This window comes from Cobetia sp. MC34 (assembly GCF_018340035.1).
In the GTDB taxonomy this organism is placed as follows: Bacteria; Pseudomonadota; Gammaproteobacteria; order Pseudomonadales; family Halomonadaceae; genus Cobetia; species Cobetia amphilecti.
Genome location: NZ_JADPPY010000009.1, coordinates 1 through 114,249 on the forward strand (window position 1 = coordinate 1; position 114,249 = coordinate 114,249).

A 114,249-nucleotide genomic window follows, 5' to 3' on the forward strand; every position below is an offset into this window, starting at 1 on the left:
TACGAGTGCGTTTACCTGAAGGCTTTCGAGAGTGGCGCCCACTTGCGAAGGGATCTGAAGTGTTACTTCGCTTGGTACAACACGGAGCGGCCCCACCAAGGGCTGGACGATGCCACACCTGATGAAGCGTACTTCTCTCAACCACTGACCCAGGCGGCCTGACGCCGATGATGACCTGATCCGAGCTTAGACGACCCGTCAGGTGGTCCAAAGGATGGGGTCCACTTCAGAGGTGTTGCACTGATATGTACGCTGACCGCTCAGCCGACATGTCTTGAAAGACGAATGCTGCTTACGTGGTTTCCTGATTCTTGTCATCGGTGAACAGCTTCATCGATGACAAGTCTTCATTCTCTGTCCCAAGCCCTGTCACAAGCCCTGTCACAAGGCCAAGACTTGCCCTCGACTCATCTGGCCTTGCACTTTTCCTCGAGTTTTCCCTTCTGTTAGACAATTCTGCAAACTATCGGTATTTTTACGCGATTCGCGTTATTTATCGTTACCTATGCGCTGTCATGGGTAACTAATACCTGGGTTGCCTGATGATCAATGCATTCATTCGAAGCGATACTTTCGAGAACAAGGGCTATTGGCTGCGCAAGCATGTTGCGTGGTTCAGCCATCGCTACAATGCGCATTATGGAATCGCGCAGCTGTCGCCACAGAGTCCACGTTACCAGGTAGCACGGGATTCACTCGCAGAATTGCAGCGTGCGTCGTCATTGGGGCCCAACCCGGGGGCGGCGACTCAGTCACAAGCCCAGCCCAAGATAATCTGGATGTACTGGGATGCTCCGCTGGAATCAGCACCGGAAGTCGTACGTCTGAGCGTCAGGTCGTGGCAGGCGCTGAATCCAGACTACGAAGTGCGACTGCTCAGTGATGACAATATCCAGCAGGTACTTGGCTTTGATTTCCTTGCTGCCTTCGAGCTGTCGACGGTCAGGTTGAACCCTGCCATCAAGGCGGACGTATTGCGGCTGTATCTATTGAGTCGTTATGGGGGAGTCTGGGCTGACAGCACGACGTTCTGCCTGACGCCATTGTCGGAGTGGTTGCCTGTGGCAATGAGTGAACTGGGCTTTTTCACCTTTCGTCAAAGCAAGGCGCCCGCCAGGCCGATGGAGGTCTGGTTCATTGCGGCGGTGCAAGGGCGGGAAATCGTGACCCATACATTGGGCCTGTTTCTGGAACATCTCTTCTTGCCCCGGCGCAGTGCGATCTTCATTTCCAATCGTGCCAAGAATCACGCGAAGCTGGGGGTCGGGCGCCAGCATCCTGAGCTGCTCTATGCGGATTTTGTCCGCCGTGCCGAGCGCTTTGGCTTCATGCCGTATTTTTCGTTCAGCTATTATCTCAATGACAGCTTGCGGGAATACCTGACCTCGGCGGATATAGAGCGCTTCATGTCGCTCGAGAATCGCTACGTAGGGAATGGAGAGGAGTTTGAAGCATTCCAGGAGGCGCTGGTCTCCAAGCAGACCTATAAAAGAGATTACCAACAGCGTCCCGTATTTCTGAAGCGCAAGGACTACCTTCTGTCCCTGCTGGCGGACACCAAAGAGGCTGAGGCTCGTGTCAGCGTGAGCTCTTCTTCAGCGTGAAACTTGGCTGGTTAAAGTTCTGGCTAGAGGGAATTCTGGATAGAGTGAGTACTGAATAGGGTAAAAGAACAAGAGCCTGTGGCCATTGGCTGCAGGCTCTTTTGGCTTGTCATCCGCCTACCCATCATTTGAAGGCCTTCAGCCTGATGGTCTCTCGCCAAGGTGCCTGTGTCCGTGAAGTCGCAGGCTCTGGTATCTTCCCTGGCATCGTGAGGCTATTCCTCACTTGAAACAGATACGCGTGCCCCAGGCGAGCAGTTCTTCCTGATTGAGGCTGCGCGATTCGACCCCGATCATTTCATCTCCCCATTGATCTGCCCAGGTCAGCACGCCGTGGCTGATGCCGCGTGCGCCCATCAAGTCGCGTATCTCGCCGGTGCCCTTGAACCAGAGCGCGCTGTGATCGTTGCGCGTCAGGTCCGAGATGCCGTGGCAATGATGGATTCTCACCTTGTAGATGCCATCCAGTGACATGACCTCGACCACCGGCACCATGCCGTGCTGCAGTGCGCGTGCCAGCGACTCGAGTGTCATGCTGGTCTCGTCCTGGTGGGCGAGCGGCTGATCGGCGAGCTGGCTTGGGGGTAGTGGGGCAGCAGGCGACGCGTGAGTGGGGGTCACAGCGGTGCGTGGCGGGTGTGATGCAGTGGTATGTGCAGGCATCGGGAATACCCTCAGTGGGATGTCATGTCGGCGGTGAATCGCGTTTTATAACTATCGTACAAGTAATGTAGAGGTTATCTGGCGATCTCGCCATCGTGGCTGGCCAGCTTGCCTGGGACTTCCCGTCTTCCTGCTCCCTGTCCTTCCAGGGCCTGCGCTGTCCTTTCAAGGTCTGCACTGACCTTTCAAAAGCGGCTTTCTCCTCCCACGCGGAGGCTGTGGCCTGGTGGGACAAACGCCTACTTGTACAGACAGTGACAAATTTTCCTGTGCTGCTGGCGTCGTCTGCCCTTGAAGTTCTGGGGAATCAGGTTCATGTCTAGAAGGCACTGCGAATATTCGTTGGCGATACGCTACTCGTTTCTCGCTGGTGCGCGATCCACCTCACCGCTGTCACAGCTCACAGGGAGTAGCGATTTATGACATCTGGAGGAAAGCGCGTATTCAGCGCGTCGGTCATCATCATTCTGGGGCTGGTCGCATTGGGGGCAGGATTCCCCACCCGTTTCGGTGAATTGGCAGATCAGGCGCTCGGCGCCGTGACCAGCATGTTCGGCTGGTTCTATCTGATATCCGTGTTTGGTTTCGTGATCTTTCTCATCAGTCTCGCGTTGAGCAAGTATGGCAAGATCCGGCTTGGGCCGCAGGATAGCCGGCCTTCCTATACCTTCTTTTCCTGGGTCAGCATGCTGTTGGCAGCAGGGTTTGGCGTCGGGCTGGTGTTCTATGGCATGGCGGAACCCATGCAGCACTATCTGAAGCCGCCGTTCGCCGATATGCCGGGCGAGACGCCCGAGTCTGCGCGCTATGCCATTCAATATGCCTTCTTCAATTGGGGCGTCCATCAATGGGCTGCCTTCTCGGTGGTCGGCCTGATCATTGCCTATTTCCAGTTCCGCAAGGGACAGGCGGGTCTGGTGTCCTCGGTGCTGTCTTCCGTGACGGCCAAGCATCCCAAGGTGCGCCGCTACGGCTCGGTGCTGGATGTCTTTGCGGTGGTGGCGACCGTGATGGGGGTCGCGACATCGCTGGGCCTGGGCGTGTTGCAGATGAATGGGGGGCTGCACTTCGTCTTCGGCGTGGAAGAAGGCTGGCAATGGCAGTTCATCATCATGGGCGTGATGTTCTGTGCCTACATGGCCTCGACCTGGTCCGGGCTCGACAAGGGCATCAAGCGCCTGTCCAACCTCAACATGAGCATCTGCATCGCGCTGATGCTGTATGTGCTGTTCACCGGCCCGACGCTGGAGATCCTCAAGACGATCACCCTGGGCATCGGCGATTATCTGCAGAACTTCATCGGCATGAGCCTGCGCATGTCGCCCTATGACGGCAATGACTGGAACAGCTCCTGGACCGTCTTCTATTGGGCATGGGTCATCGCCTGGTCGCCGTTCGTCGGTACCTTCGTCGCGCGTGTCTCGCGTGGCCGCACCATCAAGGAGTATGTGGTGGGCGTGTTGATCGTGCCGCCGCTGCTGGCGTGCCTGTGGATCGGTGTCTTCGGTGGCGCGGCGATCAACATGGAGCTGGCCAGTGATGTCGGTCTGGCGGCCGCGACGGATGCCAACATCACGTCTGCCTTGTTCGAGATGTTCGATCTGATGCCCTTCAGCAGTGTGCTGTCGGTGGTCGCGATCATGCTGATCTTCATCTTCCTGGTGACCTCCGCCGATTCGGCGTCCTACATCGTGGCGCAGATGACCGACGGCGGCTCGATCAACCCGCCGCTCTACAAGCGTATCGCCTGGGGCGTGCTGATCGCGGCCATCTGCCTGACGCTGATCTCGACGGGCGGTCTCAAGGGCTTGCAGTCAGCCTCGGTACTCTCTGCCTTGCCCTTTACCTTCATCATCTACGGCATGATCGTGGTATTGGTGAAAGAGCTGCGGGCTGATCGTCGCCAGATGCTCAGTCAGCTATATCGCCGTCATGGTGAGACACCGGTCGGTGCGGATATCTTCGAGGCTGACAGCCTGGCGGAGGAAGATCGCATCCGCCGTGCGCCGGACGTCAAGAATCGTCGGGTGAACCCGCGCGACCATCATTGAGCCGAGTCGTGGCATGAACTTATCGTCATGAACTCATCGCCTTGAGTTCATCGTTTTAAGTTCATCGCCTTCAACTCATGACGTCAATGCGTGTCTTCACGGCAGGCTCAGAACGACAGACGCCGCTCACAGGAGATGTGAGCGGCGTCTTGTCTTGGCAAGCCAGTCAGCGTGAAGGGGCCCGCGTCATTGACTGGCGTCCGGCGTCCGGCGCCCGGCGACCTCGGCGAGTATCTCGTAGCTCTTCAGGCGATCGGCATGCTCATAGAAATCCGAGTTGAACATCAATTCGTCGGCCTGGGTTACCTCCAGCAGATGCTCGAGTTCGCTGCGAATGCGCTCAGGCCCGCCGATGATGGCAGCAGCCAGATTCTGGCCGACCATGGCTTCCTCGCGTGCTGACCAGTCCAGTGTCTCGCGTGGGGGCAGGGCGCGCGTGCTCTTGCCGCGGATCAGGTTGAGGAATTTCTGTTGCTGGGTGCTGGCCAGGAAGTGAGCGCGTTCATCACTGTCGGCGGCGATCAGCGGCAGGCCGAGCATCACATAGGGCGCATCCAGCACCTCGGAGGGCGTGAAGTTCTCGCGATAGAGCTTGATGGCCTCCAGCATGTAGCCGGGGGCGAACTGACCGGCGAAGGCGAAGGGCAGACCTTTTTTCGCTGCCAGGCGTGCGCTGTAGTCGCTGGAACCCAATAGCCACAGGGGGACATGAGTGCCTTGCCCCGGCATGGCCTTGACGCGCTGACCGGGTGAAGCCTCGCCCAGATACTGCTCGAGTTCGGCCAGCCGCTGGGGGAAGTCATTCACGCCGGCGGAAGGGTCGCGGCGCATCGCCTGCATGGTGATGCCATCGGAGCCCGGCGCGCGGCCAAGTCCGAGATCGATCCTGTCCGGGTAGAGCGTGGCCAGGGTGCCGAACTGCTCCGCCACCACCAGCGGGGGATGATTGGGCAGCATGATGCCGCCCGAGCCGACCCGCAGGCGGGAGGTCTTGCCGGCCACATGGCCGATCAGCACCGAGGTGGCGGCACTGGCGATGCCATCGATGTTGTGATGCTCGGCCAGCCACAGGCGATGAAAGCCCAGCGCTTCGACATGCTGGGCGAGACTGACGCTATTGTGGAAGGTGTCAGCAACACTGCCGGTATCGCGGATGGGGGCAAGGTCCAGCACCGAGAGCGGGATCGTGTCCAGGCGTGAGGTAGGGGCTGTCGTCATGTGCGCTCCTGATGGCGGATTGGCGTGCAGAGAGCAGCCGGGGCGCGGCCCCTCAAGGGCGTATGGCTGGTCTGCTGAATGGCGTCCAGCATAGTGGACAGCCGCGTCTCTGACAGCACCTCATCCTTCATTTCACTGTTTCTGATATGGCATATATGAGGCGGTCGATACGCCCTGTCATCTACGGTGGTCAGTACCCTGGTGCAGGTGAAGCCCAGGGCAGGCGAGGCCCGGGGCAGGCGAAGCCCGGGGCAGGTGAGGGCCTGCATCGCGAAAAGGAGGGGAACATGAACGGTTTGCAGCACAAGCAGCGCCGCAAAGGCATGGGACTCACGTTGATATGCCTGGTGCTCATCGGCCTGGGCGTTGCGATCCAGCGCGACATCATCGTGCTGGAGCGCTGGATACCAGCTCACTATCTCCCGTGGGCGCCACTGCAATTGGAGGACCCGCCTGGCATGGTGACCGGCTGGAAGCTCTCACGCTTGAACGAGAATCCGGCCGCCTGTCGCGCATTTCTCGAGCGGGAAGTCCCGCAACGGGTGACCTTCCTGCCGGATCGCCCCAGCGACAACGGCTGTAACCTCATCAACAGCGTACGCATGCATTCGTCGCCAGGCACGAGTGGTGAGCAGGGCGTTCGCTTCAACCAGTCCTTCATTGCCAGCTGCCCGCTGGCGGTGAGCTGGCTGCGCTTCGAGCGCCATGGGCTAAAGTCAGCGGCGCAGGAGGTCATGGGAAGCGAGGTGACGCATGTGTCCCATGTGGGCAGCTACGCCTGCCGCAACATCTACGGACGAGAGAACGCACGCCGCAGTGAACACGCCACCGCGGATGCGCTGGATGTCACTGGCTTCACGCTGGCGGATGGCCGTCACATTCGGCTGCCGCGCGACTGGACGGCACCCGACGATGAAGATGCCCCAGGCCGGTTCCTGCGCGCCGTGCAGGACGCCGCCTGTGAGAGTTTCGGCGCCGTGCTGGGGCCGGATTACAACGCGGCCCATCGTGATCACTTCCATCTCGGCACAAGGGGCTGGCGATTCTGTCGCTGAGCAACACTGCACGCTGCGTCGGGCAAGAGAACGACAATACTGGTATCCGTGCACGCTGTCAGTGGGTCATGACTGGCTCGGTGTAATAAGGGGGACTCATATTTGTCGTGCCTGTCGTCATTTGTCGGTGTCACTGAAAAGGCTCGCGGTTGCATGGGGGGAATGACGCTTGATCACCGGCAGATTCCTCGCATTTATTTGTTTTCACTAATACCCTGCGGACAAGTATGCCTTCCATGTCATATATCGCGGTGAAGCCTCTTGTTCAATGACAGGGAGTCAAGAATGACAGGAATGACGAAGGCATTATTGGCAGCTTCCATCACCCTCGTGATGGCCGGCTGTACCTCGGTGCAGGTTCAGCCTCTGGAGCGCATGTCCTATCTGGATACCGTGTGCATCGAGCGCAATGAAGCCGTGATCGTGCCCGGCTTCCTGAATGTGATCCTGCAGGGCTTCAGTCGCAATGGCTTGAATACGCGAGTCTATGACGCGCCGGTCCCCGGATATTGCGAAGTAGTTCTGAAATATACCGCGCTGCGCTCATGGGATTATGTGACATACCTTTCTCATGCAGAACTATGGCTAGACGATCCGTATGGCGATGAAATCGCCTATGCGCAGTATCATCTAATAGCAAAAGGGGGATTGGGGTTCTCTAAGTACGCCAGTGTCGAAACCAAGATGAACCCGGTCATCGATGACCTGCTCGTCAACTACTGACGTGTTTACCGTGATGGGCATCCAAGCCATTTCCTTGCACGCCACACCAGAACGTCATTTCTCGCCATGATGGCGCACTTGATAGCGGGGCCGGGGCTTTTGTCATGCACCGGCCCCTGCGGAGACTCTCGAGACATCTGGTGTTCTGGAGTCTCAGGGTGCCATGCCCATGCCACGACTGATCGTCGGGGCGCAGCGCTCGGGGTTGATGCTGACCACGCGTAGGCGATGCCCATCGGGGAGCACGCAATCGAGCACCTGCCAGGCACAGCCGGGGGCGCTGCTGCCGTGACTCTCGATCAGGTGCGCTCCCTGGGCCTGCCATTGATCGCGGAAGCGGGCAAAGTCCGTTCGCTCGATCTCAAGCGTCAGCTGGCGGCTGTCGGGTTGCTCGGCACTGCGCTGCAACAGCAATACGCTGGTCTGCTTGTCTCGGCGATGGTTCAGCTCCAGGATCGCGCTGGTGGCATTGCGCAACAGGATGGGCAGGGCGAGTGTTTCGGTGAAGAAACGGCAAGCGGCATCGAGGTCGCGCACTTCAAGGATGGCTGGGTGCAGGGAAAGGCGCTGAATCATGGCGAAGCCTCATGGCGTGAGGGGAAGAAGGGAATGGGGACTGGCTCCATTGCAGGAGCATGGAGACAGTGTCGTGTCCGTCCGGGCGAGGCGCACTTTGAATCTGATGATGATGGTGATGGCTTTACGCTATCTGGGGCCTTGTCGCGCCCGCTAAGCCCCGTGGGAATCGCTGTGGCAACTTGTCGCATTAGTGGTTTTGCGGGTGTGAATGGTTAGCATCCCTGCCTTCGACCCTGTTGCCTTTACCTTCTTTGCACGCCACGTTGGAGTGTTCATGTCGCCGCGCAAGCTGATCCTGATGGGACTCAGTGCTTTTGCTCTCGTCGTCATCGCGTTGATCACGGGGCTTTCCGCTTCGCATCAGCCGCGTGATGCGTGGCTGGCGACGCTCGAGCTGCCTTCCACGCGTGGACTGTTGCACGCGGACACCTTGTCCAGGGGGGAAGCGGGCCATCTGAGCGTGCTGGTTCCCGGATTTACGCATTGCCCGGACATCTGTCCGTTGTCGCTTGCCCGGTTGCAGATGGCCTGGCAACGCCTTGACGAGACGTCACGCACGCATCTGCATCCGATGTTCCTGACACTGGATCCGGCGCGCGACACCCTGCCAGTGCTGTCACGTTATCTGTCTGCCTTCAGCCTGCCGGTGACCGGCCTTCGCCTCCCGTTACATGACGATACGCGCCTGAAGGAATTCACTCAGCGCCTCGGTATCCAGTTCCAGCAGCGAGACCCCGAGCAGAGGCATCCCCCTGAACACGCGCAAGCGCAGTCGTCGGCCGGTGAGCCCGATTACATGATCGATCATAGTGTGGCGATCTTCGTGATCGATGACCGCGGACGACTGCGTGACACCTTGCCGCTCAGTCAGACGCCTGCGCAGCTGGCCGATCGATTGACATTCCTGCTTCAGTCCGTGGCCGCAGCGCCGTCTTCTGCCGATGTCGCGACCGTCAACACGAGCGCAAACGCGAACGTGTCGGCAACGGGGGGCGCATGACAGCGACTTGCCTCTCGACTCGCCACGCCAGGCGTGAATCCGTTTCCTATCATCGCGCCCTGTCACGCCTGACTGCGGCCAATGGGCATGTCGTCTTCGTGATGCTGATCGCGCTGGCCGCCATGCTGGTCATGCCGCTGGCGGCACCGCGTGTGGTGATGGTCGACGATCATGCCGTCTTCGAGAGCGTCGGTACCGGTCGTTGGGTGAGTGCTGATAGCGACTGGATAACGCGTGCCGCTCGCGAAAGCGGTTCGCAGGCGCAGATCACCCATAGTTCCGCTGCTTCGGATTGTCCGTTGGCCAGCATGGCGGCCTATACGCTGGCATTGGTCGCCGTTGCCCTGTTGCTGGCGTTGGGTCGGTTGTCTCGCGACGCTGCCCCGCGGCCTTGCCTCGTCGCGTTTCGCGACATCAATGTCTATCTGCGTCCGCCCGGGCGCGCGCCACCCCTCGATTCCCTCGCGCCATGAATTGATGGGCTACCTCGCGGTGGCTCTCCATAGTGTTCGGTGACCTCACGTTGACCGACGGACAAAGCATCCGTCGCGCGTCGTGGCACCTGTCGATGGGTAATCGAGATGAGTTCAACAACCAACACCGACTCCGCGGGTCGCGCCGCTCGCGGTTTCAGCGATATCTACCGCGCCGTGTGGCGCTGGCATTTCTATGCCGGCCTGCTGGTGCTGCCTTTCCTGACCTTGCTGGCCGTCACCGGCGGTCTTTATCTGTTCCGTGAAGAGATCGATCGCTTCGTGCATGCCGACCTGATGCAGGTCAACACGCCGGTGGTGCAACAGGCGAATGGCCAGGCACAGGCGAGTGTCCCGCTGAGCGAGCAGGTACGACTCGCCGTGGAAAGCCTGCCCGGCAAGGCCGTACGTGTCGTGCCGCCTGCGGCCAGTGACTTGACCACCGAAATCGATATCGTGGCTGCCGATGGCAGTGGCAAGCAGGCGGTCTACGTCAATCCCTACAGTGGTGAAGTGCAGGGGCAGATGGCCTACCGGGACAGCATCATGTGGACGGTCCGCAATCTGCACAGCCTCGCGATCACCGGCCCCATCGGCAATGCCGCGATCGAGATCGCCGCCGGCTGGAGCATTCTGCTGGTACTCAGCGGCCTGTATCTGTGGTGGCCCCGAGGCCAGAAGGGCGGTGTCGTCACGCTGCGTACCACGCCTGCGCGCCGTCTGTGGTGGCGTGACCTGCATGCCGTGTGTGGCATCTTCGCCGCTGGTTTCATTCTGTTTCTCGCCGTGACCGGCATGCCGTGGTCAATGGTGTGGGGTGCCAAGGTCAACGAGTTGGCCAACGGGCATAACTTCGGGTATCCCGATGGCGTGCGCGTGAATACGCCGATGTCCGATACGCGTCTGGTGGATCAGGAGAGGACGACCTGGTCTCTCGAACAGGCCCTTATCCCGTTATCTTCCTTGCCGGCTGCTGCGACAAGTTCCACCGTGGATGAGGGGGAGCATGCCGGGCATGGTGGTGGTAGCAAGTCTGATGCCGAGCAGGCTTTTGGCACTGCGGCCGTGCCGCTGAGCGCCGCCGCGATTGCCCATGCCGATATCGGCCTCGATCAGGCTGAGCGCATCTTCGCTCGCGAAGGCCTGGCGCCGGGCTATGCCATCAATCTGCCGGGCTCGCCTCAGGGCGTCTACACCGGCTCCGTCTATCCGGATGCGCTGGAGCGTCAGCAGGTAGTGCATGTGGATCGCTATTCCGGCGATGTGCTGCTAGACATGCATTACGCCGATTACGGTCCGCTGGGCCGAGCGCTGGAGTGGGGCATCAATGTCCACCTGGGGCAGCAGTACGGGTTGGTCAACCAGCTGGTGCTGGTGCTGGCCTGTATCGCGATGGTGATGATGAGCGTCGGTGCGGTGGTGATGTGGTGGAAGCGTCGTCCGGTGGGCGGTATCGGTATCCCGCCGCTGCCCAAGGAGCGCAAGTGTATCGCCGGTGTCTGGGGCTTGATGATGATCGTCGGTGTCATCTTCCCGCTGGTCGGCCTCTCGCTGATCGTGATGGGGCTGCTGGATTGGCTGTGGATTCGTGCCACACACAAGCGCGGGAATGACTTCCAGGAGGCCAGCGCATGACGCTATCTCTCGTCAATTTCCCGTTCCGTGCGCGTCGCTTGTCATCGCCAGTGAGCGCATCGCGTGGTCGTCTGCCCATGGCCATTGCCGCCGCGATGGCAAGTAGCGGTACGCTGCCGGTTTACGCCGATACTGACACCACCAACGTATTGCCGTTGATCAGTATCGAGGCTCAGGCGCCCATGGCCAGCCCCGTCCACGACGTGCATGCGGGGCATGCCAAGGGCGACATGGACCTTGGTGAACAGCTACGCGAGGTCAATGGTGTCAGTGGCTCGCGTCTGGGCAGTCGCGGTGTTTCGGCCATCTTTCGTGCCCAGGGCGGTGAGCGCCTGATCCAGGAGGTGGATGGCGCATCGCTTTACCCCGCCTGCCCGGGGGGCATGGATACCACACTGGGTTACGCCACTGCCGGCAGCCAGTCGGACCTCACGCTCTACAAGGGCGCGCAGACCGTCAGTCGCGGCCCCAATTTTGCCGCGGGCAGCATCGAGGTGACGCGTCATACGCCCTCACGTACCGATGATGATGGCGTCCAGGGTACCTTGGGGGCCGGCTGGCGCAGCAATGATGATGCCACCAGTGAGACTCTGTCATTGACCGCCAAGCAGGGCGATTTCTGGGCCGCGCTGGACTTCGAGCATTCCGAGCGCAACAACTACGAGGATGGCAATGGCGATACCCAGGCAGGCGGGTATCGCAGCGATAATGGCAGTGTCCGAGTCGGCGCCTTTGCCACCGAGGATGTCGCCATTGAGGCGGGCGTCGCCGTGGTGCGCATCGATGATGCGCTGTATCCGTCGATGGATGCGCCACGCAGCGATATGGACCGCCAGTATCTCAAGTTGACCACCGACAACGTCGGCCTGTTCTCGCACACCGAAACACAGCTCAACCATGCCCGCGTCGTGCATGACATGGATAACGTCACCCTGCGTGACTTTGATGATTCCTCAATGAGCATGGGCATGGGCATGGGCTCGGGTATGGACATGGACATGGATATGAGCGACATGGCCATGTTTTCCAGCGCGACCACCGAGACCTGGTATGCCAGCACCCAAGGCGATATTCCGCTGACTGTTGGGGGCCATGACGCGATATTGACGCTGGGGGCCGATGCCGAACGGCTCGAGAGCAATTCCAACTCCCGGATGGGCATGTCATTGGATAGCCTGTCGGATAGCCAGACCTGGCCCGATGTCGTGCGCACACGTGGCGGGGTATTCGCGGAACTGGATACCACCCTCGATGCCGACAATCGGCTGGTGACTGGCGCGCGCTATGACGTCTCCATCAGTGATGCGCGAGATGCCGATGAGGTAGTGGGCAGCAATGCCTCGGCTATCTCCGCCTGGCGTGCCCAGTACGGCGATGATGTAGAAGCCAAGCAGCGTGACGGGGAGTTCAGTGCGCTGGCGCGGCTGGAGCATCGCGTCAACGAAGCGGTGAAAGGCTATGCAGCGCTCAGTCGCAGTGTGCGCTTTCCGACGGCCAGCGAGCGGTATTACAACCGCCAGTCTGACTCCGATGGCTGGTTGGGCAATCCCGAGCTTGATCCCGAGGTCCATCAGCAGCTCGAGCTGGGAGTGGCGGTCAGGCAGGGCGTCTGGCGCTATTCGGCGGACACCTACTACAACCGGGTGCATGACTGGATCGAGCTGGCCGAAGGCGACTCGCTGACCACCTATGACAATGTCGAGGCCGAACTCTACGGTATCGAGCTGGAAGCCAGCTGGCAGCAAAACGGTTGGCAGCATTCCGCAGGGGTTGCCGCGACGCACGGCACCAATCTGAGCGATGGGACACCTCTGTCACAGGTCGCCCCCTTCAATGGCTATCTGGCGACACGCTATGACGCGGACCGTTGGTGGGCGGGGGCACGATTCGATGCGGCCGCACGCCAGTCGCGTATTTCTGACAGCGAAGACGCGACGGCAGGTTTCGGCATCGTCGGCCTGGAGGGCGGCTATCTTGTCACTGATGACATCGAGCTGAGCGCCGGCATCTCCAACCTGTTCGACAAGGCTTACGCCTATCACGTCAATCGCTTCTACGATGACCCGCTGCAGGGCGATGTACAGGTCAATGAGCCGGGGCGTATCTTCTGGACGCACGCCAGCTGGAGCTTCTGAGCCCCGTACCCCCTCAATAGTGTGCGCTGGCCGCCGCTATTCGTTGGAACGCAAGAAGCCCGCCATCGGTCATGTCACCGGTGGCGGGCTTCTTGTATTACGAGCGGGCTCGAGTGCTTTCAGCGCTCGCAACTCATCTCTACGAGCCTTCAGGCGCGGCCGATGTGCTCGCGCAGGTGCGTGCGGTAGGCCTGGGTGTAGGCCTCCAGGTCAGGATTCTTGATCACATCAGTGGCCAGGTAGGTCGGCAAGGCCGTCATGCCGAGGAATTCCATCGCCTTGTGCACCGGGAAGTAGACGCCATCGATGCCCTTGCCCTCGAAGAAGTTGCCTTCTTCATCAAAGGCCTCAAGTGGCGCATTCCAGGTCAGTGACAGCATGTACTGGCGGCCCTGCATCAAGCCGCCAGTGCCGTAGCCCTGGGTCGGGCTGGTGCGATGACGGCCATCGCTGGCGTACAGCGCGCCGTGGCCCTCAGTCAGGATGTCATCGAGATACTTCTTCACGGTCCACGGCAGACCCATCCACCAACCTGGGGTCTGGTAGATGATCAGGTCCGCCCACAGCTGCTTCTCGACTTCCGCCTTGGCCTCGAAGCCTTCCTCGATGACGGTTTCACGCACCTCATGACCCAGCTCGGCCAGCTCACCGCGCGCCAGTTCATGCAGCGTCGCGTTCAGCTCGCCATTGGAATGGGCAAAGGCCTTGCCGCCGTTGATCAGTAGAATCTTCATGCCGGGTACTCCAGAACTGTTGGCTTTTAGCAATGGCGCACAGCATGAGTGTTCGCAAGTCATTGATAAAGCGGCACTGGCGTAAAACACCTTTGCTATGGATGCAACAATCCGATCAGATTGCGCGCGATATCTACGCATTCACTCCCTTCATGCCTTATGCGGTATGAGCGCCCAGGAAAGGGATTGTATTGCTGATGGTTGGGACACTCGGAATTGTGCTCATAACTTTCGGGCCAAGCCCACTAACGCAACCGCTTCAATTCCTGCCAGTTGGTGGTGTAGCGGGCGCTGCGGTGGGCGCAGCGCAGTTGCCAGGCGGCGTCGGGGTGTGCGACACCCAGGCGTACGGTGCCGCGGCCCATCTTCTGATTCATGGCGTCCAGTGTCGCCATCAATTGCTGGCTGCGTTCGCGCTTGGCGATGTCCTCTTCGCTTTCCAGCAGCGAGAGCTGCTCGCGTGGCTGGTCGATGAGGTCGAGCAGCATCACGCCAGCCTTCATGAAGCGATAGCCGCGCAGGTAGATATGCTCCAGCGCCTGTTGCGCGGCGGCGAGTATCTCGCGGCTGTCATTGGTGGGGGCGGGCAGCTCGACGATGGTGCTGGGTGAGTATTGCGGCAGGTCGGGTCGGTGACGATTGCTCTTGAGGAAGACCAGCACGGCGCGTGTCAGGCTACCTTGATGGCGCAGCTTCTCGGCGCCGCGCTGGGCATGTTGGCGGATGGCGTCCCTGAGTTCATTCAAGTCACCGGTCATGCGCCCGAAGGAGCGCGAGGTCATGATGCGCTGGCGAGCGTCATCGGCATCATTCATCTCGAAGCAGGGCGTGCCTTGCAGTTCGCGCGCGGTGCGTTCCAGTACCACGGAATACCGCTGGCCGATGGCGCGCGGGTCGGCGCAGCGCAGGTCCCAGGCAGTGTGCAGGCCTTGCAGTGCCAGGCGTTCGACCAGTCGTCGGCCCACGCCCCAGACATCGCCCAGTGGCGTATCGGCCAGCATGCGCTGGGTGCCGACTTCATTGGGTTCCAGCACGCAGACACCGCCGAATTCCGGACGCTTCTTGGCAGCGCGATTGGCCAACTTGGCCAGCGTTCGAGTTGGTGCGACCCCGACACACACGGGAATGCCGGTGAACTTGCGGACATTGCGGTGCAGGGTGCGGCTCAATGTCAGCATCGAGTTGCGATCAAAGCCATCGAAACGCACGAACATCTCATCGATGGAGTAGGGCTCGACCCCGGCGGAATATTCCTCCAGCACCTCACGCACGCGCGCCGACATGTCGCCATACAGCTCGTAGTTGGAGGAGAGCAGGTGGATGCGCCCCTCACGGACGAGTGGCTGTAGCTGGAAGGCGGGGGTGCCCATCTCCACGCCCAGCGCCTTGAGTTCGTTGGAACGCGCGATCACGCAGCCGTCATTGTTGGACATCACGCCGACAGGGCGGCCCTCCAGACGCGGATCGAACACTCGCTCGCAGCTGGCGTAGAAGTTGTTGCAGTCGACCAGTCCGATCATCGGCGTATTCATACCGCGTATTCGTGGATGACGGAGCGCACCACCCCCCAGACCTGGCATTCGAGGTCGAAGATCGCGACCGGTGGATACAGGGCATTGCCGGAGCTCAGATAGGGGCGCTGACCGATCAGCTCATAACGCTTGACCACCACCTCACCCTCGACCAGTGCCACCACGATATGCCCGGGACGGGCATCGATGGAGCGGTCTACCACCAGGGTGTCGCCCTCATAGATGCCGAAGCCTTCCATGCTGTCACCCGCCACCGTCATGAAGAAGGTCGCTGCCGGGCGCTTGATCAGCCGCTCGTTGAGGTCCAGCGTGCGCCCCGCGTAATCCTCGGCCGGCGAGGGGAAGCCGGAAATGCCAGCGCGCCCCGTGATGTGAGGGTGCGGCAGCGCACAGGGCTCCGGCGCTGGATGAGGGCGAGCCAGCGAGGCGTGGGACGGTTGAGCGGCAGATACGGTCATGGGTGGGGTCTCCTTTCGACACTGTATTCATATACAGTATCGGCGCTGAGAAGCCCTCAGGCAACCGATAATCCCTGCGAGTGCTGCACATTCACGAGACGCAGATCAGATGAGGTGCACCTGTGTTCAATGGTGGACGGCAGGTAAAGCTGCTAGCGGAAAAAATTTCCCGGTAGGCCTCGCGTTTGCATTTGCCTGATATCCGCCTTACCTTCGTTATTCCTTATATAACAATATTAGAGGTGGAAAATGCGGCTTCCGATGTTGGCGGTGGGTTTGGCATGCGGTATGTGCAGTGCCGGTGCGCAAGCGGCGGACTATCAGGATGTTCAGGATGCCGTCGAGCAACAGCGAGCGCCTCTGCTGGAGACGCTGGAAACACTGGTCAACGTGGATTCGGGAACGGGCTACCGTGAAGGCTTGAATGACGTTGAGGCAATGCTGACCCAGCATCTCGAAGCGCTTGGCGCACAGGTGGAAACGCACCCTGCCAAGACCTATGGCGGCAATACGATTGTCGGTCGCCTGCAGGGGAATGGCAGTCGCAAGATCATGTTGATGATTCACTACGACACCGTCTTCGATGAAGGCGCCGCCACGGAGCGTGCCTTCCGTATCAAGGATGGGCGTGCCTATGGCCCGGGCGTGGGCGATGCCAAGGGTGGCGCAGCCGTTATTCTGCACAGTCTCGAGGCGCTGGAGTCGCTCGGGTTTGATGACTATGGCCAGGTGACGGTTGTCTTCAATCCTGATGAGGAGAAAGGCTCGCCGGGCTCGCATGACCTGATTCATGAGCTGTCGGCAGATCAGGATGCCGTGCTGGTATTCGAGCCTACCTTCGCTGACCCGGGAGTCGATGCCGTCACCGTCGTCACCAAGGGCATCAACTATGCGTTTCTCGAGGTGAAGGGCCGTGCCTCCCATGCCGGTGGCGCACCAGAGGAAGGGCGCAACGCCATCATGGAATTGTCTCATCAGCTGCTGCAGTTGAATGAGCTTGATGATGCGGACAAGGAGACGACGCTCAACTGGACGATCGTCGAGGGCGGCGTCAAACGCAACGTGATTCCGGAGCATGCCAGGGCGGAGGGTGATATGCGCTACTTCGATAGCAGCGAGTATCAGCGTGTCCTGGAAGAAGCGCAGGCCATCACGAAGAACCAGTTGATCGATGATACCGAAGTGGAGTTTCACCTCGAGAAGGGGCGTCCGCCGCTGCCTGACAATCCGCAGAGCCAGCAGCTGGCCGAGCAGGCCCAGAAGATCTATCAGGAGTTGGGGCAGACACTGCAAGCGGTCGAGATCGGTGGCGGCACCGATGCGGCCTACGCCTATCATGCAGATTCCGATAAACCGGCAGTGCTCGAATCCCTGGGGCTCGTCGGCGGCGGCTACCACAGCGATCAGGAGTTCGTGCTGGTCGATAGCGTCGTGCCACGCCTTTACCTGACGACACGCATGATCATGCAGTTGTCCGAGGATCAGCCGCAGGAGTGAAACCGGGGTTGCAGCGGTAAATGATATGCCGTCATGACGGCAAGCCCGATAAAAAGCCCGGCCTCCAGGAGGCCGGGCTTTTTGGGTCTTTCCCCATGCTTTTCTGTCAGCCCGCCGGGCTCAGGATGCGGATATCGCCATCGGCGATCCAGTCACCGGCGTTGTCGCGGAAGCGCTGCATATGTTCCGTCTCGCGGTGGGCCTGCAGGGCATCGTGGGATTCCCAGGCTTCCACCACGGTGATGGTGTCGGGGCGTGGGTCGTTGTCCTTGTCGGCGGCGCGTTCGGAGTCCAGGCACGGGTGGTAGGCGTGGCAGCCATCTTCCTCGCGCACGGTGGGCGCGACGGCGCAGAGTTCATTGAAGACATCCTGAACGTGGCCTTCCTTGGCGGTAACGGTGGCGATTACCCAGATCATCTTGGCTCCTTGTGACGGTGCTGACCGCCGATGTTGTCGGGATTCTCGTGATGAGATGTCCTGACTATGTGGAGCCGTTTCTGGCCACTGCAAGGGGCAGGAGCTGACTGCCGGCATGACCCTGCATGATGAGCACACGAAAGCGCCGGACAGCAGGGCTGTCCGGCGCAGTTGTTATCAGATGATGATCCGCGGATCAGAACGAAAAGGCGATGGATCAGGACGGGAAGGCGAACTGGGCGCCTTCACGCAGGCCAGCGGAAGGCCAGCGCTGGGTGATGGTCTTGCGGCGGGTGTAGAAGCGCACCGCATCCGGGCCGTAGGCGGACAGATCGCCGAACAGCGAGCGCTTCCAGCCGCCGAAGCTGTGATAGGCGACCGGTACCGGCAGCGGCACGTTGATGCCGACCATGCCGACCTGGATGTGATCACTGAAGTAGCGGGCGGCTTCGCCATCACGGGTGTAGATGCAGGTGCCGTTGCCGTATTCGTGATCATTGATCAGCTGCATGGCGGCTTCCATCGAATCGGCGCGCACGACCAGCAGCACCGGGCCGAAGATCTCTTCCTGGTAGCAGGTCATCTCCGGGGTGACGCCATCGATCAGGGTGCCGCCGACGAAGAAGCCGTTCTCGCCGCCTTCGACCTGCGGATTGCGGCCATCGACCACCACCGTCGCGCCTTGCTGCTCGGCGCTGTCGATGTAGCCGACCACCTTGTCGCGATGGGCTGCGGTGATCAGCGGGCCGAAATCATTGCCCTTGTCGCTGTAGATGCCGACCTTGAGGCCTTCCATCTGCTGCTTCATCTGCGCGATCAGCTTGTCGGCGGCGTCATCGCCCACGGCCACCGCGACGGACAGTGCCATGCAACGCTCACCGGAGGAGCCGAAGGCGGCGCCATTCAGTGAGTTGGCCACGTATTCCATGTCGGCGTCCGGCATCACGATGGCGTGGTTCTTGGCGCCACCGAGGGCCTGACAGCGCTTGCCGTTGGCCGCGGCGCGGCTGTAGATGTATTCGGCGATCGGGGTGGAGCCGACGAAGCTGACCGCCTGAATGCGCGGGTCGTCCAGCAGCGTATCGACGGCTTCCTTGTCGCCATTGACGACATTCATGACGCCGGCCGGCAGACCGGCCTCCATCAGCAGCTCAGCGATGAACAGCGTGGAAGTCGGGTCGCGCTCGGAGGGCTTGAGGACGAAGGTGTTGCCGCAGGCGATCGCCATCGGGTACATCCACAGCGGTACCATGGCCGGGAAGTTGAACGGCGTGATGCCGGCAACCACGCCCAGCGGCTGGAATTCGCTCCAGGAATCGATGCCCGGGCCGGTATTGCGGCTGTGCTCGCCCTTGAGCAGTTCCGGGGCGCTGCAGGCATATTCGACATTCTCGATGCCGCGCTGCAATTCGCCCAGCGCATCGTGACAGATCTTGCCGTGCTCCTGACCGATCAGGCGGGCGATCTCGTCGGAGTGTTCTTCCAGCAGCTGCTTGAAGCGGAACATCACTCGGGAGCGCTTGATCGGCGGCGTGTTGCGCCATTCCGGGAAGGCGGCCTCGGCGGCCGCGATGGCTTCCTCGACCGTCGCCTTGCTGGCCAGGCGCACCTGACCGCCGACTTCGCCGGTGGAGGGATTGAAGATGTCCTGGGTACGGCCTTCGCTGTGATCGATGTTGCCGTTGATGAGGTGTCCGAGCGTCTTCATTGGGTGGGCTCCCTGAGATGACTTGTGAAATGAATGGCGATGAATGAAGTGGTGTTGATCGTCAGTTCTGAATGTTGATGGTCAGTCTTGAACGTCGATCGCCAGCCTTGAGCGTCGACCGTCAGCCTTGAGCGTCGACCGTCAGCCTTGAGCGTCGACCGTCAGCCTTGAGCGGTGACCGTCAGTCCTGGGCGGCGAAGGCATCGCCGAGGGCATTGATCAGGCGGTCCAGCTCGTCGTGTTCGGTGATGAACGGCAGGCCCAGCTGGATGGTGTCGCCGCCGTAACGCACATAGAAACCTGCCTTCCAGCAGTGCATGGCAATCTCATACGGGCGCCGCGCCGGCTCGCCGGGATAGGCCTCGACCTGCAGGGCACCGGCCAGGCCGTAGTTGCGGATGTCGCTGATGTAGCGCGTGCCCTTGAGCTCGTGCAGCTTCTTCTCGAATACCGGACTCAGCTCGCGGACGCGGGAGATGAGCTGGTCGTTCTCGAGCACGTCGAGGGCTGCCAGCGCCGCGGCACACGCCACCGGGTGACCGGAATAGGTGTAGCCGTGGGGAATCTCCATCATGTAGTCGGGGCCGCCGTTGTCCATGAAGGTCTGGTAGATGTCGCCCTTGACGACCACAGCGCCCATCGGCACCGCGCCATTGGTGATCTGCTTGGCGACGTTGAGGATGTCCGGCGTGACCCCGAATTCCTCGGCGCCGCTCATGGCGCCCATGCGTCCGAAGCCGGTGATGACCTCATCGAAGATCAACAGGATGTCATGCTGGTCGCATATCTCGCGCAGGCGCTTGAGATAGCCCACTGGCGGTGGCAGCACGCCGGCGGAGCCTGCCATCGGCTCGACGATGACGGCGGCGATGTTGGAGGCATCATGCAGCGCGATCAGCTCCAGCAGCTCATCGGCGCGCTCGGCACCGGTCCTGGGCATGCCGGGCGTGAAGACATTTTCCTTGAGCAGGGTATGCGGCAGGTGATCGGCATCGACCCCCTGACCGTAGAGCGAGCGGTTGGCCCCGATGCCACCGACACTGAAGCCCCCGAAGTTGACGCCGTGATAACCCTTGCTGCGCCCGATCAGCTTGGTCTTGGTCGGCTTGCCTTTCTTGCGCCAGTAGGCACGCGCGATCTTCAGTGAGGTGTCGGCACTCTCGGAGCCGGAGCCGGTGAAGAAGACGTGATCCAGCCCCTCGGGCATCAGCGTCTTGATGCGGTGCGCCAGCTCGAAGGCCTTGGGGTGGCCGTACTGGAAGGCGGGTGCGTAATCCAGCTCGCGCAGCTGCGCGCTGACCGCCTCGGCGATTTCCGGGCGGCAATGACCGGCACCGCAGGTCCAGAGGCCTGACAGGCCATCGAAGATCTGGCGGCCCTGGGAGTCCGTGAAGTAGGCCCCCTGGGCCTTGGTGATGATGCGCGGGTCCTGCTTGAACTGGCGGTTGGCCGTGTAGGGCATCCAGTAGGCATCGAGCTGCTCCTGGCTCAAGCCTGCCTGGGCGGAAGGGGATGTATCGAAGGCGGTCATGATGTCTCCCACAGAGTGTGTTGTTGTTGGTTCTCGTCTCCTGTCCAACTAGATTAGGAAGTCCTTTTGGTAAGATAAATGCCATTGTCTTTACCTTCAGGAAAGCATTTACTTAACTTTCCGCTGGCGTTCGATACGCCTTCTCGGTGCAGTCAGGCGCCGTGTGGCGCGGAACCGTTCAACAACAGGAGGCGCGGGCCTATGCGAGGCGAGGTCATGCGGGGGCAGCTCGGCGATACCGACCTGCGTCTGCTGCGTATCTTTCGCAAGGTAGTGGAGTGCGGTGGCTTCTCGGCGGCCGAGATCGAGCTCAACATCAGTCGCTCCGCCATCAGCATGGCGATGAGTGACCTGGAGACGCGGCTGGGCCTCAAGCTCTGTCAGCGCGGGCGCAGCGGGTTTGCTCTCACCAATGAGGGGCGGGAAGTCCACGAGGCCGCGATGCAGATGCTGGCGGCGGCAGAGGGCTTTCGCACACGCATCAATGGTCTGCATGCCTGGCTCAAGGGCGAGCTGAACATCGGCATCACCGACAATCTGGTCACCATGCCCGAGATGCACATCACGGATGCGCTGAGTGCGCTGAAGGGTCACGGCCCGGAGGTGATGATCAACATCCGCATGATTCCCCCCAACGAGATCGAGCGTGCCGTGCTGGATGGCCGGCTGCATACCGGGGTGATCCCGACGCTCAAGACGCTGCCGGGGCTCGAGTATCGCTCGCTCTACGAGGAAACCTCCTGCCTTTACTGCGCGCGAGGCCATGTGCTGTTTCGTGAACCCCGGGCGGGCGATACCCTCGCGCGGGGGCGTCCGGTGGGCGAGGAAGAGATTCGCCAGCATGATGCGGTGCTGCCGGCCTACGCGCAGACGCCTGCGATCAAGGCGCTGCACGAGCCACTCAAAGCCGCCGCTTCCGCGACCGACCGCGAGGGCATCGCCTTCCTGGTGCTTTCCGGGCGCTATCTCGGCTATCTGCCTACCCACTATGCCGAGCGCTGGGTGCGCGATGGCCAGATGCAGGCGCTCAGCCCGGTGGCCAACTCCTATGTCACCTATTACAGCGCCATCACGCGCAAGAGCCGCCCACCCAATCTGGTGCTGGAGCGTTATCTGACGGAACTGGATGCCCTGCGCCAGGCGAAACCGGCCCGAAGAGCGCAGGCGGCGAGGGAGAGCAAGCCATGAACAAGCCCAGGCGTGCCGGGGTCAGGGAAGTCGCCCAGCTGGCGGGGGTGTCGGTCGCGACGGTCTCGCGGGTGCTCAACAATCCCGAAAAGGTAGTGAAGAAGACGGCTGACAAGGTGCTGGCGGCGGCCGACGCGCTCGATTTTCTGCCCAACAATGCCGCGCGTGTGCTGTCTCAGCATCAGTCGCGCACCCTGGGAATCGTGATCCCGACCTTCGAGAACCCGATCTACGCCAAGTTCATCGATGCATTGGAAGGCGCGCTGGCGCGGGCGCACTTCAGCCTGCTGGTGACGACCACCCAGAAGGGGCGGGTGACGGAATTCGACAAGGTGCGTGAGCTGGTCAACATGGGGGTGGATGCCGTGATTCTGCCCGGCGGCAGTCATGCCGCCGAGACACTGGATTACCTGTCACGCTTCTCGGTGCCGGTGGTCTTCAACAGCATCTACCTGCCGGACTCGCCGTTGATCACGGTGGGCTATGACAACTACGGCCTGGCCAAGGCACTGGCGGAGTATCTGATGTCCTTGGGACATCAGCGTATCGTCATCCTCTCCGAGCCACTGGCGCACAACGACCGTGCACGCCTGCGCTACGACGGCGCCGTTGCCGCGCTGCAGGCGCTGGAGAGTGCCCGCGCCGATCGCGAGCATGACCAGTTCGTCGATGTCACCACCGCCGGGGCGAGCGCCGCGATAGGCGAGCTTTCTTGTGAGGCTGGGGGCGCGCTCGATGGCGAAGGGCAAGGCGGCCTGCGGGATGGCATCACCGCCGTGATGTGCCTCAATGACGTGCTGGCCAGTGGTGCCATGCTGGCGCTGCAGCGGCGGGGAATCCGTGTGCCGCAACAGGTCTCGGTGGTGGGATTCGATGACCTGGAAATGGCGGAGTTCCTCAATCCACCGCTGACGACGGTAGACCTGCCGGTGGAAGAGATGGGCGAGGTGATCGCCCGGGCGTTGATCCGCCATCTCGAAGACGACACGCCCTTGACGTCACGCTTGCTGGACGCGTCGCTGGCGATTCGTGGCAGTGCAGGCCCGGCGCCCAGCCAGGGCTGAGCACCTGTTCGCGGGGTCTGATCCTCGGGTCCTGACTCACGGGGCCTGATTCACACGGCCTGACTGATAGCGCCTGACTCACAGCGTCTTGTAGTCGACCCAGCCCGGGCCGTAGATCGGCTGCAACCAGGCGCGATGCAGGGAGTTGTCCAGCGACTCGGCCTGAAAGCGCACGTACTTCCAGTCGCCGTCCAGTTCCAGCTCCCACTCTGCAGCAGCGGTGGGGGCCGTGATCTCGATCAGCTGCGGCGCGTCTGGCTCGCCTGCGCCTGTAGGGTCCACGCCTCGCTGCACCATCGCCTTCCACTTCACCTTGCCCTGTGCGCTGACGCGCAAGGTGTAGCGCCCCTGCTGTTCAGACATTGCCAGTGGCGTATCGGCCAGCATCACCCCGGTGCTGGCATAGAAGCGGTTGCGCTTCACGTTGCGCAGGATATCGGCCTCGTTGAGCGCCGCGGCCACCATGATGAAGCCCAGTGGCGCGTAGTTCTCGTAGACATATTGCTCGCGATAGAACTCGTCGTTGCCGGCAAAGCCTGCACAGCGCACTCCCTCACACAGAAGATCATCCCAGCAGGGCTCTGCCATGTGTGGCGCATAGGGCCTGGCCCCCATGTGTTCCTCCAGGATGGAAAGGCCGTTGTAGACATCCATGCCCATGATGTTCATCTCCGCGAGGCGCGCACACGGGTTGAGGAGCGTCTTCTTGATCTGTGTCCATTCGCCGCCTTCGCGTGGGCGGGTGGTCTCGAAGAAGTTGGGATGGGCGCAGATCGACAGGCCGCCGACCTTGCCCATGCTCAGCACATGCAGATATTTCGAATGCTCGCCGGCGAAATAGCCGTCGAGATAGCCGCCATCGTCGATGGTGTCGTTCTGGATCTCGCGTCCCGGAATCACCACGAAGTCATCACGCTGCTCGCCACGTGAGAACAGCTCGATATTGTTGAGGTAGGGGTGAACCGACGTGCACACGAAATCGAAGTGGAAGGGAGCGGCCTGTGAGCGCCGGATCACTTCGTCATGATCCTCGCCATGAATCCGGTCCATCGAAATGCTCTCATCGAGCGCTTCGCGGGTATGCACATGGATATTGCCCTTGAGCCAGCGCGTGCCGGGCTGAGGCTCTGACTCGCTCAGCGGGGCATAGGGATTATGGACACGATGGGCGGCTGGCCTGGCGGCGCTGGGGGAAGTCGGTACTGCTCGGGTCATGTGAGTCATCCTTGTCATGACGGCGTGCCGGAGAATCCTGCTGATCAGTCAGCGGGTGAAGAGATCACAAGCAAGCGGCAGGCCAGGCACCAGGGGCGGCGAAATGGCTCGTGGCAACGACAAGCCCCGAGCCACTTCCTGTCTTTACGATCCTGGTGATCCGGTGTCGCTCAGACAGCCTTCGAGGCCAGCGCGATATCCGGCTTGGCGGCGTCCGGGAGAGCGCTTGTGGCGTGTGACTCGGCGCCATCCCAGTAATAGGCCGCGACATCCTCGCTGGGGCTATGGCGGGTCAGCTTGCTGACGACCACCAGCACGACCAGCGAGGTCAGGAAGCCCGGGTAGGCGGGGTCGATGCCAGTCGACAGCAGTGGCCAGAGGGCGGTGACACTCAGGGCGCTTGCCATGCTGCTGATGCAGCCCCGGGACGTCGCATGCTTCCAGAACATCACCGCGAAGAACGGGAAGATCAGCGTGGTGGCCGAGATGCGCAGCGCCCATTGATAGGCCGAGATGATGTCGGTCATCAGGAAGGTGACGCCCAGTCCCAGCACGCTGATGATGACACTCAGGCGCGCCGAGGCCATCTTCTGCTTCTCGTTGGCGTGACGATTGATGAAGTTGCCATAGAGATCATGCGCCAGGTTGGAGCTGCCCTGCAGGATGTAGGAATCCGCCGAGGTCATCAGGGCGGCCAGCAGGCCGACGATGACCAGTCCGCCGATGGCCGGGTGCAGCAACTGCATGGTGACGTAGGAGAAGACGAGATCGGCCGAGGTATCCAGCGGCACGAATTGGCGTGCCAGTACGCCGATGCAGTAGGGCAAGAAGGAAATCAGCATCACGATGGAGAAGCCTGACACGCCAGCCTTGATGGCCACATCCTCACTTTCGGAGGCGAAGATGCGTTGCCAGGTGCACTGCCAGACGAGGTAGAAGGGCGCCACCGTCAGCGCGAAGGTCACCACCTCCATCGTCTTGCCCTCGGGCAGCGGGGCGAGAAACTCGATCGGCGTATTGAGCAGGGCATGTTCCAGCCCTCCGGCATGGCTCAGGGCAGTGAAGCCCAGCACCATGATGCCGGCGATCAGCAGGATGCTCTGCAGGGCATCGGTGACGATGGCCGCTTCAAGGCCGCCCAGAATGGTAAAGCCGAGAATCAGCGCAAAGGACACGAAGATGGCGGTATTGAACTCCAGCCCCAGCACCACGGTGAGAATGGTGCTCATGCCGATGATCTGGATCGCGGTGGCAGGCACCGAGTAGACGAAGGCCGAGAAGAACGAGGGAAACAGACTGGCCTTGCGGCCGAAGCGGCGCCCGAACAGATCCGCCAGGGTATAGAGCTTCTTGCGACGCAGCGGGCGACTGAAGAAGATGACCAGCATCAGGCTCGCGATAATACCGGGCAGGGCGAACATGAAGTAGCCGGAGAGCCCCTTGGAAAAGCCCATCCCCATCCAGCCGATGAAGGCTGCCGCACCACACCAGGTGCTGATGGTGGTGCCGGTGATCTTCCAGTAGCCCATGTTCCAGCCGGCAATCAGATAGCTGTCAGAGGTCTTCACCTTGCGGAAGTAGTAGTAGCCGATCGCGAACATGATCACGAAATAGCCAATGATATAGGAGTAGTACCAAGCCATTGTCGAGTCTCCGTTTATTGTTGATTGTTCTATGAAGGTCATGCATGGAGCAGGGCGTACGTGGCGTAGCAGGGACTGAAGCGACCCTCTGATTGTTGGGGATGATGCAGTGGGGCAGGTAGCGGACATGGCCGGGGCAACCATGTCTTGTCTTCGAATGTAACCCGTTACATCGACTCAATCTAGCCGAGAAAAAGGCACTGTCAAAAACATATTTCACCGGCGGACGAAAGTCTCATGCCGGCGCGATGGCAAGATTCTCGTGGGGAGGGATGTCATGCAAGAAGCGGCATCCTCATGTCTCTTCGCGCAGAAAACAGGTGCCGTAGCTGGAGGAAACGACGACAACTCTGCCGCCATTCAGGCGATACGACTGCCATAGGAATGAAGAGCTATACAGGTCGCGTCTTGCAACGCTGTCATGGCAGGCGATTCCTTCTCCGGCCTGCGGGGCATGGCAGGGCATGAAATCGGGGCGTGCTCAGTCAGGAAGGCGGGTGTACTCAGTCAGGAAGGCGGGTGAGCTCGATCAGGAAGGCGTGCGGAATCACGGGTTCATCTGAAAGACGCACTGTGTCTTGGCCAGGGTAAAGCCGCAGGCGGCATAGAATTTCCTGGCGACATCGCGCGCCTCATGGGTGCGAACCCGCAGGGTCAGCGCCTCGTCGGTTGCCCAGGCAATGGCCTGCCTGGCCAATGCCCGTCCTGCGCCTTGCCGTTGCGCCTCTTGTGCGACGGACAGACCCAGTATCTCGATGAAATCGGCCGAAGCGACACGAAAGACATGCTGGGCGTGCAGCCAGCCAATCACTTCACCTGCCTGTTCCGCCACCCAGATGCGGTCATGGCGTGACGCCAACAGGTGCTCCAGTCGCTGCAGGATCAACGCATCATCGTCGTGGGGCAGATAACCCAGTGCGGACGCGACGCGTGAAATTCCCTGAGCATCCTTGGGTGTGGCAAGGCGAATCTTCATTGATGTTGTCCAGTCCCCATGACGATGATGATGGATGTTCGAGGGGCTCATTCGTCAGAGAGGCTCATTCATCGTCGTAGTGAATGATCGACAGCAGCTGAATCGGCACCTCGTTCAATTTCTCGGGACCATGCGGCACACCGGCATCGAAGGCCAGGCTGTCACCGGGCCCCATGTCATAAAACTTGTCACCATGACGGTAGGTGAGGTTGCCGGAAAGCAGGTAGATGAATTCATGCCCGGCATGACAGAAGTTGGGGAAGACTTCGCTGGCGTCATCCATGGTGATCAGGAAGGGTTCGTAGCGCTTCTTGGGGCCTTGTTTGTAGCTCAACAGTTGATAGGCATGGCCGACTTCCGTGCCGGTGCGCACCACCTGCATGCCTTGCCCAGCCTTGATGTGCTGGGCACCACGCCCGTTGACATCGTAATCGCTGAACAGCTTCGAGATCGGCAGACTCAAGGCATTGCACAGCTTGTTGAGGGTATCGAGGCTGGTGGACACCTGGGCGTTCTCCACCTTGCTGATCATGCCCTGGCTGACACCGGCGATACGCGAGACGTCGGAAATCTTGTAGCCCTGCGAAACTCGCTGCTGCTTGAGTGCGCGCGCGATGTGCTGCTCGAGTCCCAGGCGTGTCTCGTCGGCTGCCGCCGTGATGGTCTCCTTCACCTCGGACTGCGCGGCAGGTTCCGCGGCCAGCGAAGGCGCTTTCGTGTCAGGCGCTGTCGGTTGAGGTGTATCGGAGGAATGTGAGGATTCTCGCGGCATGGATAACTCCTGTGGCGGAGGTGAATGCGATAGGGATGGGCAGGCGGGGTGAGAATACGCGTCCTTGTGGGAGTCGTTGCGCGTCACCCGCGTGCGGATATCGGGTGACATTATCAAGTTTACCGCCAACCCTCATCCACGTTTGTGGCGAGCCCTCGTCCTGACTCCATGGCATGTGATGCAAGAGGCCTCCTCGACGCCATGCCGAGGAGGCCTCTCAGGTTTCACGCTATCCAGCATCACGTGATTCGCGCTGTTGCCGCGGGGCTTGAGCTGTTGCCTCGCGGCTGTGGCGTGCGATCAGCCGCGAGCCAGTCGCTTGGCCTTTTCCGGGTCATCGAAGGGCAGGGAATGGCTGATGGCCGAGAGGCTGGTCTCGCCGTCAGTGCCGGTCTTGAGAGTCAGCGGGGTGCCATGCTCGGCATAGCCGGGTTCGAGACGTGCCAGCGCCATGGAACGATCGCTCAGGCGCGAGTACATGCCCTGGGTGATGACACCGACACACTTGCCGTCGGCGTAGACCTTGTCACCGATCTGGGCGACGTCTTTCGAGTCCAGCAGCACGCCATAGACCTTGACGCGTTCCTTGCCTTGCAGCGCGAAGTGTTCGCTGGCGCCACGGAATTCGGTCTTGCCCGGCGAGACGGTGAAGTCCAGGCCCAGCTCCCACAGGGTGTCGCCCACCGGCTGGTCGGGATACGGGTAGGTTTCGGAATTGTCCGCCGGGTAGAACAGCAGGTGGCTCTCGACCCGCAGCCAGTCAAGGGTACCGAAGCTGCACGGCTTGATGCCCATGTCGGCACCCTCCTCGAGGATCTGTTCCCACAGAGAGGGGGCGTCCTTGGCCTTGCAGAAGATCTCGTAGCCACGCTCGCCGGTGTAGCCGGTGCGCGAGATCATCACGTGGCAGCCGAACAGCTGGGCCTGCAGATGGTGGAAGTAACGCAGCTCACGGATACCCGGCACGTGACGCTCCAGGAAATCCACCGCGACCGGCCCCTGCAATGACATGTCATGCATGTCGTCATCGAAGGTCAGGCTGACGGCGCGTCCCAGGGCACTCTTGGCCAGCATTTCATTCGCGGTGCCCGTGCCGTGCACCACGAGGTAGGAGTTCGGCGCCAGGCAATAGACGATGCAGTCGTCGACGAACTTGCCGGCCTCATTCAAGACGCTGGCGTACACCGACTTGCCCGGATACAGCTTGGACATGTCCCGCGTGGTGACGTAATCCAGCACGGCCTGAGCATGCGGGCCATTGCAGTGGATCTTCTTGAGCCCCGAGACATCCATCAGACCGGCGCGGGTGCGAATGGTCTCGTGGTCATCGGCCGTGTCCGAGACGGCGTAATTCCAGGCGGTGCCCATGCCATTCCAGTCTTCAAGCTCCGCGCCCAGCTTGCGGTGTTGTTCGGCCAGTGCCGAGATGCGCCATGAATTCGCCATGCGTCCCTTTCTCCTGTGAGTCGTGCTGCCTAGCGTAAATGGGGGTGCCGTAGTCCTGCTGATGCTGGCGAAGATGGCGCGCAAGACGCGCATCCGCCGCAGGAGGTGTTGTTGTTCTTTCGCCTTTTCAGGCGCCTCTTCAGGCGCTTCACAAGGGCTTGTACCTGCTACTTGCCTTGCCTGATCGCACGAGGAGCGATTCTTCAAAGGAAAGAAACATTCCTCATGGTTAAGCAAGGGGCTTGCCAATTCCGTCAAAGGCCATGGCCACGGCAGCCCTTGAGCGAGTCAGGCGCCGATTGTCAGCACGAATCAGGGCGTGAATATTAGCGCTTTGCGTCATGATGGTGCGAAGAGAGGGCTTTGGGCACCGAAATGATGCCTATTTCGAGAAACGAGCAGGAACTCACTCAGGATCACTTGGCGTTTCCTGTTGGGTAAAACGAGCTTGGAAAATAAATTTCCATGCAAAACAGGAGGTTGGTGAAAAGTTCTGGGCGGCAACTGGTGAAATGGCATGCTGCATGCTTTTCTTTAGGGGAAATAAAGTTGACCAGCAGGAATCACAAAAACTCGTTTCATCCGCTATCTTGACGTGGCGAGTCACCACAAGGGGTCAGGTTTCCCCGGGGTGGCAGACAGTGTCGAGGGAGATGGAACCCGGTCCGCTCTCAGAGGAAACCCAGATGTCACCCGAAAACGCGCAACAGTTCATCAAGGATCACGACATTCGCTATCTGCTGGCGCAGTTCGTGGATATTCATGGCGCTGCCAAGACCAAGTCCGTGCCGGCCAATTGCCTGATGGATGTGGTCGAGAAGGGCGCCGGCTTTGCCGGCTTCGCCGTCAGTGGTCTCGGCATGTCGCCGGAGGGGCCGGACTTCATGGCGCGGGGTGATCTGAGCTCGTTGTCGCTGGTGCCGTGGCAGCCGGGCTATGCGCGCATGGCCTGTGATGGCTACGTCAATGGGCAACCGTTCGCCAACGACAGCCGCGTGGTGCTGCTCAAGCAGCTGGAGCGCCTGAAGGAGAAGGGCTGGACGCTCAATAGCGGACTTGAGCCGGAATTCTCGCTGTTCCGCCGGGGGGAAGCGGGTGAGCTGTTGCCGGTGGACGAGAGCGATACCCTCGCCAAGCCCTGCTACGACTACAAGGGCCTGTCGCGTTCGCGTGAATTCCTCGAACGTCTGGTCGAATCGCTGCAAGCGGTGGACTTCGACGTCTATCAGATCGATCACGAGGACGCCAACGGCCAGTTCGAGATCAACTACACCTACAGCGATGCGCTGACCTCGGCAGACCGCTTCACCTTCGTGCGCATGGCCGCCGGCGAGATCGCCAATGACCTGGGCATGGTGTGCTCCTTCATGCCCAAGCCGCTGGCGGACCGCCCGGGCAATGGCATGCACTTCCACCTGTCCGTGTGTGATGACATCGGGCGCAACCTGTTCGGCGATGATTCCGACGCCCAGGGCATGGGCCTGTCGCCGCTGGCGTACCACTTCCTCGGCGGCCTGCTGGCACATGCTCCGGCGCTGTGTGCCTTTGCCGCGCCGACCGTCAATTCCTACAAGCGTCTGGTCGGTGGTGGCAGCACCAGCGGCGCGACCTGGGCGCCGGTCTTCATCGCCTACGGGGACAACAACCGCTCGGCCATGGTGCGTGTGCCCTATGGTCGCCTCGAGTTCCGCCTGCCGGACGCCGGCTGTAACCCCTATCTCGTGCACGCCGCCATCATCGCGGCGGGGCTGGATGGCGTGGCGCGCAAGCTGGATCCGGGCACGCCCCACAACATCAATCTCTACTCGCTGACCCCGAGCGAATGCGCCGAGAAGGGCATCGAGAAGCTGCCGCAGAATCTTTCGCTGGCCATCGATGCGCTCGAGGCGGACAGCATTCTGCGCGAGAGCCTGGGCGAGGGAATCTGCGCCGAGTTCATGCGCCTCAAGCGCGAGGAATGGCTGGATTACAACGCACAGGTCAGTGCCTGGGAAGTCCAGCGCTACGCCGAATTCTTCTGATCTCATCCGGCGGCGCTCGCGGGTCTCGCGGGTCATGCCAGACGAGGGTCGCCACTGTCACCACCACGCTCAAGACACCAGGCAGGAGACGCCTCCTGCCCGTGAGAGGACATCACCATGTGTGGAATCGTAGGGCTTTATCTCAAGAACCCGGCGCTGGAATCGCGCCTGGGGGAACTGTTCGAGCCGATGTTGATCGCGATGACCGATCGCGGCCCGGACAGCGCCGGCTTCGCCATCTATGGCGACGAATTTGACGCTGGCATCAAGCTGACGCTGCAAAGCGATGGTGCCGATGAGGATTGGGAGGCGATCGCCAAGGGCCTGGGCGAGCAGGTCGGCACGGTGGCGGACTGGTTCAGCAATGCCAGTGTCGCGGTATTCAAGATCGCCGGGGAAGAGAGCGCCGTGCGCAGCTGGCTTGCCGACAGCGCCCCGCAGATTCGCGTGCTGAGCGTGGGGCAGAGCATCGAGATCCTCAAGGCGGTGGGCCTGCCGGCCCATATCGCCAGCCTCTATGGACTCAAGGGCATGCAGGGCAGCCACATCATCGGCCATACCCGCATGGCGACCGAAAGCGCCGTGACCCTGCAGGGCAGCCACCCGTTCTCCACCGGGCGTGACCTGTGCCTGGTGCACAACGGCTCGCTGTCCAACCACAACTGGCTGCGCACCAAGCTCAAGCGTGAGGGCATCAGCTTCGAGACCGACAACGATTCCGAAGTTGCCGCCGGCTACCTGACCTGGCGTCTGGAGCAGGGCGACAGCCTGGAAGCCGCGATCACCGGTGCCCTGAAGGACCTTGATGGCTTCTTCACCTTCACCATCGGCACGCGTGATGGCTTCGCCGTGGTACGTGACCCGATCGCCTGCAAGCCAGCCGTGATCGCCGAGACCGATGACTACGTGGCCATGGCCTCGGAATACCGTGCCCTGGCCAGTCTGCCGGGCATCAAGGAGGCCCGCGTGTGGGAGCCGGAACCCGGCCGCCTGTATCTGTGGGAAAAAGACACCGCCCGTTCGGAGGCCGCGTAATGATGAAGACACACGATCTGGCCGTTGAAGGGCTGCGCGAATTGAACCAGGCCCTGCACGATGCCGATACCCTGAAGGAGGCGCGTGAGTGGCGAGTGGTCAATTCCGACGGCGCCCACAACATCGCCTGCGGCATCAATGACGATATCAGTGTCGATATCGATGGCCATGCGGGCTATTACTGCGCGGGCATGAACCAGAAGGCCAGCGTCACCATCCACGGCAACACCGGGGTCGGGGTGGCGGAAAACATGATGTCCGGCTGCGTGCGGGTCAAGGGTGATGCCTCCCAGTCCGCGGGCGCGACCGCCCACGGCGGCCTGCTGATCATCGAAGGCAATGCCTCGGCGCGCTGCGGTATCTCGATGAAGGGCGTGGATATCGTCGTCAAGGGCAACATCGGGGCCATGAGTGCCTTCATGGGCCAGGCGGGCCGCATGGTGGTCTGCGGCGACGCCGGTGAAGGGCTCGGCGATTCGCTCTATGAAGCGCGAATCTACGTGAAGGGCACGGTCGCATCGCTGGGTGCGGACTGCATCGCCAAGGACATGCGTGCCGAGCACCTGGAAGAACTGGCGGAGTTGCTGGCGAGTGCCGGAATCGATGAAGACCCGGCCAGCTTCACGCGTTATGGATCCGCGCGTCAGCTCTATCACTTCAAGGTCGACAACGCCTCAGCCTACTGATCAGGATGCTCAACATGACCGACGAGACTCAAACACAGCCCTACAACCCGGCACTGCGCGAATCTGCGACCTTCGGCCGCGATGTCATCCATGAGATCCAGCGGGCGGCGGAGACGGGAATCTACGATATCCGTGGCTGGGGCGCCAAGCGCAAGGTGCCGCATTTCGATGACCTGCTGTTCCTCGGCGCCAGCATGTCGCGCTATCCACTGGAAGGCTATCGCGAGAAGTGCGAGACCGAAGTCGTGCTCGGCACGCGCCATGCCAGGAAGCCGGTCGTGATCAGCACGCCGGTGACCATCGCCGGCATGAGCTTCGGTGCCCTGTCCGCTCAGGCCAAGGAAGCGCTGGGGCGTGGTGCCTCGGAAATCGGCACCTCCACCACCACCGGCGATGGCGGCATGACCCCGGAAGAGCGCGGCCAGTCCTCGCGACTCGTCTATCAGTATCTGCCGTCACGTTATGGCATGAACCCGGACGACCTGCGCAAGGCCGATGCGATTGAAGTCGTGCTCGGCCAGGGCGCCAAGCCCGGCGGTGGCGGCATGCTGCTGGGCCAGAAGATTTCCGAGCGGGTCGCGGGTATGCGCACGCTGCCGCAGGGCATCGACCAGCGCAGTGCCTGTCGCCACCCGGACTGGACCGGCCCGGATGACCTGGCGATCAAGATTGCCGAACTGCGTGAGATCACCGACTGGCAGGTGCCGATCTACGTCAAGATCGGCGCGACCCGCACCTACTACGACGTCAAGCTGGCGGTGAAGGCGGGCGCGGATGTCATCGTGCTGGATGGCATGCAGGGCGGCACCGCCGCCACCCAGGATGTCTTCATCGAACACGTCGGCATCCCGACCATGGCCGCCATCCCCCAGGCCACCCAGGCACTGCAGGAGATGGGCCTGCACCGTGAGGTGCAGCTGATCGTCTCCGGCGGGATTCGCAATGGCGCCGATGTGGCCAAGGCGATCGCGCTGGGTGCCGACGCCGTGGCCATCGGTACCGCCGCCTTGATTGCGCTGGGCGACAATCATCCGCGCTATGCCGATGAGTATCAGAAGCTGGGGTCCGCCGCCGGTTTCTATGACGACTTCCAGGATGGCAAGTGTCCGGCCGGTATCTCCACCCAGGACCCAGAGCTGAGTCAGCGACTGGACCCGGTCGCAGCCGGCAAGCGTCTGGCCAACTACCTGCGCGTACTGACGCTGGAAGCCCAGACCCTGGCACGTGCCTGTGGCAAGTCGCACCTGCACCACCTGGAACCGGAAGATCTGGTCGCCCTGAACGTGGAAGCCGCGGCCATGGCCCGGGTGCCGCTGGCGGGCACCAACTGGGTGCCGGGACAGGGTGGTTACTGATGGCACGATCTCTATTGTGCGTGTTCCATTGCGCATGATTGTCATGGCAAAGCTGCGAAGCCTTTTGTCAGCAAGTTCGCCGCAATGTTGTCCAGGCAAGCTGTCGCAGTGACAAGAACTACGCTCCAGTGGATGTGGAAAAATATGACCTGACGCCATCGAGTCACTAAAGCGCCTCACCCTTCGGTGAGGCGCTTTCTTTTGTGCTGAGTCCAGTCAAGTAATCCGGCCAATATCATGCAAGCGAAAGCGCGTCAGAATGCTGGCGTTGGAGTAGCGCATGGTGTCGTGTCGATGGAGAGGGCGTGATTTTCTCAAGGCAGATTTTTTTCCATTCTTTCAGTATCTTGTGGTTATTTTATGAGAAAGATGTCAGGCGTAGAGGTTGGCTTGTGGGGTGAGATTGAATCAGAGCAATAATGGTGAATGAAAGTCGTTTTACCTGAGCTGAATGTTCTGTTTTGGTGCGCGAATGTCTCGATTGATTGTTCATATATGAAGCGGGGTTTTCAGGCGATTTTTCCGGGTATGTTGGGCAATGATTTCGCCGTCAATGGCACGAAATATGCTCAAGAAATGGAGTGGTAGTCGGATGCACGTCATCGTCAAGACGGCGGCATTACAACAAGGACAATTTCTCAGAGCAGGGTCGTGTCATGAAAAGCCCGCAATCATCCTCTGTCACTGCCGGGATTCGAAGTCGGCAACACTATCCACGCATCGAGGCGCTGCCCGATGCCCAACGCTATCTGGTGGCATGCCAGTCTCCCGAGAGCCTGCCAGGCACTGGTGAGGCGGCGGGCAACGCCCGTCAGCAGCTGCAGATGCATTGTCAGCTGATCAGTACGCTGCTCGATCAGCTCGGCAGCCACGAGGTGGGAGGCGCCGTGCAATCCGCCCCGGCAACAGAGGCGTTGCCCACGGGGCCCGCCGACAACGCCCGCCTGCATCGCTGGTATGACGTCGATGACCGCCCGAAGGCCTGCGACGCACTGGTCGGCGCCATCAGCGAGATCGGTGTCGCGGGGTGTCTGGTCATCATCGGCAGTGAGCATTTCGTGTGGCAGGTCGCCAATCTGGCTCAGCAGCAGGGGCTGCTGCTGGACGACATGGTGATGTTGCCGGTCGCTGCCCTGGGGCGGCATGTGTTCTGCGTGCACTGTCAGCAGGTCAGTGAGCATGTCATCCACTCGCCGGCAGCCTGTGATGGCTGCGGTTTGATGCTGGAAGTGCGTGATCATTTTTCCAAGCGTCTCGGCGCCTACATGGGCGTGCGAATCGATGCGGAAGCCCCGGGAGAGATTCCCCCACAGGAGGAGGTGGCACCATGTCTCGCTTCATGAAGGCGCGGGTCGCCGCGGTCGATCAGCTCAGCAGCAGCGTGCGCCGTCTCACTCTGGTGCCTGCCGATGAGGCTTCCCCCTTCACGCCGTTCTCGCCGGGCAGTCATGTGGTGCTGGGCATTCCGGGAGAAGGGCGGGTGTGTCGCAACGCCTACTCATTGATCAGCCCGCCGGATGATCCCTCGCATTACTGCATCGCGGTGCGTCGTCAGCCGGTCTCGCGTGGCGGCTCCGAAGCCATCCATTCCCGTGTGCAGGTCGGTGACGAGCTGGAACTCAGCCCGCCGGCCAACCTGTTTCTGCCGCACTGGCAGGCGCGCCATCACCTGATGCTGGCAGGCGGCATCGGTATCACGCCGTTTCTCTCCTACCTGCCGGAGCTTGAGCGGCGTGGCGCCAGCTGGGAGCTGCACCTGCGCAGCCAGGACCTCGACGTCGCCCGCTTCCCGGAGGCCGCACCCTATCTGGCGAGTGGCAACATCACCCAGCATCGTCTCGAACGCCCGAACCTGAAGGCCTTGCTGGCGCGTCAGCCCGCCGGCACGCACGTCTATCTCTGCGGCCCGCAGGCCATGATCGATGCCGTGAAGGAAGCGGCACGCGAGCTGCACTGGAGTCTCGCGCGCATCCACCACGAGGTCTTTGCCGCCCCGGAACCGGGGACTCCCTTCACGGCCGTGGCGCGCGCCAGCGGTGTGGAAGTGGCGGTCGGCGCCCAGGAGTCGATGCTGGAAGCGCTGGAGCGCAGCGGTGTCGAGGTGACGAGCCTGTGTCGTGGCGGCGTCTGCGGGCAGTGTCGGGTCGACATGCTGGAGGGGGAGGCGGAGCACCGTGACGCCTTCCTCGATGAACAGGAGCGGGCCAGTCAGCGCTGCGTGATGCCCTGCGTTTCCCGGGCACGCAGCCAGCGGCTGGTGCTGGATCTCTGAATACGTCTTTCGCGAGATGGACCCCCAAGGAGCAGGAACATGCAATTTTCCCCGCGAGATGACCAGGCGTTCCATGGTCTGTTCACCTTCAAGAATTCCGATCACGCCATCCAGCGTTTTCCCTTCCCGTTCCCGGAAGATGAGTACCGTTACTCGGTCAATATCGAGCCGCATACCTTGCCCGGCAAGCCGGGTTCCATCACCGAGCACATGCTGGATATCGATGAGCACTATCTGAGCGAGATCGCCGAGCGTGAGCGGGTGCTGGCCAAGGACCCCAGGCGCTGCCTGGTGATGCCGCACATGCAGCCGGCCGCCTGGGACTTCCTGGAATTCGTGATGACGCATTACGCCAGGGACTATCCCGAGGCCTTCAGTTTCGAGCGCGACGGCGATGACTGCGTGTGGCGCAACCATCTGCTGGGGCTGGAGCAGGCCTTTTGCATGGGCGATGACGCCAGCCTGCCATTGCCACCGCTGGACTATATCGGCCGTCAGATGCAGGGCGATATCGCGTTGCTCGACCAGCGTGACGGTGACCTGTTCATGGATGCCGGCATGATCACCTGTCCGGCGGACTGGTCACTGGCCTTCGATGCCGGCATGAGCTTCAAGCAGTGGCATGGCCCGGTGCCGCTGGCGCATGAGATGGGCGTGTTCGATCGCGCGCTCAAATACCTGTGCGCCATCCAGGTCGGCGGGCCGGTGCGGCGTCTGAATTGGACCATGACCATCCATCCGCGCATGGACAGCTCCCCGGAGACCTATGCCGAGTGGGGCAGTGATCGCACCACCATCACGCCGGAAAACGCTGGCCGTGATGTGCATCTGCGGGTCGAGCTGCAGACGCTGGTGCGCATGCCGCTTAGTCATGCGCTGTTCTTCGGTATCCGCACCTATCTGATCAGTCTGGAAGACCTGTGTACCAACCCGGTCTGGCAGACGCGGCTGTTGAAGGTGCTGAAGACCCTGCCGGCGGAGCTGATCGACTACAAGGGACTGACGCGTTATCTGCCCAGCGTGCTCGAGTGGCTGGAAGTCCGCGAGGCGAGTGTCGCGACCAACACCGAGGCGACGGCGCAGGCAGCAGTCTAGACCACGCTCTCGGCAAGCTGCTTCTGGCAAATAGCTTCTGGCAAATAGCTCCTGATAAAGAGCTCTCGTCAAACAACTCTCGGCGCCGAGGGCGTGACAGGGAATGGATCGCAAGCCACTGACCACAGCGCTTGCGAATAACAACAAAGGGGAAACGCTGGTGAATATCGATGTGCTGCAACTCAGCTACGCGCTGGATACGTTCTACTTCCTGATGTGTACCGCATTGGTCATGTTCATGGCCTGCGGCTTCGCGATGCTGGAATCCGGGCTGGTGCGCTCCAAGAATACCGTCGAGATCCTGACCAAGAATGCGCTGCTCTACGGCATCGCCTGTCTGGTGTTCCTGGTGGTGGGCTACAACGTGATGTATCCCGGTGACAACGCCATCAGCAGCGTGATTCCGGGGCTGTCGTTCATGCTCGGCGCTGACAATAGCCTCAGCGACATCAGTGCTGGCGAAGGCGCCGCCTATTACTCCAGCATGGCGGACTTCATCTTCCAGGCGGTGTTTGCCGCCGCGACCATGTCCATCGTCTCGGGGGCCGTGGCGGAACGCATGCGCCTGTGGCCGTTCCTGATCTTCGCGGTGGTGATGGTCGCGGTCATCTATCCGGTGGAAGGTTACTGGAAGTGGGGCGGCGGTTTCCTGGATGCGATGGGCTATCAGGACTTCGCAGGTTCGGTGGTCGTGCACATGGCGGGTGCGGCGGCGGCATTGGTGGCGGTATTGCTGGTCGGTCCGCGCAAGGGTCGCTATGGCGTTGACGGCAAGGTGCGTGCCATTCCGGGCGCCAATCTGCCGATCGCCATGCTGGGCATGTTCATCCTGTGGATGGGCTGGTTCGGCTTCAATGGCGGTTCGATGCTCAAGATCGCCAGTCTCGATGATGCCAACAGCGTGGCGCGTATCTTCGTCAACACCAATGCGGCGGCTTCTGCTGGCATGGTGGCCGCGGCGCTGCTGTCACGCGCCATGTTCGGCAAGACCGACATGACCATGGTGATGAACGGTGCCCTGGCCGGTCTGGTCTCGATCACCGCGGAACCGCTGCTGCCGTCTGCCGGCCTTGCGGTACTGGTCGGCGCGGTGGGCGGCATCATCGTGGTGCTGTCGGTGGTGGGGCTTGATCGCCTCAAGATCGATGACCCGGTCGGCGCGATTTCCGTGCATGGTTCCGCAGGCCTGTGGGGCATCATGGCGGTGCTGTTCTCCAATCCGGACGCCGCGTTCGGTACCCAGATTCTGGGAACCTTGATCATCTTCGCCTGGATGTTCGGCGCAAGCTTCGTGGCGCTGCTGGTGATCAAGAAGGTCTGTGGTGGCCTGCGTGTCAGCGAGGAAGAAGAACTGGAAGGCATGGACATGCACGAATGCGGCATGGGCGCCTACCCGGAATTCGTCAACATGTCCTCGCCGTCACAGGGGGAAGGCAATGTATCCGGGCACGCCGGCAAGGCGAGCACAGCGGCCTCGGCTGCGGTGCTCAAGGGGGCAACGCGTTGAGCCCGCACCCCGAGTGCTGGTGTCTCATAGTCTGATGATTCAGAGGCGCAGAATTTGATGACTCAGAGCGTGATGCGCCCCGCCAGCATGTGATACGAGAAGGCCCGCCAATTGGCGGGCCTTCTCGTGTTCCAGGGCGAACGGAGAGCGAACGGAGGGCGAACGGCGGGGGAAAGGTGGGCAAAGGATAGGAAAAGCAGGCGGAAACAAGAGGGATGATGAAGGCCCGTAATGAACAAGCCGCGATCAGACGGACACGGCGTCAGCGGCGGTGCAGGCCACCTAGCTCATGATTGATATGGCGGGCGCAGTCCATCAGCGCGCCGCGCAACAACAGGCGTCGGCGCTCATCGGCCATCATCGCATCAGGGCCCGAGATATTGATGGCACCCACCAGATGACCGGTGTGGTCATAGAGCCCCGTGGCGATGGCGGTGGCGTAGTCGGAGCGGCTCTCCACCCATCCCTGGCGGCGGGCCTCCTCGATGGCATCCTTCAGGGCAGGCAGATTCTGGGGTGCCGGCGGTGGGTAGTCATCCAGCCGAATCTGGCGGTAGAGCTGCTGCAGTTCATCCTCGCCCAGTACCGTGAGCAGAATGCGCCCCATGGCGCTGACATGACACGGCAGACGGGAACCGATGGGGATGTTGACCGACATGCGCTGTGCGGCGAAGGCGCGGTAGAGATAGATGGCATCCGTGCCCTCGCGAACGCTCAAGTGACACGACATGGTGGTCTGGTCGCGCAGGGTGTCCAGATGGGGCGCCACCACCTCGACCAGGTCACGACTGGCCAGATAGCTGAAGCCCAGCGAGATGACCTGTGGCCCCAGTTCATAGGTATTGCGGGCGATCTTCTTGAGATAGCCCATGTCGGTGAGAGTGATGACGATGCGGTAGATGGCCGAGTTGCTGGTGCCCAGCTCCTCGGCGAAGTCGTTGGTGGTCAGCACCTTGCGACTGCTGCTGAACATCTCGAGGATTCTCAGCCCGCGCAACAGCGCCGGCACGGTGTAATCGTTCTCGCGTGATGCGGCGAGCGAGGAAAGTGCTGTCGGGGCGCTCGCGACATCTTGCCCGCTGGAAAGCGACACTTGGGAATCGGACATACCTGGTTCCTTTGGCAACGTACGACAGGCGGTTGGCGAAACGCAGCGTCCCCGTCGCGGCCTGTGGGTCAGGCAGCGACGGGGAGCGGGTGGTAAAGCGAGAGGCATCCGCGGGCGGATACCGGTGTCGCGCCGCAATCGCTAGCCGTGATGATGGGCCAGCAGGGCAGCGACTGTCACTTTCTCGCCGGAGTATTCGCGCATGGCATCGAGCATGACGCCCCATAGATAGTGGCTGGAGGCGATGTCGAACAGCAGGTGGAAGCAGGGACACGCAAGGCTCCCTGCATTGACGATGATGGCATTGGTGCGTGCCACCGAGGTCTGGGCGACGCTTCCCGGCGGGAAGGCTTCGCTGCGCAGATCCACCCCACACAGCTTGGCCATCAGGGCGGGCAGGGTGCTGCCGCTCAGGCTGAACCAGGCGTGGGAATCACGCCGTGGCAGGGAATGCACGCGCATGCCCTGGGCCAGCGCTTCATCCGCCTGTGCGATGAGCGGCAGCTCGGCCACGCCCGCCTGTGGGCTGATGGCCGGCGCCAGGTGCAGAAACTCACCCACTGACAGCCTGACCAGCCAGCTGCCATCTGACTGAAGCGTTGCCGCATTGGGCGTGCCCGGCACCGTGAAACCCAGCGCGGCCAGCCAGTCGGCGGCGTCGCGGCCGCGCACTCCTGCGCGACCCAATGCGGTCATGTCGGCGAGCGCACAGTGACTGAGGGCCGCCGTCGAGACATCTGCCGTCGCGGTCGTCATCGGGCTGACCAGGCTCTCGGGCAGTGGACAGCGTGCAAGCGGGAGGGCGCCGCCCAGCGTGTTCGTCATGGTTGTCGTCATCTCACAGCTCCTGGCGGGCAGACTCGGGATCGAAGAAGGGCAATGCGACGACGTCGGCCTGGACCAGTACGTCGCCCTGCGTGCGGATGGTGATCTTGCTGCCGGGCGTACTGCTGTCGAGTCTGGCGTAGGCTAGGCCGATGATGGCACCCAGCGTCGCGCTGTACTCGCACGAGGTCACGTTGCCGGTGATGTCGCCGCCGGGCTTGGCGGCGTCTGCGCTCTGGTCACCTCCGCTGAGCACCAGCTGACCTTCCAGCGGTTGCGGGCTGTCCTTGGGCAGCATGAAGCCGACCAGCTTGCGGGTCTGGGGCTGGGCGGCAAGAATCTCGATCGCCCGCCGTCCGACGCAGAAGGGCTTCTTGTGGCTGACCGCCCACTCAAGGCCGATCTCACCGGGATGGCTCATGCCATCGGTGTCCTGGCCGATGATGATATGGCCTTTCTCCAGACGCAGCAGACGCTGGGCCTCGACACCGAAGGGGCGGATATCGGCCTGCTCGCCTGCCAGCATCAGCAGGTCCCACAGCGCTTCGCCGAAACGGCTCGGCACATGGATCTCGTAGCCCAGCTCACCGACGAAGCCGACCCGCAGCAGGCGTGCCGGTATGCTGCCGGTGGTGCCCAGCAGCTCGGTCTCGATGTGGCCGGTGCGCAGCTCAAGATAGGGGAAGGCCTGGGGGCTCAGGTCGATATCGCGGCACACCTTGCTCAGCACCTCGCGGGCTCGGGGGCCGGCCAGATTGACGGCGCACCAAGCCGTGGTGACGTTGGTGATATCGACATCCAGCCGCCACTGGGCATTCCACTTCAGCATCTGCTGGTAGACCCGGTCCACGCCGCTGGTGGTGGCGGTGACATAGAAATGTTCCTCGCCGAGGCGACACGACACGCCGTCATCGATGATCACGCCTTGCTCGTTGGCCATGGTGGCGTAACGCGTGCGCCCCACCGGCTGCTTGAGGAAGGCGAAGGTATAGAGACGGTTGAGCAGTTCGGCAGCGTCCGGCCCGCGCAGCTCGATGCCCCCCAGGGTCGAGACATCGATCAGGCCCACGCCATTGCGCACGGCCAGTGCCTCGTTCTGCATGGCGTCATTGCGCTCCTCCGGGCGGCCATAGAAGGCCGGGCGCGCCCAGTGGCCGGCCGGCATCATGGTGGCGCCCAGATCCAGGTGGCGCTGATGCATCGGTGTCTGGCGGTAGGGGTCGAAACTCCGACCGGCCAGCAACGGCAGCGGTTCGGCCACGAAGGGCGGGCGCGCGGTGGTCACGCCGGTCTCGCTGACGGTGCGCTGGGTGGCTTCGGCGACCAGACGCGCGGCCGGCAGTGCCGAATGACGGCCCTGGGACGGGCCCATGCCCAGCGTCGAGAAGCGCTTGACCAGCTGGATGTCGCGATAGCCGTGGCGGGTGGCATTGAGGATGTCGCGAATCTGCAGGTCTTCATCCAGATCGACGAACTCCTTGCCCTTGGGGTGCGCGAACAGCGGCCAGCCATGCTGACGGAAGGGGCGTGACGGCGTGATGGCCGCCGGCTCATTCGCCTCAAGCGTGACATCCACGACCTTGCCTGCGGCGGCAAGCCCGGCCATCGCAGACCTGGCGGCACGCTGGCCATCGGCCATCACGTCCTTGAGGTGATAGAGGCCATTGGCGGAGCCTGCCATGTGCAGGTGTGCCGGCAGGCCGCTGAGGCTGAAGCGTGCATCGTCATCCAGATAGGAGAGCTTGGCACCCGCCTGGCAAGCTAGCTGATAGACCGGCATGTAGCCCGCCGTCATGCAGACCAGATCACAGGGGATCACATCCCCTTCGTCAGCCAGTTCGCCGCGCGCGACGATCCTGCGTACCTCGACGCCCGTGACGTGATGCAGCGACTTCTCCGCCTGCGCTTCAAAGATGGCGTGCTCGAGCTTCAAGGCGATGCCACAGTGACGGACGGCATCGGCCAGACTTTCATCATCGGGCTGGGCGCGCATGTCGAGCAGGGCGACGATGTTGACGCCGTGCTCCATCAGGTCCAGCGCCGCCAGATAGCCATCATCGCTGCCGGTGATCACCACCCCTTGCTTGCCCGGCAACACGCCATAGTGCTGCATCAGGCGCTGGGCGGCACTGGCGAGCATGATGCCCGGCAGGTCGTTGTTGCGAAATACCACCGGCTGGTCGAAGGCACCGCTGGCGAGAATGCACTCCTTGGCCCGCACCTTGTAGAGGCGCTTGCCGCGGATCACAGGCAGGTAGTTGTCCGTGAACCAGGCATTGCAGGTCGCCTCGGTCATCACGTCGATGCGCGGATGCGCCGTGACGGCCGCGGCGAGACGCTCAAGTGTCTGGCTGGCCTCATGTCCTTCGGCATCGAAGCGTGCGTAGGTCAAGGCACCGCCGAGCAGGCGGCCCTGTTCGACCAGCAGCACGCTCGCGCCGCCCTCGGCAGCCTCAAGTGCGGCCGTCATGCCGGCCGGGCCGGCGCCTACCACCACCACGTCTTGGAACAGATAGGCCTTGTCGTGATAGTCGCCGCGTACGTCCAGATTCAGCGTGCCGAGCCCGGCCTTGCGACGAATCAGCGGCTCCCAGTACTTCCAGACGCCCTTGGGCTTGTAGAAGGCGCGGTAATAGAAGCCCACCGGCATGAATTTCGAGAACTTGCCCAGCCGCATGTCGCGGTCGTTGTCCAGGCTGCCAGAGACGTTCTGGGCGGTGACTTCAAGCCCCGGGCTGATCTGGCGCTCATCGCCCAGCACGTTGGGCTCATCCGGCAACTGCACCAGGGTGTTGGCATCCTGGCCGGCGAAGGTCAGGGCGCCACGCGGGCGGTGATACTTGAAGGAGCGCGACAGCAGCCAGCGGCCATTGGCGGCCAGGGCACTGGCGATGGTGTCGCCGGCAACGCCCTGATAGCTCTTGCCGTCGAAGCTGAAGGTCACGGGCGTGTCACGGTCGATCAGTCGGCCCATCGGGGCCGGCAGACGTGCGCCTCGGGTCATGGGGACTCTGGCGTTCATGCGCGTTCTCCCGAGCTATCCGTGGTGTGCAGTGGGAACTCCACGCGCTGGGTGAAGCGCTCGGAGGGGTCGAAGGTGCGCAGGATCTCGTCGGTCACGGTGTGACGCTCGGCGAGGAACCAGTAGCTGGAGGCCGCGTGCATCCACCATTCGGTGACGACACCGGCGGTGTTGTCGCTGAAGAAGACGTAGTCGGCCCACTCGCGATCACTGCAGGTATCGGGGTCTGGCATGTCGGCAAGCTCGCCGCCATACACGAATTCGCTGATATTTCGGGGCCCATTGAGTGGGCAGGGCATGATCTTCATCGCGGAAATCCTTGACCGTTGTTCTTGTACATCCACCGTGGGGTGCGCATTCCCGGACAGTCATCGAGCCTTGTCGGTCGATCCATCGCGAGGCATCAGTGGCTGGCGGCAGTCGCGCCCATCTCGTTGACCTGACGGAAGCGCGCGAAGCGTTCCAGCGCGAAGGGGGCAATCAAATCCGGAGTCTTGCCGCCGGAGGCGACCAGCTCTGCCATGGTCTTGCCGCAGATCGGCGTCGCCTTGAAGCCCCAGGTGCCCCAGCCGGCATCCAGGTAGTAATTCTCGACGGGGCTCTCGCCCATGATCGGGCTGTAGTCTGGCGTCATGTCGGTCGTGCCCGCCCATTGGCGCATCAGGCGGGCCTGGGACAGGAAGGGGAACATCTCCAGCGCCGCGACGATCAGGCTTTCCTTGAGGTCCAGCGTCGAGCGGGTGTTGTAGAGCGGGTAGGGGTCGGAGCCACCGCCGAACACCACCTCGCCACGGCTGGTCTGCTGCACGTAGCAGTGCAGGGCCGAGGAGCTGACGAGCGGATCGAGGAACGGCTTGAACGGCTGGGTGACCATCGCCTGCAGCGGGTAGCTGATGATGGGCATGGTGAAGCCGGCCTTGCTGGCGAGTACCGAGCTGTGCCCGGCCACCGCCTGCACCACGCAGCCGCACTGCACGGTGCCGCGATTGGTCTTCACGGCGCGGATCTTGCCGCCTTCGACCACGAGGTCCTGCACCTCGGTAAGCTGGTGGATCTCGACGCCGCGCTTGGCGGCTTCCTTGGCGTATCCCCAGGCGACCGCATCATGCCGCGCGGTGGCGCCATCGATGTGCCACAGGCCCGCCATGACCGGCAGGTGGCCGGGGTCCAGATTCAGGGTCGGTACCAGCTCGCGGATCTGCTGGCGATCCAGCATCTCGGTGCGCCCGCCGAAGTGGGTGTTGACCTCGGCGCGCTGGCGGAAGGCACGCACGGTGGAATCGGTGTGCGCGAGGGTCAGCTGGCCGCGTTCCGAGTACATGATGTTGTAGTCGAACTCGTTGGACAGTCCCTGGAACATGCGCACCGATTCGCTGTAGAAGCGCACGCCTTCCGGCGTCAGGTAGTTGGAGCGAATCACCGCGGTGTTGCGCGCGGTGTTGCCACTGCCCAGGTAGGCCTTTTCCAGCACGGCGATCTTGGTGATGCCGTGATACTTGGCCAGATAGTAGGCGGTGGCCAGGCCGTGCCCGCCGCCGCCGATAATGACCACGTCGTAGCGGGACTTCAGCTCCGTGGGCGGGGGGAGGTCGACTTCGGCCGGATACTCGGAGGACAGGCCGTACTTGAGCAGGGAAAAGGGCATCGGTGACTCCCGGTACGCGCAAACGTACCTCTAGTGGTTCAGGCCGACTGGCGACGCGCGGCAGTCAGGGTGTTGGCGAGCAGGCAGGCGATGGTCATCGGGCCGACGCCCCCCGGGACAGGCGTGATGGCGCCGGCGATCTTGCTGACCGCAGCGAAGTCCACGTCCCCGACCAGGCGGGTGCGTGCCTTGCCGGTGGGGCTTTGCTCGGCGGACTGCGCGATGCGGTTGATGCCCACATCGATGACCACGGCGCCGGGCTTGATCCAGTCGGCGCTGATCATGTTCGGGCGCCCGACCGCGGCCACCACGATATCGGCCTGGCGACAGAGTTCGGCGGGATTCTGGCTGCGCGAGTGCAGCTGGGTGACGCTGCAGTTGGCGGCCAGCAGCAGACTGGCCATCGGCTTGCCGACGATGTTGGAGCGGCCGATGATCACCGCGTGCAGCCCGGAAAGGTCACCGCCGCGCTCGGCAAAGGTGTCGCGCAACAGGCGCATGCAGCCGGTGGGCGTGCAGGGCGCCAGGGCATCGGCGCCCTGCACCAGCGCCCCGACGTTCATGCGATGGAAGCCGTCGACGTCCTTGGCGGGGTCGATGGCCTCCAGCACCGCGTCTTCCTGGATATGCGTCGGCAGCGGCAGCTGGACGAGGATGCCATGCACCTCGGGGTCTGCGTTGAGTCTGGCGACGAGGGCCAGCAGCTCGGCTTCGCGGGTCTCGCTGGGCAGCACGTGCTCGAAGGACTGCATGCCACACTCGACGGTGCGCTTGAGCTTGTTGCGCACATACACCTGACTTGCCGGGTCTTCGCCGACCAGTACGACGGCAAGCCCCGGTATCACGCCCTGTTGCGCGAGGCTTGCGACCTCTGCCGTGACTTCCTTGAGCAGTCGCGCCGAGGCGGCCTTGCCATCGATCACGGCGGCGGTGGGCTGGGCGAGTGTCTCGTCCGCGCTCGCGGTGGGTGTCGCTTGGGTATTCATGACTGCGCTTCCTCCCTTGGATGACGGCCGATGATTCACGCGTGGTCTGTCTTGAAGACTTATTTGACGCCTTACTTGAAGACTTACTTGAAGATCACGGTGCGATCATTGGCGAGGAAGACGCGGTGTTCGATGTGATAGCGCACGGCATTGGTCAGTGCCTGAGTCTCGGTATTGCGGCCCGCTGCGACCAGATCTTCCGGGGCGAAGTTGTGTTCGACCCGCTGTACGGCCTGATCGATGATCGGCCCTTCGTCGAGATCCGCGGTGACATAGTGAGCGGTGGCCCCGATCAGCTTGACCCCGCGGGCGTGGGCCTGGTGATAGGGCTTGGCGCCCTTGAAGCCCGGCAGGAAGGAGTGGTGGATGTTGATGGCACGCCCGGCCAGCTTCTGGCACAGCTCATCGGAGAGAATCTGCATGTAGCGCGCCAGCACCACCAGCTGAGTGCCGGTCTCGTCGACGATGTCCATCAGAGCCGCTTCCTGGCGCGCCTTGGTGTCCTTGGTGATCGGCAGGTAGACGAAGCGGATGCCTTCGCGCTCGACCATCGGGCGCAGGTCGAGGTGATTGGAGACCACCGCGGTGATCCGCATGTCCAGCTCACCCTTGCGGTAGTGATAGAGCAGGTCGTCCAGGCAGTGATCGAACTTGGAGACCATGATCAGCACCGGCATCTTGTCCTGGCCACCGTGGATCTGCCATTGCATCTCGAAGGGAGCCGCCACGTCCTCGAAGGCCTGACGCATCTGGGCGATATCGCCTTCGACGCCTTCATTGAAGCGGAAGCGGGCGCGGAAGAAGAACTGCCCCTTGTCCTCATCATCGTATTGCGCCAGCTCACTGATGTAGCACTCATGGGTGGTCAGGAAGGTGGTGATGGCTGCCACGATGCCGGACGTCGCCGGGCAGCTAATGGTGAGAATGAAGTGATCGTCTGAGGTGCAGGTCGCGTGAGGCATTCTGGGCTCCGATGTCGGCAGAGAGGCATTGTTGTTGTGATGTGAAGAATTTCATTCACTGACGTGGCTGTGGCTCGGTTATTTCCTGTCAGTGACTTAATTTTCTTCTCAAGTAAATAACAATGTTTTTCTGGCGCTGGGTCAAGCCTGATCGACGCACCAGCCGGCGTTAGAGCCCATGAAATGAAGACAATCATTCACTGATGAATTTTTGCCGCTTTGGGAGAGTGCGGCGCAGGGTGAAACCATGCGGCGGATGAGGGTGGGACAGGTGTCAGATGAGACACGCTCGTCTCGGGATGGCTACAACTTTCGGATAGGGTGAAAGAAATCGTCATGTCAGGGATCGACAATTGCGAGCTTGAATATCAACACGTTAGTGTCTGCTCATGACAAACCTCGAGGGACGCCCTCCAGGACCCGGTATTCATGCAAGATGACGAGGTAGACACGATGCGCAAGTTGACGATCGCAGCACTGATGGTGGCCAGCATGGCCGGTTCCTCCGTGGCACTGGCCGGCAATCCGACGCTTGAGGCTCACAAGGACAGCGCCAAGACTCAGTACTCCCAGTCCAAGAACAGCGCCAAGTCCCAGTACACTCAGTCAAAGAACAGCGCCAAGTCCCAGTACAGCGAGTCAAAGAACAGCACCAAGTCTGCCGCCCAGTCCCACAAGGCCACGGCAAGCAGCAAGGCATCGGCCAAGACATCACACGCCAGCCAAGCGGCCAAGTCAGCCAAGTCCAGTGCCAGCAACAAGGCGAGCGATACCCAGTCTCGTTACCAGAAGAAGAACTACGCCGACGTGCTCAAGAACGAGCGCCACTGAGGCATGACATCGCTGCCTGATGGCAGCTGAGTGTCCCGGATGATGAAAGCCCCCCGCAGCCTTTGGTTGCCGGGGGCTTTTGCGTTTCAGGCTATTGCGGATGCGATAGTGATTCGCTGAAGGTCTCGACCAGGTGCTGGGCAAATGCCTGCACGCGACGAGGTTGGGCGCGCGCCGGCGGAAACAGCAGCTGCAGCGGCGAGGGCGGCGCGGCATGTTCCGGCAGCAGCTCGATCAGGCGACCCGCACGCAGATCCTCCTTCACGTCGACTTCCGATTTCAGGGCGATGCCCAACCCTTCCAGGCACCACTGACGCACCAGTTCGCCGTCATTGGCGATCCGGTTGCCACTGACGGTGACGATCTGCGGCACCTTGTGACTGCCGAAGCGCCACTCGTTGTCGAGGCTCTTGCCGAAGCGCATCACCAGGCAGTTGTGGTGCTTGAGGTCCACTGGCGTCAGCGGTGCTGGATGCTGCGCCAGATAGGCGGGGGAGGCGCATAGCAGGCGGCGTTTCTGGCCCAGATGCCGCACGCGCAGCGTGCTGTCCATGATGGTGCCGAAGCGCAGGGCAAGATCGATTCCCTGGCCGACGATATCCACGTAGCTGTCCGACAGCAGCAGTTCTATCTCGATGGTGGGGTGCAGATGCTGGAATTCGGTGATGGCGCGTGACAGGGCATTGCGGCCCAGGTCGCTCGGCGCACTGACGCGAATGCGGCCGGTGAGGGTCTGGGCGCCCAGGCGGATGCGGGTCTCCAGTTCCGAGACGCTGTCGAGCAGGCCGCGGGCTTCCTCCATCAGTGTCCGGCCTTCTTCGGTCAGGCTGATGGCGCGCGTGGTGCGATTGAGCAGCACGACCCCGTAATGGGCTTCCAGCGCGGCGAGGCGCTCGGACACGGTGGTGGGCGACAGCCCCGTCTCGCGTCCTGCGGCGGTCAGGCTGCCTTTCTCGATGATGGTCAGGAACAGGGCGATATTATCCAGCAGCATTGTACGGTTTTTCCGAATTATCTTTGCGTAAGGTGGATGTTTATACGGATAAGGCTTGTGGCTAGGATGACCATATCGCTTGCGCAACTCAAGCTTCCCGATCACGCCACGGAGTGCCTTTCATGACCCAGCTGACCATCATCGCCAATATCCATGCCAAGCCGGACCAGATCGAGCAGGTCAAGGCAGCGCTTCTGGCACTGGTGCCGATCACCCGTGCCGAGGAAGGCTGCCATGGCTACACCCTGCACCAGAACAACGATAACCCGGCGCATTTCACCTTTCATGAGAATTGGGCCTCGCGGGAACTCTGGCAGCAGCACATGCAGGCCCCGCACCTGGAAGAGTATGTGGCAGCGACCGAAGGCGCGGTCAGCGAATTTACCCTGCATGAAATGACCGCCTTCGACTGAGGGCGGGCCTGGGCCCTGGATATGGGCCCTGGCTTACCACTGCGTCCATGTAGGCCTGCTCGCTTTCTTTATCCTTCAACAACCCACTCGAGGCAGTCATGACAGACCCCATCCGTATCGGCCATATCGCGTTGTCCTTCCATGAGGCCAGTGCTCGGGAAGTGGCGCGTGTTCTGGAGAGCCACGGTCATGAGGTGACCTTCGCCTCTGCTCCCCACGAAGAGGCCTTCGCGATGCTGGGGCGAGGGGAGGTCGACATTCTGGCCTCCGCCTGGTTGCCGTCGAGTCATGAGGCCTACCTGGCCCCCATGCTGGAGGACGTCGACAAGATCGCCGTCATCTATGAGCCGTATTGCATCTGGGGAGTGCCGGATTACGTGCCACAAAGTGCGGTGGCAAGCGTCACGGACCTGCTGCTCGAACCGGCGCTCAGCTAGATGGAGCTGATCATCCAGGGCATCAATCCGGGGGCCGGCATCAGTCGCTTCTCGGCCGAGATGATCAAGCAATATGGTCTGGACGCCGCCGGGTATGTCTTCCGCACCGGCAGCGAGGCGGACTGCTTCGATCGTTACGAAGCGGCGGTGGCGCAGGGACGTTGGGTCGTGGTGCCGCTGTGGCATCCGCAGTTCCTGCATCACCGCTACCGGATTCGCGCCCTCAAGGAGCCCAAGGGGCTTCTGGGCACCCAGGATGACGCCACGCTGGTGGTGCGCAAGGAGGCTCGCCTGCGCATCGGCGCCGCGGCCCTCAAGGACCTCTCTCAGCTCTACATCGGCAATCCTCGCTTGAGCGAACTGGAAGACGACCTGCGTCGCCGCGCCTGATGCGTCGCACCTGATTTATCGCATCTGATTTATCGCACCTGATTTATTGCACCTGAGTCTTCTCACCTGAATCTCGACTAACCCCGGGCGATGGCCACGTCACCGCCCAGTCTCTTCATCTCATCATCATCGACCCTGCCGGGCTTGCGCACAGCGCCAACCGGCGGGCAAGGAGCCCCCATGCCATTTTCTCGCCTCAAGACTGCCATTCTCATCGCCTCGCTGGGCGTTGCCACTGTCGCCGGCGCCGCGCAGGCGGCCGCTGACAGCTCGGCTGTTAACCCTCAGAATGCGAAAGCCGCCTCCCTGCGCGACGGCACGCTGACCACCGTCGCCGAATATTCGGACACCCGCCCCGGCAACATCACCTTCACGCCGGATGGCCGCTTGATCATGTCTCAGCAGCCACTCGATGCACCGGCGCTGCGCGTGGTCGAGATCACCCAGGACGGCAAGCGTGTGCCGTTCCCGAACCTGGACTGGGCCGATGGCCCGGAAAAGGGCGAGGTCGGCATCGCCTCGATCATCGGCGTGCACTCCGACAGTCAGGGCGTGGTGTGGATGCTCGACATGGGCAGTCAGGACAGTGCGCCCAAGCTGGTGGGCTGGGATACCCGCAGTGATTCGCTCAAGAAGGTGATTTCGCTTGCCGGTGACAGCGTGCTGCCGATCTCCTTCCTGCAGGATTTCGTCATCGATGAGCAGCGCGGCAAGATCTATATCGCTGACATGACCTTTACCGCGCCGGCCTCCAGCATGAAACCGGCTTTCGTGGTGGTGGATATCGCCAGCGGCAAGACGCGTCGTGTGCTGCAGAGCGATGAAAGGCTGATGCCGGTGGAACACGACATGGTCATCAATGGCCATCTGATGGCGGCCAAGGGCGACAAGAATGGTGAGCCGAAGCCCTGGTACCTGGGCTTGAACGCCATCGCCTTCGAGCCGGCGGATGACGTCGTCTATTTCGGTGGCGTGAACGGCAGCGAGATCTATCGCCTGCCGGCGGCTGAGCTGGCCGATGACACTGCCACGGCGGCGGAACTGGCTCGCGCCATCACCCCTTACGCCCCCAAGCGCCCCAATGATGGCTTCATCTTCGATGGCCGCCGCGGCGGCATCATCGCCGGTGACGCAGAGCACAATGCACTGACCTTCTTATCGCCGGAGGGCATGTCGGTGATCGCTCAGGATGACGAGCGTCTGCGCTGGCCGGATGGCTTCGCCTTAGCGCCGGATGGCAGTCTCTACCTCACCACCAACCAGCTGAACACCCATCCGGCACTCAATCAGGGCGTGGATGGCAGTGACAGGCATTACTACCTGCTCAAGCTGACACCCGCCAACTGACCCATGCTCCCTTGCTCCCTTGCTCCCTTGGGCTTTGGTCCTTGGGCTTTGGTCCTTGGGCAACTCATTGCCCTAGCGCCCTGGGTACCTCGCTAGCCTTTGATCTGCGCAGGACGTGTCTCACGAGCGTCCTGCGTTGTCGTATTTGTGCCTGGCGACGATGACCAGTCGGGGCAGCTCGCGTCTGAAGCTGATCACCCGCCGGCGCCTCCTTGCACGCAACACGCAAATTCGTCATGCATTATCCGGTTTATCCGAATTAATCTTGCGGGCTAGGGCTGTTTTTACGCCAAGTCAAGAGAGTTAACATGCTGTCATCGCATCACGGCAAGGCCATTCAGCGCTGCCGTGACTGACATGATCCTCAGGAGAGACTCTGATGAAAGCCATTGGTTACTACGCTGCCGGTTCCGTTGATCGTGACGACGCCCTGGTCGATATCGAACTCGAGACACCGGTCGCCACCGGTCACGACCTGCTGGTCAAGATTGCTGCGGTCTCGGTGAATCCGATAGATTACAAGATTCGTGAGAGCCGCGAGCCGGCCGCCGGCGAAGCTGCCGTCATCGGCTGGGACGCCGTGGGCGAAGTCGTCGCCATCGGTGACAAGGTCACTGCCTTCGCCCCGGGCGACAAGGTTTGGTATGCCGGAGATCTTACCCGCGCCGGCACCAACAGCGAATTCCACCTGGTGGATGAGCGCATCGTCGGCCATGCGCCCAGATCCGTGGCGGCCCATGAAGCGGCTGCACTGCCGCTGACCACGCTGACCGGCTTCGAGATGCTGTTCGATCGTCTGCGTGTCACCGAGCCGGTGCCGGGTGCTGCACGTGCCATCCTGATCATCGGCGGGGCCGGTGGCGTGGGCTCCATCACCATCCAGCTGCTGCGTGAGCTGACCGACCTGACCATCATCGCCACGGCGTCACGCCCGCAGACCCGTGAGTGGGTGAAGTCACTGGGCGCGCATCACGTCATCGACCACAGCCAGCCGCTGCCGGCACAGATCGAGGCATTGGGCATCGGTGCACCGGCCTTCGTATTCTCGACCAACTTCTCCGAGCACTACGCGCCGCAGGTCGCCGAATTGATCGCGCCGCAGGGCCGTTTCGGCATGATCGATGACCCGGAGACCCTCGATGTGGTGCCGTTCAAGCCCAAGGCCGTGTCCATCCATTGGGAGCTGATGTTCACTCGCTCATTGTTCACCACCGCCGATATCACGCGTCAGGGCGAGATCCTCACCAAGGTGGCGGGTCTGCTGGACACTGGCAGAATCACCTCCACCGCGACGGAAACCTTCGGCACCATCAACGCCGAGAACCTCAAGCGCGCGCATGCCTTGCTGGAAAGCGGCAAGGCCAGGGGCAAGATCGTCCTCGAAGGCTTCTGATCGAAGCCACTGTTGAGGCGGTGATGTGGGAGTGCGGCCGGTTACCCGGTCGCACTTTTTTGTGTGATCAAGGGCGGCCAGGGTTCTGTCATGAGCGGCAGGCAGTCTGCTACCGAGTGTTCTCCGATCTTCTACCATCTTGGCCAGATGAGCGGTATCTGGCGTCAAGTGCTTGTCATTGAAGCGAAAGTCTCTAAACGTGAGGCGTATCCGACCGCAAATTGCGTTACTGACACGTTATGCTGGTAGCGTGAATGGCGATCAACCCGTCTCGCTGCTTGGTGGCAATCATCGTTGTCTGAACCAGACTCGGCACGCCAGAGGCATCCAGCCTGATGAGGAGGCAAGACATGAATAAAGGGGCTTTGCGAGGGCTGACTCTGGCGTTGGCTGTGTTGGGCGCTTCAGGGGTACAGGCCGCGGAAGACGGCAAGGACAGCGACGATCATCTCAAGAAGAAGCATGAAGCACTGGAAGGGCAGGCCAAGGCTCAGCGTGTCCAGGCCGAGCAGATGCGTGACCTCAAGCAGATCCAGAAACAGCAACAGGCTCAGGAAGCTCAGGAGCAGCAGGAGGCTCAGGAGAAGAGCCAGCAGCAGGGCGGACAGGAAGCTCTGGAGACTGAGAAGCAGCAGGGGGCTCAGGAGAAGCACAAGGGGCCACAGGCAGAAAGGTCCGACGCCAGCTCGGCGGAGCGTGGGCCTCTGCTCAGACGGGGCGACCAGCTGCCTGATGCAATGGCCTCCGATGAGAGTCTGCGGGTGAAGGACTGGCAGCAATCCCGACTGCCCGAACCTGGCGAAGGGCAGCGCTGGATCCAGCTCAAGAGCGGTTATGTGTTGACGGATATCCAAAGTGGCGTCATCGAAGAGATTCTTCTGGGGCCGTGACGCTGTGACTCTGGCCCGATGCCTACGCGCGAGGCCGAAGATGTCGCTTTCTGCCAACATCGGCAGCCTTTCTTGCGACATGCGCGGGCATATCGTCAGAAAAAGTGAAGAGGACGCGTGGGGCTTGCAGTTTTCCCTTGCAGCCCACAGAATTATGGAACAGTGTTTTGTAATTCTTGACACCCCCCCGTGTCCCGGCATGACAAGGAGAACGAACATGCGACACCGTACTCTGACAGCCCTCGGCATGGTCATTGCGCTGATGAGCGCTTCCGTGGTTCAGGCGGCACCTGACGATCGTGGTAATCGTGGACACGATCAGCAACACCAGCAACAGCGAAAGCAGCCGCAAGGCAATCAGCAAGGACAGAAGCAACACGCCAAACAAGGGCATGGTCAGTCCCAAGCTGCACGCCATTCCAGTGGCCCCAAGAACTGGAAACGCGGTGACCACGTCTCGCGCGCTTACTACAATGACAAGCGCTACTGGGTCAGCGACTGGAAGGCCCATCACCTGTCCCGGCCGCCGGAAGGGCACCGCTGGTTGAAGGTGGATGGCCGCTACGTTCTGACAGCGGTCGCGACCGGCGTGATTACCTCGATCATTCTCGACCACTGATCCAATACAGTACGATTCGCTGGCATATCCAGCAGAAGAGACAAGAAGGGCCTCCCGCAGGGAGGCCCTTCTGCGTATTGCCAACAGCCGTTCATCCTCTGCGCGCTGTTGCAATGATCCAGCACGTCACTATCGCGCTAGCAGCGCCTCCAATGTCTCGGCGACGCGCAGCAGCGCCACATCCTGGCCCTGAGGGCGTGACAACATCAGGCCCAGCGGTTCTTCGTTCTGTGGTGCTGGCGCCGGAATCGAGATCGAGCTGGCATCCAGGTAGTTGAAGACGCTGGTGTTGCGCAGCGCGCGCTTGTTGAGCTGGGCGAAGAGCGCGCCATCCTGCTCCAGCAGGTCACGACGCGGGGCACGCATGGCAACGGTCGGCATCAGCACCGCATCGACATCCTGTACCTGCTGAGCGAAGCGTTGCTGGATGGCGGTACGCGGCCACAGGCGCGCCAAATATTCGCTGGCCGTGATGTCGCGCCCGCCGTTCAGGCGTTCGGCGATCAGCGGATCATACTGGGCTTCATGGGCAGCCAGCAGTTCGTGGTGCACGGCGGCCGCTTCCGGAATGACCAGCCCGCCGCGCTGATTGATGGTGTAAGCGGCCTCGATGGCCTCGACCGGCGCACGCTGGAGGCGAACCCCCATCCCCTCGAGCTGTTCCAGCAGGGCGGCGAAGTCGGCGGCCACATCGGCGTCCACTTCACTGACCAGCTCGCTCTCCGGCACCAGCAGCGTCAGCGGGCGAGTGAGCGGCGTCGCGTCAGCGACCTCACCGCTCAGGACTTCCCACAGCGTGCGACAGCAGGCGACGTTGGGCGCGATGGGGCCGATGCAGTCCAGGCTCGGTGACAGCGGGAAGGCGCCATCTCCCGGCACGCTGGCCTGTGACGGCTTGAAGCCTGTGAGGCCACAGAAGGCCGCCGGAATCCGCAGCGAGCCGCCGGTATCGCTACCCAGGGTCGCCGCGGCCAGCCCGAAGGCGACGGAGGCGGCACCGCCGGAAGTCGAGCCGCCGGTGATGCGCTCGGCATCGAAGGGGTTGGGCGGCGTGCCGACGTGGGGGTTGAGGCCCAGACCAGAAAACGCGAATTCGCTCATGCTGGTGCGACCGGCATGCAGGATGCCGGCGGCTTTCAGGCGGCTCAGTGCCACAGCGTCCTGATCGGCTGGTTGATTTTCGGCCAGTGCCCGCGAGCCTGCCAGCGTCGTCATGCCGGTCTCGTCGAAGAGGTCCTTGATCGAGACCGGAACCCCTCCCAGCGGCAACGACGTCGCAGTCGCCTTGAGTTGCTGCTGAGCGGTGGCCAGCATGCTCATGGCCGCATCATCGCGGCTGATGATACTGTGGCTTGCACTCTCACCTAGGGCCTGATGGCGCTCGGCAAGCACCGTGGCAGTCTGCTCGGGGCCGAAACTACCTGTCTGATAGGTCTCCAGCAACTGCGTCAGCGTGCGCTGGCGGGGCGGGCGTGCCCAGAATTCACGTGCCTGTTCAAGACGCTTGCTCTCATCACTCATGCCACCACCTCAAGTTCTTCCACCTCATAACGGTGCTCGATGCGACGACCGGTCTGCGGGTCGATCAGACGCATGGTAAAGCTCGGGCTGGGGCGGATGCCACCGATCGCCGGTACGGTGCCGCACAGCAGCACGCTGTCGGGGGCCAGGCTGCCGTCCTTGGCGATGCCGGCGCGCACGATGATCTCGCCCATCAGCACGAACAGCGGAATCGCGATCAGCAGGAAGGAGTCCGCGGCAGACCACAGGTTCTGGCCCAGCGCCTTGGTCAGCGGGAAGAAGGAGTAGAACTGGTCGATCCCGAAGGCGAGCAGGAAGAGGGTGACCGCAACGGGAATGCCGGCCAGCAGCAGGGTGAGGATACCCACCGAAAGAAAGCCCAACATCAGCGAGTCTCCTTGGTCGTGGAGGCAGCCTGGGCTAGAGCCCCTTCGCTTTCTCCGTGATCGGGGCCGGCCAGCGTCTCGAGCGTGGTGGTGTCACGCAGACAGGCGGCAACGAGAACGCGCAGTCCCAGCACGCTGGTGGTGATCGCGAACCAGGCATAGCCGGACAGCCACAGCAGCTGCGGAATCCACAGCGGTGTGGCCAGCGGGGTATTGGCAGTGGAGCCGTTGCTCAACGACTTGCCGAGCACCGGCCAGGCATTGATCAGAATCACCCAGGCCACCAGGTTCAGTGCCAGCAGCGCGAGGATATCCAGGGTATGGCGCGAGAAGGCCGGCAGCTTGCCGTGCACGACATCGATGCGGATGTGGGCGCGCTCCATCAGGGTGTGGGAAAGGCCCCACGCCGAGAGCATCGCCAGCACATACCCAGCATATTCGTGCACGCCGGGCAGCGGATGATTGAACAGTTGGCGCATCAGGATCTCGGCGCCGATGAAGACCACGACGGCCAGCAGCAACAGCCCCATCAGGCGTGCGGCGTGGCGTGATATCGCGCGTGTCAGCGACACGAGGACATCGAGTGCGTGAAGGAAGGAGTTCATGAGTCGGGTCCTGCTGGGGGCTGAACGAGGATGATCCGTGCCAATGAGGCGAGGTCCGGGGCGTTCAGCGCCGTGTCTCTGGGGAGCATGTCTGCCGTATCCGGGCAGGGCGGGGCTATCAGCCCCTGCCCACGAGCGAATTTACGCGTGCAGGGGCCGGTGGATCACTCCGCGGTGGCGGTCAGGCCGACGACCTTGCCGACACTCTCGTTCCAGGTCTTGCGCGTCTCGGCGTCGACACGCGCCGCCCAGGCAGGCAGGACGGTGTCTTCGAGCGCCGCACGAGCACGCTTGGCATCGTCATCGCTGAAGTCGACCAGCGTCATGTCGGCACTCTTGCCCAGCGGGCAATCGCCTTCGCCGGTCAGGCAGGCCACGCCACGGGCGGTCTCGCCACGCGCGTTTTCCCACACCGGTGCGGTGAACTCGCTATCCACCTGCTGCTGGATCAGGGTCTGGGTCTCGGCGCCCAGGCCCTGCCACTTGTCCTGATTGATGGCGGTGATCACGTAATCCCAACCCCCCAGTGGCAGCGGCATCAGGTGGCTGGACACTTCATGCCAGCCGGCGCTGTAGCCAGAGAGTGAACCGGTGACGGCGCAGTCGATGACGCCACGCTCCAGGGAGCCGGGCACCTCGTTGAAGGCGATGTTGAGGCTCTGTGCCCCCAACGCCTCGATGAACCCTCCGGTGGAGCGGCCGCTGGCACGTACCTTCTTGTCCTGCAGGTCATCGAGCCCTTCGATCGGCGTATTGCAGAACAGCACCTGAGCCGGATACGGCACGATGGCCAGCACGTGGCTGTTGAAGCGCTTGTTCATGGTGGACTCCGCCAGAGGGCGGAAGGCCTCGGCGACCTGCTGTGCTTCCTCGGCAGTGGGGGCCATCATCGGCAGATCCAGCCCTTCCAGTTCCGGCGCATCGGACACGGTGTAGTCGGCCACGGTCATGCCGACATCGAAGACTCCATCGCCCAGATAGCGATAGACGTCAGAGCCGGGGATACCCATCTGATCGAAGGTGGTCACCTGGGTGCTGAGATCGCCATTGCTGGCGCCCGGGAGGGTTTCGCTCCAGAAGGGCTTCTCGAACTGACGGTTGAGCTCCAGGCTGCTCCAGCTGCCTACCACGTTGAGGGTGTCGGCAGCATTGGCGCTACCGGCGGCGAGTGCGAGACCAAGGGCGGAGAGGGCCAAAACGTGTCTTCATGAGAGTCACCATTGTTGTTGTGCATCTGGTGTTATCGAAAGAATCTGACGGTCTTGTCTGTTGCGGAGCAGGTCCGTGGCTCCCACAAGCGGTCATCCGTATTTGAGGCGATGATTGGGGATGTCGGTAATCAGCATGTGGCCCGGGCTATGCGCGATCGCAAGCGGCAGTCGGGCATTTCCCAGCGCCAGTTGCGGTGTGACGCCACAGGCCCAGAACACCGGCAGGTCACCTGTCTCAAGCGTAGGCGCATCGCCGAAGTCGGGGCTTTCGATATCGGAAATACCGATCAAGGCGGGGTCGCCCAGATGGACGGGCGCACCGTGAACTCGAGGCATGTCGGTGGTGATCTGGATCGCGCGAATGGCGTGTGCCGCCGACATCGGGCGCAGGGACACCACCAGGTTGCCATGGAAGCGACCGGCACTGATCAGCGGGATATTGGTGCGATACATCGGCACGTTGCGCTTCAGGCGCGCATGGCGAACCTCGACACCCTCGTTGAGCAGCGCCTCTTCGAACGAGAACGAGCAGCCGATGGAAAACGCCACGAAATCGCTCTGCCACAGGGCGGCGATATCCTCGCGCGTTTCCTCAAGCTTGCCGTGACGGTAGATGTGATAGGCCGGCAGATCATGGCGCAGGTCGATGTTCTCACCTAGCCCTGTCGGGGCGGGAGAACCGACGGCCGTGACATCCAGCAACGGGCAGGCCTTGGGATTGGCCTGGCAGAATTGCAGAAATTCGCCGGCAGCCTCGGCTGGCAGGATGATCAGGTTGGTCTGGGCGTAGCCGGCAGCGATACCGCTGGTGTGGCTGGCCCAATGACCGCTGCGGATCTGCTCGCGTGCCTCGCGGGGGGACGACGCGGCACTGAGAAGTGTCTGGGCATCGTAGGGGCTTCTTGTGAAGTTGTTGTTGTCTGTCTTCACCATAAGAAGCGCATTCGGATAAATCCAATCGATTTTTATCGAGTCAACACATCGGAAATTCCTTTCTTGTGGCGCGATTCAGCAGAGACATTCTGGTCGAAAGGGACGCTATGCAGGATATGAAAGCCCGAGAAGATCAGGCGATTCGTGAATGCGCCTCCTGATCCTGGCGGGCGATCTCGATGGCAAGTTCACACACGCCTTCGGCGAGGGCGCTTTCCATATGGGTCGGCCAGGAGGCGGTGAAGGTCAGTTCGGGGAGGTCGCAAGGCAGACTGAGCAGGGTGCCCTGGCGGATTTCCTCGGCGACGATGCGAGGCGGGATGGCGCCGACGCCCAGGCCATCCAGCGTCATGCGCACGATGGTCCACAAGGAACTTGAGCAATGCAGCTTCACGTCATCCAGCCCCATCTGATGGAGCATGGAGCCAAGTTCATGGTGAGGCCGGCTGTTGCGGGCAAACGAGATCAGCGGCAGGTGATTCAGGCGCCGCAACGAGAAGTTGTCTTCTGTGAAGCCCAGCGCGGGACTGATCACGAAGCCCATGGTGTAGTTGCAGAGAAAACGATTGAGCACGCTCTCTGCCGTCACCGGCCCCATCAGAAAGGCGAGGTCGATATCGCCGGCGGTAAGCATGGCGGCAAGTCCCGGGGAGCTGTCGACCTCGAGTTCCAGCGTGAGGTCCGGATAGCGGCGCGCCAGTTCGGCCAGAAAACCGGGCAGCCAGCTATGCGCGACGGTCTCGACGACGCCCAGTCGCAGCACGCCCTGGAAGGGCGTATTCAACTCCATCATGGATAGCGCTTTCTGGCGCGCTTCCAGCAGTGCCTCGGCGTGGCGATAGAATTCGCGCCCCTTGAGCGTCGGCTGTACCGGTCGGCGAGTGCGCTCCAGCAGGCGGGTCTCCAGCGTGGTTTCCAGCTTGTTGATGCGTTCGGAAATCGAGGGCTGGGTCAGATGCAGGTGCTGGGCGGCCAGTCGGAACGACCCCAGGCGCGTGATCCACACGAAGGCTTCCACTTCCTTGAAATCGAACATGGCCAGATCCTGTCGTGATTGATGCCGCAAGCTTGAGGCTCACATTACCACTCGTTGAGAAATTGCGTTCTCGATGGCGTACATTCCGGTACGATATGGAGCATCGAGAAATGCGTATTTTCATGAAAAGGAATGATGATGAAGTCTAGCGTGCGAGTTGTCAGCCTGGTGATGCTGAGTGCCCTTTTCGTGGCAGGGTGCAGTTATACACCGGCGCGGATCGATGCCGAGCCAATCATCGAGATCGGTGATGGACACCATGACCACAAGCGTGGAGGCGGTGACTTCTGCCCGCCAGGGCAGGCCAAGAAAGGTAACTGCTGATCACGTCGAACCAGAAGGAGCCGCTCATGCGGCTCCTTTTTCGTTGTCGATCGCTACCTGATATGGGCCTCTGGAGTCGTTTGATCTGCAAGGATATCCTGAGTGATCCGAGTCTTGCCTCTTCCTCCACTGCTGCTGGCGGGTACCGTATTCCATGCTCAATCCCAAGGCGCTGACAGCGCTGAATGAAATCATCCGCCGGGGCTCACTGCGCCGAGCGGCGCGGCATTTGAATCTCGACCCTTCCGCGGTGAGCCGCCAGATCAAGCAGCTGGAAGAAGAGGTGGGTGTCGCGCTGTGCGAGCGCAGCGAGACGGGCATGCGCGCCACCCAGGCAGGGGTGTTGCTGCTGGATCATTTCCATCGTCAGCAGGCGGCAGAGGCCGCTGCACTCTCGCAGCTGAGTGCCCTGCAGGGGCTGCGTAGCGGTGAGGTGCGAATCGCGGTGGGCGAGGGCTTCATCGCCGATCTGATCTCGTTGCCTCTGCAGAGCTTCATGGCGCGTCATCCGGGTATCGAGGTGGTAGTGCGCATGGCGGGGGTGAATGAGGCGACCGAGCTGCTGCGCGACTTCGAGGTGGATATCGCGCTGCTCTACGCCCCGCCCGTCGATCCGATTCTCTGCTGTCATGTGGAGACCTGCCAGCCGCTTGATCTGATTGTGCCGACGGAGCATCCGCTACTCGAGATCGCAGAGCCGTTGACGCTTTCGCATGTGGCGCAGTGGCCGCTGGCACTGATCGATGAATGTACCGGCATGCGTCAGATGGTCAATCAGGCGGCGCAGCAGGAGCGGGTCTCGCTGCGCGCGCAGTTGCGCACCAATTCCGTGTCGGTGCTCAAGAATTTCGTGCGTTCGGGGATCGGCGTGACCTTCATGCCGGAGTTGAGCGTGGTGGAGGAGCTGTGGCGCGGTGATATCTGCCTGCTGCCGATGCAGCACCCCGCGCTGGCGACGACCCGTGCGCAGATGTGTACGCGGCGTGGGCGCGAGATGACCGTCGCCGTCGAGGCCTGCGTCACCCATCTTCAGCAGGGCCTGCGATTCTTTACCGCGGATGCACCACGTCTGCTTGGCATGTGATGTCCGCTGCATCCAGTGCTTGCGCATCCTCGTATTTGGGCAGGGCAGGGTGACAACTCATGACAACCATTCCTGATGCGAGGACTTCCTCCGATGCTGAGCTCCCTCAAGAAAGCACTGGCGCTGGCAGCGCTTCCTTTCAGTCTGCAGGCCCAGGCCTATCAGATAGAACCCCTCGGAGAGGGGCTCTATCGCTTCATCGATGATCGCCACCGCTCCGTGTTCATGATCACTGATCAGGGCGCGCTGGTGACGGACCCGATGAATCACGCTGCGGCGAGCTGGTTGAACAACGAGATCAAGGAACGCTTCGACACTCCGGTTCGCTATGTGGTGTATAGCCACAACCACAGTGATCACATCTATGGCGGCGAGGTCTTCGATACCCCCGGAGACCACCTTCATCGCGCACCGGCTGGCAGCTCAGGATATCGCCAAGACCAAGGCGCAGACCGTACAGCCGGATCTGGTCTTCGATGATGAAATGACCTTGCGGCTGGGCGGCAAGGAAGTCCAGCTGCGTTATCACGGCCCGAATGATGGGCGCGGTTCGATCAGCATGTACTTCCAGGATCATGCCACGATGTTCGTGGTGGACTGGATCGTCATCGGGCGTATGCCGTGGCAGAAACTCTGGAGTTACGATATCCAGGGCATGATCAACTCGACGCGTGAAGTGCTGGAATACGACTTCGATACCTTCGTTGGCGGGCATGCCGAGGTGGGTGACCACGCGGATGTCGAACGCTATCTGGCGTATCTTGAATCGCTGTATTCCCAGGTGACGGACGGCATTCTCGCCGGCAAGTCACTGGAGCAGATTCAGCAGGAGGTCGATCTCTCCGAGTACAGTGATCTGGCTCAGTATGAGGAGTGGGTCGGCCTCAATATCGAGGGCGTGCATGAGCGCCTGATGGAAGAGTCCGGCATGGGCTGGCGCAGTGATCTCAAGGAAGAGCATACCCACTGACGATGTAGCGCCGCGTTCAGCACTGCTTCATTCAGCACTGCTTCGTTCAGAACTGCTTCATTCAGTACAGCCTCGCCGTGTCGTTGAAATGGCCCCGAAAGCTCCGGTTTTCGGGGCCATTGGCGTCTGTGGGAACGTCAAGGTAGAGTTGTGCCGGTCCGGCCCGGTGGGTGTGGACGAAAAAACAACACTCAGGCGATTGATTAGTCTACAGCGGCAACGCTACTTTCGAGGTGTGAAGGCCAAGTCCCTCACCTTGACTGGCCGCAGGGCCACACTGACAGAGGCGGCGTCACTCCCGCCGCATACAACGAATATTTACAACAACAAAAGGGAATCCACATGTCCTTGTCCAAGACATCTCTGCTGCGCAAGACGCTCACCGGTTCCACTCTGGCGCTCAGCTTGCTGGCGGCCAGCGTTCAGGCCCAGACCATCAATCTCAGCTACAACGGTGCACCGGATGCCGACAAGAATGCGGTGCATGTCTTTGCCAGCAATCTGAAGACCCTGGTGGAAGAGAAGACCGACGGCGAGCTGGAGCTCAAGCTCTATCCCAACAGCATGCTGGGCGAGGAGCAGGAGCGCATGGAGCAGGTGATCAGCGCCCCGAACCTGAATATCGCCTCCTTCGCGGGCATGGCCCCCATCGTGCCGGAAGTCTATGTCAGCGCGACGCCGTTCATGTTCGACGGCTTTGATGAGGCGCGCCGTTTCTTCGATGAGGGGCAGTACTGGCAGCAGGTGCAGCAACTGTTCAGCGAGCGCACCAATGGCGCCGAGATTCTGGCCGTCGTGGAGGAAGGGGGCTTTCTGGCCTTCACCAACGACAAGCGCCCGATCACCAGCCCTGATGATTTCGAAGGCCTGCGTTTTCGCGCGATGGACCCAAGCCAGGTAGCGCTCTACGAGGCCTTCGGCGCCTCGGGGACGCCGATTCCGTGGACGGAGGTCTACATGGCGCTGCGCACGGGGGTGGCGGATGGTCAGATGAACCCGCCGATGTACATCCTGCTGGGCAGTCTGCAGGAAGTGCAGAAGTACCTGACACTGGCCAACATCCAGTATTCCGATCAGTTCCTAGTCGCCAATGGTCAGCTGCTCGAGAGTCTGTCGGACGAGGAGCGCACGGCACTTCTCGAGGCGGTTCAGGAAGCCAATGCCCAGGCACGCCAGGACAACCAGAGCCAGGTCGAGTCACGTATCGCCTCGCTGGAAGAGCAGGGCATGCAAGTGATCCGTCCCAGTGAAGCTGATCTAGAGGCATTTCGCAGCAAGGGCCAGCCGGCCTACCTCGAGTGGCTCAAGAGCCAGGACATCGCGCCAGAGCTGATTGATACCGCCATGAAGGATGCCGGCCTGTCCTCGTGATGGCTTGATGCGATGACCTGTCGCGATGGCCTTTCGAGATGACCAGTCGCGATGACCTGACACGCTGACTCGGTGAAAGGCGAGTGACGCTCAAGCATCAGCGAGCATCCCGCTGCGGTACCCGGTGCCCGGGCAATGACAGTCCGGGCATCGAGGCTCTGAATTTCCCTCCTTGCTGGTGGATTGCGGTAAATGACTTCCATGACTCCTTCACGACAGTCTTCCCTGCGGGAAGGCCTGCTGCTTGCCTGTGGCCGCGTGACACTGGCGATAGCGGCAGTATTGCTGGCTTCCACGGTGCTGATCATGCTTTACGGCGTGGTGATGCGCTATGTACTGGGCGGCGCGCCCATCTGGGTCGATGAGCTGACCCGCTATCTCATCATCGCCAGTGTCATGCTGGCGATCGGCGTCGTCTGGGCAGAAGGGGCGCACATGCGCGTGGCGCTGCTGGAACGGCGTCTGCCTCCGCGCATGGCCACGGCGCTGATCCATTACCAGTGGTGGCTGACGCTCGTTCTGATGGCGGGCGCGACCTGGATGACCTGGCACTACGCCATGTCGGCAAGCATGTTCCGCACCATGGGGTTGGGCGTCAGCCGCAGCGTGCCGATGCTGTCGATGCCGATCGGCTTCGCGCTGATCACGGTGCAGGTCCTGCTGCATGGCCCACGGCCGCTGACATCCCCGACGCTTGAGATCGCGCCGGACGAGGAGGTCGACGAGTCTGCGACACACGATGACAGGACAGGAGGGCCACGCTCATGATCTGGGCAATGTTGGCCATCTTCGTCGTGCACGTGCTGCTGGGCCTGCCGCTGTTTCTCTCCCTGCTCGTCACCGCCGTGACCGGCTTTCTGTTCGTCGATATTTCGATGCTGGAGCGCCTCGGGCCACAGCAGTTCTTCGGTGGCATCAATGCCTTCTCGTTGATGGCGATTCCGCTGTTCATTCTCGCCGGCAACCTGATGAACATCAGTGGCCTGACCGAACGCCTCATGCGCCTGGCACGCCTGATGGTCGGACATCTGCGCGGTGGCATGGGTCATGTCAACGTCGTTTCCAGCGTGTTCTTCGCTGGCGTCAATGGCTCGGCGGTCGCCGATACCTCCGCACTGGGCTCGCTGCTGGTGCCGGCCATGCGCAAGGAGGGCTATTCGACTTCCTTTGCCGCAGGTCTGACGGCGGGCAGCTCGTTGATCGGGCCGATCATCCCACCCAGCATCTTCATGATCCTCTACGCCTCGCTGACCAATACCTCCGTGGGCAGCCTGTTCCTCGCCGGTGTCGTACCCGGTCTGGTGCTGGCGGTGGCATTCATGGCGATGAATGCCTGGTATGCCCGGCGTCATGGTCTGCAGGCGCGCGGTCAGGCACCGGCACGTCGCGAAGTGATCGCGGCGGTCATCGGGGCACTGCCTGCGCTGGTGGCACCGGTAATCATCGTCTCCGGTATCGTGCTGGGCATCGTGACCCCGACCGAATCCGGCGCCTTGATCGTGGCCTATGTCCTGCTCTGCGGCTTGTGCCAGGGGCCGCTCAAGCTTGTCGATGTGTGGGGTGCCATCAAGGACACGGCGCGCCTGACCAGCGCCATCTTCGTGATCATGGCGGTGTCGTCCATCGTCAGCTGGCTGCTGTCCTATGCCCAGGTGCCCAATCAGTTCGTGGCATTGCTGACACCCTATATCGACAGCCCGATCCTGATCCTGCTGCTGCTCAGCGCCATCACCTTCGTCACCGGCATGTTCATGGAGGAAGTCTCGGCCTTGATGCTGCTGACGCCGATCTTCGTGCCCGTGGCCATGGCCGCCGGCATCGACCCCGTGCACCTGGGGGTCATCATCACGCTCAATATCACCATCGCGCTGATCACGCCGCCGATGGGCGCCTGCGTGTTCGTGGCCGCCGCGGTCAGCAAGCTCGAGATCACCTCGCTGTTTCGCACCATCTGGCCGTTCGTGCTGTTGGCGGTCGCGGTGCTGCTGATGCTGATCATCTTCCCGCCTCTTACCCTGTGGTTGCCGACCCTGTCTGGATAACAACTCATGACGTCAACATTGAATCGCCCAATTCCCCCCATCCCGAGTCATGACGAGCCGGACTGGACGCAGGTCACCCGAATTCCCGTCAAGGGTTGTGACAGTACTCTGGTGCCGACCAGCCTCGGGCCGTCATGTCTGAAGGTCTATCCTGCCTACGCGCGCCTCGGTATCCCCGGGGCGGTCAATGAATGTCTCGTGCGGCGCGCGGTGTATCAGCGCCTGTTGCAGGCCGCGCGCGCCTTGCCGCAAGGGCTGTCGTTGGTGGTGATGGATGGCTGGCGACCCTGGCGGGTGCAGCAGTATCTGTTCGAGACGCTATATCAGTCGCTCAAGACGCATGACCCCGAGCTTGATGAGGAGCAGCTGCTGGCGCGTACGCGCGAATTCGTCTCGCTGCCCAGCCGTGACCCGGACGCGCCGAGTCCGCATCTCACCGGTGGCGCCGTCGATGTCACCCTGTGTGACGCCGACGGCTTGCTGCTCGAGATGGGGACGCTGTTCGACGAGGCGACACCCGAGTCCCACGCCGATCATTTCGAGCGCCATCCGCCTGCCGGCGATACGCCCCAGGCCGAGGCACGCGACAACCGGCGTCTGCTCTATCACGTCATGACCGAGGCCGGGTTCACCAATCTGCCCAGCGAATGGTGGCACTTCGATTTCGGTGATCAGCTCTGGGCCTGGTACCGCGGCGAACCCGAGGCGCTGTTCGGGCCGGCGGAGATGGACAGCATCGAGAGTCTCTGGAAGCGGTCTCTGCAATAGCGGCTCATGGCGGGTCGCACGGATTGGCTATGCACAGCGCCAGACACAAGACGCCCCGCTCGATGACCTATCGAGCGGGGCGTCTTGTCATCTGTGGGAGGGAAATTTCTCCTCAGCTGACGATCTCGGCCTGATCGAGCATCGCATGGAAGAGCACGTTGCAGCCGGCGTGCAGGTCCTTGGGCGCGGCGTTCTCGATCTCGTTGTGGCTGATGCCGCCTTCGCAGGGGACGAAGATCATGCCGGCGGGAGCGATACGGCCCATGAAGATGGCGTCGTGGCCGGCGCCGCTGACGATGTCGAGATGCGAGTAGCCGAGCTGGCTGGCGGCGTTGCGCACCGCGTTCACGCAGTTGTCGGCGAAGTGTTCCGGCACGAAGTCGGCGGTGGGGGTGAGCTCGTAGGTCAGACGATGCCGCTGACTGACGGCTTCGACGACTTCTTTCAGCTCCGCGACCATTGCGGTGAGGGAGTCGGGTTCCAGCGAGCGCAGGTCGATGGTCATGTTGACCTGCCCGGGGATGACGTTGCGCGAGCCCGGGTGGACCTGCATCACACCCACGGTACCGCGACCGTGCGGCGCGTGATCGATGGCGATGCGATTGACGGCGACGGTGATCTCGGCCGCGCCAAGCATGGCGTCCTGGCGCAGTGACATGGGCGTGGGGCCCGCGTGCGCCTCCTGACCGGTCAGGGTCAGATCGAACCAGCGCTGGCCCAGCGCGCCCATCACCACGCCGATGGTGGTCTCTTCATCTTCCAGAATCGGGCCCTGCTCGATGTGGCTCTCGAAGAAGGCGCGTACGTTCTCGCGGGGGATCTCATCACTGCCGCGATAGCCGATGGAATCCAGTGCCTCACCGGCGGTCACGCCGTCGCTGTCCTTCTGGGCGAGCATCTCATGCAGTGACAACTGGCCGGTATGCACGCCGGACCCCATCATGCAGGGCGCGAAGCGACAGCCTTCTTCATTGGTCCAGACCACCACTTCCACCGGGCAGCGGGTCTTGATGTCGTGCTGGTTGAGGCTGCGCAGGACCTCAAGCCCGGCCATCACCCCGAAGCAGCCATCGAACTTGCCGCCGGTCGGCTGGGTGTCGATGTGGCTGCCGGTCATCACCGCCGGCGCGTCCGGGTCGGTGCCGGCGCGACGCGCGAAGATGTTGCCGATGGCATCGATACGGATCGTGCAGCCCTCGGCCTTGCACCATTGAATGAAGAGGTCGCGTGCCTGGCGGTCCAGCTCGGTCAGCGCCTGGCGGTTGACGCCGCCCTTGGGCGTGGCGCCCAGCTCAGCCAGGGTCATCAGTGATTGCCACAGGCGATCGCTGTCGGTACGCAGCTCGCTCAGGGTATTCGCGGGCGATGTGTCCATCTGGGCAGTGGTCATCGGCTTCATCCTCTCTTGGATATTGTTGTTGTGCTTCCGGTCTCGGTTCCGCTCTTGTTTCGGCTCCGCTCTCGGTCCTGCTCTTGTTTCGGTCCAGGCTTCGGCTGCGGCTTCGGGTCAGGTTCTGCTGTCGGCCATCAGTTGCGCGGGGGTGACGAGCAACTGGTCGGCCATTTCCACCTCGAGTGCCGTCATGTGGTGCTCGGCATCCTGCATGTGTTCTGTCATGAGCTGTCTGACCTGCTCATGGTCCTCGTGGCGAAACGCCGTGATCAGGCCCGAGTGGTAATGCTGATTGGCCTGATCGAACTGCTTGCGCTCCGGCAGGTAGGCCTTCTTGATGACGACCAGCTCATGCAGCATGTCGTTGAGGAACTGGCACATGAAGCTGAGCAGCGGGTTGGGGCAGGCGCGGGCCAGTACCTGGTGGAATTCGATTTCCAGGAAGCGCTGGCGCCGCTGGTCCTCTTCCTGTGGCTGGTGGCAACTGCAGTCATGGACATTGTTTTCGAGCGCCACCAGGTCCTCTTCGCTGAGCAGGCCCACCACCGAGACCGCCATCTCGACTTCCAGCAGTCGGCGTAACTGATAGACCTGGGCACCATTGAGCGTCTTGAAATGCAGGAAGCTCCTCAGCATGCGGCTGGCCGGCTCCATGCTCGGCGCATTGAGCACGGCGCCGCCATTGGGCCCCGTCTTCAGGGTGATCAAGCCCTCGACCTCGAGAATCTTGAGGGCTTCGCGCAGCGTGCCCTTGGCGCAGCCGTACTGGGCCATCAGCGCCTTCTCGTTGGGCAGCCGGTCGCCTTCGCTCAACCCATCGCGCACGATGCTGCGCCTCAGATCATCACTGATCAGCTCGGCCAGCTTCTGCCGCTTGGGCAGGTGGGCGCCGGAGGCGTTGGCACTGGTGCTGGCGCGTGAAGTGTCCAGGGGGGAAGGCGATGTCGGCATGCGATGTCCTGAGCGGCAGCGAGTCAGTTATATTTATTCGTATAAATAAGCTTTAGTCGCGGACTCGAGCGCTGTCAAACCCCAAGGTGGCCTCAAGCGTTGCGCAGGCGATTACGCCGATGATGCGTCGCATCAAAGGCAGCGCATTGGCGAAGTCATGCGTGTCAGTCTTGAAAAGCATCTGGTCTGACATAAGGTTTCCATATTCGACCCCGCTAAAGGAGGCCCCTATGGAAACGCATGATCCTCAGCGAACGCGCGACGCCGATATCGTCATCGTCGGTGGCGGTGCCGGCGGACTGGAGCTGGCGGTTCGCCTTGCCAAGGCAGGCCACAAGGACATCTTGCTGATAGACCGTGACACCAGTCACGTTTGGAAGCCACGACTGCATGAGATCGCGGCGGGCCTCGGGCGGCGTCAGGTCGATGAGCTGGGGTATGCCGGTCTGGCCGAGCAGTGGGGGTTCCGCTATGAGTGCGGCACACTCGCGAGCGTGGAGCCTGAACAGCGCCAGATCACCCTGGCCGCGATCCCGGGCAGGGAAGATCACGCGAGCGCCGAGGTGCCGGCGCGCGTCAGGGGCTATCGTCAGCTGGTGCTGGCCCTGGGCGGTGTGACGCCGGACATGGGGGTCGAGGGTGTGCTGGAGCATGCCTGCCTGCTGGATTCCCCTGACGACGCCGAGCGCATCGCCCAGCAGTTCTCGCGTGGCCTGCTGGCCAACCATGTGGCGATGGAAACAGCACCTACAGGCGATGCTGGCGTGTCAGCCACCCAGGGCGGCGCTCAGGTTGGCGCTGAGGGAAGCACGCAAGATAGTGCCAAGGAGTCCCCGGGGCGGCCGTATCAGGTGGTGATCGTCGGCTCCGGTGCCACCGGTGTCGAACTGGCCGCCTACCTGCATGAGGCGCGTGGCATGCATGACGCCCCTGCACCCAAGGGCGCGAAGGTCGAGATCACGATTCTCGAGGCCACCGAGACCTTCATGCCCGGTGTCACACAGGAACTGCGCGAGTCGATCCATCAGCGACTCGAGGAGCAGGGCATCAAGATCGAACTGTCTCGTCAGGTCGCCAAGGTGTCCTCCGGCAGTGTCGAGATCAGTGAAGGCGATGAGTCGGTGACGCGGGACGCGGATCTGGTGGTCTGGGCGGCAGGGCGTGTCGGGCCTGCCATCGTCGAGGAAATCGATGCCCTGGAAAGCAACAAGAAGCGTCAATTCACGGTGACCCCCGGGCTTCAATGTCTCGGCCACGACAGCATCTTCGCGCTGGGCGATTGTGCCAACATCGATGAGGCACCGCTGCCGCCCACCGCTCAGGTGGCCAGCGAGCAGGCCGAGTTTCTCGCCGATGAACTGCCGCGTCGCCAGCAGGGTGAGCCGGCTCAGGCCTTCGAGTTCAAGGACCGCGGTACCTTGCTGTCACTCTCCAGCGCCGGCAGCGTCGGTGAGCTCAGCGGCAAGTTGAGTGACAAGCTTGGCAATGCCCAAGGCAGCAAGGGCAATGATGATCTGCAGGTGAGAGGACGCTTTGCGCGCGCCGCCTATCAAGGGCTGCAGCGCCAGCACCAGTTCCTGCTGCTGGGGCCGTTGAAGGGCTCCGCCGAGGTGGTCAGTGACGTACTACGCCGAAGTATGGGGCCGCGTCTCAAGGTGCACTGAGTCTTGAGCGGATCTTGAGTGTGCCTTGAGCGGGTCTTGAGTGACTCTTGAGTGAGCCTTAAGAGATTCGCCGCCCAGTGATGACAGGCCGACATGTGCCGTGGTGGATTCCACTGGTGCATGTCGGCCTTGTGCTTTTCAGGGCGTCATTGCTCCGCCGTCGTGTTCAGGAGGTCGTGTTCAGGAGGTCGTGCCCAGCGGGTCATGAGGCACCCTGCGGCGTGATTCTCGCGCTGCTTCGGCTCCACTCTGCGAGCTGGCCAGTGGATAGGTGCCGGGCCTGAGAATTCGCGTGTCCACGTCGTGGATATCACGTAGTCCGCACAGGGCCAGCGTGGTGTCGAGTTCCTTGTGTATGATCTCCAGGGACTTGGTCACGCCTTTTTCGCCCATGGCGCCGAGACCATAGAGGAAGGCGCGCCCCAGATAGACGCCCTGGGCACCCATCGCCACCGCCTTGAGCACATCCTGTCCGGAGCGGATGCCGCCGTCCATGTGGACCTCTGTCCTGTCGCCGACTGCCGCGAGAATGTCCGGTAGGGCGGAGATGGAGGAGGCGGCACCATCCAGCTGACGTCCGCCGTGATTGGAGACGATCACCGCATCGGCGCCCGCCTGCACGGCCAACTCGGCATCTTCCGGCTCCATGATGCCCTTGATGATCAGCTTGCCGCCCCAGCGGTCCTTGATCCACTTGATGTCGTCCCAGCTCAGGCTGGGATCGAATTGGCTGGCGGTCCATTTCGAGAGGGAGCTAAGGTTACCAGCATCCTTCACATGTCCGGCGATATTGCCGAAGGTATGGCGCTTCGTCTTGAGCATGCCGGCACACCAGCGCCACTTGGTGGCCAGATCGAGCACGGTCGCCACGGTGGGGCGAGGGGGCACGCTAAGGCCATTGATCAGGTCCTTGTGGCGCTGGCCGATGATCTGCAGGTCAGCGGTGAGTACCAGCGCGGAACACTCCGCTGCCTTGGCGCGATCGATCAGCCGCCCGATATAATCCTTGTCACGCATCACGTAAAGCTGGAACCAGAAGGGCCGTGAGCTGACGGACGCGACGTCCTCGATGGAGCAGATGCTCATGGTCGAGAGCGTGAAGGGAATACCGAAGTCACTCGCTGCGCGCGCGGCCAGCATCTCGCCATCGGCATGCTGCATGCCGGTCAGGCCAGTCGGCGCGATCGCCACCGGCATGGCCACCTCCTCGCCGAGCATCTTCGTGCGCAGAGTGCGATTGTCCATGTCGACCATCACCCGTTGGCGCAGTCCGATCGCGGCGAAGTCGGCCTCGTTGGCCCGATAGGTGGACTCCGTCCACGAGCCGGAATCGGCATAGTCGTAGAACATCTTCGGCACGCGGCGTTTCGCCAGGCGTTGCAGATCATTGATGCAGGTAATGGTCATTCCGAACTCCATCTGTGGTGAGTAGCGCGAGGCTGATTTGGTCCCTTGCGCTACTGTCGCCGAATCCGGTCTTGCCCAGCTATAAGCGATACGTCTAGTGGGAAGCGTCTGGAGGGTGGAATTCATTGAAGGAGAATGTTTCTGGTCGGTCGTGAGCGAAATAGATGATTGATCCAGCGTGTGTCGCTGATTGTCATCTTTGCTTGGAATACTGGGATATTGGGATGATTCCCCAGTGGATGGAGAGATGGCATGGATCAGGCCTGGCCTGAAAGCACGCGCGACAACCTTCGATTTCTGTGTTCGGAAGTGGATAGCCAATATGGCTGGCTGCAGGCGTTCGTGTCCGCGCCGACGGCGGCCATGGCGCGCAAGCTGCTGGAGCGCCAGGGGTACGCCGAGAACCTCTGCCAGCGTATCGAACAGGCATGCCCTGAAGCCCGAAACCACAAGCGCTCGCACGCGCGGGCCCGCTTCCATCAGAGCCTGGTCGAGGTCGCCAGTGGTCTGGCACGGCTCAGTGAGCTGGCGCGCAGTTGTCTGGAGCAGCTGATTCGCGTCGATGATGTCCAGCTGGTCGATGATGTCGTGCTGGTCAAGTCGCTGCGCCGTGTGCGTCGCGGCATTCTGCGCAGCGAGATGTCTCTGGAGAACGGCTCCCTGTCCCTGGCCCTGAAGCTCGCGCGCAGTCGCGAGAAGCTGAAGCGGGACAGTGAAGGTCGCATCCGGGCACTCACCGGCCAGCTCAAGAAGAAGCGCGCTCCCGCCGAAGACCTGACACATCTGCTGTTCGTGGCTCGGGAAATCAGCCAGATGGGCGAGGTGCTGGGGCAGCTGGGTGAGGCGATCATCTCGGCAACCCTCGGTCAGTCACTCAACTTCGAGCGCTATGCCTCGCTGACCCACCTGGTCAATGAACTCGGTGATGGCAGTCAGACGGCGGGCGAGATGCGCGTCGACACTTTGGCCGAGACACGTTCCGGCAGCCGGATCTCGGGGATTGCTAGCGAGAAGCCCAATGAGAGGGCTGTCGAGAAGGTCAGTGACAAGGGCAATGACAAGGGCAGGCCGGCCAACGACAAGCAAAAGGGCAGCAAGGCTGGCGAGTCAGGGGGCAGCAAGCAAAAGGGCAGCAAGTCAAAGGACCGCAAGACTGACGCGAGCGAGTCAAAGGGCAGCAAATCCAAGGACCGCAAATCCAAGGACCGCAAGCCAACCGGCGATCTGCCGCTGACCTCACCGGAGTATCTGGCCATCTTCAAGGATGGCCTGGGGCGCAAGGTCGAGGAGGAGCGTCAGGGCGTCGAGCGCTGGCACGACATCTATCCCGGCATCGCCCCCCGCATCCTCTCGCATCATCAGCAGGGCGACAGCGCGGCACTCTTGATCGAGCACCTGCCGGGCATGACCCTCGAGCATCTGTTGATCAACGAATCGTCACGCCTCAATCGTACCGCCCAGCAGGCGCTGGTCGAGACGCTACACTCGGTGTGGGCCACCACCCGCCGCGACAAGCCGGTCACTGCAGGGCACATGCGCCAGCTACTCAAGCGGCTGAGTGATGTCTATCAGATCCATCCGGAATTTCGCCACTGCGGTGCCTCGCTGTGTGGGCGCGAGATGCCCTCGCTGGAAGCGTTGATCGAGCAGGCCGCAGGTCTGGAACGTTCGCTCGAGGCTCCCTTCGCCGTCTATATCCACGGCGACTTCAATGTCGACAACATCCTCTTCGATCCGGCGAAGCAGAGCATCCGCTTCATCGATCTTCACCGCTCGGCCTATCAGGACTATGTGCAGGACGTGTCCGTGCACATGGTGTCCCATTACCGTCTGCAATTGACGGATGCGGCGCTGCGGGCCCGTATTCTGGCGCTGGCCCTGAGTTTCGGTCAGCAGATGCGTCGCTTTGCCCATGAGCAGGGCGATACCACCTTTGAATGGCGTCTGGCACTTGGCCTGGCGCGCTCCTTTGCCACCTCGACACGTTTCATCCTCGATGCCGGGCTGGCAGGGCGCATGTTCAACCGCGCACGCTTTATACTCGAGCATGTGCTTGGCGCCGACCCTGAACGGCCGGCCGATTACCGTATTCCCCTGGAGGAGTTGTTCGTTGACTGATTTCAAGATTGGCGTCGTGGGTATTCCCGGCAAGTGGTCGACCGAAGTGCTGGCGGATGCCATCGAAGCACGGACGGGCTTTCGTCTCGTGATCGACATGGCGGCCGTCTCGCTGAATCTGACCCGCAACTGCCTCGAATTCCGTGACTCTGCCGGGGTGCGTCATGACCTGACCGAGCTGGATGCCCTGATCGTCAAGAAGATCAGCGCGGAATATTCCCCGGGCAGCCTGGACCGCCTGGAGCTGTTGCGTGTCGCCGAAGCCAGGGGCGTGCGCGTCTTCAGCAGCGCGGAGAGCATGATTCGCCTGATCGACCGCCTGAGCTGCACCGTCACGCTGGCCAATGCCGATATCCCGATGCCTGCCACGCTGGTCACCGAAGACGTGACGGCGGCCTGCGAGGCCGTCAAGCGCTTCAAGGCCGCCGTCTTCAAGCCGCTTTTCTCCACCAAGGCACGGGGCATGTGCATCATCGAGAACACCGGCGATGATGCCGCGCTGGAAGCTGCCGTGCGTGAGTTCGTCGCCGAGCACCCGATGATGTATCTGCAGCAGCGCCTTGACCTGCCGGGGCAGGATTACGGCATGGTCTTCGTCGGTGGCCGTTATCTGTGCAGCTACGCCCGCGTCAGTGGGGGCGATGCCTGGAATACCACCATCCATGCCGGTGGCAAGTACGCGCCCTTCGAGCCCTCTGAGGAGCTGATCGCGCTGGCGCAGCGTGCCCAGGCACCGTTCAAGCTCGACTTCACCACCGTCGATGTCGCGCTGACCGACGATGGCCCGATCATCTTCGAGGTCTCGGCCTTCGGTGGCTTCCGCGGGGCGCTGGAAGGTGCCGGTGTCGATGCGGCAGCCGCCTATCTCGATCACGTGATGGAGTGTCTGGCATGAACGCGACGACCTGTGACAGCCCGGCCAGCCTTGCCACGCTGCCCTTTGCAGAGTGGACGGCCGCCGCCTGCTTCACGGCGCTGACGCCGTCGCGCCAGTGCCTGAGCGAGGCGCTGTTGTTCGAGGTGGATGACTTCCGCCTGTGCGTGATGACGGACATGCCGCGGCTGCTGCAACGTCTGGCGACATATTTCCGCCATTGCGCGCGCCTCGTGGCGCTCGACACTGTGCCGGGGGGAGCCAGGCTCGTGCATGTGCTCGAGGCGCCGGCCCTCAAGGACACGCCAGCGGCAGCAAGGCTCGGCATCGTGCCCGAGGCCTTCGTCGATTGGATGCCGGAGCCCGGCAAGACACGCCGCAAGGACGCCATCATCGACCTGGCCGACGGGCGCCTGATCCACAAGGTGCGCACGGGCATGGCCTTTCTGCGCAGCAACGACCACAACCTGGCGTTCGGGCCCTGTGAAGACAATGAAAGCCAGGTGATCAACTTCCTGCTCAATCTGCACATGTCGCATCTGCAGCAGAATGACGGCTTGATCTGTCACGCCTCGGCGCTGTCGAAGGGCGATCGCGCGGTGGCCATCGCTGCCTTCTCGGGCGGCGGCAAGTCCACCACCATGGTGAAGGCGCTCGACAATCCCGAGTTCGACTTCATCAGCAATGACCGGCTGTTCCTGGACCGGCCGGGGCGGGAGGGAACGCTGCGTGCCCGCGGCGTCGCCAAGTTGCCACGCATCAATCCCGGTACCATGCTCCACAATCCGCGTCTGCGCCCGCTGCTGGATCCCGCGCGTATCGCAGGCTATGAAGCGATGCCGCAAGAAGCGCTATGGGATCTCGAAGAGAAGCACGATCTGATCATCGAGGACGTCTACGGCCCCGGGCGTATCCGCGCCAGCGGCGAGCTTGCGGCCATGGTGATACTCAACTGGACGCGTGGCAGCGAGGCGCCGCTAGAGGTGCGCGAGATCGAGGTCAGCCGCAGCGAAGCGCTGATACGCGCGGTGATGAAGACACCGGGGCCCTTCCACCAGCAGCGGGATGGCCGTTTCGTGCCCAATGGCGCAAGCCTTGATCCCGCGCCGTATCTGGAGCGCCTGGCGGCAACCCGCGTGCTTGAGGTGACCGGGCGCGTGGACTTCGCCGCGCTGGTCGAGAACCACCTGACCCCCTTGCTGGAGGCTTGAACATGCGTCGTGAACTGCTGTTGATGCGCCACGGAAAGTCGGACTGGTCAGTGGCAGCTGACGACTTCCATCGACCCCTCAAGGAGCGCGGCAAGCGGGGCGCCCAGCGCATGGGAGCCTGGCTTGCCCAGGAGGCGCTGGTGCCGGATGCCATCCTGAGCTCGCCGGCCCTTCGCGCGCGCGCCACGGCGGAAAAGTGCGTGAAGTCGATGGGCCTCGGCGTCGACATGATCGAGCTCAAGCCTGCGCTTTACTGCGAGAACGAGGCGCCGCTGCTCAAGACAGTGCGCGCCTGCCCGGACAGCGTGCAGCGACTGATGATCATCGGCCATAACCCGGCATTGGAAGATGCGCTGGTCTGGCTGACCGGCAAGCGTCCGCGCCCGCCCAAGGAGACCAAGCTGCTGCCGACGGCGGCGGTGGTCAAGCTGACCTTCGAGGGGCGCTGGGAAGACCTGCGCTCCGGCCAGATGAGTCTGGAGCTGATCCAGCGCGTGCGTGCCTTGCCGGATGGCTTCCCCTGGCCATTCCCGGCCGGTGAGGAGCGTCGCGAACGTCCCGCCTATTACTACCGCCAATCGGCCGTCCTGCCCTGTCGTCTGCAGGGGGAGGGCGACGATGCCCAGTGGGAGGTGCTGCTGATCGGTTCTTCCTCCAATCGTCACTGGAGCCTGCCCAAGGGGATTGTCGATCCGGGGCTGAGTCCGCTTGAGTCCGCGCTCAAGGAAGCCCGCGAGGAAGCGGGCATCGAGGCGGAGGCGCTGGACCACGCAGCGCTGGAATTCAGTTACGAGAAGTGGGGCGCTCCTGTCGAGGCCAGTCTGCACGCCGTGAGAGTCGTGCATGAGCAGGAAGAGAGCGAGCGGGAGGAACCGCATCGCAGTCGGCGCTGGGTGGCGGCGGAGGTCGTGCCGAGCCTGTTGAAGAACCACGAGATGGGGCACGCCGCCATGGCGTTGCTGGCACGGCTTGATCAGTCGCGCCAGGCGACGTGAGCGCGGGAGACTGGTTCCACTAGAGCCACTAGCACCGTACGAGGCGACGCATGGCGAGGACCGCTAGCATGAATCAATACCGAGTGAAGACGGGAAGAGCGACGGCCGATGACTGATGAACCGACAATCCGACGTGTGGCATTGATTCGTCATGCCGACTATCACCAGCAGATTGATACCCCGAGCGCGCTGCAGCCGTTTCCCTTGACCCGTCGCGGTGAGCGCCAGGCGCGTGAGGGAGCCGAGGAAGTGCTGATGCTGTGTCAGGCCCATGGCTGGCAACCGGCCAGCACGGTACATGCCTCCAGCCTGTTGCGTGCCTGGCAGACGGCGCAGGTGATGAACGAGGTCATGGGTGACAGGACAGGGCGTGAGTTCTCGCTCATGGCACATGATGCCCTGTGGGAGCGCAGTCTGGGCAGCGCCGCCAATCTGACCACGGCACAGATCGCCGAAGCGGTGCGTCATGACCCGCGCGTGGATTTCCTGCCGGCCGACTGGAAATCCAACAGCCACTTTCGCCTGCCGCTGCCAGGGGCTGAATCACTGATGCAGGCCGGCCAGCGGGTGGCCGACTTCATTGCTTCGTTGCCGGCTTCCCCACCAGCTCCTGCCTCGGCTCCCACATCAACCCCCACATCGGGCGCCACGCTGACACTGGTCGTCGGCCATGGCGCGGCGCTGCGGCATGCGGCGCATCTGCTGGGCGTGCTGGACTTCGACCAGATTGCCGGGCTGAGCATGCACCATGCACGGCCGGTGGTCATCGAGCAAACCCCGTCAGGGTCATGGCGGCATGTGGCTGGCGAGTGGAAGGTGCGCCAGCGTCACGAGCCCGCGCAGGACTGAGTTGGCGGCCAGCCGGCGGGGTACTGAAGTGCCGGGAGCGGGCGGGGTGCTGGAGAGCAGGAGATGGGCGGAGTCATTGACAGCAGAGAAGCAGGCCAGCGCATCAGCGTGATACGAGTCTGTCATCTTTCTGTGATCAAACGGTCATAATCTTGTCGCCCTGTGCCCGTGACCTCATTCCACATTCCCCAGGATGGTCCCCAAGGAGCGGCAAGGCGCTTGCTTGCCACAGGCCGGTGAGTTCAACGAGGCAAGCAGATGCCACAAGGAGATAGCCCAATGACCCTCAGTCCCCCCATGAGCGACGCCGTACCGCGTTACCGAGGCCCGACGCGTTATCTGAAGGCGCTGCCCAGTCACGCGGCTCAGTGGCCCGAGACACATCAGCACCTGCGCGCCGGTGACAAGGTGTCCCGCGCCGCTCGCAAGCTGGGCAGCAAGGACTGGCCACGCCGCGATGTCATCTTCATCTCCGATGCCCATGCCGACGCGGAAGCCTTCATCGCGTCTCTGGTGGCCAGTGGCGGTGTGCGCCTGACCTCGCGGGACAACCTGGTGTTGACGGCGCGGGGCAAGCGCAGTGTCTTCGTCATCGGCGGTGACTGCCTCGACAAGGGCCCCAGCAATCTGGAGCTGCTGGAAGCCCTGCGCACCTTGATGCGCAGCGGGGCACGCCTCAAGTTGCTGGCGGGCAATCACGACATGCGGCTGATGCTGGCGCTGATGCGGCTGAGTCATGATGATTCGGCGCGAACCGATCATCTGTTCGTGCGCATGGGCGCCAAGGGGCTGGCGCTGCTAAAGGAAGTCTTCGATCACTATCTGGCGGACAGACCGCGGGCGATGAAGAGCATTCCCTCGCGAAGTGAATGCCGTCGACGCCTGTACCCGGGGCCGGACTGGGCGGAGCAGTTTCGCAAATCGGCAGGCCATGTGCTCAAGGGGGAGGCGCTGGAGAAGGAGATCACTCGCCTGAGCGCCAAGGCCGATGGCTTCGAGCATGCCTGTGAGAAACATGGCCTCTCGTTGCGTCAGACCTATGCCGCCGCGCTCAAGGCCCACGAGCTGTTTCTCAAGCCCGGCGGGCGCTTTGCCTGGTTCTTCGACGAGATGCGCCTTGCCTATCGCAGTGGCGCCTTCCTGCATGTCCATGCAGGCGTGGATGATGCCTTCGCCAGACGACTCGGCCGCCAGAAGGTCTCGCAGGTCAATCAGGAATTCCGGCGCATCCTGCGCGAAGACCCGTTCACCTTCTATTACGGTGAGCTGGCCAATGTACTGCGCACCAAATATCGCAAGAGCGACATGGTGCTGAGCGCCGCAGGCGTCAAGCGCCTGCACAAGGTCGGCATTCGTGCCGTGATGCATGGCCACGTCAATCATCAGGCGGGCCAGCAACTGGGCTGGCGCCACGGGCTTCTGCATATCGAGGGCGACGTCACCCTGGATCGCAATTCACGCCGCAAGGAAGGGCTGGATGGCGTGGGCATGGGGGCGACGCTGATAGAAGCCTGTGGACGCATCGTCGGCATCAGCAATGACCATCCCGAGGTCAAGGTCTACGCGCCCTGATACACGCACAGGAGAGGCAGGTGAAAGACGACAAGCAGGACAAGTCGCTGTTCCGACATGAATCATTGCAGTCCATCGATGGCGTTCAGGGCATTCTCAAGGCCATCATCAAGGGGCTGGGCAAGGGACTGTTGTCATTTCGCGATGAGGACGGCGAGATACGGCTGGCACCGCGCGGCCTGATGACCCTCAAGGTCACGGCGCGGCGAGAGGATGATCATCATCGCCTCGATATTCGCCTGTCATGGCATGCCAAGCCCGGCGCCAAGCGCAACAAGACGCTCAAGGTTCTCGATGAGTGAGGGCAGCGTGCGCAGGCATTGACCCAGATCAAGTCTCTGCCAGCCCGCGGCCCGTAGTGAGATGGCCGGCATGTCCGCGCTTAAGCGGCTATGGTACATGTAGCATGCTGCATATTGGGTCGTGTCTTGCGACACGACCGCTCCCCATGATCAGGACATATCATTGATGCCTTCATCCCCTCAGCGCCTGTGCGGTGCCGATCACCGCTCGTCTCCATTGCACTCTTCCAGCCTTGCGGTAAAGCTTGCTGTCAGGCCTTCAAGGTGCTGGAAACAGTGGCTGGCCGCCGCCGCGCTTGCCTGTCTGTCGCTGGGCGCTCAGGCCGCGGACGATGCTTTGGCCGCTGACAAGCCGCTCTCGGCGTCGGCCATTCAGGCCATCGAATCAGAGGTCGGCGCGCGAATCGGTGTCACCGTTCTGGATACCGCCGATGGCACCCGTTTCAGCTGGCGGGGGAATGAGCGCTTCCCCATGAGCAGCACCTTCAAGGTGCTGGCCTGTGGTCATCTGCTCTCTCGGGTGGACGAAGGCCAGGAATCGTTGTCACGCAAGGTGGCGATTCGCCCGGCGGATCTCGTGACCTACTCCCCCATCACCGAGCACCACACCCGGGATGGCGGGCTGACGCTTGAGGCGTTGTGCCATGCAACTATCACGACCAGCGACAATACCGCGGGTAACCTGATTCTCGACGCCCTGGGCGGCCCGGCCGCACTGACGGCCTATTTGCGGCGCCTGAACGATGACAGCACGCGGCTGGACAGACGTGAAACGGCGCTCAATGAAGCCACCCCCGGTGATCCTCGCGATACCACCACGCCGCACGCGATGGCGGCCACCCTGCAGCGATTGCTGGTGGGGGATGCGCTGAGCGAGCCATCGCGCCTTGCCCTGCAGGGCTGGATGCTGGCCAACACCACCGGCGATGACAAGCTGCGGGCGGCCTTGCCCGATGACTGGCAGATCGCGGACAAGACCGGCGGCGGGGGATATGGCACCAATAATGACGTTGCCATCTTGTGGCCGCCGTTGCGTGCCCCGTTGATCGTGGCGGTCTATCTGACCGAAAGCGAGGCCGATCTGGCAGCGCGCAATGCCGCGATTGCCGATGTCGGGCGTCTGCTGGTCAAGGAAGTGCTGGAGGGTGAGGCGAGTCGCTGATGGTGGGGCGCTGATGGTGAGGCGCTGGCAGGGCGTGCGTGAAACATGGGCAACTCAGCGTTGCCGTCATCATGGCCAACTTGCGCTTGTGGTGCCTCCCCGGCGCCCGCATTATGCTTGCACTGCGTTGGCATTGGTAGCACGGACCTTCTCGCCATGTTCGCGCCTGCGCCTTGCCGAACCCGCCCTGAATGCACTAGAGGAATTTCATGTCCACACTGTTTTCACCGCTTACCCTCGGCCCGCTCACGCTGGACAATCGCATCATCATCGCGCCCATGTGTCAGTACTCCGCCGAGGAGGGCCAGATGCAGGCCTGGCATGATCAGCATCTTGGCAATCTCGCCCAGTCCGGGGCTGGGCTTCTGATCTTCGAGGCCAGCGCCGTCGCCCCGGAAGGGCGCATCACCCATGGCGATGTCGGACTCTACGATGAGGCATGCCAGCAAGCCATGCAGGGAGTCGTCGAGCGTATCCGCCGCTATTCGCCGATGCCGCTGGCGGTGCAGATCGGTCATGCGGGACGCAAGGCATCCTGCCAGAAGCCCTGGGAGGGCGGTGCCGCCATCGCGCCAGGCAACGACAATGGCTGGCAGGTACTCGCCCCCAGCGCGATTCCCTTCAGCGAAGGCGGGCCGCTCCCCGAGGCGATGAGTGGCGAGCAGATCCGGCGCACCATCGCGGACTTCGTGGCGGCGGCGCAGCGCGCCGTCGACATCGGCCTGGACGGCATCGAGCTGCATGCGGCGCATGGCTATCTGCTGCACGAGTTCCTGTCGCCGTTGAGCAATCAGCGCGACGATGACTACGGTGGCTCGCTCGAGAACCGCATGCGTCTGACGCTTGAGGTCTTTGACGCCGTGCGGGCCGCGATCCCGCAGCATGTGATGCTGGGCATCCGGATCAGCGCGACGGACTGGGTCGAGGGCGGCTGGGACCTCGAGCAGAGCATCGAACTTGCCAAGGCGCTGGACCGTCGTGGCTGCCACTATCTGCATGTCTCCAGTGGCGGGCTCAGCGCGCAGCAGCAGATTCCGGTAGCGCCTAATTATCAGGTGCCGCACGCCGAGGCCCTGAAGGCGCAGGTGAAGATGCCGGTGATTGCCGTTGGCCTGATCACCGAGCCGCAGCAGGCCGAAGACCTGCTGGCGAACGAGCGTGCCGATGCCATCGCGCTGGCGCGTGGCATCCTCTACGACCCGCGCTGGCCGTGGCACGCGGCTGCTGCGCTGGGGGATACCGTCAAGGCCGCGCCCCAGTACCTGCGTTGCCAGCCGCATGGTCTGAAGTCGCTGCTGGAGAATCAGCAGGACTGAGCCGTGTGAAGAGACATTGAGGACTGACGCCCGCGTTCACGAGCTCCTGCTCGCTGATCGCGGGCGTCTTGCTGTGCGAGGCTTGCCTTGAAGTTCGGGCTTTCCTTGACGTTCAGATTCGAGCGCGCCGGGCGCCTGACGCCATATCTTTCGTCTAACAAGAGCGGTGCCATCGCATCACTAGAGTGCCGGATAGCGTGGCCTTGCGCCATCATGGGGGGGCTGAAACGCGTCTTTGCGGCAATCGCGCCTATTTCACCTCAAGCGCAGGGTGCAAGACTTGATGGCGTGATGGTGGGACGATGCCACAGATGATCAAACGGAGCCGCTGCCTGCCGTGGGGTGATGTTGCAGCGCGATACGCGCTTGATCCTGGCCGCCAGACCGTCTGGTGAATGTGACTTGAAAGACCAAGGGGGCTTGAGTGGACAATATGCGTGGCAGTGTTTTCATGGTCATCGCGATGGCAGCATTCGCGGTGGAGGATCTGTTGTTCAAGTTGGCGGCGGGGCATACCTCGACCGGTATCACCCTGATGCTGTTCGGTCTCGGCGGCATGCTGGTCTTCATGCTGTTGACCTGCCTGCGCGGTGAGTCCCTCATGCCTGCGGCGATCTTCTCGCGTCCGATTCTGGTGCGTGTCATCTGTGAAATCATCGGCCGCAGCAGCTTCGCCCTCGCCATCACCCTGATGCCGCTTTCCACTGCCTCCACCATCCTGCAGGCGACGCCGCTGGTCGTGGTGGCCGGGGCGGCACTGTTCTTCGGGGAGCGCGTCAGCCGCAAGCGCTGGCTGGCAATCGGTGTCGGCTTCATTGGTGTATTGCTGATCGTGCGCCCCGGCCTCGACAGCTTCAACATGACCTCACTGTTTGCGGTGATCAGTACGATCGGCTTCGCCGGACGGGATCTGGCGACGCGCGGCGCGCCGGCATCGTTGTCCAACGTCCAGCTCGGCATCTATGGCTTTCTCGCCCTGATTCCGGCGGGGGGGCTGATCGCTCTCTACCAGCAGACCCCGCTTGCGTATGCGCCCGAGGCGACCTGGCTGATCGTGGGTGCCGTGATACTCGGGGTCATCGCCTACAACGCCTTGACGATTGCCATGCGCAAGGGCGAGGTCTCGGTGGTCACGCCATTTCGCTATACCCGCGTCCTGTTTGCCTTGGCGCTCGGGGTCATGGTGCTGGGGGAAAGCCTCGATGCCATGACCTTGCTGGGCGCCGCCATCGTGGTCGCAAGCGGTATCTACATCGTCACCCAGGGTAAGCAGCGCCCGCCAGTGGCGAAGGTGGCCTCGTTGTGAATCCCCGCTGCCATCAGGCTGGCAGCGGCAGGCTGTCATCACCGCTGACGCCAGCTTGCACCATCGACCAGATGACACATGAAAAAGGAGAGGCGCTTGCGCCTCTCCTTTTGTCGTTGTGGCGCGCATGTTTCATCCCGAACAGTGCGGTGACGGCAACACCCCGTCGATCAAGGCATTGGCAAGGCGATGAGGGAGCAGGGGAGCACGTGACGGTTGGCAGTAGTTATACGAGTGTGTAATAGTGAGGGGGAATCCATGGCAATCCACTCGCTGCCAGTCGTGTCACAAGGAGAGCCAATGCCAAGCCAAGCCCCGATTCTGGGTGTCTATCTGAGTGAGTCCCTGGACCTGGACAGCGTCTACGGTGAAGCGCTGCGCCAGCTGGGCGACGATGTCGTACTGCGTCATCCGCATGAGATCGAGGACCCGAGCGCGGTGCGGTTCGCCATCTGCTGGCAGCCGGGGGAGGACGCCTTCACGCCGTACCCGAATCTTCGGCTTGCCATGTCGATCGCGGCGGGGGTGGACGCCCTGCTGGGGCATCCGGGGCTCTCGGCCGAGGTTCAGGTCGCACGGGTGCGCGACCCGCATCAGGCGTATCTGATGGCCGGTTTCGCCGCTCACGAGGTACTGCATCGCGAGCGCGAGTTTGCCGTCATGGCCGACAATGCCACGCGTGGCGAATGGCAGCCCTTGGCAATGCGTGCGCCAGAGAAGGCACAGGTGGCAGTACTGGGCCACGGCAGCATGGGGCGCGCCGTCGTCACTTCGCTGTCGACCCTGGGCTTCTCGGTGACGGTCGCCTGTCGCAGCGAACAGGCCGCGCCGGTGCCGGGTGTGCGTTACCTGACCGGTGAGGCTGCCGTCATGGTGGCGGCTGACGGTGCCGATTATCTGATCAATATCCTGCCGTTGACCCCGGCGACCGAGAACGTGTTGAACGCTGCCTTGTTCGCCCGGCTACGCCGTGGCGCCTGGCTGGTGCAGATCGGTCGCGGCGAGCACCTGGTGGAAGCGGACCTTGAAGCCGCGCTCGACGCCGGGCAACTGGCAGGCGCGACGCTGGATGTCTTCCGCGAGGAGCCGCTGGCGCCCACTCACCGCTGGTGGCAGGACGCGCGCCTGCGCATCACGCCGCACGTGGCCAGTGACTCGCTCCCCGAGGTGGTGGCCGAGCAGGTGGTGGCCACGGCGCGTGAGTTGCACGATGGCCTGCCGCTCACGCTGGGCGTGGATCGCCAGCGTGGCTATTGAGGGCCGCAGCGCTTGAAATCCGCAGCGATTGAGGCTCGCGTCGCTTGAACCCCGAAGGTGGACGCTTCAATGCTTCTCAAGGCTCAGCCGAGCCTTTCTCGACCCCAGACAGCGACATTGTGACCACAGGAGACAGCAACATGCCGGCATCGACCATGAGTGACGCGGAGTGGCAAGCACGCCTGGACCTGGCGGCCTGCTACCGGTTGGCAGCGCACTACCGCATGACCGACCTGATCTACACCCACATCACGGCGCGGGTGCCGGATGAGGAAGGGCATTTTCTGATCAACCCCTACGGCTGGCGCTGGGAGGAGATCACGGCGTCCTCGCTGGTCAAGATCGACGTCAACGGCCAGAAGGTCGATGACAGCGCCGCGCGGGTCAATCCGGCCGGTTTCACCATTCACTCGGCGATTCATGCTGCAAGTCACTCAGCCAGCTGGATCATGCATACCCATACCCGCGCCGGTGTGGCGGTGTCGAGCCTGGAAGAAGGGCTCTTGCCCCTGAATCAGATCGCCCTGCAGTTCCATGGCCGCGTCTCCTATCACGATTACGAGGGTATCGCGCTGGATCTGGATGAGCGCGAGCGCATCGTGGCGAGCCTTGGCGACAATCCAGCGCTGATCCTGCGCAATCATGGCCTGCTGACCACCGGCGCCTCTGCCGCCGAGATGTTCAACAACATGTTCTATCTCGAGCGCAGCTGCGAGATCCAGGTCGCGACCTTGTCAATGGGCCAGCCGGTGCGCCGCCTCTCGCCCGAGATCTGTGAGCATGTGGTCGGTCAGTACGACATGGCCATCCACGAGGAGGGAGATCTGGCGCTGGAGTGGGAGTCTCATCTGCGACTGCTGGAGAGCCTTGGCTGTGATTATCGTTGTTAATAGCAGGTGCGCTGTTGAAGGCATCGTCGCTCGAGAGGCCGTCGAGTGCCTGATGCGCGGGCCCGCGACCGGACGGGAGACATCACGATGAGTCGCAAGGCATTCCAGCGGCTTTCCCAGGATCAGCGTCGTCGCGACCTGCTGGAAGCCACCTTGAGCTGTGTCGCGCAGCACGGTCTGGCCGGCGCCAGCGTGCGCCGCGTGGCGGAGGCTGCCGGGGTCTCGCCCGGACTGATTCGCCACCATTTCGGCACCAAGGACGACATGGTGCGGGCCGCCTACGCCTACATGATGGGCCAGTTGACCTCCGATATCGCCGATGCCAGCCCGGCCAGTGATGAATCCCCGGCGTGTCGTCTGGCGCGCTTCATCGCGGCGAGTCTCGCGCAGCCCAACTTGGCCGCCCACAAGATCTCCCTGTGGGCGACCTTCATCGGCCGGGTACGCCACGATGCCAGCTATTCGGCGGTGCACCAGGAAACCTATCGCGAGTTTCTCGACCTGCTCGCACAGCTGGTCCATCCGGTGCTGAGCGCCCACGCACTGCCGGCGGGCGCACGCGAGTGTCAGGAGCAGGCGATTGCCCTCAATGGCTTGATCGATGGCCTGTGGCTGGAGGGCGGGCTTGAACATGGCCTCTATCCGGTCGAGCGGCTGCCGGCGATCGCCATACGCGCAGCAGAGGGCATTCTGCGACTGCCCCGGGGCACCTTGCTTGAGCACGTCGGCATCGCGACACCATCCCCATCCCACAGGAGTTGAGCATGCGCTACGCCACCATTACCGAACGACTGAGTGACCTGGGCGGTGACAAATGGGCCGTTCACAGCGCCGCTCGCCGGCGCATCCAGGCCGGCGAGCCGATCATCGAGCTGACCATCGGTGAGCCGGATATCGCCACGCATCCGGCGCTGGTCGAGCATTGTGTCGAGGCAATGCGCGCCGGGCGTACCCGCTACTCCGATGGCCGTGGCGAGCCGGGGCTGGTCGCGGCCCTGGCCGAGCGCTATGCAGCGCGCATGCCCGAGATCAGCGCAGACAACGTGCTGTGTTTCCCCGGCACTCAGACGGCGCTGTTCGCGGTGATGCTGGCGCTAGTGGAGGAGGGGGCCGGCGTGCTGACCGGCGACCCCTACTACGCCACCTATGAGGGCGTGATCCGCGGGGCTGGCGGTGACCTGCAGCCGGTACCGCTGCGCATGGAGCATGGTTTCGTGTTGCAGCCACAGGACCTCGCCGCGGCCATCACGCCGCAGAGCCGTGTGTTGCTGCTCAATACCCCGCACAACCCCACCGGGGCGGTGATGGACCGGGCGACCCTCGAGCACATCGGCGCGCTATGTCGCGAGCATGATCTGTGGATCGTCTGCGATGAGGTCTATGAAGCGCTGATCTTCACGGGCGAATTCGTCTCGCCGCTGGAAATCGAGGCACTGCGTGAGCGCACCGTGGTGGTGTCCTCCATCTCCAAGAGCCACGCCGCCACCGGCTTTCGCAGTGGCTGGGCCATCGGCTCGGCGGAATTCTGTCGTCGGCTGTTGCCGGTCTCGGAAACCATGCTGTTCGGTAACCAGCCTTTCATCGCTGACATGACCGAAGCCGCGCTGCGCGGAGATTTCGATACCTCCGAGCGTCTGCGCGAGTCGCTTGGACGCCGCGCGCGCCTGGTGCATGAAACGCTGGCGGCCATTCCGCAGCTGTCCTCCAGTCTGCCACAGGGGGGCATGTTCCTGATGGTCGATGTCTCCCGCACCGGCCTTGACGGCGAACAATTCGCCTGGCGACTGCTGGAACAGCAGCAGGTGGCGGTGATGCCCGGCAGTGTGTTCGGTGATTGCGGTACACCCCTGGTGCGTGTCGCCCTGACCGTGCCGGATGACACCCTGCTGGAAGCGGTGCAGCGCATGGCCATGTTGTGTGACCAGCTGGAAGCCGAGGTCGTGGCCTGAGATCGTGGGTAGATTGGACGCCTAGACGCAGAAACGCCGCCCGAGGGCGGCGTTTCTGCGTTCAGCGGTGCTCATGCCGGGCCATCATTTCCAGCCCATCTGCCAGACGCCGTCTTCCTTGAGCTCGCGCCAGGCGAGGGTAAGATCCCTGCGGGTCAATACCGCCTGCAGTACGACCTCGACCACATGCTCGTCCTGCTCATCACGAATCAGGCGCGTGACAATGAAATGTCGCTCACGATTGCGGGGGAGACACGGCAGTCCACTTGCTCTGCAACAGTTTCTCGGGGTTGATGCGATTCATGGTGGGCTCTTGGAAATGAAAAGTGATGAGAGGCTCACGATGTCATACGGCAGGCGGGCTCTCCTTGAGCAGTTGCCATAGTGCATCGGTCGCTGTGCTGTTGTTGTCATTGCGGCAATAGCAGGCTACCTCAAGGGTCGGGCCGCCCAGATCATCCAGCAGCGATACCAGCCTGCCGCTCTCCAGATCATCCTCGATCAATCCATGGGGTAGCCAGCCAACCCCCAGTCCGGCCATCACCAGTTCACGAATGCCCAGCGTGAAGGAGGTCTCGCAGATGATGTCGATGTCCTGGGCGCGCTGCAGATCCATCAGGTAAGGCGAGGCCAGAATCTGGCCCAGAAAGCTTTCCGGATCATAGGCGATCAAGGGCAGGCGTTGATCACTGCGTGGCAGGTGCAGGGGGCGACCCAGGGTATCTGGGGCACACACCGGCAGCAGGCGCTCCAGCCCCAGTGAGAGGCGATTGATACCGCAATTTCCCTCGAAGACGGGCGCGCCTTGAAGCTCGGAGCACAGCAGCAGATCGGCCTGCCCGTGATCGAACAACTGAAGGCATTCGCTGCGATCCAGTGATTTCACCTGCAGTCCGGCGTCGGGGGAGTTGTGCCGGAAATAGCGCAGCAACCGCGGCAGATAGCTGACGGTGAGGGTGTGCTGGGTGGTGATGATCGCCTTCGGCCCTTGGCGGGCCTCGCTGCGCAGGCGGCTGCGCAACGTGTAGAGCCGCGCCAGCCATTCCCGCATTTCCTGCTCATACTCCAGCGCGTGCTCGGTGAGGATCATGCGCTGCGACTGGCGATAGACCAGCTCGACCCCAAGCCATTCCTCGAGCTGCCGTATCCGGCGCGAGAAGGCGGGTTGCGTCACGTTGCGTCGCTCGGCTGCCAGCGAGAAGGTCCCGGCCTCGATCAATGCGAGAAAGTCTTCGATCCATTCGATCTTCATGCGTCGCCTGAGGAGATGTCGGTTGTTGTTGGAGGTTGGCCATCATGCACCGCTTTCCCATTGTGGTGAAGCCTGCAGCGACACCTGTGGACATGGCATGACGCTGACCGGGTGCCCCATGAGAACGGGGCTTTCGGACAATGGATATGACTGCCAGTCGGCGTTGCGGACATGTCAATCTTCTGAATATCTGAGTCGGGTCAGAGGAAGCCACTGGTCATGCAGAAAAGTAACAAACTTTGAGAAACATGGCATTGGGACTGGCGAGAATCGCGGCTTACTGTTGTGAAGACCGCTCGGCGGCGTGCCGGAGTGATGTCACACATTCGACGAACGTCGTTATGAGAGTAATCCCTATGACAACAATGACTCGCTTGGAGGCTCGTATGCATCTGTCCCGTTTTCCCCGTGTTCGCCTTGGTCACCTCTCGACTCCGCTGGAGCCGATGGACAACCTGAGCAAGCTGCTGGGTGGGCCGCGTCTCTGGATCAAACGTGATGACTGCACCGGGCTTTCCACCGGTGGCAACAAGACCCGCAAGCTGGAATTTTTGATGGCGGACGCGCTGGAGCAGGGCGCCGACACCATCATCACCCAGGGCGCTACCCAGTCCAACCACGCGCGTCAGACCGCTGCCGCTGCCTGCAAGCTGGGCCTTGAGTGCCACATCCTGCTGGAAGACCGTACCGGCAGCGACGACCGCAGCTACAACTACAACGGCAACGTCTTCCTCGACCAGCTGCATGGCGCGACGGTCGCCAAGCGTGAAGGTGGGGCCGACATGGCCGCCGAGATGGAAGCGCTGGCCGACAAGCTGATCGGCAAGGGCAAGAAGCCTTACATCATCCCGGGGGGGGGGTCCAACGAGATCGGCGCGCTGGGTTACGTGAATGCCGCCCTCGAACTGCTGTCCCAGGCCAACGACATGGGCCTCAAGATCGATCACCTCGTGCACGCCACCGGCAGCGCCGGTACCCAGGCGGGTCTGGTGACGGGCCTGACCGCGTGCAACTCCGGCATTCCGGTACTCGGCATCGGCGTACGGGCACCGAAGGACAAGCAGGAAGGCAATGTCTTCGCGCTGGCACAGAAGACCGAAGCCAAGCTGGGCCTGTCTGACGTGGTCAAGCGTGAAGATGTCGTCGCCAACTGCGATTACGTCGGTGAAGGCTACGGCATTCCGACCGAAAGCATGATCGAGGCCGTTACGCTGCTGGCTCAGCAGGAAGGCATCCTGCTGGACCCGGTCTACTCCGGCAAGGGCATGGCCGGTCTGATCGACCTGGTGCGCAAGGGACACTTCAAGGAAGGCGAGAACGTGGTCTTCCTGCACACCGGCGGTGCCGTGGCTCTGTTCGGCTACCCGGATGCCTTCAACTTCGCGGATTACCAGGCCTGATAGCGTTTGCGGCCAGTGATGCGCCTCGCCTGATGACAGCGGCGTGACTGGCGCATCCCGTAACGACATGCTCCCGGGCCCAGCTGGCAAGGGAGCGTGATGATCACAGCAGTTTTCGGGGAATCACAATGACAATCAGACACCTCAAGCTGGCTGAAGCGGCCGACGGCGTGGCAGAGGAAGATCAGCGCACCACGGCCATCGTCCAGGACATGCTGCAGGACATTCGCTCGCGTGGCGAAGACGCCGTGCGCATGTATGCCGAGAAGTTCGACAATTGGAGCGGTGATTTCGTCCTCAGCGAGGAAAAGCTGGCCACGCTGATCGAGAGCGTGCCGCAGAGCGTCAAGGACGATATCGATTTCGCCCATCGCCAGATCCGTCGTTTCGCCGAAGCGCAGCGCGACAGCCTGACATCCTTCGAGATCGAGACCGAGCCGGGTGTCGTGCTGGGGCAGCGCGTGCTGCCCATCGATGCCGCGGGTTGCTACGTGCCGGGCGGACGCTACGCGCATGCCGCCTCGGCGCTGATGAGCGTCGCCACGGCCAAGGCCGCCGGCGTCAAGCACATCACGGCCTGTTCGCCGCCGCGCGGCGACAGCATCAATCCGGCCGTCGCCTACGCCATGCATGTGGCTGGCGCCGACCGCATCCTGGAGATGGGCGGCGTTCACGCGGTCGCCAGCATGGCCTACGGCCTATTCGGCGGGCGCGAAGCCGACATCCTCGTCGGCCCGGGCAATGCCTTCGTTGCCGAAGCCAAGCGTCTGCTGTTCGGCCAGGTCGGCATCGACGTCTTTGCCGGCCCTACCGAATCGGCGGTGATCGCCGACCACACCGCAGACCCGATGACCATCGCGGTGGATCTCGTCTCCCAGGCGGAGCACGGACCGAACTCGCCGGTCTGGCTGTTCACTACCAGTGAAGAAGTTGCGCGCCGCGTCATCGAGCTGGTGCCGCTGGTCGGCAACGATATGCCCAACGCCGAGGTCATCCACGCCGCCTGGCGTGACTACGGCGAAGTCATCCTTTGCGACACCCGCGAAGAAGTGGTCCAGATCAGTGATCAGTACGCCTGCGAACACCTGCAGGTGCTGTGTGAGGACCTGGATTGGTGGAAGCAGAATCTCAGCAACTACGGCTCTCTGTTCCTGGGCGAAGGCAGCACCGTCACCCACGGTGACAAGTGTTCCGGCACCAACCATATCCTGCCGACCAAGCGGGCCGGGCGCTACTCAGGCGGTCTGAATGTCCACAAGTTCATGAAGGTACTGACCACGCAACAACTCAGCGCCGAAGCCAACCTCAAGTTCAGTGCCATCGGTTCGCGTATCTCGCGCACCGAAGGGATGGAAGGCCATGCGCGTGCCTGTGACTGGCGCCTCACCAAATACTTCCCCGAGCAGGATTGGGATTTCCCCGTCTATGCCCAGAAGCGTTATTGAGGAGGCCACATGCGTCGTTTTGCCAAGTCATTCACCCAGCAGGAAGCCATCTCCGATACCGCCATCGAGGCTGCCGTCGCCGTGATGCGCAGTGGTCGCCTGCATCGCTACAACCTGGCGGAAGGCGAGCAGGGCGAAGCGGCGCTGCTGGAACAGGAATTCGCGGCGAGTCTGGGCATCCCCCACGCGCTCGCCTGTGCCTCCGGCGGCTATGCCCTGCAGCTGGCGCTGCGCGCCTGCGGACTCGAGGCCGGTGACAAGGTGCTGTGCAACGCCTTCACCCTGTCCCCGGTGCCCGGCAGCATCGTCGCCGCCGGTGGCGAGCCGGTGCTGGTGGACATCCTCGAGGACACCACGGTCGATCCGGAGGATCTGGCGCGTGCGGCAGATCAGAGCGGGGCCCGTTTCTTCATGCTCTCGCACATGCGCGGCCATATCGGCGACATGCACGCGATCATGCAGGTCTGCGACAGCCGCGGCATCACGGTGATCGAGGATTGCGCGCATACCATGGGCGCGAGCTACGACGGCAAGCCCAGCGGCACCTTCGGCAAGGTCGGCTGCTACAGCACCCAGACCTACAAGCACGTCAATTCCGGTGAAGGTGGCCTGCTGGCGACCGCCGATGATGAGGTGATGCGACGCGCCATCATCCTGTCGGGCTCCTACATGCTGTACGACCGCCACCTGGCGGCGCCGGCCGCGGAGAGCTTCGCCGAGACGCGCCTGCAGACCCCCAACATGAGTGGTCGCATGGACAATCTGCGTGCTGCCATCCTGCGTCCGCAACTGGGGGAGCTGGCAGAGCGTCGTGAGCGCTGGAATTCCCTCTATGCCCGCATGCAGGACCGGCTCGAGGCCATGGCGGGCGTCACGCCCATCCTGCGTGGCCCGCTGGAAGGCTACGTCGGAAGCTCCATCCAGTTCACTCTGGCGCAGTGCTCCCACGAGCAGATCGCCGCCTTCATCGCAGGCTGTGAAGCGCGTGGGCTACCGGTGAAATGGTACGGCAAGCCGCTGCCGGAGGATTACACCAGCCGCTACGACAGCTGGGCCTATCTGGGCAGCCATCGTGCAGTGCCCAATGCCGACCGGGTGCTGGCGACGCTGTGTGATCTGCGTCTCCCGCTGACCTTTGACGTGCAGGACTGCGAGGTCATCGCGGACTTGATCCAGGACGCTCTGCACAGTGCACGACCTGTCTCGACCGTCGCGTGACTATGCCCGGCGGCAGCACGTGACAGGGGTGAACCCATAACGATAACGCTTTGAAAGCCACATGATCTTCAATCCGCATGTCCTGGTGACAGGCCATGCGGACCCGCAACCAGTGGAGTAATAACAATGTTCAATAAAGCTCTCTTGGCAACCGCAGTGATGTTGGCGATGTCAGCGACCGCTCAGGCAAAGACCTTCAAGGTCGGCATGGGCGATCCGATGGATTCGGATCAGGGCGCGCTTGCACAGCGCTTCGAGGAACTGGTCGAGGACCTTTCCGATGGCGAGATGCAGGTGGAGTTGTTCCCGGGCGGTCAGCTGGGCTCCGAGACCGGCATGATCCAGGACACGCGCATCGGCAAGCTGGACTTCGCGCTGATCGGCGTCGGCAACCTGACGCCCTACGCGCCGCGCCTCGGCGCGCTCACCATGCCCTATGCACTGCGTAGCCATGCGGATGCCGTCAAGGCCACCACCGGCCCGCTGGCGGATGAATGGAACCAGATCGCCGAGAAACAGGCCGGCGTCCACATCGTCAGCTGGCTGTATTCCAACTTCCGTTATCTGACCAACTCCAAGCGTCCGGTGACGTCGCTGGAAGACCTTGAAGGCATGAAGATCCGTGTGCCGCAGAACAAGATCATGCTCGCCACCTATCAGGCCTGGGGCGCCAGCCCGATCAGCATGTCGTGGCCGGAAGTCTTCACCGGTCTGCAGCAGGGCGTGATCGATGGCCAGGACAACCCGGACATCGTCAACTACACGATGAAGTTCCAGGAAGTGCAGAAGTATCTGACCGAGGTCCACTATCAGTACTCCCTGCAGCCGATCGTCATGGGGGTGCGCACCTACAACAAGCTCTCTGATGAGGAGCGAGAGATCATCGATCGCGCTGGCCTGGAAGCCCAGCTCTATGCGCTTCAATTCCAGCTGACCGAGGCCTCTCAGGCGCGTGCTGCCATGGAAGCGGAAGGGGTGCAGTCCGCCCAGCTGACCGACGAGGACAAGTGGATCAGCATTGCCAAGGAAGAAGTCTGGCCGCAGTTCTATGAAGAGATCGGCGGCAAGGAATCCTTCGACGAATTGCAGAAAGCATTGGGCCACTGAGCCCGAGTGGGCGGGGTCGCTCGCGGCGTCAGCGTGAATGACGCCTGAGCGACCCCCGCTGCGTTCAATGCTATCGAGCAGGGATACCAGACAGTGCTGGTATCCCTCTCACAGTTCATCGTGAAGGAGGCTCGCATGTTGGCCAGATTGAACAATCTCGAGGATTACGCCTGCCGCTTTCTACTCGCGGTCTTCGTACTCCTGCTGTTTTCCCAAGTGGTATTGCGTGTCGTGTTCGGTATCGGCATGGCATGGATGGAAGAGCTGGCACGCTACGCCTTCGTCTGGTTCGTCTTCCTGGGGGCTGCACACGCGGCTCACCTGAGTGCCCACAATCGGCTGCAGACCCATATCAATCTGCTGCCGCGCAAGGTGGCCAACGCCATCCTGCTGTTCGTCGACCTTATCTGGGCGCTCTTCAGCCTGATCATCGCCTACAAGAGCCTGGATCTGATCGGGCTTCTCACCGAGTTTCCCTATGAGTCCCCAGCGCTCGGCTGGTCGCTCGCCTATGTCTATTACATCTTCCCCGTGGCCTTCACCTTGATGGCCTTTCGCGTATTGCAGGTGCAGTTCCTCAAGCTGGTCAGAGGCATCGAGCCCGGCAACGTGGACGACGAGGAAGTGAAGCGCATCACGGAAGCGGCCCCGGATGCCGCCGATGACACCCGCACCGCCAAGATGGGAGGCTGATGCCATGGCCGCGACTATTCTGTTCTCTCTGTTCGGTGCACTGCTGTTTCTGGGCTCACCCATCGTCGTTGCCCTTGGGGTGGCGTCCATGGCGGTCTATGTCGTCAGTGGTGATGACATCACCTCGCTGGTGGAGCTGGCGTTCTCGGCGATCAACTCCTTCCCGCTGATGGCACTGCCATCCTTCATTCTGGCGGGCGCCCTGATGGGCGACGCCGGCATCGCGCGGCGTCTGATTCGTATCGCCGAAGAGCTGGCGGGCCCGGCCGCAGGTGGCCTGGGGGCGGCAGCGGTGATGGCCTGCATGTTCTTCGGCGCCATCTCAGGCTCGGGGCCGGCGACCACGGCGGCCGTGGGCATGCTGGTGATTCCGGCGATGATCGAACGTGGCTACGGCCGCAGCTATCCGGCGGCGATTACCGCCACCGCTGGCGGACTGGGCGTCGTGATTCCGCCCAGCATGCCGTTGGTCATCTACGGGGTGACCGCCAACGAGTCGATCTCGGCGCTGTTCATGGCGGGTGTCATCCCGGGCATCATGCTGGGGGCGGCCCTGATGATCGCCAACTACATCACCGCCAAGCGCAACGGCTATCAGGCCCAGGGCGAGCCGTACGACAAGGCGCGTGTCTTCAAGGTACTCAAGGAGGGCTTCTGGTCACTGATGGCACCGGTGGTCATCCTCGGCGGCATCTACAGCGGTCTTTTCACACCGACCGAAGCCGCCGTCGTCTCGATCTTCTATGCGCTGTTCGTCGGTGTCTTCATTCACAAGGAGTCCTCGCTGCTGGGCTTGAATGAAGCCTTCCAGAACACGACCTGGCTGACCGGTCGCGTGCTGATCATCATGTTCACCGCTACCGCCTTCGGGCGCATCCTGGTGGAGCATCACATTCCGGCCATGATCGCCCAGGGCATCCTCAACATCACCGATAGCCTGTGGCTGGTGTGGGTGCTGGTGATCGCCTTCCTGCTGATCGTCGGCATGTTCATCGAGATTCTGGCCACCATCATGATCGTCACGCCGGTGTTGCTGCCGGTCATGGTGGAGCTGGGCGTCGACCCGGTGCACTTCGGGATCGTGCTGGTGGTGAGTCTCGGGATCGGCTTCTCGACCCCGCCGCTGGGCGAGAACATGTTCATCAGCTCCAGCATCGCCAACGTGTCCATCGAGAAGATCTCGGTGCGGGCGCTGCCGCTGGTCGGCACCATGGTGCTGATCGCATTGCTGCTGGCCTTCGTGCCGCAGCTGACGATGTGGCTGCCGGACATGATGGGCTTCTAGCGGCGCAGCGGAGGGCTGTGGCTCGTCATCACTGTTTTCGTCAACACAGTGGCTCGTAAACACAGCCCTTCGTAATCACTGCCTCATGAAACAGTTTCTCGAGAGGATGCCGGCCACGTCGCCATCCTCTCGAGCCTTGATCTTCAGTGAGAGTTTTGTCGGAGAACGACCAATGAGAAGCTCGCATGACGCCTCGGGCGCAGAACATATCGTCGTGGGCGTGTTGGGCGGCATGGGGCCGGATGCCACGGTGGCCTTCATGCAGCAGGTGATCCAGGCCACACCGGCCGAAGACGACATCGACCATGTACACATGGTGGTCGACAACAATCCCAAGGTGCCGTCGCGCATCAAGGCTCTGCTGGAAGGGGGCGATGTCTCTCCGGGGCCTGCCATCGCGGAAATGGCCCAGCGACTGGAGCAGTCCGGGTGTGATTTTCTGGTCATGCCCTGCAACACGGCCCACTACTACTGGCAGGATGCGCAGGACGCCGTCTCGATTCCGGTGTGGCATATCGTCGAGCGCACCCTGGACTGGGTGGCGGCGCAGTGGCCGGGCGCACGTGTCGGCATGCTGTGTTCCCCGGCGCTGCGCAAGATTGGCCTCTACGAAGGCTTCATCGAGTCGCGTGGTCTGTCGCTGGCCTATCCCCAGGATGAGGACGCGATGCTGGAGGTGATCCGCAGCGTCAAGAAAGGCCAGGTGAGTGATGACGCCGTCGGGGGAGCCTTCCGTCAGGCCGCCGCTGACCTGGTGGCGCAGGAAGCCGATGTGCTGGTGCTGGCCTGCACCGAGCTCTCCATTATCAGCCATCTGCTCGATGACCGGCTGCCGATCGTGGATTCCGTCGAAGCGCTGGCCGTCAGCGTGGCACAGGCGGCCGCTCAGTAAGCGTCGCCGTCACGCGCCGCCCATGCCACTGCCCGAGCGGCGTTGCTCGCGTTCCTGCAGGTAGCGGGCGGGTGTAGTGCCGAGCAGCTTCTTGAACATGCTGATGAAGGCGTTGACGGACTGATAGCCGACGTCTTCCGAGACGCGCTGCACGCTCATGCCTTCGGCCAGCAGGCGAATCGCCACCACCAGGTGCAGTTGCTGACGCCAGCGGCTGAAGCTCAGGCCGGTGTCACGCTGGATAAGCCGGGCGAGGGTGCGTTCGCTCATCGCCAGTTCGCTCGCCCACTCGGCCAGGGTGCGTCGGTCGTCCGGGGTCTTGATCAGGGCATCGCTGATGCGGGTCAGCCGCGGGTCTTCGGGCAAGGGCAGGTGCAGACGTTCGCTTGGCATGCAGGCCAGCTCTTCCAGCAGCACGCCGACCAGCCGCGCTGTCGGCCCCTGTTCAGGATATGGCTGGGGTAGCTCCGCCAGACGCAGCACCAGCTCACGCAGCAGGGGCGAGATCGACAGCGTGCAGCTGTGGCTTGGCATCTCGAGCGCACCGGGCTCGATGAACAGGTGGCAGACGCGGCCGCCACGGGTCAGATGATTGCTGTGGGGCAGGTTGCCGGGAATCCAGACCCCGCTGTGCGGCGGCACCATCCACAGACCTTCCGGTACGCGACTGGTCACCACGCCATGCAGGGCGATCACCAGCTGTCCCTTGCGATGCTGGTGGATCGGCACCTCCATCACCTGCTGGCCGGTCTCGACATGCAGGGCGCTGGCCGGAATCTCGTAGATGTCCGGGTCGTGCTCGCAGACGCTGCTGGAGAAGGGCACCTGATCGGGGCCGCGGGTGCTGACCCCGGGCGATGACGGTAGAACGGGTGTGGTCACTGACATGGCGGCTCGCAGATTGTCTGATTTCAGTGATCTGATGTCATGATGGCTCAATTCTGCAGTGGGCGAGGGGATTAAGCTAGCCTCACTCTGTGTGCGGACTCATCTCTTGGGTGTCGTCCCGCCATTACCCCGTTTCACGATCGCTGCGAGCGCCTCATGACTGAACTCTGCCACTCGTCTCCTGTCCGGCGACTGAGCCATCCGGCCGTATTGATCGCCGGTATCCTGTTGATCGCCATGAACCTGCGTGCGCCCTTCACCAGTATCGCGCCACTGCTGGAGCGCCTGCAGGCGGCGCTGGGCTTCAATGCCACGGCGGCTGGCCTGTTGATGATTCTGCCGCTGCTGGCCTTCGTCGTCGTCTCGCCCTGGGTGCCGCGCCTCGCCAGAGGTCTCGGGCTTGAACGCAGTCTCTTCCTCGCCTTGGTGACGATCGCCGCGGGCATCGTGCTGCGGGTGCAGGGCAGCATGCTGGCCCTCTATCTGGGTATCGGCCTGATCGGGGCGGGCATTGCCGTGGGCAATGTGCTGCTGCCCAGTCTGGTCAAACGCAGCTTTGCGCAGCATGTCGCGCTGCTGACCTCCTGCTATGTGCTGACCATGGGCATCATGGCCGCCATCGCCTCGGCGCTGATGGTGCCGTTGGCACAGGGCAGCAGCGCTGGCTGGCAGTACGCGATGCTCATAGTGGTCGTTTTGCCATTGGTGACGATGGGGGTGTGGTGGCCGCAGTTGTCACGTCGCTCCCTGCCGGCGGCGGCGAAGGAAGCCGAGAAGGGTGCCGAGAAGGACGTCGAGAAGGACGTCGAGAAGGGTGCCGCGCGGCCGGTGCGTCAGGCAGCCGTGTGGCATTCGCCACTGGCCTGGCAGGTGACGCTCTTCATGGGCATCAATTCGCTGCTGTTCTATACCGTCAACAGCTGGCTGCCGAGCATGCTGGCGGACAATGGCTTCTCAGCCGAGAAGGCGGGCTCGTTGCATGGTCTACTCCAGCTGGCTTCGGCCTTGCCGGGATTGATTCTGGTGCCCCTGATGCCGCGCCTGAAGGATCAACGCCTGATCGCCTTCGCGACGCCCTGCATGTCGCTGGCGGGATTCATCGGGCTATGGCTGATGCCAAAGTGGGCACTGGTGTGGGTGCTGTTGCTGGGCGCGGGCTCCGGGGCCAGCTTCATTCTCGCCTTGTCATTCATGGGGCTGCGGGCGCGTGATGCCATGCAGTCGGCTTCACTGTCGAGCATGGCGCAGACGCTGGGCTATCTGCTCGCGGCCATGGGGCCGCCGCTGATCGGCGCGCTCTACGATATGCAGGGCAATTGGCAGCTGGCACTGATGGTCTGCGCCGTCCTCAGTGTGCTGATGGCAGGTGTCGGCTGGCTGGCGGGCAGAGACCGCCAGTTGCCTGAGGCGTCGGCATCTGAATAATGGAGCGCTGCCCCCAAGGGGCACTGGCACATCCCCCCATGACAAGGAAGTGAGAGATGGCGAATGCTTCATCGGCTAGCGAAGATCAACGGGCGTCTGACTCGCCAGCTGTTGCGCAGCACCCCGGACGTCGGCGCAAGCCGCCTTTGCGGGCAGCCATCCTTGGCCTGGCCAGTCTCGGAGGTATCTTCATGATCGTTCAGCCAGCCAATGCCGCGACGCTGTCACTGCGCGTGATCGAGACCACCGACATCCACGCCAACGTGATGGATTACGACTATTACAAGGACCGGCCCAGCGTGCGCATCGGCCTGGTACGCGCGGCAGGTCTGATCAAGCAGGCGCGTGCCGAGGTAGCCAACAGCGTGCTGCTGGACAATGGCGACCTCATCCAGGGCAGCCCGATGGGCGATTACATGGCGGCAGAAGGTCTCGAGGAGGGTGATGTCTTCCCGGCCTACAAGGTCATGAATCAGCTGGATTACGATGTCGGCAATATCGGCAATCATGAATTCAATTACGGGCTCGAGTATCTCGAACGGGCGCTGTCCGGCGCGCAGTTCCCCTATGTGAACGCCAACCTGCTGGACGCCACGACAGGCGAGCCGTACTTCACGCCCTACCAGATCACCGCCCATGCCTTCACCGACAGTGAGGGCAACGCTCAGACATTGAAGATCGGCTATATCGGCTTCGCACCGCCGCAGGTGATGACCTGGGACCGCAAGCACCTCCAGGGCCGCCTGACGGCCGAGGACATCACCGAGAGCGCCAGGCGCTGGGTGCCCGAGATGCGCCGGGCGGGCGCGGATGTGGTGATCGCCATCCCGCACTCCGGCATCTCGACCGACCACTACCGGGTGATGGCCGAGAATTCGGTGTATTACCTCTCGCAGGTCGAGGGCATCGATGGCATCGCCTTCGGGCATGCCCATGCCGTCTTCCCCAGCGAGGAATTCGCCGAGGTACCGGGGGCCGATATCGCCAGGGGCACCCTCAATGGCGTGCCGGCGATGATGCCGGGGCACTGGGGCAGCCATGTGGGCGTGATGGATCTCGAACTGAGCAATGCCTCGGGCCAGTGGCGGGTAGTGAGCGGCCAGACAGAAGCCCGCCCGATTCAGGTAGGGGGCGAGGCGCAAGTGGCGGAAGATGCCGAACTGGCGGCGCTGGTCGATCATGAGCACGACGCCACGCGCGAGTACGTCAATCGCAGCATCGGACGCGCCAGTGCGGCGATGAAGAGCTATCTGGCGCTGGTGCAGGACGACCCGACGATCCAGATCGTCAATCGCGCCCAGGCCGATTACGTCAAACGCTTCGTCGAAGGCGACCCGGACCTGGAAGGCTTGCCGATTCTCTCGGCAGCCGCGCCGTTCAAGGTCGGCGGCCGTCACAATGATCCGACCCAGTTCACCGAGATGGAGGCGGGCGAGCTGAGCTTCCGCAATGCCGCCGATCTCTATCTCTATCCGAATACGCTGGTGGCGCTCAAGGTCACCGGCAGGGAAGTGCGGGAATGGCTCGAGTGCAGCGCCGGCCAGTTCCATCGCATTGATCCGGATCTCGCCACGCCCCAGCCCTTGATCAACTGGGAAGGTTTCCGCAGCTACAACTTCGACGTGATCGATGGCGTCGAGTACCGGGTGGATGTCACGCAGCCGGCGCGTTACGACGGCAATTGCGCGCTGATCGACGCCGATGCCCACCGTATCCAGGGACTCGCCTACCAGGGCGAGCCGGTCAAGGACGACGAGGTCTTCCTGCTCGCGACCAACAACTATCGCGCCTACGGCGAGGACTTCCCCGGCACCGGAGAGTCGCATATCGCTTTCGCGTCACCGGATGAAAATCGCAGCATTCTGGCCCAGTACATCTCGCGCCAGACGCAGCAGCAGGGCGCGGTGGACCCCGCGGCGGATCACAACTGGCGGCTGGCCGCGATCGACACCGATACCCCGCTGGACATTCGCTTCACCACCGCCCCCGGCGAGGATGCGCAGCAGTTCATTGATGCCCAGGCGGTCTACCCGATGACGTTGGTGGATCAGGACGAGATGGGCTTTGCCCGTTATCGCGTCGGGCTGGACCGGATGGAATAGCCAAGGCAGCACATTGTCGAGCACGTCGTTCCTGGCCTGGATTCAGGTGGGCAAAAACGCCAGTCAGCAATTGCTGACTGGCGTTTTTTTGTCACTTGGCGCTACCCGCTATCTGTTTCATTATTCGCTTTTGCCTCAGGTTCTTTTGCGCAGTCCCATTGCGGGTCAGCGCCAAGGTGCGTGCAAGGCGATGCTCAGCAGCACGCGTTTGCCGCGCTCGATGCGGCTGACGCTGTGTTCGTGAAGGTCGGGGCGAAACAGCACCACGCGGTCCGCGAGGCGAAAGAGGCTGCCATCGGTCTCGAAGACACCGCCCCGGCGGGGCTTCTTGAGCACGATATTGAGCTTGTAGTAGCTGCCGCTGCCCATCGGGTCGTTGTGGCGCATCACGCTGTGGCCTTCGGGGTAGGTCACCAGGTTGATGGTCAGGCGACGAAGATCAAGCAGACTGCGGTTGATGACACGGGCCATGGGCGTTTCCCTTGAATTTGATGGGGCCATTAAAGCGTATTTTGAGCAATCAATCAAAATCGTGCTTGAGTGATTGCTCAGGAATCCGTAAGGTGGTCCCACGTTCACGGCATCACCGCGATATAGCACTGTTTCGCCAGGCCGTGATTGAGTATTCATCAAGCGAAGAGGTCAGCAATGAGCCACGACAACGTGACAATGGAAGCCCTGGAAACCCGTTATGCGATGATCGAAGGTCACCGCATTGCCTACAAGGAAATGGGTGAAGGTCAGCCGTTGTTGTTGATTCACGGCATTCCGACCAACAAGCTGATGTGGCGTGATGTGATGCCGGAATTGGCCAGGCATTATCGTGTCATCGCCCCGGACATGCTCAACTATGGCGAGTCGGACATGCCGGTGGATGCTGACGTTTCCATCAATGCCCAGACACGCATCTTCATCAAGCTGATGGATTCACTGGGTGTGGCGAGTGTGGATGTCGTCTCGCATGATATCGGCGGAGGTATCGGTCAGCTGATGGCCGTCAATCATCCCGAGCGTGTTCGCCGTCAAGTACTGATCGACAGCGTATGCTTCGATTCCTGGCCGATTCCGGAGTTCAAGCAGCTGCTGGAGCCGGGCGTCGAGGAAGCGACCAGCGTCGAGGAATTCATCAGCACCATGCGCGGCTTCATGCCCAGTGGTGTGCATGATCGGGCCGTCGCGACCGAAGAGATGGTCGAGCGCTATGTGTCCCAGTGGAACAGCGAGCAAGGCAAGGCGGCTTTCTTCCGCAACATGCGTCGTCTCAACAAGGAATACACCCAGGCCATCGCCGGTGAGCTCAAGAATATCGAGATCAAGACTCTGGTGCTGTGGGGCGACAAGGACAACTTCCAGAAGCCGGATTACGCCCCGATGCTGGCAGATGCCATTCCGGGTGCCGAGCTGATCTGGGTGAAGGATGCCGGTCACTGGGTGACGGATGAAAAGCCGCAGGATACCGTGCGCTATATCCTGGACTTCCTCGCCCGCTGAGGAGGAGCCCATCAGCCATAAGCGCAGTAAAATCTCACCCCTGATGGTGAATGAGCCCTGAACGACAATGCCCGGTCCTATGACCGGGCATTGTCGTATCTGGCGGAAATCGCGCACGGGAAATCGCCTAATGATGCGCGATGTTCCGCGCGGCCGGAGGGGACTGTCGCTTGCGCTTGGCGGTGATCGTCAAGGCCTCTTCCTCGGTAAGGTCATCGATGATCGTGTCGAGAGAGGCATTGCCTACCGGGGGCAGGGGCGCGTGATCACTCCGCGGGGCAAGCGTCGGCGCTGTCTGGAAGGTGAGGGGTCTTTCCAGTGCCATGATGCTGCCACTGCGCGTCGGGGTGCACTGCTCATTGACCAGGGTGAAGCCGTGGCGCTGGTAGAGCGCCAATGCCGGGCTGTCGGAGAAGACTCTCAGGCGCAGCGCGCGCGGGCAGGGCTGAGCGCCCGGGGAGAGCTCGGAGGCGCGGTCTTTCATCAGCGACTGGCCGTACTCCTGTTGCGTTGCCAGCTGGATCAACCAGTTCAGGCAGGCGGAGCCGACGCCACGGCCTTGCCAATGTGGCACCAGTTGCAGGTCGCGCAGATACAGGATGTCCGGCAGGGCCTTGAGGCTGATGAAGCCGACCCATTCGCCATTGATACGTATCGCGTAGTTTTCGTTGTCCTGCCAGCGCTCGCTGAACAACTCCTCGTCCCAGCTCATGCCATGCCGTTTGTAGGTCGCGAGCATGTTGCCGCAGCACAGTCGCCGAGCCGCGGCGCTCAGATAGCTGCTGCAAGCCGAATCGCTGATAGGGGTAATGCTGAGATCATCCATGATCCTGTCGCTTATTGTTGAGGGTAGGGGCACAGATGCGCGGACTGATGACCATTCGTCCAGAATAGCGGACCAGTCGGTTAGCGCATACTAATGTAGTTTGCCATCTATCATCGGATGTTGGGTTGCCGCTGACAAGTGAATGCCTGTCCAGTGCTTGTCCTGCACCTTTCAAGCGCCCCTCAAGTGCCCCTCAAGTGCCCGTCCAGCTTTGCCCAGTCGTAGAAGGTGAGCCGAGAGTTGCCAAAACGTAATAGTTACACTATAACATTGCGTTTTTGTTCGTCGGCGGCGGTTGCGCGTCGGCATCCATGCTCTTGCTCGGGACTCGCGATATCGATGGTCAAATTGCTCTCAAGGCTTCGGTGGCAATACCGAACCTTCCTTCACGATCGCAGGCAGCTGGCCGTCGCCAGCGTCGCGCTGAGCCTGGCCGTGGTGCAGCCCAGCCATGCGCAAGATGCCTCAGCGGCGCAAGCGTCGGCGGCTGACACACGACGTCTGGAGATTGTCGCGCCCTTCGACATTAAGGGGGCGGACCCGCTGCTCAGCGGCATTCTTTTCCAGCGCATGCAGATCGTCGAGACACTGGTCGAGGTGGATGCCACGGGAGAGCTGCAGCCGGGATTGGCGACCGATTGGGAGGTCTCGGATGACGGCCTGGAGTGGCGCTTCACGCTCCGCTCCGGCGTACAGTTCCATGATGGCAGCCAGCTGGATGCCGAGGTGGCGCGTCAGGTGCTCGAGATCGCAAGTGCCAAGCCGGGTCTGTTGAAGTCGGTGCCGGTCGAGCGGATCGTCGCCGAAGATGCCCAGACGCTGGTGATTGCCCTCAGCGAGCCCTTCGCCGCATTGCCCGCCTATCTGGCCGATTATCGCCAGCAGATACTCGCGCCGGCAGCCTTCGATGAGACGGGCACCGCCCAGCAGGTCATCGGCACCGGCCCCTATCGCATGCTGCGCATGACGCCGCCCTTGAGCCTGGAAGTCACCGCCTTCGAGGACTACTGGGGCCCGCAGCCCGAGGTGCGCCAGGCGCGCTATCAGGCGGTGAGCCGCGCCGAGGGCAGGGCATTGATCGCCGAGAGCGGAGATGCCGACTTCACCTATGGGCTGGACCCCGCCAGTCGCCAGCGTCTCTCCCAGTCGCCGCGTGTGACTCTGGCAGCGGCCGCGACGCCGCGCACGATGCTGTTGAAGGTCAACGCCAATCATCCGGCCTTTCAGGACCCCGCTGTACGGCGTGCATTGAGTCTGGCGATCGATCGCACCGCCATCGCGCAGGTCGTGCTGCGCTATCCGCGTGGCGCCAGCCAGCTGTTCCCGCCGATGGTGGAAGGCTGGCATGACCCCGCACTGCCCGAGCTGCATCAGGATGTCGCCAAGGCGCGTGCATTGCTGGACGCCGCAGGTTGGAAGGTCGCGGAGGATGGCATCCGCCACAAGGATGGCCAGCGTCTCGCGATCAGCCTGATCACCTTCTCGGACCGCCCGGAGCTGCCGCTGGTCGCCACGGTGCTGGAGCGCCAGTTCCACGCCATCGGCATCCAGACGCGTCTGGATATCACCAACTTCTCGGCGATTCCGGCCGGCCACCACGACGGCAGTCTCGACATGGCGCTGTTCGCGCGCAATCTGGCCATGGTGCCGGACCCCATCGGCAACGTGCTGAGCGATTACGCGGGAACCCCCGAGGCCCCTGGTGGCGACTGGGGCGCGATGGGCTGGTTCGATGCGGACTTCACCGCCGAGCTTGAGCGCATGGCACGCGAGGGCTATGGGCCCACGCCGGCAGGGCAGGACCCGCGCGCCCAGGCCAGCGGCGTGATCCAGCGGGCGCTGCCCGTGATCCCCATCGCCTGGTACTACCAGAACCTGGCGATCTCCAATCGACTGCAAAGCGCTCAGGTAGATCCCTGGGAGCGTAGTTTCGGCCTTTCAGAATTGCGGTGGGCACAATGAATCTCCCTTCACGTCTGTTGCAGCTATTGATGGTGGTGCTGATGGTCGGCGGCGCCAGCTATCTGATGATGCAGAGTCTGCCCGGCGATGCCGCCTGGCGTATCGCGGCCGGCCGCTATGGCTATGATGCGTTGGATGCGGCCGCTGCGGCCTCGGTACGCGCCGAACTGGGCCTCGAGGCACAGGGCGGCTTGCACTTCCTTTACTGGCTGGGCGATATCCTGCGCCTGGAGCTTGGCACCTCGCTGATTTCCGGTGAATCGGTGTGGGTGGAGATTCGTCATCAGCTGGGCAACTCCCTGTCGCTCGCCGGCGCGGCGCTGGGCATCTCGCTGCTGATCGGCCCGCCGCTGGGGCTGCTGGCCGGTCTGCGTGCCGGTGGCTGGCTGGACCGTAGCCTGCTGGCCGTCTGCAGTCTGCTGCGTGCCACGCCGCAGTTCCTGCTGGCGCTGGTGCTGATCCTGCTGATCTCGGTGGAGATGGGCCTGCTGCCGGCCGCCGGTCACGGTGAGCCGCAGCACTTCATTCTGCCGGCGATGACGCTGGCGCTCGGGCTGGCAGCGGTATCGGCACGCCTGGCACGTGATGCCATGGCCGCCGTCACCCAGACGGCCTTTCATGATTTCGCGCGCTGGAAGGGCCTCAGCAACGCCCAGACCTTCTGGCGTCACGGCCTGCGCCATGTGGCCTTGCCGCTGGTGACCTATCTGGGACTGCAGTTCGTGACCCTGGTGGAAGGTGTGGTGGTGATCGAGAGCATCTTCGGCTGGCCGGGCATCGGCCATGCGCTGGTGCACGCCATCTTCTCGCGCGATGTGCCGATGGTGCAGGGCACCGCCCTGGTGCTGGGCGTCGGCTTTGTCTTGATCAATCTGCTGGTCGATCTGCTGGGTCGCCAACTGGACCCACGGGGTGTGAAATGAATCAGGTGGTGGAAGGGCTTGCGCCGCAGCGCGTGGAAGCCGTGCGTCGTCCACGTCTTGACTGGCCGTTGCGCCGGGTGATCGGGGCCGCGATGGTCGCCAGTCTGGTGCTGCTGGCCTTGCTGGGCAATCTGGTGATACCGGGAGACCCGCTGGAGCAGCATCTCTATCGTGCACTGCAGGGCGCGGATGCCGTCGGTGTCTCTGACGCCGGCGAGGTGATCACCAGCGCCCCGCTGGGCTATGACCACCTTGGGCGCTCCCTTTATCACCGCCTGGTGGCGGCGCTCGGGCTGTCGCTTTCCATTGCCGCGGGGGCGGTGATTCTGGCGGCTTTTTCGGGCATTTCGCTGGGCCTGCTGGCCGCGGGACGCGGTGGTTGGGCCGAGCGCCTGTTGAGCCTGGTGGCAGACAGCCTGCTGGCATTGCCGGGGCTGCTGCTGGTGCTGATGGTCAGCGTCATCCTGCCGTCGACGCCGCTGGCATTGTGGTTGGGTCTGTCGCTGGTGCTGTGGGTGGAATTCTTCCGCCTGGCTCGCGCCACCGGTCGCAGCGTGCTGGCGAGTCCCGGTGTGGAGGCCAGCCGTCTGCTGGGCTTCGGGGCCTGGTACCGGTTTCGTCATCACCTGTGGCCGGAAATGGCACCCGTGATGATGACGGCGATGGCCTTCGGCATGGCCAACGCCCTGATGGCGATTGCCGCGCTGGGCTTCGTGCATGTCGGCATTCCGGAGCCCACGCCGGAGCTGGGCACCATGATGGTCGAGCTGTTGCCGTACTGGCGTGAAGCGCCATTCGCGCTGCTGACGCCGGTGCTGGTTACCTTCCTGCTGTTGCTGGGGCTGTTGCTGATGTCCGGCAGCAAGGCCAGAACGTCAACCGCCGCGGACACCCTCGAAGGAGCGCGCCCATGAATGTCGCGACAATGACCACGCCAGCCTCTCACACGCGGGATGGGGCAACGGCGGATGATGTGGTGCTAAGTGCCGAGGATGTGAGCGTGCGGGTCCAGGGCGCGCAGACGGCGCTGCTGGAGCCTGTCTCGCTTGCGCTCAAGGCGGGAGAGCCGCTGGTGGTGATCGGTGAGACGGGGTCCGGCAAGAGTCTGCTGGCTCAGGCACTGCTGGGCACGCTGCCTCCGGAGCTTGTGGCCTCCGGCAGCCTGTGGCTCGACGGCGAGCCATATCCTCTGCATACGCCAGAGAATCGTCGCCCGCTCTGGGGTCGCCGCCTGGCGGTATTGCCCCAGGAGCCCTGGCTGGCGCTGGACCCGTTGATGAAGGTGATTCGTCAGGTCGGTGAGGCATATCGACTGGTCGCGGGGCGTTCGGCACAGGCCTCCCACGCGGCCGCGCGCAGTGATCTGGAGCAGTTGGGTGTCGCCGCGGCCAGCGAGCAGCTGCCGGGCAAGCTGTCCGGTGGCATGGCGCAACGTGTGGCCTTTGCGGCCGCCCGCGCCGGCGGCGCACCGCTGTTGATCGCCGACGAGCCGACCAAGGGGCTGGACGCCGCCCGCGTCAGCGAGATCGGCGAGCTGCTGCTCAAGTCATTGGCCGAGACACCGCGTGCTGGTTTGATGGTCATCACCCATGACATGGCGCTGGCGCACCAGATCGGTGGCCGGCTGATGGTGGTACGCAGGGGGCAGGTGATCGAGCAGGGCGCTACGCGTGACGTGCTGGCCGCGCCGACACATGCCTATACCCGACGCCTGGTGAATGCCGCGCCGCAGGCCTGGCCGGAGGCCGCCTTCAAGCCGGCAGCCGACAGTGAAAGCCGTGATGGCAAGGCGGCAGGCGAGACCATCATCCGCGCCGAGAATCTGACCATCGCGCGCGGGGACACCACATTGCTGCGTGACGTGGAACTCAGCGTGAAGGGCGGTGAGATCATCGGCGTCCAGGGCGCTTCAGGCTGTGGCAAGTCATCGCTGGGCGATGCACTGCTCGGCCTGTTGCCACCGCATTCAGGACGCGTGGTCCAGCATGCCGAACGCCTGGAATATCAGAAGCTCTACCAGGACCCCGTGGCGACCTTCCCGCCACGCCGGACACTGGGGCGGCTGTTGAAGGATCTCAGCGCACGCCATGGTCTCGACGACAGCCAGCTGCCGCAGCTGATGGAGCAACTGAGCCTGGCGCCGGAATTGCTCTCGCGTCTGCCGGGACAGGTCTCGGGTGGCGAGCTGCAGCGTTTCGCGCTGTTGCGTCTGATGCTGATCAAGCCGCGCTTCGTGTTCGCCGATGAGCCGACCTCACGCCTCGACCCGCTGGTCCAGCAGGAGGTGATCGCCTGCATGGTGAAGATGGTGCGCGAGCAGGGCACGGCGCTGGTGCTGGTCAGTCATGATGCGGCACTGCTGCGCAAGGTCGCGGATCGCGTGCTGGTAGTAGAGGAAGGTCGCTTGAAGGCGCGTCAGGAGATCTGATCGCTCACCAGGCCCGCACGGCGGCACCAGAGGACCGCAAGGCATCATCGCAACAGCAAGAATCGCACCAGCAAGACGACGCTTGATACGCCAACGCCCGGCCGAGACTCATGCGAGTCTCGGCCGGGCGTTGGCGTTTGGTGTCTGCGGGGTATGGTCTGGCCTCGGGTCGATCGCTGACGGTTCACCCGCCCAGCAGGGCCGGATTGGCTTGCCAGACGGACCAGGTCAGCGCACTGGCCAGCGTCACCCACGCCAGATAGGGCAGCATCAACAGCCCGGCCAGGCGACTGATACGCCAGAAGGCGATCAGGGTGACGGCGATCAGCGCCCACAGCACCAGTACGTCGATGAACGCCGCCTGACCGAGATGCCAGGCGAAGAACAGCCAGCTCCACAGGCCGTTGACGACCAGCTGCACCACGAACAGCCCAAGCGCCAGACGATGGCGCGGACGGAAGCCATTGCTGGCATGCAAGCCATCGCGCGCGACACGCCAGGCGGCGAGCGCCATCATCACGAACAGCGCCGTCCACACCGGCCCGAAGGCGCCCGCCGGCGGGGCCCAGGCCGGTTGGGTGAGGCTTGCATAGAAGGTCTTCGCGTCAACCGAGGCCAGCGCACCGATGGCGGCAGTGAGGAAGCTCAACCCGAACCACACCACCATCTGGGCGGTGGAGCGCGCAGCGGAGGGTGAGGAAGACACGGAACGTGGCGATGTCATCTGGCGGTCTCCTGTCTCGAAAAGCGTGATAGAGAAAGACACGATATCCCACGCTGCGTCCTGATTCACCGTCCCGTTCTTCCTGAAAGGTGCACCTGAACGGTTCAGCCGAGAGGTACGTCTGCACGGTTCAGCTGAACGGAACATCTGAACGGCTCAGCTGCGGGCGGCAGCGCCATCCTCAATCCGGCACCGGCCCATCGAAGACTTCCTTGCTGCGACCGGTCAGCGTCGTGCCCACCGAGGCGGCGATGACCAGACCGATGGCGAGCCACTGGAAGATGCCCAGCGTCTGACCGAGGAACAACAGGCCGGAGAGCGCCCCGATGGCGGGTTCCAGGCTCATCAGGGTGCCGAAGGTGTGGGTCGGCAGGCGCGGCAAGGCCACCATCTCGAGGGTGTAGGGCAGCGCGGTCGAGAGCACCGCGACGGCCAGTGCCAACGGCAGGATATCGACCGAAAACATGGCGCTGCCAGCCTCCATCAGCCCGACGGGCGCGACGACCACCGCCGCGATCGTGATACCCAGCGCCGCGCTCTGGGTGCCATTGCCTGCGCCGGCCTTCTGGCCGAACAGGATATACAGCGCCCAGCAGAGGCCTGCGCCGAGGGCGAAGGCGGCACCGACGGGGTCGATCGGCGCGGCGGTATCCTCACCCAGCAACAGCAGCAGTACCAGCCCGGTGATCGCCAGTGCCACCCAGCCGAGGTCGATCCAGCGGCGCGAGCTCAGCAGCGCTACGGCCAGCGGGCCGGTGAATTCCAGTGCCACGGCGATGCCCAGCGGTACTGTCTTGAGGGCCTGGTAGAACAGCAGGTTCATCACGCCCAGCGCCACGCCGTAGATGCTGATGGACTTCCAGGCCTTGCGCGTCACCGGCTTGCGCCACGGACGCAGAATGGCCAGCAGCAGAATCGAGGCGATGATCAGACGAATCGCCGTCGCGCCTGCCGCGCCGATCATCGGGAACAGGGAAGTGGCCAGCGAAGCACCGCTCTGGATCGAGCACATGGCGACCAGCAGCATGGCGACGGGCCACAGACGAGAAGAGGAGGCGGCGACGGCAACGGACATTGAAGTCTCCTTGAGCGATCCAGTGGATGACGGGCATGGTCAGTCAAGAACACATGCGGCATGATTCAGGGACATTGAGGTAGCAAGGGAAGGGAGCTTGAGGCCAGTGGGATGCCGGCTTCCCTCATCGTCAGCGGGATTGTACGGATGCGCACTATATTGCACAACAGTAAAGATCGACCCGATGTTCTGGTCCATGTCGCGGCCAATGTTCGCCGTCTGCGCCTGGCCGCCGAGCTGAGTCAGCAGGCACTCGCGGATCAGGCCGAAATCAGTCGCCGCATGCTGGTGAACATCGAGAAGGGCGACGTCAATGTCAGCCTCGGCATGCTTGACAAGCTCGCCGAGGCGCTAGGGGTGCTCTTCTACGCGCTGGTGCAGCCCCCGGAAAGCGAAGACTCGGCACGCATCAATGAGGTGGCGTGGGTCGGACAGGTACCCGAAAGTCGCGCCGTGCTGCTGGCCAGCAAGCCGGCGACCCAGGAAGTCGAGTTATGGGACTGGACCCTAGCCCCCGGCGAGCACTATGACTCCGCGCCCGATGATGCCGGCTGGCACGAGATGCTGGTGGTCACGCAAGGCGAGCTGACCCTCACGCTGGAACGTGAGGAAATCGTCATTCAGGCTGGGGATTTCCATGTCTATCCCAGTGATCAGGCCTACCGCTACCACAACACTGGCACCGGGTTGCTTCGCTTCATTCGCAATGTGCTGCACTGATGGTGATTGTGGTTCAAGGTCTTCAAGTGGTTAGTACGAACTCAATCCCGCATGGCCTGTCCCACTGTCATGACGTTTCATTACAAGGAGCCATGCATGGCGAAGGTACGTATCACGCAACAGGGCACGATCCATTGTTTCCCGGCCGGCTTGAAGGATGAGGATGGCAAGCTGGTGAACGCCGAGATTTCCGCCGTGGCCTATGACGGCGAGCGTCTGTTGATGGCGAGTGACAAGCCGATTCCGGGCGAGGGGCGCTCGGCGGTCTTTTCCTTGCCGCTGGATTCTCGCGGACCGGATGACAGTCAGCTTGAGTATCTGACCACGCCGTTGATCCGTCAGGCGGTCAAATATGAAGACTTCGCGCTGACCACCGATGGCCGTCACATGTTGGCGACTACGGGGTTTGATCGTATCGACAGCGAGAGTCATGCCCTGAATGCCTACAACCACCTGTTGATCTGGCCGCTGGGCGAGCCGGACGAGGTGCAGGTGGTCGACCCGGACCCGCGTGACGGGGTCGAGGGCTCACTGGAATTCCGTCAGAAGCTGGAAGCGGCCATTGGCCAGCCGTACTACAAGATCGAAGGCCTGGCGGTCGTCCCGAGTGACAAGGGCGATGGGCTGATCCTGTTCGGGGTGCGCGAACAAGGCAACTCGCATGATGACTTCGCGTACGTGCGACGCGTCATCGGGGCGCGCTATGCCATGACCGACAGCGACAATATCGAGTTCATCGAGGACCTTCACGACGTCTATGCCTTTGACCCCGCCGAGTATGAGGGCGTGAATCACGAGTGTGGTCTTTCGAGCCTGGAATATGATCCCTATCACGCACGTCTCTATCTGGTGACCAGCTTCGAGACCGAGCAGGGCAGTGAAGAGGTGATCGGGGGCTATCTGTGGGTGCTGTCGCTTTCGGACTTCCACGCAGGCAAGCCCCCGACGCTGGTGACGCATGAGGATGGTCGCGTGCTGGAGCTAGAGCACAAGGCAGAAGGGCTTGCGGTGCTGGATCGCGAACGGCTCTTCGTGGTCTATGACAATGATCGCAACCATGAGCTGGGCAGCGTGGATGAACGCGACGAGCGCCACTCCTGTGAAGCGCCCTATACGATGCTGTCACTGGTCTGACGGCAACTCGTCGGATCAGGCATCTTCTCACGCCGTGGGGAAACAGTCTCACGGCTTTTGCGTAGAAATGGGAAGCTGTCTGACTTCGCGATGGCCTCCCTGATTACCACTGTTATCGTCAGCATGTAGCTAAAGAGGTCCATGCTGAATCATCATTTCCCAGCCAGGATTGATGACGACAAAGCCCCGACATGCACACGCATGTCAGGGCTTTTCATGATCGCACCTTCCCTGTGTCAATGCGCTTTGTCACACGACATCGAGTGGTGAATCCATTTTATTCAAGGCTTGAGATTACATGGCCTTGTAGAACAGGTAATCAGCCTGGTACATCACGATTTCGACCTTGTCCTTGTGAGCTTCATCGCAGGCCATGTCTGGTGCGGCGCCGCCCTGGGTATTGAGACGCTGTACATAGGTGACGCCCTGCATATGGCCTTCACCTTCGGCCGGATTGGCCTCGACCAGCTGCAGCGGAATATTGCCCTTGCCGTTGGGCTCTACCGCCAGCTGTGTACCGGTGATCTTGGAGCCATCCAGGGATTCCCAGGTGGCGGGCGGACCATAGTATTTGCCGACCTGCTTGCCATCGGCATCATTCAGAGCAGCATCCGGACCCTTGAAGACCCAGCCCATGGTGC

Annotated in this window: 103 protein-coding genes and 1 pseudogene (1 of these 104 only partly in view); 65 read left to right on the top strand and 39 right to left on the bottom strand. The window is 62.4% G+C overall.

Annotated features, from left to right (window positions below; translation table 11 throughout):
• Positions 1-162: integrase core domain-containing protein (locus IZU87_RS18130; protein WP_213114141.1), on the top strand; the 162-nt coding region annotated here is incomplete at its 5' end.
• A gap of 380 nt (positions 163-542) precedes the next feature.
• A complete protein-coding gene (locus IZU87_RS06725) occupies positions 543-1,604 on the top strand; it encodes a capsular polysaccharide synthesis protein (RefSeq protein ID WP_213114068.1) in 1,062 nt (353 codons plus the stop codon).
• A 222-nt stretch (positions 1,605-1,826) separates the two neighbouring features.
• On the opposite strand, the gene IZU87_RS06730 is transcribed toward IZU87_RS06725, so the two are convergent.
• Entirely contained in the window at positions 1,827-2,138 is a 312-nt protein-coding gene (locus tag IZU87_RS06730; protein WP_043332181.1) for a hypothetical protein, read from the bottom strand.
• A 548-nt stretch (positions 2,139-2,686) separates the two neighbouring features.
• Between IZU87_RS06730 and IZU87_RS06735 the strand changes: the two genes are divergently transcribed.
• Positions 2,687-4,318, top strand: a complete 1,632-nt coding sequence (locus tag IZU87_RS06735) for a BCCT family transporter (protein ID WP_213114069.1) — start codon at positions 2,687-2,689, stop codon at positions 4,316-4,318.
• A 186-nt stretch (positions 4,319-4,504) separates the two neighbouring features.
• Here the strand turns inward: IZU87_RS06735 and IZU87_RS06740 are convergent, their stop codons facing one another.
• The gene (locus IZU87_RS06740; protein WP_213114070.1) at positions 4,505-5,536 is read right to left on the bottom strand and encodes an LLM class flavin-dependent oxidoreductase; all 1,032 of its coding nucleotides are present in this window, start codon (positions 5,534-5,536) and stop codon (positions 4,505-4,507) included.
• Between the two features lie 287 nt (positions 5,537-5,823).
• On the opposite strand from IZU87_RS06740, the gene IZU87_RS06745 reads away from it, so the two are divergent.
• Both IZU87_RS06745 and IZU87_RS06750 read left to right on the top strand, forming a co-directional pair.
• Positions 5,824-6,591, top strand: coding sequence for an extensin-like domain-containing protein (locus tag IZU87_RS06745; protein ID WP_339843638.1), 768 nt, complete (start codon positions 5,824-5,826; stop codon positions 6,589-6,591).
• Between the two features lie 285 nt (positions 6,592-6,876).
• Positions 6,877-7,314: an Sbal_3080 family lipoprotein gene (locus tag IZU87_RS06750; protein ID WP_213114071.1), complete on the top strand. Its 438-nt coding sequence runs from the start codon at positions 6,877-6,879 to the stop codon at positions 7,312-7,314.
• A gap of 153 nt (positions 7,315-7,467) precedes the next feature.
• Here IZU87_RS06750 and IZU87_RS06755 read toward each other — a convergent pair whose 3' ends face one another.
• The gene (locus IZU87_RS06755; RefSeq protein WP_213114072.1) at positions 7,468-7,890 is read right to left on the bottom strand and encodes a VOC family protein; all 423 of its coding nucleotides are present in this window, start codon (positions 7,888-7,890) and stop codon (positions 7,468-7,470) included.
• Between the two features lie 277 nt (positions 7,891-8,167).
• Here IZU87_RS06755 and IZU87_RS06760 point away from each other — a divergent pair, with 277 nt between their 5' ends.
• The 4 genes from IZU87_RS06760 to IZU87_RS06775 all read left to right on the top strand — a co-directional run bounded on the left by IZU87_RS06760 (position 8,168) and on the right by IZU87_RS06775 (position 13,136).
• Positions 8,168-8,893: an SCO family protein gene (locus IZU87_RS06760; protein WP_213114073.1), complete on the top strand. Its 726-nt coding sequence runs from the start codon at positions 8,168-8,170 to the stop codon at positions 8,891-8,893.
• Positions 8,890-9,366, top strand: coding sequence for a DUF2946 family protein (locus IZU87_RS06765; RefSeq protein ID WP_213114074.1), 477 nt, complete (start codon positions 8,890-8,892; stop codon positions 9,364-9,366). Before IZU87_RS06760 ends, IZU87_RS06765 begins: the two co-directional genes overlap by 4 nt.
• A gap of 108 nt (positions 9,367-9,474) precedes the next feature.
• Positions 9,475-11,001, top strand: coding sequence for a PepSY-associated TM helix domain-containing protein (locus IZU87_RS06770; RefSeq protein ID WP_213114075.1), 1,527 nt, complete (start codon positions 9,475-9,477; stop codon positions 10,999-11,001).
• Positions 10,998-13,136 carry a TonB-dependent receptor domain-containing protein gene (locus IZU87_RS06775; RefSeq protein ID WP_213114076.1) on the top strand — a complete coding sequence of 713 codons (2,139 nt, stop codon included), beginning with the start codon at positions 10,998-11,000 and terminating at the stop codon, positions 13,134-13,136. The genes IZU87_RS06770 and IZU87_RS06775 overlap by 4 nt, the downstream gene beginning before the upstream one ends.
• A 149-nt stretch (positions 13,137-13,285) precedes the next feature.
• Here IZU87_RS06775 and IZU87_RS06780 read toward each other — a convergent pair whose 3' ends face one another.
• The 3 genes from IZU87_RS06780 to IZU87_RS06790 all read right to left on the bottom strand — a co-directional run bounded on the left by IZU87_RS06780 (position 13,286) and on the right by IZU87_RS06790 (position 15,860).
• The gene (locus IZU87_RS06780; protein WP_213114077.1) at positions 13,286-13,870 is read right to left on the bottom strand and encodes an NAD(P)H-dependent oxidoreductase; all 585 of its coding nucleotides are present in this window, start codon (positions 13,868-13,870) and stop codon (positions 13,286-13,288) included.
• A gap of 245 nt (positions 13,871-14,115) precedes the next feature.
• A complete protein-coding gene (locus IZU87_RS06785; protein ID WP_213114143.1) occupies positions 14,116-15,390 on the bottom strand; it encodes a Y-family DNA polymerase in 1,275 nt (424 codons plus the stop codon).
• Between the two features lie 8 nt (positions 15,391-15,398).
• Positions 15,399-15,860 carry a LexA family protein gene (locus tag IZU87_RS06790; RefSeq protein ID WP_043332158.1) on the bottom strand — a complete coding sequence of 154 codons (462 nt, stop codon included), beginning with the start codon at positions 15,858-15,860 and terminating at the stop codon, positions 15,399-15,401.
• Between the two features lie 261 nt (positions 15,861-16,121).
• Here IZU87_RS06790 and IZU87_RS06795 point away from each other — a divergent pair, with 261 nt between their 5' ends.
• Positions 16,122-17,357, top strand: a complete 1,236-nt coding sequence (locus IZU87_RS06795) for a glutamate carboxypeptidase (protein WP_249330474.1) — start codon at positions 16,122-16,124, stop codon at positions 17,355-17,357.
• A 106-nt stretch (positions 17,358-17,463) separates the two neighbouring features.
• Here IZU87_RS06795 and IZU87_RS06800 read toward each other — a convergent pair whose 3' ends face one another.
• The 3 genes from IZU87_RS06800 to aptA form a co-directional block, all read right to left on the bottom strand.
• Positions 17,464-17,775, bottom strand: coding sequence for a putative quinol monooxygenase (locus tag IZU87_RS06800; protein ID WP_043332154.1), 312 nt, complete (start codon positions 17,773-17,775; stop codon positions 17,464-17,466).
• A gap of 217 nt (positions 17,776-17,992) precedes the next feature.
• Positions 17,993-19,483, bottom strand: a complete 1,491-nt coding sequence (locus IZU87_RS06805) for a CoA-acylating methylmalonate-semialdehyde dehydrogenase (RefSeq protein WP_213114079.1) — start codon at positions 19,481-19,483, stop codon at positions 17,993-17,995.
• A 181-nt stretch (positions 19,484-19,664) separates the two neighbouring features.
• The gene (gene aptA, locus IZU87_RS06810; RefSeq protein ID WP_043332339.1) at positions 19,665-21,014 is read right to left on the bottom strand and encodes an omega-aminotransferase AptA; all 1,350 of its coding nucleotides are present in this window, start codon (positions 21,012-21,014) and stop codon (positions 19,665-19,667) included.
• A gap of 201 nt (positions 21,015-21,215) precedes the next feature.
• Between aptA and IZU87_RS06815 the strand changes: the two genes are divergently transcribed.
• Positions 21,216-22,202 carry a LysR family transcriptional regulator gene (locus IZU87_RS06815; protein WP_225996410.1) on the top strand — a complete coding sequence of 329 codons (987 nt, stop codon included), beginning with the start codon at positions 21,216-21,218 and terminating at the stop codon, positions 22,200-22,202.
• A complete protein-coding gene (locus IZU87_RS06820; protein WP_213114080.1) occupies positions 22,199-23,266 on the top strand; it encodes a LacI family DNA-binding transcriptional regulator in 1,068 nt (355 codons plus the stop codon). The genes IZU87_RS06815 and IZU87_RS06820 overlap by 4 nt, the downstream gene beginning before the upstream one ends.
• Before the next feature lie 78 nt (positions 23,267-23,344).
• On the opposite strand, the gene IZU87_RS06825 is transcribed toward IZU87_RS06820, so the two are convergent.
• The 5 genes from IZU87_RS06825 to IZU87_RS06845 all read right to left on the bottom strand — a co-directional run bounded on the left by IZU87_RS06825 (position 23,345) and on the right by IZU87_RS06845 (position 29,318).
• A complete protein-coding gene (locus IZU87_RS06825; RefSeq protein ID WP_213114081.1) occupies positions 23,345-24,481 on the bottom strand; it encodes a hypothetical protein in 1,137 nt (378 codons plus the stop codon).
• A gap of 170 nt (positions 24,482-24,651) precedes the next feature.
• Positions 24,652-26,124: a sodium:solute symporter family protein gene (locus tag IZU87_RS06830; protein ID WP_213114082.1), complete on the bottom strand. Its 1,473-nt coding sequence runs from the start codon at positions 26,122-26,124 to the stop codon at positions 24,652-24,654.
• Positions 26,125-26,671: 547 nt separating this feature from the next.
• A complete protein-coding gene (locus IZU87_RS06835; protein WP_213114083.1) occupies positions 26,672-27,100 on the bottom strand; it encodes a GNAT family N-acetyltransferase in 429 nt (142 codons plus the stop codon).
• 64 nt (positions 27,101-27,164) lie between these two features.
• The gene (locus IZU87_RS06840; RefSeq protein ID WP_153635588.1) at positions 27,165-27,872 is read right to left on the bottom strand and encodes a helix-turn-helix domain-containing protein; all 708 of its coding nucleotides are present in this window, start codon (positions 27,870-27,872) and stop codon (positions 27,165-27,167) included.
• Positions 27,873-28,172: 300 nt separating this feature from the next.
• Positions 28,173-29,318 (bottom strand): aminomethyl transferase family protein, encoded by a 1,146-nt coding sequence (locus tag IZU87_RS06845; RefSeq protein WP_213114084.1) that lies wholly within the window; start codon positions 29,316-29,318, stop codon positions 28,173-28,175.
• Positions 29,319-30,004: 686 nt separating this feature from the next.
• Here IZU87_RS06845 and glnT point away from each other — a divergent pair.
• From glnT to amt, 8 genes are all read left to right on the top strand, one after another.
• A complete protein-coding gene (gene glnT / locus IZU87_RS06850; protein WP_213114085.1) occupies positions 30,005-31,339 on the top strand; it encodes a type III glutamate--ammonia ligase in 1,335 nt (444 codons plus the stop codon).
• 117 nt (positions 31,340-31,456) lie between these two features.
• Entirely contained in the window at positions 31,457-32,374 is a 918-nt protein-coding gene (locus tag IZU87_RS06855; RefSeq protein ID WP_213114086.1) for a class II glutamine amidotransferase, read from the top strand.
• Entirely contained in the window at positions 32,374-33,060 is a 687-nt protein-coding gene (locus IZU87_RS06860) for a GltB/FmdC/FwdC-like GXGXG domain-containing protein (RefSeq protein WP_249330475.1), read from the top strand. The genes IZU87_RS06855 and IZU87_RS06860 overlap by 1 nt, the downstream gene beginning before the upstream one ends.
• 14 nt (positions 33,061-33,074) lie before the next feature.
• Complete coding sequence (locus tag IZU87_RS06865) at positions 33,075-34,415, top strand: FMN-binding glutamate synthase family protein (protein ID WP_213114087.1); 1,341 nt, start codon at positions 33,075-33,077, stop codon at positions 34,413-34,415.
• Positions 34,416-35,071: 656 nt separating this feature from the next.
• On the top strand, positions 35,072-35,758 hold the full coding sequence (locus IZU87_RS06870; RefSeq protein ID WP_213114088.1) for a dimethylamine monooxygenase subunit DmmA family protein: 687 nt from the start codon (positions 35,072-35,074) through the stop codon (positions 35,756-35,758).
• A complete protein-coding gene (locus IZU87_RS06875) occupies positions 35,743-36,687 on the top strand; it encodes a PDR/VanB family oxidoreductase (RefSeq protein ID WP_213114089.1) in 945 nt (314 codons plus the stop codon). The genes IZU87_RS06870 and IZU87_RS06875 overlap by 16 nt, the downstream gene beginning before the upstream one ends.
• A gap of 39 nt (positions 36,688-36,726) precedes the next feature.
• Positions 36,727-37,782 carry a heme-dependent oxidative N-demethylase family protein gene (locus IZU87_RS06880; RefSeq protein ID WP_213114090.1) on the top strand — a complete coding sequence of 352 codons (1,056 nt, stop codon included), beginning with the start codon at positions 36,727-36,729 and terminating at the stop codon, positions 37,780-37,782.
• A 160-nt stretch (positions 37,783-37,942) separates the two neighbouring features.
• Positions 37,943-39,289: an ammonium transporter AmtB gene (gene amt, locus IZU87_RS06885; protein WP_213114091.1), complete on the top strand. Its 1,347-nt coding sequence runs from the start codon at positions 37,943-37,945 to the stop codon at positions 39,287-39,289.
• A 262-nt stretch (positions 39,290-39,551) separates the two neighbouring features.
• Here amt and IZU87_RS06890 read toward each other — a convergent pair whose 3' ends face one another.
• The 7 genes from IZU87_RS06890 to purU form a co-directional block, all read right to left on the bottom strand.
• Positions 39,552-40,397 carry an IclR family transcriptional regulator gene (locus IZU87_RS06890; protein ID WP_213114092.1) on the bottom strand — a complete coding sequence of 282 codons (846 nt, stop codon included), beginning with the start codon at positions 40,395-40,397 and terminating at the stop codon, positions 39,552-39,554.
• A 141-nt stretch (positions 40,398-40,538) separates the two neighbouring features.
• Entirely contained in the window at positions 40,539-41,234 is a 696-nt protein-coding gene (locus IZU87_RS06895; protein WP_213114093.1) for an aminomethyltransferase family protein, read from the bottom strand.
• Position 41,235: 1 nt separating this feature from the next.
• Positions 41,236-44,244, bottom strand: coding sequence for a 2Fe-2S iron-sulfur cluster-binding protein (locus IZU87_RS06900; RefSeq protein WP_249330476.1), 3,009 nt, complete (start codon positions 44,242-44,244; stop codon positions 41,236-41,238).
• The gene (locus IZU87_RS06905) at positions 44,241-44,552 is read right to left on the bottom strand and encodes a sarcosine oxidase subunit delta (RefSeq protein ID WP_054555966.1); all 312 of its coding nucleotides are present in this window, start codon (positions 44,550-44,552) and stop codon (positions 44,241-44,243) included. The genes IZU87_RS06900 and IZU87_RS06905 overlap by 4 nt, the downstream gene beginning before the upstream one ends.
• A 95-nt stretch (positions 44,553-44,647) precedes the next feature.
• A complete protein-coding gene (locus IZU87_RS06910) occupies positions 44,648-45,889 on the bottom strand; it encodes an FAD-dependent oxidoreductase (protein ID WP_213114094.1) in 1,242 nt (413 codons plus the stop codon).
• Between the two features lie 38 nt (positions 45,890-45,927).
• A complete protein-coding gene (folD, locus tag IZU87_RS06915; protein ID WP_213114095.1) occupies positions 45,928-46,875 on the bottom strand; it encodes a bifunctional methylenetetrahydrofolate dehydrogenase/methenyltetrahydrofolate cyclohydrolase FolD in 948 nt (315 codons plus the stop codon).
• An 83-nt stretch (positions 46,876-46,958) separates the two neighbouring features.
• Positions 46,959-47,837 (bottom strand): formyltetrahydrofolate deformylase, encoded by an 879-nt coding sequence (gene purU / locus IZU87_RS06920; RefSeq protein ID WP_054555969.1) that lies wholly within the window; start codon positions 47,835-47,837, stop codon positions 46,959-46,961.
• 453 nt (positions 47,838-48,290) lie between these two features.
• Here purU and IZU87_RS06925 point away from each other — a divergent pair, with 453 nt between their 5' ends.
• Positions 48,291-48,668 carry a hypothetical protein gene (locus tag IZU87_RS06925; RefSeq protein ID WP_213114096.1) on the top strand — a complete coding sequence of 126 codons (378 nt, stop codon included), beginning with the start codon at positions 48,291-48,293 and terminating at the stop codon, positions 48,666-48,668.
• Between the two features lie 91 nt (positions 48,669-48,759).
• Here the strand turns inward: IZU87_RS06925 and IZU87_RS06930 are convergent, their stop codons facing one another.
• On the bottom strand, positions 48,760-49,662 hold the full coding sequence (locus IZU87_RS06930) for a LysR family transcriptional regulator (RefSeq protein WP_043332149.1): 903 nt from the start codon (positions 49,660-49,662) through the stop codon (positions 48,760-48,762).
• A gap of 122 nt (positions 49,663-49,784) precedes the next feature.
• Here IZU87_RS06930 and IZU87_RS06935 point away from each other — a divergent pair, with 122 nt between their 5' ends.
• The 6 genes and pseudogenes from IZU87_RS06935 (at position 49,785) to IZU87_RS06965 (ending at position 55,151) form a co-directional block, all read left to right on the top strand.
• Positions 49,785-50,075 carry a putative quinol monooxygenase gene (locus tag IZU87_RS06935; protein WP_213114097.1) on the top strand — a complete coding sequence of 97 codons (291 nt, stop codon included), beginning with the start codon at positions 49,785-49,787 and terminating at the stop codon, positions 50,073-50,075.
• A gap of 98 nt (positions 50,076-50,173) precedes the next feature.
• A pseudogene (locus IZU87_RS17645) lies at positions 50,174-50,902 on the top strand (glycine betaine ABC transporter substrate-binding protein).
• 180 nt (positions 50,903-51,082) lie between these two features.
• A complete protein-coding gene (locus IZU87_RS06950; protein WP_213114100.1) occupies positions 51,083-52,249 on the top strand; it encodes an L-dopachrome tautomerase-related protein in 1,167 nt (388 codons plus the stop codon).
• 379 nt (positions 52,250-52,628) lie between these two features.
• On the top strand, positions 52,629-53,642 hold the full coding sequence (locus IZU87_RS06955) for a zinc-binding alcohol dehydrogenase family protein (protein ID WP_213114101.1): 1,014 nt from the start codon (positions 52,629-52,631) through the stop codon (positions 53,640-53,642).
• Positions 53,643-53,992: 350 nt separating this feature from the next.
• Entirely contained in the window at positions 53,993-54,532 is a 540-nt protein-coding gene (locus tag IZU87_RS06960; protein ID WP_213114102.1) for an RcnB family protein, read from the top strand.
• 40 nt (positions 54,533-54,572) lie between these two features.
• Entirely contained in the window at positions 54,573-55,151 is a 579-nt protein-coding gene (locus IZU87_RS06965) for an RcnB family protein (RefSeq protein ID WP_213114103.1), read from the top strand.
• Between the two features lie 129 nt (positions 55,152-55,280).
• Here IZU87_RS06965 and IZU87_RS06970 read toward each other — a convergent pair whose 3' ends face one another.
• From IZU87_RS06970 to IZU87_RS06995, 6 genes are all read right to left on the bottom strand, one after another.
• Positions 55,281-56,672 (bottom strand): amidase family protein, encoded by a 1,392-nt coding sequence (locus IZU87_RS06970; protein WP_213114104.1) that lies wholly within the window; start codon positions 56,670-56,672, stop codon positions 55,281-55,283.
• Positions 56,669-57,058, bottom strand: coding sequence for a DUF2848 family protein (locus IZU87_RS17650; protein WP_249330477.1), 390 nt, complete (start codon positions 57,056-57,058; stop codon positions 56,669-56,671). Before IZU87_RS17650 ends, IZU87_RS06970 begins: the two co-directional genes overlap by 4 nt.
• Positions 57,058-57,663 (bottom strand): TRAP transporter small permease subunit, encoded by a 606-nt coding sequence (locus IZU87_RS06980; protein ID WP_213114105.1) that lies wholly within the window; start codon positions 57,661-57,663, stop codon positions 57,058-57,060. Before IZU87_RS06980 ends, IZU87_RS17650 begins: the two co-directional genes overlap by 1 nt.
• Positions 57,664-57,827: 164 nt before the next feature.
• Positions 57,828-58,859, bottom strand: a complete 1,032-nt coding sequence (locus IZU87_RS06985) for a TRAP transporter substrate-binding protein (RefSeq protein WP_213114106.1) — start codon at positions 58,857-58,859, stop codon at positions 57,828-57,830.
• A gap of 105 nt (positions 58,860-58,964) precedes the next feature.
• The gene (locus IZU87_RS06990; protein WP_213114107.1) at positions 58,965-59,807 is read right to left on the bottom strand and encodes a putative hydro-lyase; all 843 of its coding nucleotides are present in this window, start codon (positions 59,805-59,807) and stop codon (positions 58,965-58,967) included.
• Between the two features lie 133 nt (positions 59,808-59,940).
• A complete protein-coding gene (locus IZU87_RS06995; protein ID WP_213114108.1) occupies positions 59,941-60,843 on the bottom strand; it encodes a LysR family transcriptional regulator in 903 nt (300 codons plus the stop codon).
• Between the two features lie 478 nt (positions 60,844-61,321).
• Between IZU87_RS06995 and IZU87_RS07000 the strand changes: the two genes are divergently transcribed.
• From IZU87_RS07000 to IZU87_RS07030, 7 genes are all read left to right on the top strand, one after another.
• Entirely contained in the window at positions 61,322-62,251 is a 930-nt protein-coding gene (locus tag IZU87_RS07000; protein ID WP_213114109.1) for a LysR family transcriptional regulator, read from the top strand.
• Positions 62,252-62,344: 93 nt separating this feature from the next.
• Positions 62,345-62,731: an MBL fold metallo-hydrolase gene (locus tag IZU87_RS07005; protein WP_213114110.1), complete on the top strand. Its 387-nt coding sequence runs from the start codon at positions 62,345-62,347 to the stop codon at positions 62,729-62,731.
• On the top strand, positions 62,616-63,221 hold the full coding sequence (locus IZU87_RS07010) for an MBL fold metallo-hydrolase (RefSeq protein ID WP_213114111.1): 606 nt from the start codon (positions 62,616-62,618) through the stop codon (positions 63,219-63,221). The genes IZU87_RS07005 and IZU87_RS07010 overlap by 116 nt, the downstream gene beginning before the upstream one ends.
• 342 nt (positions 63,222-63,563) lie before the next feature.
• On the top strand, positions 63,564-64,592 hold the full coding sequence (dctP, locus tag IZU87_RS07015; RefSeq protein WP_054555987.1) for a TRAP transporter substrate-binding protein DctP: 1,029 nt from the start codon (positions 63,564-63,566) through the stop codon (positions 64,590-64,592).
• Positions 64,593-64,793: 201 nt separating this feature from the next.
• On the top strand, positions 64,794-65,360 hold the full coding sequence (locus IZU87_RS07020; protein ID WP_213114112.1) for a TRAP transporter small permease: 567 nt from the start codon (positions 64,794-64,796) through the stop codon (positions 65,358-65,360).
• Positions 65,357-66,634 (top strand): TRAP transporter large permease, encoded by a 1,278-nt coding sequence (locus tag IZU87_RS07025; RefSeq protein WP_153635620.1) that lies wholly within the window; start codon positions 65,357-65,359, stop codon positions 66,632-66,634. The genes IZU87_RS07020 and IZU87_RS07025 overlap by 4 nt, the downstream gene beginning before the upstream one ends.
• A gap of 6 nt (positions 66,635-66,640) precedes the next feature.
• A complete protein-coding gene (locus tag IZU87_RS07030; RefSeq protein ID WP_153635621.1) occupies positions 66,641-67,402 on the top strand; it encodes a M15 family metallopeptidase in 762 nt (253 codons plus the stop codon).
• Positions 67,403-67,514: 112 nt separating this feature from the next.
• Here IZU87_RS07030 and IZU87_RS07035 read toward each other — a convergent pair whose 3' ends face one another.
• Together IZU87_RS07035 and IZU87_RS07040 are read right to left on the bottom strand one after the other, a co-directional pair.
• Positions 67,515-68,792, bottom strand: coding sequence for a Zn-dependent hydrolase (locus IZU87_RS07035; protein WP_213114113.1), 1,278 nt, complete (start codon positions 68,790-68,792; stop codon positions 67,515-67,517).
• 117 nt (positions 68,793-68,909) lie between these two features.
• On the bottom strand, positions 68,910-69,746 hold the full coding sequence (locus tag IZU87_RS07040; RefSeq protein ID WP_153635623.1) for a FadR/GntR family transcriptional regulator: 837 nt from the start codon (positions 69,744-69,746) through the stop codon (positions 68,910-68,912).
• A 230-nt stretch (positions 69,747-69,976) separates the two neighbouring features.
• On the opposite strand from IZU87_RS07040, the gene IZU87_RS07045 reads away from it, so the two are divergent.
• Positions 69,977-71,410: an NAD(P)/FAD-dependent oxidoreductase gene (locus IZU87_RS07045; protein ID WP_213114114.1), complete on the top strand. Its 1,434-nt coding sequence runs from the start codon at positions 69,977-69,979 to the stop codon at positions 71,408-71,410.
• A 180-nt stretch (positions 71,411-71,590) separates the two neighbouring features.
• On the opposite strand, the gene IZU87_RS07050 is transcribed toward IZU87_RS07045, so the two are convergent.
• On the bottom strand, positions 71,591-72,817 hold the full coding sequence (locus IZU87_RS07050) for an alpha-hydroxy acid oxidase (protein ID WP_197738728.1): 1,227 nt from the start codon (positions 72,815-72,817) through the stop codon (positions 71,591-71,593).
• A 252-nt stretch (positions 72,818-73,069) separates the two neighbouring features.
• On the opposite strand from IZU87_RS07050, the gene IZU87_RS07055 reads away from it, so the two are divergent.
• From IZU87_RS07055 to IZU87_RS07120, 14 genes are all read left to right on the top strand, one after another.
• The gene (locus tag IZU87_RS07055) at positions 73,070-74,935 is read left to right on the top strand and encodes an aminoglycoside phosphotransferase family protein (protein ID WP_213114115.1); all 1,866 of its coding nucleotides are present in this window, start codon (positions 73,070-73,072) and stop codon (positions 74,933-74,935) included.
• Complete coding sequence (locus IZU87_RS07060) at positions 74,928-75,830, top strand: GAK system ATP-grasp enzyme (protein WP_153635627.1); 903 nt, start codon at positions 74,928-74,930, stop codon at positions 75,828-75,830. Before IZU87_RS07055 ends, IZU87_RS07060 begins: the two co-directional genes overlap by 8 nt.
• Entirely contained in the window at positions 75,827-77,020 is a 1,194-nt protein-coding gene (locus IZU87_RS07065) for an HprK-related kinase B (RefSeq protein WP_213114116.1), read from the top strand. Before IZU87_RS07060 ends, IZU87_RS07065 begins: the two co-directional genes overlap by 4 nt.
• Positions 77,021-77,022: 2 nt before the next feature.
• Complete coding sequence (locus IZU87_RS07070) at positions 77,023-78,015, top strand: NUDIX domain-containing protein (RefSeq protein ID WP_213114117.1); 993 nt, start codon at positions 77,023-77,025, stop codon at positions 78,013-78,015.
• A 108-nt stretch (positions 78,016-78,123) separates the two neighbouring features.
• Positions 78,124-78,864 (top strand): histidine phosphatase family protein, encoded by a 741-nt coding sequence (locus tag IZU87_RS07075; protein WP_153635630.1) that lies wholly within the window; start codon positions 78,124-78,126, stop codon positions 78,862-78,864.
• Between the two features lie 279 nt (positions 78,865-79,143).
• Positions 79,144-80,436, top strand: coding sequence for a metallophosphoesterase (locus IZU87_RS07080; protein ID WP_054555997.1), 1,293 nt, complete (start codon positions 79,144-79,146; stop codon positions 80,434-80,436).
• Between the two features lie 20 nt (positions 80,437-80,456).
• Positions 80,457-80,738 carry an amphi-Trp domain-containing protein gene (locus IZU87_RS07085; protein WP_197738729.1) on the top strand — a complete coding sequence of 94 codons (282 nt, stop codon included), beginning with the start codon at positions 80,457-80,459 and terminating at the stop codon, positions 80,736-80,738.
• 166 nt (positions 80,739-80,904) lie between these two features.
• On the top strand, positions 80,905-81,900 hold the full coding sequence (gene bla / locus IZU87_RS07090) for a class A beta-lactamase (protein WP_213114118.1): 996 nt from the start codon (positions 80,905-80,907) through the stop codon (positions 81,898-81,900).
• Positions 81,901-82,109: 209 nt separating this feature from the next.
• Positions 82,110-83,216 carry an NADH:flavin oxidoreductase/NADH oxidase gene (locus IZU87_RS07095; protein ID WP_213114119.1) on the top strand — a complete coding sequence of 369 codons (1,107 nt, stop codon included), beginning with the start codon at positions 82,110-82,112 and terminating at the stop codon, positions 83,214-83,216.
• Positions 83,217-83,649: 433 nt separating this feature from the next.
• Positions 83,650-84,522: a DMT family transporter gene (locus IZU87_RS07100; RefSeq protein WP_213114146.1), complete on the top strand. Its 873-nt coding sequence runs from the start codon at positions 83,650-83,652 to the stop codon at positions 84,520-84,522.
• A gap of 300 nt (positions 84,523-84,822) precedes the next feature.
• Complete coding sequence (locus IZU87_RS07105) at positions 84,823-85,779, top strand: NAD(P)-dependent oxidoreductase (protein ID WP_213114120.1); 957 nt, start codon at positions 84,823-84,825, stop codon at positions 85,777-85,779.
• Positions 85,780-85,919: 140 nt separating this feature from the next.
• Positions 85,920-86,669: a class II aldolase/adducin family protein gene (locus IZU87_RS07110; protein WP_197738731.1), complete on the top strand. Its 750-nt coding sequence runs from the start codon at positions 85,920-85,922 to the stop codon at positions 86,667-86,669.
• Between the two features lie 87 nt (positions 86,670-86,756).
• On the top strand, positions 86,757-87,431 hold the full coding sequence (locus tag IZU87_RS07115; RefSeq protein ID WP_213114121.1) for a TetR/AcrR family transcriptional regulator: 675 nt from the start codon (positions 86,757-86,759) through the stop codon (positions 87,429-87,431).
• 2 nt (positions 87,432-87,433) lie between these two features.
• Entirely contained in the window at positions 87,434-88,618 is a 1,185-nt protein-coding gene (locus IZU87_RS07120; RefSeq protein WP_213114122.1) for a pyridoxal phosphate-dependent aminotransferase, read from the top strand.
• An 84-nt stretch (positions 88,619-88,702) separates the two neighbouring features.
• Here IZU87_RS07120 and IZU87_RS07125 read toward each other — a convergent pair whose 3' ends face one another.
• Complete coding sequence (locus IZU87_RS07125; protein WP_349305167.1) at positions 88,703-88,918, bottom strand: TIGR02450 family Trp-rich protein; 216 nt, start codon at positions 88,916-88,918, stop codon at positions 88,703-88,705.
• 46 nt (positions 88,919-88,964) lie between these two features.
• Positions 88,965-89,870 (bottom strand): LysR family transcriptional regulator, encoded by a 906-nt coding sequence (locus IZU87_RS07130; RefSeq protein ID WP_213114123.1) that lies wholly within the window; start codon positions 89,868-89,870, stop codon positions 88,965-88,967.
• A 386-nt stretch (positions 89,871-90,256) separates the two neighbouring features.
• Between IZU87_RS07130 and cuyA the strand changes: the two genes are divergently transcribed.
• The 7 genes from cuyA (at position 90,257) to cuyB (ending at position 97,910) form a co-directional block, all read left to right on the top strand.
• Positions 90,257-91,270: a D-cysteate sulfo-lyase gene (cuyA, locus tag IZU87_RS07135; RefSeq protein ID WP_213114124.1), complete on the top strand. Its 1,014-nt coding sequence runs from the start codon at positions 90,257-90,259 to the stop codon at positions 91,268-91,270.
• 128 nt (positions 91,271-91,398) lie between these two features.
• Entirely contained in the window at positions 91,399-92,715 is a 1,317-nt protein-coding gene (gene hisD, locus IZU87_RS07140) for a histidinol dehydrogenase (RefSeq protein WP_213114125.1), read from the top strand.
• 9 nt (positions 92,716-92,724) lie between these two features.
• Positions 92,725-93,933, top strand: coding sequence for a DegT/DnrJ/EryC1/StrS family aminotransferase (locus tag IZU87_RS07145; RefSeq protein ID WP_213114126.1), 1,209 nt, complete (start codon positions 92,725-92,727; stop codon positions 93,931-93,933).
• Between the two features lie 168 nt (positions 93,934-94,101).
• A complete protein-coding gene (locus tag IZU87_RS07150) occupies positions 94,102-95,040 on the top strand; it encodes a TRAP transporter substrate-binding protein (RefSeq protein WP_213114127.1) in 939 nt (312 codons plus the stop codon).
• A 135-nt stretch (positions 95,041-95,175) separates the two neighbouring features.
• Positions 95,176-95,733: a TRAP transporter small permease gene (locus tag IZU87_RS07155; RefSeq protein ID WP_043332799.1), complete on the top strand. Its 558-nt coding sequence runs from the start codon at positions 95,176-95,178 to the stop codon at positions 95,731-95,733.
• 4 nt (positions 95,734-95,737) lie between these two features.
• Positions 95,738-97,018 (top strand): TRAP transporter large permease, encoded by a 1,281-nt coding sequence (locus IZU87_RS07160; protein WP_043332797.1) that lies wholly within the window; start codon positions 95,738-95,740, stop codon positions 97,016-97,018.
• A 172-nt stretch (positions 97,019-97,190) separates the two neighbouring features.
• A complete protein-coding gene (cuyB, locus tag IZU87_RS07165; protein WP_213114128.1) occupies positions 97,191-97,910 on the top strand; it encodes a cysteate racemase in 720 nt (239 codons plus the stop codon).
• Between the two features lie 9 nt (positions 97,911-97,919).
• Here cuyB and IZU87_RS07170 read toward each other — a convergent pair whose 3' ends face one another.
• Positions 97,920-98,798: a helix-turn-helix domain-containing protein gene (locus IZU87_RS07170; protein ID WP_082388511.1), complete on the bottom strand. Its 879-nt coding sequence runs from the start codon at positions 98,796-98,798 to the stop codon at positions 97,920-97,922.
• A 156-nt stretch (positions 98,799-98,954) separates the two neighbouring features.
• On the opposite strand from IZU87_RS07170, the gene IZU87_RS07175 reads away from it, so the two are divergent.
• Both IZU87_RS07175 and IZU87_RS07180 read left to right on the top strand, forming a co-directional pair.
• Entirely contained in the window at positions 98,955-100,223 is a 1,269-nt protein-coding gene (locus tag IZU87_RS07175; protein WP_213114129.1) for an MFS transporter, read from the top strand.
• Between the two features lie 191 nt (positions 100,224-100,414).
• Complete coding sequence (locus IZU87_RS07180) at positions 100,415-102,325, top strand: bifunctional 2',3'-cyclic-nucleotide 2'-phosphodiesterase/3'-nucleotidase (protein ID WP_213114130.1); 1,911 nt, start codon at positions 100,415-100,417, stop codon at positions 102,323-102,325.
• 165 nt (positions 102,326-102,490) lie between these two features.
• On the opposite strand, the gene IZU87_RS07185 is transcribed toward IZU87_RS07180, so the two are convergent.
• Entirely contained in the window at positions 102,491-102,796 is a 306-nt protein-coding gene (locus IZU87_RS07185) for a hypothetical protein (protein WP_043332791.1), read from the bottom strand.
• Between the two features lie 177 nt (positions 102,797-102,973).
• On the opposite strand from IZU87_RS07185, the gene IZU87_RS07190 reads away from it, so the two are divergent.
• The gene (locus tag IZU87_RS07190) at positions 102,974-103,816 is read left to right on the top strand and encodes an alpha/beta fold hydrolase (protein ID WP_249330478.1); all 843 of its coding nucleotides are present in this window, start codon (positions 102,974-102,976) and stop codon (positions 103,814-103,816) included.
• A gap of 127 nt (positions 103,817-103,943) precedes the next feature.
• On the opposite strand, the gene IZU87_RS07195 is transcribed toward IZU87_RS07190, so the two are convergent.
• Positions 103,944-104,642, bottom strand: a complete 699-nt coding sequence (locus IZU87_RS07195; protein ID WP_213114131.1) for a GNAT family N-acetyltransferase — start codon at positions 104,640-104,642, stop codon at positions 103,944-103,946.
• A 339-nt stretch (positions 104,643-104,981) separates the two neighbouring features.
• Here IZU87_RS07195 and IZU87_RS07200 point away from each other — a divergent pair, with 339 nt between their 5' ends.
• The 4 genes from IZU87_RS07200 to IZU87_RS07215 are packed head-to-tail and all read left to right on the top strand — an operon-like array spanning position 104,982 to position 109,955.
• Positions 104,982-106,604 (top strand): ABC transporter substrate-binding protein, encoded by a 1,623-nt coding sequence (locus IZU87_RS07200; RefSeq protein WP_213114132.1) that lies wholly within the window; start codon positions 104,982-104,984, stop codon positions 106,602-106,604.
• Entirely contained in the window at positions 106,601-107,527 is a 927-nt protein-coding gene (locus tag IZU87_RS07205) for an ABC transporter permease (RefSeq protein ID WP_054556011.1), read from the top strand. The genes IZU87_RS07200 and IZU87_RS07205 overlap by 4 nt, the downstream gene beginning before the upstream one ends.
• The gene (locus tag IZU87_RS07210; protein WP_197738734.1) at positions 107,524-108,441 is read left to right on the top strand and encodes an ABC transporter permease; all 918 of its coding nucleotides are present in this window, start codon (positions 107,524-107,526) and stop codon (positions 108,439-108,441) included. Before IZU87_RS07205 ends, IZU87_RS07210 begins: the two co-directional genes overlap by 4 nt.
• On the top strand, positions 108,438-109,955 hold the full coding sequence (locus IZU87_RS07215; RefSeq protein WP_249330479.1) for an ABC transporter ATP-binding protein: 1,518 nt from the start codon (positions 108,438-108,440) through the stop codon (positions 109,953-109,955). The genes IZU87_RS07210 and IZU87_RS07215 overlap by 4 nt, the downstream gene beginning before the upstream one ends.
• Positions 109,956-110,139: 184 nt before the next feature.
• On the opposite strand, the gene IZU87_RS07220 is transcribed toward IZU87_RS07215, so the two are convergent.
• Both IZU87_RS07220 and rhtA read right to left on the bottom strand, forming a co-directional pair.
• The gene (locus tag IZU87_RS07220) at positions 110,140-110,679 is read right to left on the bottom strand and encodes a TspO/MBR family protein (RefSeq protein ID WP_249330480.1); all 540 of its coding nucleotides are present in this window, start codon (positions 110,677-110,679) and stop codon (positions 110,140-110,142) included.
• Between the two features lie 181 nt (positions 110,680-110,860).
• The gene (gene rhtA / locus IZU87_RS07225; protein ID WP_213114133.1) at positions 110,861-111,754 is read right to left on the bottom strand and encodes a threonine/homoserine exporter RhtA; all 894 of its coding nucleotides are present in this window, start codon (positions 111,752-111,754) and stop codon (positions 110,861-110,863) included.
• 147 nt (positions 111,755-111,901) lie between these two features.
• On the opposite strand from rhtA, the gene IZU87_RS07230 reads away from it, so the two are divergent.
• On the top strand, positions 111,902-112,474 hold the full coding sequence (locus IZU87_RS07230; RefSeq protein WP_213114134.1) for a helix-turn-helix domain-containing protein: 573 nt from the start codon (positions 111,902-111,904) through the stop codon (positions 112,472-112,474).
• A gap of 96 nt (positions 112,475-112,570) precedes the next feature.
• Positions 112,571-113,608: a hypothetical protein gene (locus tag IZU87_RS07235; protein WP_213114135.1), complete on the top strand. Its 1,038-nt coding sequence runs from the start codon at positions 112,571-112,573 to the stop codon at positions 113,606-113,608.
• Between the two features lie 294 nt (positions 113,609-113,902).
• On the opposite strand, the gene IZU87_RS07240 is transcribed toward IZU87_RS07235, so the two are convergent.
• On the bottom strand, positions 113,903-114,249 hold the 3' portion of the coding sequence (locus IZU87_RS07240; protein ID WP_249330481.1) for a DUF3455 domain-containing protein. It continues 103 nt past the right edge of the window; only the last 347 of its 450 coding nucleotides appear in the window; its start codon lies beyond the right edge, outside the window — the gene reads right to left on this strand; its stop codon occupies positions 113,903-113,905.

Excerpts from the sequence above, each read along its gene's own strand:
- IZU87_RS06725 (WP_213114068.1), top strand. The coding sequence starts at position 543 with ATGATCAATGCATTCATTCGAAGCGATACTTTCGAGAACAAGGGCTAT.
- IZU87_RS06730 (WP_043332181.1), bottom strand. The coding sequence starts at position 2,138 with ATGACACTCGAGTCGCTGGCACGCGCACTGCAGCACGGCATGGTGCCG.
- IZU87_RS06735 (WP_213114069.1), top strand. The coding sequence starts at position 2,687 with ATGACATCTGGAGGAAAGCGCGTATTCAGCGCGTCGGTCATCATCATT.
- IZU87_RS06740 (WP_213114070.1), bottom strand. The coding sequence starts at position 5,536 with ATGACGACAGCCCCTACCTCACGCCTGGACACGATCCCGCTCTCGGTG.
- IZU87_RS06745 (WP_339843638.1), top strand. The coding sequence starts at position 5,824 with ATGAACGGTTTGCAGCACAAGCAGCGCCGCAAAGGCATGGGACTCACG.
- IZU87_RS06750 (WP_213114071.1), top strand. The coding sequence starts at position 6,877 with ATGACAGGAATGACGAAGGCATTATTGGCAGCTTCCATCACCCTCGTG.
- IZU87_RS06755 (WP_213114072.1), bottom strand. The coding sequence starts at position 7,890 with ATGATTCAGCGCCTTTCCCTGCACCCAGCCATCCTTGAAGTGCGCGAC.
- IZU87_RS06760 (WP_213114073.1), top strand. The coding sequence starts at position 8,168 with ATGTCGCCGCGCAAGCTGATCCTGATGGGACTCAGTGCTTTTGCTCTC.
- IZU87_RS06765 (WP_213114074.1), top strand. The coding sequence starts at position 8,890 with ATGACAGCGACTTGCCTCTCGACTCGCCACGCCAGGCGTGAATCCGTT.
- IZU87_RS06770 (WP_213114075.1), top strand. The coding sequence starts at position 9,475 with ATGAGTTCAACAACCAACACCGACTCCGCGGGTCGCGCCGCTCGCGGT.
- IZU87_RS06775 (WP_213114076.1), top strand. The coding sequence starts at position 10,998 with ATGACGCTATCTCTCGTCAATTTCCCGTTCCGTGCGCGTCGCTTGTCA.
- IZU87_RS06780 (WP_213114077.1), bottom strand. The coding sequence starts at position 13,870 with ATGAAGATTCTACTGATCAACGGCGGCAAGGCCTTTGCCCATTCCAAT.
- IZU87_RS06785 (WP_213114143.1), bottom strand. The coding sequence starts at position 15,390 with ATGATCGGACTGGTCGACTGCAACAACTTCTACGCCAGCTGCGAGCGA.
- IZU87_RS06790 (WP_043332158.1), bottom strand. The coding sequence starts at position 15,860 with ATGACCGTATCTGCCGCTCAACCGTCCCACGCCTCGCTGGCTCGCCCT.
- IZU87_RS06795 (WP_249330474.1), top strand. The coding sequence starts at position 16,122 with ATGTTGGCGGTGGGTTTGGCATGCGGTATGTGCAGTGCCGGTGCGCAA.
- IZU87_RS06800 (WP_043332154.1), bottom strand. The coding sequence starts at position 17,775 with ATGATCTGGGTAATCGCCACCGTTACCGCCAAGGAAGGCCACGTTCAG.
- IZU87_RS06805 (WP_213114079.1), bottom strand. The coding sequence starts at position 19,483 with ATGAAGACGCTCGGACACCTCATCAACGGCAACATCGATCACAGCGAA.
- aptA (WP_043332339.1), bottom strand. The coding sequence starts at position 21,014 with ATGACCGCCTTCGATACATCCCCTTCCGCCCAGGCAGGCTTGAGCCAG.
- IZU87_RS06815 (WP_225996410.1), top strand. The coding sequence starts at position 21,216 with ATGCGAGGCGAGGTCATGCGGGGGCAGCTCGGCGATACCGACCTGCGT.
- IZU87_RS06820 (WP_213114080.1), top strand. The coding sequence starts at position 22,199 with ATGAACAAGCCCAGGCGTGCCGGGGTCAGGGAAGTCGCCCAGCTGGCG.
- IZU87_RS06825 (WP_213114081.1), bottom strand. The coding sequence starts at position 24,481 with ATGACCCGAGCAGTACCGACTTCCCCCAGCGCCGCCAGGCCAGCCGCC.
- IZU87_RS06830 (WP_213114082.1), bottom strand. The coding sequence starts at position 26,124 with ATGGCTTGGTACTACTCCTATATCATTGGCTATTTCGTGATCATGTTC.
- IZU87_RS06835 (WP_213114083.1), bottom strand. The coding sequence starts at position 27,100 with ATGAAGATTCGCCTTGCCACACCCAAGGATGCTCAGGGAATTTCACGC.
- IZU87_RS06840 (WP_153635588.1), bottom strand. The coding sequence starts at position 27,872 with ATGCCGCGAGAATCCTCACATTCCTCCGATACACCTCAACCGACAGCG.
- IZU87_RS06845 (WP_213114084.1), bottom strand. The coding sequence starts at position 29,318 with ATGGCGAATTCATGGCGCATCTCGGCACTGGCCGAACAACACCGCAAG.
- glnT (WP_213114085.1), top strand. The coding sequence starts at position 30,005 with ATGTCACCCGAAAACGCGCAACAGTTCATCAAGGATCACGACATTCGC.
- IZU87_RS06855 (WP_213114086.1), top strand. The coding sequence starts at position 31,457 with ATGTGTGGAATCGTAGGGCTTTATCTCAAGAACCCGGCGCTGGAATCG.
- IZU87_RS06860 (WP_249330475.1), top strand. The coding sequence starts at position 32,374 with ATGATGAAGACACACGATCTGGCCGTTGAAGGGCTGCGCGAATTGAAC.
- IZU87_RS06865 (WP_213114087.1), top strand. The coding sequence starts at position 33,075 with ATGACCGACGAGACTCAAACACAGCCCTACAACCCGGCACTGCGCGAA.
- IZU87_RS06870 (WP_213114088.1), top strand. The coding sequence starts at position 35,072 with ATGAAAAGCCCGCAATCATCCTCTGTCACTGCCGGGATTCGAAGTCGG.
- IZU87_RS06875 (WP_213114089.1), top strand. The coding sequence starts at position 35,743 with ATGTCTCGCTTCATGAAGGCGCGGGTCGCCGCGGTCGATCAGCTCAGC.
- IZU87_RS06880 (WP_213114090.1), top strand. The coding sequence starts at position 36,727 with ATGCAATTTTCCCCGCGAGATGACCAGGCGTTCCATGGTCTGTTCACC.
- IZU87_RS06890 (WP_213114092.1), bottom strand. The coding sequence starts at position 40,397 with ATGTCCGATTCCCAAGTGTCGCTTTCCAGCGGGCAAGATGTCGCGAGC.
- IZU87_RS06895 (WP_213114093.1), bottom strand. The coding sequence starts at position 41,234 with ATGACGACAACCATGACGAACACGCTGGGCGGCGCCCTCCCGCTTGCA.
- IZU87_RS06900 (WP_249330476.1), bottom strand. The coding sequence starts at position 44,244 with ATGAACGCCAGAGTCCCCATGACCCGAGGCGCACGTCTGCCGGCCCCG.
- IZU87_RS06905 (WP_054555966.1), bottom strand. The coding sequence starts at position 44,552 with ATGAAGATCATGCCCTGCCCACTCAATGGGCCCCGAAATATCAGCGAA.
- IZU87_RS06910 (WP_213114094.1), bottom strand. The coding sequence starts at position 45,889 with ATGCCCTTTTCCCTGCTCAAGTACGGCCTGTCCTCCGAGTATCCGGCC.
- folD (WP_213114095.1), bottom strand. The coding sequence starts at position 46,875 with ATGAATACCCAAGCGACACCCACCGCGAGCGCGGACGAGACACTCGCC.
- purU (WP_054555969.1), bottom strand. The coding sequence starts at position 47,837 with ATGCCTCACGCGACCTGCACCTCAGACGATCACTTCATTCTCACCATT.
- IZU87_RS06925 (WP_213114096.1), top strand. The coding sequence starts at position 48,291 with ATGCGCAAGTTGACGATCGCAGCACTGATGGTGGCCAGCATGGCCGGT.
- IZU87_RS06930 (WP_043332149.1), bottom strand. The coding sequence starts at position 49,662 with ATGCTGCTGGATAATATCGCCCTGTTCCTGACCATCATCGAGAAAGGC.
- IZU87_RS06935 (WP_213114097.1), top strand. The coding sequence starts at position 49,785 with ATGACCCAGCTGACCATCATCGCCAATATCCATGCCAAGCCGGACCAG.
- IZU87_RS06950 (WP_213114100.1), top strand. The coding sequence starts at position 51,083 with ATGCCATTTTCTCGCCTCAAGACTGCCATTCTCATCGCCTCGCTGGGC.
- IZU87_RS06955 (WP_213114101.1), top strand. The coding sequence starts at position 52,629 with ATGAAAGCCATTGGTTACTACGCTGCCGGTTCCGTTGATCGTGACGAC.
- IZU87_RS06960 (WP_213114102.1), top strand. The coding sequence starts at position 53,993 with ATGAATAAAGGGGCTTTGCGAGGGCTGACTCTGGCGTTGGCTGTGTTG.
- IZU87_RS06965 (WP_213114103.1), top strand. The coding sequence starts at position 54,573 with ATGTCGCTTTCTGCCAACATCGGCAGCCTTTCTTGCGACATGCGCGGG.
- IZU87_RS06970 (WP_213114104.1), bottom strand. The coding sequence starts at position 56,672 with ATGAGTGATGAGAGCAAGCGTCTTGAACAGGCACGTGAATTCTGGGCA.
- IZU87_RS17650 (WP_249330477.1), bottom strand. The coding sequence starts at position 57,058 with ATGTTGGGCTTTCTTTCGGTGGGTATCCTCACCCTGCTGCTGGCCGGC.
- IZU87_RS06980 (WP_213114105.1), bottom strand. The coding sequence starts at position 57,663 with ATGAACTCCTTCCTTCACGCACTCGATGTCCTCGTGTCGCTGACACGC.
- IZU87_RS06990 (WP_213114107.1), bottom strand. The coding sequence starts at position 59,807 with ATGGTGAAGACAGACAACAACAACTTCACAAGAAGCCCCTACGATGCC.
- IZU87_RS06995 (WP_213114108.1), bottom strand. The coding sequence starts at position 60,843 with ATGTTCGATTTCAAGGAAGTGGAAGCCTTCGTGTGGATCACGCGCCTG.
- IZU87_RS07000 (WP_213114109.1), top strand. The coding sequence starts at position 61,322 with ATGCTCAATCCCAAGGCGCTGACAGCGCTGAATGAAATCATCCGCCGG.
- IZU87_RS07005 (WP_213114110.1), top strand. The coding sequence starts at position 62,345 with ATGCTGAGCTCCCTCAAGAAAGCACTGGCGCTGGCAGCGCTTCCTTTC.
- IZU87_RS07010 (WP_213114111.1), top strand. The coding sequence starts at position 62,616 with ATGGCGGCGAGGTCTTCGATACCCCCGGAGACCACCTTCATCGCGCAC.
- dctP (WP_054555987.1), top strand. The coding sequence starts at position 63,564 with ATGTCCTTGTCCAAGACATCTCTGCTGCGCAAGACGCTCACCGGTTCC.
- IZU87_RS07020 (WP_213114112.1), top strand. The coding sequence starts at position 64,794 with ATGACTCCTTCACGACAGTCTTCCCTGCGGGAAGGCCTGCTGCTTGCC.
- IZU87_RS07025 (WP_153635620.1), top strand. The coding sequence starts at position 65,357 with ATGATCTGGGCAATGTTGGCCATCTTCGTCGTGCACGTGCTGCTGGGC.
- IZU87_RS07030 (WP_153635621.1), top strand. The coding sequence starts at position 66,641 with ATGACGTCAACATTGAATCGCCCAATTCCCCCCATCCCGAGTCATGAC.
- IZU87_RS07035 (WP_213114113.1), bottom strand. The coding sequence starts at position 68,792 with ATGACCACTGCCCAGATGGACACATCGCCCGCGAATACCCTGAGCGAG.
- IZU87_RS07040 (WP_153635623.1), bottom strand. The coding sequence starts at position 69,746 with ATGCCGACATCGCCTTCCCCCCTGGACACTTCACGCGCCAGCACCAGT.
- IZU87_RS07045 (WP_213114114.1), top strand. The coding sequence starts at position 69,977 with ATGGAAACGCATGATCCTCAGCGAACGCGCGACGCCGATATCGTCATC.
- IZU87_RS07050 (WP_197738728.1), bottom strand. The coding sequence starts at position 72,817 with ATGACCATTACCTGCATCAATGATCTGCAACGCCTGGCGAAACGCCGC.
- IZU87_RS07055 (WP_213114115.1), top strand. The coding sequence starts at position 73,070 with ATGGATCAGGCCTGGCCTGAAAGCACGCGCGACAACCTTCGATTTCTG.
- IZU87_RS07065 (WP_213114116.1), top strand. The coding sequence starts at position 75,827 with ATGAACGCGACGACCTGTGACAGCCCGGCCAGCCTTGCCACGCTGCCC.
- IZU87_RS07070 (WP_213114117.1), top strand. The coding sequence starts at position 77,023 with ATGCGTCGTGAACTGCTGTTGATGCGCCACGGAAAGTCGGACTGGTCA.
- IZU87_RS07075 (WP_153635630.1), top strand. The coding sequence starts at position 78,124 with ATGACTGATGAACCGACAATCCGACGTGTGGCATTGATTCGTCATGCC.
- IZU87_RS07080 (WP_054555997.1), top strand. The coding sequence starts at position 79,144 with ATGACCCTCAGTCCCCCCATGAGCGACGCCGTACCGCGTTACCGAGGC.
- bla (WP_213114118.1), top strand. The coding sequence starts at position 80,905 with ATGCCTTCATCCCCTCAGCGCCTGTGCGGTGCCGATCACCGCTCGTCT.
- IZU87_RS07095 (WP_213114119.1), top strand. The coding sequence starts at position 82,110 with ATGTCCACACTGTTTTCACCGCTTACCCTCGGCCCGCTCACGCTGGAC.
- IZU87_RS07100 (WP_213114146.1), top strand. The coding sequence starts at position 83,650 with ATGCGTGGCAGTGTTTTCATGGTCATCGCGATGGCAGCATTCGCGGTG.
- IZU87_RS07105 (WP_213114120.1), top strand. The coding sequence starts at position 84,823 with ATGCCAAGCCAAGCCCCGATTCTGGGTGTCTATCTGAGTGAGTCCCTG.
- IZU87_RS07110 (WP_197738731.1), top strand. The coding sequence starts at position 85,920 with ATGCCGGCATCGACCATGAGTGACGCGGAGTGGCAAGCACGCCTGGAC.
- IZU87_RS07115 (WP_213114121.1), top strand. The coding sequence starts at position 86,757 with ATGAGTCGCAAGGCATTCCAGCGGCTTTCCCAGGATCAGCGTCGTCGC.
- IZU87_RS07120 (WP_213114122.1), top strand. The coding sequence starts at position 87,434 with ATGCGCTACGCCACCATTACCGAACGACTGAGTGACCTGGGCGGTGAC.
- IZU87_RS07130 (WP_213114123.1), bottom strand. The coding sequence starts at position 89,870 with ATGAAGATCGAATGGATCGAAGACTTTCTCGCATTGATCGAGGCCGGG.
- cuyA (WP_213114124.1), top strand. The coding sequence starts at position 90,257 with ATGCATCTGTCCCGTTTTCCCCGTGTTCGCCTTGGTCACCTCTCGACT.
- hisD (WP_213114125.1), top strand. The coding sequence starts at position 91,399 with ATGACAATCAGACACCTCAAGCTGGCTGAAGCGGCCGACGGCGTGGCA.
- IZU87_RS07145 (WP_213114126.1), top strand. The coding sequence starts at position 92,725 with ATGCGTCGTTTTGCCAAGTCATTCACCCAGCAGGAAGCCATCTCCGAT.
- IZU87_RS07150 (WP_213114127.1), top strand. The coding sequence starts at position 94,102 with ATGTCAGCGACCGCTCAGGCAAAGACCTTCAAGGTCGGCATGGGCGAT.
- IZU87_RS07155 (WP_043332799.1), top strand. The coding sequence starts at position 95,176 with ATGTTGGCCAGATTGAACAATCTCGAGGATTACGCCTGCCGCTTTCTA.
- IZU87_RS07160 (WP_043332797.1), top strand. The coding sequence starts at position 95,738 with ATGGCCGCGACTATTCTGTTCTCTCTGTTCGGTGCACTGCTGTTTCTG.
- cuyB (WP_213114128.1), top strand. The coding sequence starts at position 97,191 with ATGAGAAGCTCGCATGACGCCTCGGGCGCAGAACATATCGTCGTGGGC.
- IZU87_RS07170 (WP_082388511.1), bottom strand. The coding sequence starts at position 98,798 with ATGTCAGTGACCACACCCGTTCTACCGTCATCGCCCGGGGTCAGCACC.
- IZU87_RS07175 (WP_213114129.1), top strand. The coding sequence starts at position 98,955 with ATGACTGAACTCTGCCACTCGTCTCCTGTCCGGCGACTGAGCCATCCG.
- IZU87_RS07180 (WP_213114130.1), top strand. The coding sequence starts at position 100,415 with ATGATCGTTCAGCCAGCCAATGCCGCGACGCTGTCACTGCGCGTGATC.
- IZU87_RS07185 (WP_043332791.1), bottom strand. The coding sequence starts at position 102,796 with ATGGCCCGTGTCATCAACCGCAGTCTGCTTGATCTTCGTCGCCTGACC.
- IZU87_RS07190 (WP_249330478.1), top strand. The coding sequence starts at position 102,974 with ATGAGCCACGACAACGTGACAATGGAAGCCCTGGAAACCCGTTATGCG.
- IZU87_RS07195 (WP_213114131.1), bottom strand. The coding sequence starts at position 104,642 with ATGGATGATCTCAGCATTACCCCTATCAGCGATTCGGCTTGCAGCAGC.
- IZU87_RS07200 (WP_213114132.1), top strand. The coding sequence starts at position 104,982 with ATGGTCAAATTGCTCTCAAGGCTTCGGTGGCAATACCGAACCTTCCTT.
- IZU87_RS07205 (WP_054556011.1), top strand. The coding sequence starts at position 106,601 with ATGAATCTCCCTTCACGTCTGTTGCAGCTATTGATGGTGGTGCTGATG.
- IZU87_RS07210 (WP_197738734.1), top strand. The coding sequence starts at position 107,524 with ATGAATCAGGTGGTGGAAGGGCTTGCGCCGCAGCGCGTGGAAGCCGTG.
- IZU87_RS07215 (WP_249330479.1), top strand. The coding sequence starts at position 108,438 with ATGAATGTCGCGACAATGACCACGCCAGCCTCTCACACGCGGGATGGG.
- IZU87_RS07220 (WP_249330480.1), bottom strand. The coding sequence starts at position 110,679 with ATGACATCGCCACGTTCCGTGTCTTCCTCACCCTCCGCTGCGCGCTCC.
- rhtA (WP_213114133.1), bottom strand. The coding sequence starts at position 111,754 with ATGTCCGTTGCCGTCGCCGCCTCCTCTTCTCGTCTGTGGCCCGTCGCC.
- IZU87_RS07230 (WP_213114134.1), top strand. The coding sequence starts at position 111,902 with ATGCGCACTATATTGCACAACAGTAAAGATCGACCCGATGTTCTGGTC.
- IZU87_RS07235 (WP_213114135.1), top strand. The coding sequence starts at position 112,571 with ATGGCGAAGGTACGTATCACGCAACAGGGCACGATCCATTGTTTCCCG.